General features: G+C 68.8%; 91 protein-coding genes and 13 pseudogenes. 42 read left to right on the top strand and 62 right to left on the bottom strand.

What is annotated here, in order from left to right:
• Positions 1-295 precede the first annotated feature (295 nt).
• The 5 genes from ACFY1L_RS52365 to ACFY1L_RS52345 all read left to right on the top strand — a co-directional run bounded on the left by ACFY1L_RS52365 (position 296) and on the right by ACFY1L_RS52345 (position 4,268).
• Positions 296-1,918 (top strand): pentapeptide repeat-containing protein, encoded by a 1,623-nt coding sequence (locus tag ACFY1L_RS52365; RefSeq protein WP_388842570.1) that lies wholly within the window; start codon positions 296-298, stop codon positions 1,916-1,918.
• Between the two features lie 613 nt (positions 1,919-2,531).
• A complete protein-coding gene (locus tag ACFY1L_RS52360) occupies positions 2,532-3,200 on the top strand; it encodes a transposase (protein WP_388842580.1) in 669 nt (222 codons plus the stop codon).
• Positions 3,201-3,271: 71 nt separating this feature from the next.
• Complete coding sequence (locus ACFY1L_RS52355) at positions 3,272-3,529, top strand: hypothetical protein (protein ID WP_388842568.1); 258 nt, start codon at positions 3,272-3,274, stop codon at positions 3,527-3,529.
• Complete coding sequence (locus ACFY1L_RS52350) at positions 3,496-3,771, top strand: hypothetical protein (protein ID WP_388842566.1); 276 nt, start codon at positions 3,496-3,498, stop codon at positions 3,769-3,771. The genes ACFY1L_RS52355 and ACFY1L_RS52350 overlap by 34 nt, the downstream gene beginning before the upstream one ends.
• Before the next feature lie 167 nt (positions 3,772-3,938).
• Positions 3,939-4,268, top strand: coding sequence for a hypothetical protein (locus ACFY1L_RS52345; protein WP_388842564.1), 330 nt, complete (start codon positions 3,939-3,941; stop codon positions 4,266-4,268).
• A 437-nt stretch (positions 4,269-4,705) separates the two neighbouring features.
• Here ACFY1L_RS52345 and ACFY1L_RS52340 read toward each other — a convergent pair whose 3' ends face one another.
• The 5 genes from ACFY1L_RS52340 to ACFY1L_RS52320 all read right to left on the bottom strand — a co-directional run bounded on the left by ACFY1L_RS52340 (position 4,706) and on the right by ACFY1L_RS52320 (position 7,979).
• Complete coding sequence (locus ACFY1L_RS52340) at positions 4,706-5,194, bottom strand: DUF4265 domain-containing protein (protein WP_388842562.1); 489 nt, start codon at positions 5,192-5,194, stop codon at positions 4,706-4,708.
• Positions 5,195-5,469: 275 nt separating this feature from the next.
• Positions 5,470-5,892 (bottom strand): hypothetical protein, encoded by a 423-nt coding sequence (locus tag ACFY1L_RS52335; protein ID WP_388842560.1) that lies wholly within the window; start codon positions 5,890-5,892, stop codon positions 5,470-5,472.
• A gap of 105 nt (positions 5,893-5,997) precedes the next feature.
• Complete coding sequence (locus ACFY1L_RS52330; protein WP_388842558.1) at positions 5,998-6,507, bottom strand: hypothetical protein; 510 nt, start codon at positions 6,505-6,507, stop codon at positions 5,998-6,000.
• A gap of 43 nt (positions 6,508-6,550) precedes the next feature.
• Complete coding sequence (locus ACFY1L_RS52325) at positions 6,551-7,192, bottom strand: hypothetical protein (RefSeq protein ID WP_388842556.1); 642 nt, start codon at positions 7,190-7,192, stop codon at positions 6,551-6,553.
• 46 nt (positions 7,193-7,238) lie between these two features.
• The gene (locus ACFY1L_RS52320; RefSeq protein WP_388842554.1) at positions 7,239-7,979 is read right to left on the bottom strand and encodes an SDR family oxidoreductase; all 741 of its coding nucleotides are present in this window, start codon (positions 7,977-7,979) and stop codon (positions 7,239-7,241) included.
• Between the two features lie 654 nt (positions 7,980-8,633).
• Here ACFY1L_RS52320 and ACFY1L_RS52315 point away from each other — a divergent pair.
• Together ACFY1L_RS52315 and ACFY1L_RS52310 are read left to right on the top strand one after the other, a co-directional pair.
• The gene (locus ACFY1L_RS52315; protein ID WP_388842552.1) at positions 8,634-9,644 is read left to right on the top strand and encodes a hypothetical protein; all 1,011 of its coding nucleotides are present in this window, start codon (positions 8,634-8,636) and stop codon (positions 9,642-9,644) included.
• Positions 9,628-10,089: a Tn3 family transposase gene (locus tag ACFY1L_RS52310; RefSeq protein ID WP_388842550.1), complete on the top strand. Its 462-nt coding sequence runs from the start codon at positions 9,628-9,630 to the stop codon at positions 10,087-10,089. The genes ACFY1L_RS52315 and ACFY1L_RS52310 overlap by 17 nt, the downstream gene beginning before the upstream one ends.
• 16 nt (positions 10,090-10,105) lie before the next feature.
• Here the strand turns inward: ACFY1L_RS52310 and ACFY1L_RS52305 are convergent, their stop codons facing one another.
• Both ACFY1L_RS52305 and ACFY1L_RS52300 read right to left on the bottom strand, forming a co-directional pair.
• Positions 10,106-10,729, bottom strand: coding sequence for an NADPH-dependent F420 reductase (locus tag ACFY1L_RS52305; protein ID WP_388842548.1), 624 nt, complete (start codon positions 10,727-10,729; stop codon positions 10,106-10,108).
• Positions 10,730-10,761: 32 nt separating this feature from the next.
• A complete protein-coding gene (locus ACFY1L_RS52300; RefSeq protein ID WP_388842546.1) occupies positions 10,762-11,496 on the bottom strand; it encodes an SDR family NAD(P)-dependent oxidoreductase in 735 nt (244 codons plus the stop codon).
• A gap of 144 nt (positions 11,497-11,640) precedes the next feature.
• On the opposite strand from ACFY1L_RS52300, the gene ACFY1L_RS52295 reads away from it, so the two are divergent.
• Positions 11,641-12,252 (top strand): TetR/AcrR family transcriptional regulator, encoded by a 612-nt coding sequence (locus ACFY1L_RS52295; RefSeq protein ID WP_388842544.1) that lies wholly within the window; start codon positions 11,641-11,643, stop codon positions 12,250-12,252.
• Between the two features lie 841 nt (positions 12,253-13,093).
• Here the strand turns inward: ACFY1L_RS52295 and ACFY1L_RS52290 are convergent.
• Positions 13,094-14,005 carry a LysR family transcriptional regulator gene (locus ACFY1L_RS52290; protein WP_388842542.1) on the bottom strand — a complete coding sequence of 304 codons (912 nt, stop codon included), beginning with the start codon at positions 14,003-14,005 and terminating at the stop codon, positions 13,094-13,096.
• Between the two features lie 269 nt (positions 14,006-14,274).
• Between ACFY1L_RS52290 and ACFY1L_RS52285 the strand changes: the two genes are divergently transcribed.
• Both ACFY1L_RS52285 and ACFY1L_RS52280 read left to right on the top strand, forming a co-directional pair.
• A complete protein-coding gene (locus tag ACFY1L_RS52285; RefSeq protein WP_388842540.1) occupies positions 14,275-14,907 on the top strand; it encodes an NADPH-dependent F420 reductase in 633 nt (210 codons plus the stop codon).
• A 93-nt stretch (positions 14,908-15,000) separates the two neighbouring features.
• The gene (locus ACFY1L_RS52280; RefSeq protein WP_388842538.1) at positions 15,001-15,939 is read left to right on the top strand and encodes an SDR family oxidoreductase; all 939 of its coding nucleotides are present in this window, start codon (positions 15,001-15,003) and stop codon (positions 15,937-15,939) included.
• Between the two features lie 241 nt (positions 15,940-16,180).
• Here ACFY1L_RS52280 and ACFY1L_RS52275 read toward each other — a convergent pair whose 3' ends face one another.
• The 11 genes from ACFY1L_RS52275 to ACFY1L_RS52225 all read right to left on the bottom strand — a co-directional run bounded on the left by ACFY1L_RS52275 (position 16,181) and on the right by ACFY1L_RS52225 (position 30,712).
• Positions 16,181-16,504, bottom strand: coding sequence for a hypothetical protein (locus ACFY1L_RS52275; protein ID WP_388842536.1), 324 nt, complete (start codon positions 16,502-16,504; stop codon positions 16,181-16,183).
• A gap of 200 nt (positions 16,505-16,704) precedes the next feature.
• Entirely contained in the window at positions 16,705-18,333 is a 1,629-nt protein-coding gene (locus ACFY1L_RS52270) for an IS200/IS605 family accessory protein TnpB-related protein (protein WP_388842534.1), read from the bottom strand.
• A gap of 203 nt (positions 18,334-18,536) precedes the next feature.
• The gene (locus ACFY1L_RS52265) at positions 18,537-18,890 is read right to left on the bottom strand and encodes a helix-turn-helix domain-containing protein (RefSeq protein ID WP_388842532.1); all 354 of its coding nucleotides are present in this window, start codon (positions 18,888-18,890) and stop codon (positions 18,537-18,539) included.
• Between the two features lie 733 nt (positions 18,891-19,623).
• On the bottom strand, positions 19,624-20,358 hold the full coding sequence (gene araD, locus ACFY1L_RS52260) for an L-ribulose-5-phosphate 4-epimerase AraD (protein WP_388842530.1): 735 nt from the start codon (positions 20,356-20,358) through the stop codon (positions 19,624-19,626).
• Between the two features lie 14 nt (positions 20,359-20,372).
• The gene (araA, locus tag ACFY1L_RS52255) at positions 20,373-21,890 is read right to left on the bottom strand and encodes an L-arabinose isomerase (protein WP_388842528.1); all 1,518 of its coding nucleotides are present in this window, start codon (positions 21,888-21,890) and stop codon (positions 20,373-20,375) included.
• 21 nt (positions 21,891-21,911) lie between these two features.
• Complete coding sequence (gene araB, locus ACFY1L_RS52250; RefSeq protein ID WP_388842526.1) at positions 21,912-23,579, bottom strand: ribulokinase; 1,668 nt, start codon at positions 23,577-23,579, stop codon at positions 21,912-21,914.
• Between the two features lie 83 nt (positions 23,580-23,662).
• Positions 23,663-25,708 carry an RICIN domain-containing protein gene (locus ACFY1L_RS52245; RefSeq protein ID WP_388842524.1) on the bottom strand — a complete coding sequence of 682 codons (2,046 nt, stop codon included), beginning with the start codon at positions 25,706-25,708 and terminating at the stop codon, positions 23,663-23,665.
• A 94-nt stretch (positions 25,709-25,802) separates the two neighbouring features.
• A complete protein-coding gene (locus ACFY1L_RS52240) occupies positions 25,803-27,323 on the bottom strand; it encodes an alpha-N-arabinofuranosidase (protein ID WP_388842522.1) in 1,521 nt (506 codons plus the stop codon).
• A gap of 56 nt (positions 27,324-27,379) precedes the next feature.
• Positions 27,380-28,282, bottom strand: coding sequence for a carbohydrate ABC transporter permease (locus tag ACFY1L_RS52235; RefSeq protein WP_388842520.1), 903 nt, complete (start codon positions 28,280-28,282; stop codon positions 27,380-27,382).
• Entirely contained in the window at positions 28,279-29,262 is a 984-nt protein-coding gene (locus ACFY1L_RS52230) for a carbohydrate ABC transporter permease (RefSeq protein ID WP_388842518.1), read from the bottom strand. The genes ACFY1L_RS52235 and ACFY1L_RS52230 overlap by 4 nt, the downstream gene beginning before the upstream one ends.
• 97 nt (positions 29,263-29,359) lie before the next feature.
• Positions 29,360-30,712, bottom strand: coding sequence for an ABC transporter substrate-binding protein (locus ACFY1L_RS52225; protein ID WP_388842516.1), 1,353 nt, complete (start codon positions 30,710-30,712; stop codon positions 29,360-29,362).
• Positions 30,713-31,299: 587 nt separating this feature from the next.
• Between ACFY1L_RS52225 and ACFY1L_RS52220 the strand changes: the two genes are divergently transcribed.
• Positions 31,300-32,346: a LacI family DNA-binding transcriptional regulator gene (locus ACFY1L_RS52220; RefSeq protein ID WP_388842514.1), complete on the top strand. Its 1,047-nt coding sequence runs from the start codon at positions 31,300-31,302 to the stop codon at positions 32,344-32,346.
• A gap of 128 nt (positions 32,347-32,474) precedes the next feature.
• Here ACFY1L_RS52220 and ACFY1L_RS52215 read toward each other — a convergent pair.
• The 3 genes and pseudogenes from ACFY1L_RS52215 to ACFY1L_RS52205 all read right to left on the bottom strand — a co-directional run.
• Positions 32,475-32,738 (bottom strand): annotated as a pseudogene (locus ACFY1L_RS52215) (hypothetical protein); the annotation flags it as partial.
• A 56-nt stretch (positions 32,739-32,794) separates the two neighbouring features.
• Positions 32,795-32,989 carry a hypothetical protein gene (locus ACFY1L_RS52210; protein WP_388842578.1) on the bottom strand — a complete coding sequence of 65 codons (195 nt, stop codon included), beginning with the start codon at positions 32,987-32,989 and terminating at the stop codon, positions 32,795-32,797.
• Between the two features lie 2 nt (positions 32,990-32,991).
• Positions 32,992-33,336: pseudogene (locus ACFY1L_RS52205) on the bottom strand (lyase family protein); the annotation flags it as partial.
• 1 nt (position 33,337) lies between these two features.
• Here ACFY1L_RS52205 and ACFY1L_RS52200 point away from each other — a divergent pair.
• Genes ACFY1L_RS52200 through hutU form a run of 3 tightly spaced genes read left to right on the top strand, consistent with a single transcriptional unit; the run spans position 33,338 to position 36,448 of the window.
• Positions 33,338-34,009, top strand: a complete 672-nt coding sequence (locus tag ACFY1L_RS52200; RefSeq protein ID WP_388842512.1) for a 3-hydroxyacyl-CoA dehydrogenase family protein — start codon at positions 33,338-33,340, stop codon at positions 34,007-34,009.
• Entirely contained in the window at positions 34,002-34,784 is a 783-nt protein-coding gene (locus tag ACFY1L_RS52195; RefSeq protein WP_388842510.1) for an enoyl-CoA hydratase-related protein, read from the top strand. The genes ACFY1L_RS52200 and ACFY1L_RS52195 overlap by 8 nt, the downstream gene beginning before the upstream one ends.
• A gap of 5 nt (positions 34,785-34,789) precedes the next feature.
• Positions 34,790-36,448, top strand: coding sequence for a urocanate hydratase (gene hutU / locus ACFY1L_RS52190; RefSeq protein ID WP_388842576.1), 1,659 nt, complete (start codon positions 34,790-34,792; stop codon positions 36,446-36,448).
• 49 nt (positions 36,449-36,497) lie between these two features.
• Here hutU and ACFY1L_RS52185 read toward each other — a convergent pair.
• A pseudogene (locus ACFY1L_RS52185) lies at positions 36,498-36,799 on the bottom strand (MurR/RpiR family transcriptional regulator); the annotation flags it as partial.
• Positions 36,800-37,411: 612 nt separating this feature from the next.
• Here ACFY1L_RS52185 and ACFY1L_RS52180 point away from each other — a divergent pair.
• On the top strand, positions 37,412-38,581 hold the full coding sequence (locus tag ACFY1L_RS52180) for a hypothetical protein (RefSeq protein WP_388842508.1): 1,170 nt from the start codon (positions 37,412-37,414) through the stop codon (positions 38,579-38,581).
• Between the two features lie 19 nt (positions 38,582-38,600).
• Here the strand turns inward: ACFY1L_RS52180 and ACFY1L_RS52175 are convergent.
• From ACFY1L_RS52175 to ACFY1L_RS52165, 3 genes and pseudogenes are all read right to left on the bottom strand, one after another.
• Positions 38,601-38,702, bottom strand: a pseudogene (locus tag ACFY1L_RS52175) (IS982 family transposase); the annotation flags it as partial.
• Entirely contained in the window at positions 38,672-39,391 is a 720-nt protein-coding gene (locus ACFY1L_RS52170; protein WP_388842506.1) for a UPF0158 family protein, read from the bottom strand. The pseudogene ACFY1L_RS52175 and the gene ACFY1L_RS52170, both read right to left, overlap by 31 nt.
• A 121-nt stretch (positions 39,392-39,512) precedes the next feature.
• Entirely contained in the window at positions 39,513-41,597 is a 2,085-nt protein-coding gene (locus ACFY1L_RS52165) for a hypothetical protein (protein ID WP_388842504.1), read from the bottom strand.
• 204 nt (positions 41,598-41,801) lie between these two features.
• Between ACFY1L_RS52165 and ACFY1L_RS52160 the strand changes: the two are divergent.
• Positions 41,802-42,260: pseudogene (locus ACFY1L_RS52160) on the top strand (transposase); the annotation flags it as partial.
• 30 nt (positions 42,261-42,290) lie between these two features.
• Here ACFY1L_RS52160 and ACFY1L_RS52155 read toward each other — a convergent pair.
• The 4 genes and pseudogenes from ACFY1L_RS52155 to ACFY1L_RS52140 all read right to left on the bottom strand — a co-directional run.
• Positions 42,291-42,740, bottom strand: a pseudogene (locus ACFY1L_RS52155) (transposase); the annotation flags it as partial.
• A 218-nt stretch (positions 42,741-42,958) separates the two neighbouring features.
• Positions 42,959-43,159: pseudogene (locus ACFY1L_RS52150) on the bottom strand (IS5/IS1182 family transposase); the annotation flags it as partial.
• Positions 43,160-43,266: 107 nt separating this feature from the next.
• Positions 43,267-44,268 carry a LuxR C-terminal-related transcriptional regulator gene (locus ACFY1L_RS52145; protein ID WP_388842502.1) on the bottom strand — a complete coding sequence of 334 codons (1,002 nt, stop codon included), beginning with the start codon at positions 44,266-44,268 and terminating at the stop codon, positions 43,267-43,269.
• 58 nt (positions 44,269-44,326) lie between these two features.
• Positions 44,327-47,989 (bottom strand): S8 family serine peptidase, encoded by a 3,663-nt coding sequence (locus ACFY1L_RS52140; protein WP_388842501.1) that lies wholly within the window; start codon positions 47,987-47,989, stop codon positions 44,327-44,329.
• 326 nt (positions 47,990-48,315) lie between these two features.
• On the opposite strand from ACFY1L_RS52140, the gene ACFY1L_RS52135 reads away from it, so the two are divergent.
• Positions 48,316-48,927, top strand: a complete 612-nt coding sequence (locus ACFY1L_RS52135) for a hypothetical protein (protein ID WP_388842499.1) — start codon at positions 48,316-48,318, stop codon at positions 48,925-48,927.
• 238 nt (positions 48,928-49,165) lie between these two features.
• On the opposite strand, the gene ACFY1L_RS52130 is transcribed toward ACFY1L_RS52135, so the two are convergent.
• Positions 49,166-49,459 (bottom strand): DUF1330 domain-containing protein, encoded by a 294-nt coding sequence (locus tag ACFY1L_RS52130; protein WP_388842497.1) that lies wholly within the window; start codon positions 49,457-49,459, stop codon positions 49,166-49,168.
• 188 nt (positions 49,460-49,647) lie between these two features.
• Between ACFY1L_RS52130 and ACFY1L_RS52125 the strand changes: the two genes are divergently transcribed.
• From ACFY1L_RS52125 to ACFY1L_RS52110, 4 genes and pseudogenes are all read left to right on the top strand, one after another.
• Positions 49,648-50,550: a LysR substrate-binding domain-containing protein gene (locus tag ACFY1L_RS52125; protein WP_388842495.1), complete on the top strand. Its 903-nt coding sequence runs from the start codon at positions 49,648-49,650 to the stop codon at positions 50,548-50,550.
• A gap of 470 nt (positions 50,551-51,020) precedes the next feature.
• Positions 51,021-51,443: a hypothetical protein gene (locus tag ACFY1L_RS52120; protein WP_388842493.1), complete on the top strand. Its 423-nt coding sequence runs from the start codon at positions 51,021-51,023 to the stop codon at positions 51,441-51,443.
• Positions 51,444-52,700: 1,257 nt separating this feature from the next.
• Positions 52,701-52,898, top strand: a pseudogene (locus ACFY1L_RS52115) (Rrf2 family transcriptional regulator); the annotation flags it as partial.
• A gap of 440 nt (positions 52,899-53,338) precedes the next feature.
• On the top strand, positions 53,339-53,827 hold the full coding sequence (locus ACFY1L_RS52110) for a flavin reductase family protein (protein WP_388842491.1): 489 nt from the start codon (positions 53,339-53,341) through the stop codon (positions 53,825-53,827).
• Between the two features lie 364 nt (positions 53,828-54,191).
• On the opposite strand, the gene ACFY1L_RS52105 is transcribed toward ACFY1L_RS52110, so the two are convergent.
• The 3 genes from ACFY1L_RS52105 to ACFY1L_RS52095 all read right to left on the bottom strand — a co-directional run bounded on the left by ACFY1L_RS52105 (position 54,192) and on the right by ACFY1L_RS52095 (position 55,479).
• On the bottom strand, positions 54,192-54,545 hold the full coding sequence (locus ACFY1L_RS52105; protein ID WP_388842489.1) for a PRC-barrel domain containing protein: 354 nt from the start codon (positions 54,543-54,545) through the stop codon (positions 54,192-54,194).
• Positions 54,546-54,740: 195 nt separating this feature from the next.
• On the bottom strand, positions 54,741-54,926 hold the full coding sequence (locus ACFY1L_RS52100) for a hydrophobic protein (protein ID WP_384250758.1): 186 nt from the start codon (positions 54,924-54,926) through the stop codon (positions 54,741-54,743).
• 385 nt (positions 54,927-55,311) lie between these two features.
• Complete coding sequence (locus ACFY1L_RS52095; RefSeq protein ID WP_388842487.1) at positions 55,312-55,479, bottom strand: hypothetical protein; 168 nt, start codon at positions 55,477-55,479, stop codon at positions 55,312-55,314.
• A gap of 302 nt (positions 55,480-55,781) precedes the next feature.
• On the opposite strand from ACFY1L_RS52095, the gene ACFY1L_RS52090 reads away from it, so the two are divergent.
• Together ACFY1L_RS52090 and ACFY1L_RS52085 are read left to right on the top strand one after the other, a co-directional pair.
• The gene (locus tag ACFY1L_RS52090; RefSeq protein WP_388842485.1) at positions 55,782-56,054 is read left to right on the top strand and encodes a Rieske 2Fe-2S domain-containing protein; all 273 of its coding nucleotides are present in this window, start codon (positions 55,782-55,784) and stop codon (positions 56,052-56,054) included.
• A gap of 52 nt (positions 56,055-56,106) precedes the next feature.
• Positions 56,107-56,493 (top strand): hypothetical protein, encoded by a 387-nt coding sequence (locus tag ACFY1L_RS52085; RefSeq protein WP_388842483.1) that lies wholly within the window; start codon positions 56,107-56,109, stop codon positions 56,491-56,493.
• 66 nt (positions 56,494-56,559) lie between these two features.
• On the opposite strand, the pseudogene ACFY1L_RS52080 reads toward ACFY1L_RS52085, so the two are convergent.
• A pseudogene (locus ACFY1L_RS52080) lies at positions 56,560-56,709 on the bottom strand (PRC-barrel domain containing protein); the annotation flags it as partial.
• 304 nt (positions 56,710-57,013) lie between these two features.
• On the opposite strand from ACFY1L_RS52080, the gene ACFY1L_RS52075 reads away from it, so the two are divergent.
• The 4 genes and pseudogenes from ACFY1L_RS52075 (at position 57,014) to ACFY1L_RS52060 (ending at position 59,143) form a co-directional block, all read left to right on the top strand.
• Positions 57,014-57,208, top strand: coding sequence for a hypothetical protein (locus ACFY1L_RS52075; RefSeq protein ID WP_388842481.1), 195 nt, complete (start codon positions 57,014-57,016; stop codon positions 57,206-57,208).
• 357 nt (positions 57,209-57,565) lie between these two features.
• Positions 57,566-57,793 carry a winged helix-turn-helix domain-containing protein gene (locus tag ACFY1L_RS52070; protein ID WP_388842574.1) on the top strand — a complete coding sequence of 76 codons (228 nt, stop codon included), beginning with the start codon at positions 57,566-57,568 and terminating at the stop codon, positions 57,791-57,793.
• A 285-nt stretch (positions 57,794-58,078) separates the two neighbouring features.
• A complete protein-coding gene (locus ACFY1L_RS52065; protein ID WP_388842479.1) occupies positions 58,079-58,474 on the top strand; it encodes a hypothetical protein in 396 nt (131 codons plus the stop codon).
• A gap of 5 nt (positions 58,475-58,479) precedes the next feature.
• Positions 58,480-59,143, top strand: a pseudogene (locus tag ACFY1L_RS52060) (nucleotidyl transferase AbiEii/AbiGii toxin family protein).
• A 262-nt stretch (positions 59,144-59,405) separates the two neighbouring features.
• Here ACFY1L_RS52060 and ACFY1L_RS52055 read toward each other — a convergent pair.
• The 3 genes from ACFY1L_RS52055 to ACFY1L_RS52045 are packed head-to-tail and all read right to left on the bottom strand — an operon-like array spanning position 59,406 to position 62,364.
• The gene (locus ACFY1L_RS52055; protein ID WP_388842477.1) at positions 59,406-60,179 is read right to left on the bottom strand and encodes an ATP-binding cassette domain-containing protein; all 774 of its coding nucleotides are present in this window, start codon (positions 60,177-60,179) and stop codon (positions 59,406-59,408) included.
• Positions 60,176-61,228, bottom strand: a complete 1,053-nt coding sequence (locus tag ACFY1L_RS52050) for an ABC transporter permease (protein ID WP_388842475.1) — start codon at positions 61,226-61,228, stop codon at positions 60,176-60,178. The genes ACFY1L_RS52055 and ACFY1L_RS52050 overlap by 4 nt, the downstream gene beginning before the upstream one ends.
• Positions 61,225-62,364, bottom strand: coding sequence for a sugar ABC transporter substrate-binding protein (locus tag ACFY1L_RS52045; RefSeq protein ID WP_388842473.1), 1,140 nt, complete (start codon positions 62,362-62,364; stop codon positions 61,225-61,227). Before ACFY1L_RS52045 ends, ACFY1L_RS52050 begins: the two co-directional genes overlap by 4 nt.
• A 124-nt stretch (positions 62,365-62,488) precedes the next feature.
• Between ACFY1L_RS52045 and ACFY1L_RS52040 the strand changes: the two are divergent.
• Positions 62,489-62,710 (top strand): annotated as a pseudogene (locus ACFY1L_RS52040) (hypothetical protein); the annotation flags it as partial.
• A 17-nt stretch (positions 62,711-62,727) separates the two neighbouring features.
• On the opposite strand, the gene ACFY1L_RS52035 reads toward ACFY1L_RS52040, so the two are convergent.
• Positions 62,728-63,021 carry a YybH family protein gene (locus tag ACFY1L_RS52035; RefSeq protein ID WP_388842471.1) on the bottom strand — a complete coding sequence of 98 codons (294 nt, stop codon included), beginning with the start codon at positions 63,019-63,021 and terminating at the stop codon, positions 62,728-62,730.
• A 15-nt stretch (positions 63,022-63,036) separates the two neighbouring features.
• Here ACFY1L_RS52035 and ACFY1L_RS52030 point away from each other — a divergent pair, with 15 nt between their 5' ends.
• Complete coding sequence (locus ACFY1L_RS52030) at positions 63,037-63,993, top strand: carboxylesterase family protein (protein WP_388842469.1); 957 nt, start codon at positions 63,037-63,039, stop codon at positions 63,991-63,993.
• A 947-nt stretch (positions 63,994-64,940) separates the two neighbouring features.
• Here ACFY1L_RS52030 and ACFY1L_RS52025 read toward each other — a convergent pair.
• The 3 genes from ACFY1L_RS52025 to ACFY1L_RS52015 form a co-directional block, all read right to left on the bottom strand.
• Positions 64,941-65,708 carry an SDR family NAD(P)-dependent oxidoreductase gene (locus ACFY1L_RS52025; protein ID WP_388842467.1) on the bottom strand — a complete coding sequence of 256 codons (768 nt, stop codon included), beginning with the start codon at positions 65,706-65,708 and terminating at the stop codon, positions 64,941-64,943.
• Between the two features lie 29 nt (positions 65,709-65,737).
• Entirely contained in the window at positions 65,738-66,085 is a 348-nt protein-coding gene (locus ACFY1L_RS52020) for a cyclophilin-like fold protein (protein WP_388842465.1), read from the bottom strand.
• 203 nt (positions 66,086-66,288) lie between these two features.
• Complete coding sequence (locus tag ACFY1L_RS52015) at positions 66,289-66,954, bottom strand: SDR family NAD(P)-dependent oxidoreductase (RefSeq protein ID WP_388842463.1); 666 nt, start codon at positions 66,952-66,954, stop codon at positions 66,289-66,291.
• Positions 66,955-67,151: 197 nt separating this feature from the next.
• Between ACFY1L_RS52015 and ACFY1L_RS52010 the strand changes: the two genes are divergently transcribed.
• Entirely contained in the window at positions 67,152-68,033 is an 882-nt protein-coding gene (locus ACFY1L_RS52010) for a helix-turn-helix domain-containing protein (RefSeq protein WP_388842461.1), read from the top strand.
• A gap of 405 nt (positions 68,034-68,438) precedes the next feature.
• Positions 68,439-68,588, top strand: coding sequence for a hypothetical protein (locus ACFY1L_RS52005; protein ID WP_388842459.1), 150 nt, complete (start codon positions 68,439-68,441; stop codon positions 68,586-68,588).
• 83 nt (positions 68,589-68,671) lie between these two features.
• Here the strand turns inward: ACFY1L_RS52005 and ACFY1L_RS52000 are convergent, their stop codons facing one another.
• The gene (locus tag ACFY1L_RS52000) at positions 68,672-69,610 is read right to left on the bottom strand and encodes an aldo/keto reductase (RefSeq protein ID WP_388842457.1); all 939 of its coding nucleotides are present in this window, start codon (positions 69,608-69,610) and stop codon (positions 68,672-68,674) included.
• A 99-nt stretch (positions 69,611-69,709) separates the two neighbouring features.
• On the opposite strand from ACFY1L_RS52000, the gene ACFY1L_RS51995 reads away from it, so the two are divergent.
• Positions 69,710-70,348: a TetR family transcriptional regulator gene (locus ACFY1L_RS51995; RefSeq protein ID WP_388842455.1), complete on the top strand. Its 639-nt coding sequence runs from the start codon at positions 69,710-69,712 to the stop codon at positions 70,346-70,348.
• Positions 70,349-70,449: 101 nt separating this feature from the next.
• Here ACFY1L_RS51995 and ACFY1L_RS51990 read toward each other — a convergent pair whose 3' ends face one another.
• The 4 genes from ACFY1L_RS51990 to ACFY1L_RS51975 form a co-directional block, all read right to left on the bottom strand.
• A complete protein-coding gene (locus tag ACFY1L_RS51990) occupies positions 70,450-71,601 on the bottom strand; it encodes an XdhC family protein (RefSeq protein ID WP_388842453.1) in 1,152 nt (383 codons plus the stop codon).
• A gap of 149 nt (positions 71,602-71,750) precedes the next feature.
• Positions 71,751-73,943, bottom strand: coding sequence for a xanthine dehydrogenase family protein molybdopterin-binding subunit (locus tag ACFY1L_RS51985; protein WP_388842451.1), 2,193 nt, complete (start codon positions 73,941-73,943; stop codon positions 71,751-71,753).
• The gene (locus tag ACFY1L_RS51980; protein ID WP_388842449.1) at positions 73,940-74,920 is read right to left on the bottom strand and encodes an FAD binding domain-containing protein; all 981 of its coding nucleotides are present in this window, start codon (positions 74,918-74,920) and stop codon (positions 73,940-73,942) included. The genes ACFY1L_RS51985 and ACFY1L_RS51980 overlap by 4 nt, the downstream gene beginning before the upstream one ends.
• Positions 74,921-74,933: 13 nt before the next feature.
• Positions 74,934-75,572, bottom strand: a complete 639-nt coding sequence (locus ACFY1L_RS51975; protein WP_388842447.1) for a (2Fe-2S)-binding protein — start codon at positions 75,570-75,572, stop codon at positions 74,934-74,936.
• A 418-nt stretch (positions 75,573-75,990) separates the two neighbouring features.
• Between ACFY1L_RS51975 and ACFY1L_RS51970 the strand changes: the two genes are divergently transcribed.
• Together ACFY1L_RS51970 and ACFY1L_RS51965 are read left to right on the top strand one after the other, a co-directional pair.
• Positions 75,991-77,034, top strand: coding sequence for an NAD(P)-dependent alcohol dehydrogenase (locus ACFY1L_RS51970; RefSeq protein ID WP_388842445.1), 1,044 nt, complete (start codon positions 75,991-75,993; stop codon positions 77,032-77,034).
• A gap of 283 nt (positions 77,035-77,317) precedes the next feature.
• Positions 77,318-78,235 carry an alpha/beta hydrolase family protein gene (locus tag ACFY1L_RS51965; protein WP_388842443.1) on the top strand — a complete coding sequence of 306 codons (918 nt, stop codon included), beginning with the start codon at positions 77,318-77,320 and terminating at the stop codon, positions 78,233-78,235.
• Between the two features lie 219 nt (positions 78,236-78,454).
• Here the strand turns inward: ACFY1L_RS51965 and ACFY1L_RS51960 are convergent, their stop codons facing one another.
• The 7 genes from ACFY1L_RS51960 to ACFY1L_RS51930 form a co-directional block, all read right to left on the bottom strand.
• Positions 78,455-79,876, bottom strand: a complete 1,422-nt coding sequence (locus ACFY1L_RS51960; RefSeq protein WP_388842441.1) for an MFS transporter — start codon at positions 79,874-79,876, stop codon at positions 78,455-78,457.
• A 233-nt stretch (positions 79,877-80,109) separates the two neighbouring features.
• Positions 80,110-80,979 (bottom strand): helix-turn-helix transcriptional regulator, encoded by an 870-nt coding sequence (locus ACFY1L_RS51955; protein WP_310769865.1) that lies wholly within the window; start codon positions 80,977-80,979, stop codon positions 80,110-80,112.
• Positions 80,980-81,071: 92 nt separating this feature from the next.
• Positions 81,072-81,410 (bottom strand): hypothetical protein, encoded by a 339-nt coding sequence (locus tag ACFY1L_RS51950; protein WP_388842439.1) that lies wholly within the window; start codon positions 81,408-81,410, stop codon positions 81,072-81,074.
• A gap of 48 nt (positions 81,411-81,458) precedes the next feature.
• Positions 81,459-82,160, bottom strand: a complete 702-nt coding sequence (locus ACFY1L_RS51945; RefSeq protein ID WP_388842437.1) for a type 1 glutamine amidotransferase domain-containing protein — start codon at positions 82,158-82,160, stop codon at positions 81,459-81,461.
• Between the two features lie 29 nt (positions 82,161-82,189).
• Positions 82,190-82,579, bottom strand: a complete 390-nt coding sequence (locus ACFY1L_RS51940; protein WP_388842435.1) for a nuclear transport factor 2 family protein — start codon at positions 82,577-82,579, stop codon at positions 82,190-82,192.
• 45 nt (positions 82,580-82,624) lie between these two features.
• On the bottom strand, positions 82,625-83,224 hold the full coding sequence (locus ACFY1L_RS51935) for a flavodoxin family protein (RefSeq protein ID WP_388842433.1): 600 nt from the start codon (positions 83,222-83,224) through the stop codon (positions 82,625-82,627).
• A 132-nt stretch (positions 83,225-83,356) separates the two neighbouring features.
• Complete coding sequence (locus tag ACFY1L_RS51930) at positions 83,357-84,214, bottom strand: helix-turn-helix domain-containing protein (RefSeq protein WP_388842431.1); 858 nt, start codon at positions 84,212-84,214, stop codon at positions 83,357-83,359.
• Positions 84,215-84,448: 234 nt separating this feature from the next.
• Here ACFY1L_RS51930 and ACFY1L_RS51925 point away from each other — a divergent pair, with 234 nt between their 5' ends.
• The 5 genes and pseudogenes from ACFY1L_RS51925 to ACFY1L_RS51905 all read left to right on the top strand — a co-directional run bounded on the left by ACFY1L_RS51925 (position 84,449) and on the right by ACFY1L_RS51905 (position 88,457).
• Positions 84,449-85,465, top strand: a complete 1,017-nt coding sequence (locus ACFY1L_RS51925) for a zinc-dependent alcohol dehydrogenase family protein (protein ID WP_388842429.1) — start codon at positions 84,449-84,451, stop codon at positions 85,463-85,465.
• 89 nt (positions 85,466-85,554) lie between these two features.
• Positions 85,555-85,926 carry a DUF2255 family protein gene (locus ACFY1L_RS51920; RefSeq protein ID WP_351421567.1) on the top strand — a complete coding sequence of 124 codons (372 nt, stop codon included), beginning with the start codon at positions 85,555-85,557 and terminating at the stop codon, positions 85,924-85,926.
• Between the two features lie 22 nt (positions 85,927-85,948).
• The gene (locus ACFY1L_RS51915; protein WP_388842427.1) at positions 85,949-87,535 is read left to right on the top strand and encodes a Na+/H+ antiporter; all 1,587 of its coding nucleotides are present in this window, start codon (positions 85,949-85,951) and stop codon (positions 87,533-87,535) included.
• Positions 87,536-87,559: 24 nt separating this feature from the next.
• A pseudogene (locus tag ACFY1L_RS51910) lies at positions 87,560-87,826 on the top strand (alcohol dehydrogenase catalytic domain-containing protein); the annotation flags it as partial.
• A gap of 109 nt (positions 87,827-87,935) precedes the next feature.
• Positions 87,936-88,457 (top strand): zinc-binding dehydrogenase, encoded by a 522-nt coding sequence (locus tag ACFY1L_RS51905; RefSeq protein ID WP_388842572.1) that lies wholly within the window; start codon positions 87,936-87,938, stop codon positions 88,455-88,457.
• Positions 88,458-89,004: 547 nt separating this feature from the next.
• On the opposite strand, the gene ACFY1L_RS51900 is transcribed toward ACFY1L_RS51905, so the two are convergent.
• On the bottom strand, positions 89,005-89,757 hold the full coding sequence (locus ACFY1L_RS51900) for a hypothetical protein (protein ID WP_388842425.1): 753 nt from the start codon (positions 89,755-89,757) through the stop codon (positions 89,005-89,007).
• Between the two features lie 372 nt (positions 89,758-90,129).
• Positions 90,130-92,049, bottom strand: a complete 1,920-nt coding sequence (locus ACFY1L_RS51895) for a TerD family protein (RefSeq protein ID WP_388842423.1) — start codon at positions 92,047-92,049, stop codon at positions 90,130-90,132.
• 831 nt (positions 92,050-92,880) lie between these two features.
• On the opposite strand from ACFY1L_RS51895, the gene ACFY1L_RS51890 reads away from it, so the two are divergent.
• Complete coding sequence (locus tag ACFY1L_RS51890) at positions 92,881-93,021, top strand: hypothetical protein (protein WP_388842421.1); 141 nt, start codon at positions 92,881-92,883, stop codon at positions 93,019-93,021.
• Between the two features lie 49 nt (positions 93,022-93,070).
• Here the strand turns inward: ACFY1L_RS51890 and ACFY1L_RS51885 are convergent, their stop codons facing one another.
• From ACFY1L_RS51885 to ACFY1L_RS51860, 6 genes are all read right to left on the bottom strand, one after another.
• Positions 93,071-93,394, bottom strand: a complete 324-nt coding sequence (locus ACFY1L_RS51885) for a transcriptional regulator (protein ID WP_388842419.1) — start codon at positions 93,392-93,394, stop codon at positions 93,071-93,073.
• Complete coding sequence (locus ACFY1L_RS51880) at positions 93,391-93,870, bottom strand: hypothetical protein (protein WP_388842417.1); 480 nt, start codon at positions 93,868-93,870, stop codon at positions 93,391-93,393. Before ACFY1L_RS51880 ends, ACFY1L_RS51885 begins: the two co-directional genes overlap by 4 nt.
• 6 nt (positions 93,871-93,876) lie before the next feature.
• On the bottom strand, positions 93,877-94,173 hold the full coding sequence (locus ACFY1L_RS51875; protein WP_388842415.1) for a hypothetical protein: 297 nt from the start codon (positions 94,171-94,173) through the stop codon (positions 93,877-93,879).
• Between the two features lie 329 nt (positions 94,174-94,502).
• On the bottom strand, positions 94,503-94,670 hold the full coding sequence (locus tag ACFY1L_RS51870; protein ID WP_388842413.1) for a hypothetical protein: 168 nt from the start codon (positions 94,668-94,670) through the stop codon (positions 94,503-94,505).
• Positions 94,671-95,476: 806 nt separating this feature from the next.
• On the bottom strand, positions 95,477-96,139 hold the full coding sequence (locus ACFY1L_RS51865; protein WP_388842411.1) for a response regulator: 663 nt from the start codon (positions 96,137-96,139) through the stop codon (positions 95,477-95,479).
• A complete protein-coding gene (locus ACFY1L_RS51860; RefSeq protein ID WP_388842409.1) occupies positions 96,136-97,317 on the bottom strand; it encodes a sensor histidine kinase in 1,182 nt (393 codons plus the stop codon). Before ACFY1L_RS51860 ends, ACFY1L_RS51865 begins: the two co-directional genes overlap by 4 nt.
• A gap of 212 nt (positions 97,318-97,529) precedes the next feature.
• Between ACFY1L_RS51860 and ACFY1L_RS51855 the strand changes: the two genes are divergently transcribed.
• Together ACFY1L_RS51855 and ACFY1L_RS51850 are read left to right on the top strand one after the other, a co-directional pair.
• Positions 97,530-98,132 (top strand): DUF308 domain-containing protein, encoded by a 603-nt coding sequence (locus tag ACFY1L_RS51855; RefSeq protein ID WP_388842407.1) that lies wholly within the window; start codon positions 97,530-97,532, stop codon positions 98,130-98,132.
• Positions 98,133-98,227: 95 nt separating this feature from the next.
• Positions 98,228-98,383, top strand: a pseudogene (locus ACFY1L_RS51850) (transposase); the annotation flags it as partial.

Genomic DNA, 98,383 nt, shown 5'->3' with positions numbered 1-98,383 from the left:
ACCGCACGAGACCTTCCCAGAAGTACCCGTTCGGCTCGTGCCCGGCGGCAACTACTGCGGCGTCGGCGGCCAGGCCACCGGCATCCAGCGTCAGCCAGTGCTCGCCGTCGAAGTCATGCAGGTTGATGGTCACGGCGTGATGCTCTCACGCACAGTGCAAACGCTGCCCGATCCCTCGAACCGCTTGTCCGGTCCCCCGCCGCTCCCGACCCGGTGAACATATCCGGTCACAGCACTAGCGGCCCTGACGCATGGCGCCGACATAGACCACCGCGGCACCCCCTTCACCGAACCCTTGCTTGACGCGCTCCTCGACGCCCTCCGCGACCCCGCCACCGGACACCCCCACCTGGGGAACACCAGGTTCGATTCTGCGTCCTTCCAAGGGGCTGCGTCGTTCAAGTCAGCCTCATTCCAGGGCAGCGTCTCATTCGCGTCGGCGATCTTCCATAGCACCGCCATGTTCATTTCGGCATCCTTCCACAGCGGGGCCGGATTCACTTCGGCCTCCTTCCACGGCGACGCCCGATTTGATTTGTCCTCCTTTCACGATGACGCCTCGTTCGGTTCGGCGATCTTCCATGAGCTGGTCATGTTCGAACACGCAAGCTTCCGCGGAAATGCCGGATTCGACTCGGCCGCCTTTCGGCACATGGCCTTCTTCGGGTGGGTAAGCTTTCACGGCGCTGCCTGGTTTGATTCGGCGAAATTCGAGCACTACGCCAGATTTGTGGCGACAACCTTCAAGATCGGCGCCATGTTCAAGGCGACGGTCTTCTATCACAACGCCGATTTCGAACAGGCAGTCTTCGAGCGGGCACTTAGCCTTGGGCCACTCATGTGCGCGGGACGGGTCGTGCTGTCAGGAGCAGTATTTGGTGGCCCAGTGACTGTCTCACTCGCCACCCGTCGCCTGGAGTGCCGACGGACTCGCTGGTCATCAACGGCCGAGGTGCGTCTGCGCTACACCACTGTGGACTTCTCCCATGCGGTCTTCGAATACCCGCTCACGATCGCTGCGGAGGCCGCCCCCTTCACCCTACCTTCCGGACAGCCGGTGGCAGAACAGGCTCTTGTCGGCGCGCCTGACGCCACGGTGCGCATAGCCTCGCTACGTGGTGTGGACGCAGCCCACCTGATTCTCGCCGACGTCGACCTCTCGGGGTGCCTGTTCGCCGGAACCGTTCATCTGGACCAGCTGCGGCTGGAAGGTACCTGCTCCTTCGCAAGGGTCCCACCCGGCATACATTGGAGGCGCGGTCGCCTTGTGCGATTCACCCAGCGCCGCACCCTCGCCGAAGAACACCACTGGCGCGCGAGCCAGCCGGCGGCTGTCCGAGGCTGGAATGTCGCGGTCTTCGGCGCTGGAAGCGTCGGGCCACTGCACCTGGCGCCTGTGTACCGGGCACTGCGTAAAGCGTTCGAGGATGGCAAGCACGAGCCTGGAGCCGCCGACTTCTATTACGGGGAGATGGAGATGCGCCGCCACGCCGACGATATCCCCGGGAGCGAGCGAAGGCTTCTCAACGCTTACTGGGCACTGTCCGGCTACAGTATGCGTGCTTCTCGGGCTCTTGCATGGCTCGGCGCCGCCATGTTCGTCACCATCGTGCTGCTGATGAGCTTCGGGCTCCCCCAGGACTCTCCAAGGCAGGAAGCGACCGGCACAGTGCCGCCTGGCGGTGGCAAGGTCACCTTCCAGATCGACAAGACTGATCCCCACAACCCCACGGGCAATCGGTTCACCGACGTGCGCTTCGAAAAGGCCCTGAACGTCACGCTCAACTCGGTGGTGTTCCGCTCCGCTGACCAAGACTTGACCACCTCCGGCGCCTACATCGAGATGACCTCCCGCGTGACGGAGCCCGTTCTGTTGGGACTTGCGGTATTGGCCATCCGCAACCGCGTCAAACGCTGACCCACCGGTGTCTGACGTCCGTGAACTGTGGGGCATCTTCGCCTGGGCTCATGCGCACCCGGCACCCCGAAGGGACCGCGCCCTCTCAGACTCTCCCAACGCCCGGCGGAGCCCGGAGCACGCGCAGGTTCCGCTTCCGCGGGGATGGCCCCTCGGCTACGACGAAATCGAGATCGTCGTGAAGTGCTCCGCGCGCCCGCGGGGATGGTCCCGACCACCTCGCAGGTCACGGTCGCGGCCACGTGCTTCCCGCGCTCGCGGGCGGGGCAATATCTGGCCGCCAACGGGGAATCCCGGGGCTCTTGCAAGATTTCCGTGACGTTGTGACATGGCGTCACAAGAGGGCTGGCACGGTCGATGTCGATCTTGCTGCGGTACGCCGGTGATGCTCCCATCGGCCGGGCGCGACGCTGCACCTGTGTGAGGAGATGCTCGGGCTGACGTTCCCGCATCTGGCGATGGTGCTGGTGGAACGCGTCGTGGTGGAGGGCGGCATGGTGCGCGTACGCGGGACGGGACAGCGTTGCCGTGCCCGGACTGCGGAGCCGTCTCGGGCCGGGTGCACAGCCGCGATCGGCGGCGCCTTGCAGATGTTGCGGTGGGCGGCCGGCCGGTGGTGATCGAGCTGACGGTGCGGCGGTTGTTCTGCGACGCATCGCGGTGCTCGCGGCGTACGTTCGCCGAGCAGGTGGAAGGCCTGACGGTCCGCTACGGCCGGTACACGCCGCTGCTGCTGGAGATGCTGCAGGCGGTCGGGCTGGCACTGGCCGACAGCGCCGGAGCCCGCCTGCTGGAGATGCTGCGTGTCATGGTCAGCCGGGTGACCTTGCTGTCTATCGTGCTCGCATTGCCCGAGCCGCCCGTGCAGTGCCCCAGAATCCTGGGCGTTGACGAGTTCGCTCTGAGGCGGTCACGCCGCTACGGCACTGTGCTGGTGGATATCGAGGCTCGCCGGGTCATCGACGTGCTTGACGACTGCACCGGCGACGCCCTGGCCGCCTGGCTCCAGGCGCATCCCGGAGCCGAGGTGATCTGCCGTGATCGGGCCAACTGCTTCGGTGACGGCGCCCGCCGAGGCGCCCCACGGGCCCAGCAATGCGCGGACCCTACCGCCTCTGGCAGAACCTCAGCACGGCAGTCGAGCGGGCCATCGGCCGGCTGCGCTCCCAATGGCTGCCGCCCGAGCGCGAACCGTCCGCGACAACCGAGGTGCTGCCAGACAAGGAGGAGGGCCCGCTCACCCGGCGCAACCGCGAGCGGCACGCAGCCGTGCACGCTCTGATGGAGCGTGGGGTGGGCACCATGGGCATCGTCCGAGAACTGCGACTGGACCAAAAGACAGTCCGCCGCTTCATGCGCGCGGCAACCGTTGAGGAAATCCTCGCCCACGGCCCGTCCGGCCGCACCGGTCTCCTGGACACGCATGGCGACTATCTGGCCCGCCGCTGGGACGAAGGCGTCACCGGCGACCACGTCCTGCACGCCGAACTCGCCGCCCGCGGAATCCACGCCAGCCAGCGCACCGTGCGCCGCTTCGTCCACAGGATGCGCGAGCACGGCGCCCCGCTCCCAGGGCTTTGGCTCCGAAAGCACGGGAGGTCAGCAGACTGATCCTCACCCACCCCGATGCGCTGCCCGAACCGGACCGGGCACCGCTGAAGGAACTCGCCAGTCGCTGCCCGGAACTGGCCCACCTGCGCAGCCTGGTCGAGGCGTTCGCCGAAGTGCTCATCAACTGCCAGGGCGAGGACCGACTCGACAACTGGCTCAACTCCGCCAAGACCAGCGTCCGGAACTCAACGGTTTCGCCCGCAGCCTGGGCAGCGACCTCGACGTCGTCCGCGCGGGCCTGACGCTGCCCTGGAGCTCCAGAGCCGTCGAAGGTCACGTCCGCCGGATCAAGATACTGAAACGCCAGATGTTCGGCCGGGCCGGACACCGGCTCCTTCGCCACCGCATCCTGCTCGCCCGATAACCCCCGCCTCGCCGTTGTCAGTGCTGTCGCCTACGGTCACTGGCCATGGGCTACGACATCCACATCACCCGCCGCGCTAACTGGTGGGACGACGAGGGACCCGAGATCACCACAGCTGAATGGGAGACCGTGGTAGAGGCAGACGCAGAACTCGAGATGGTTCCGGAGCCACCAGGCTGGGACGGACCACGGCACTGGATCGCACAGATGATCACGCACCCGCCCGAGGAACGCCTGGGCACGGCCCTTTACTGGGACTCAGGCGAGATAAGGGCAAAGAACCCCACCGACATCCTGATTGCCAAGATGCGGCAGCCCGCCATCGCCTTGAACGCCAAGGTCCAGGGCGACGATGGCGAGTACTACGCCGAGTAAACCCGACCAGCATCACACTCGGTCACACCGTCACGAAAATCTTGCAAGAGCCAGTATCTACTGGCCGCCGTCAGGCGGGGGGATTGTGGAGGAACCAGAGTTCGAAGTGCGGTTGGCCTCGAGCGGAGGCCGGGGGCTCGACCTTGTCCGGGCGATTCGGTCAGTGTCTGGGCTGAGCGCGTGGCGAAGCAAGCAGCTGCTTGAAGCCGCTCCGACGACGCTTGTGGATCGGACATGGTTCGAGGCCGCGGTGGATGCGGCGAGGCGCCTCAACTCGGTTGGTGCGCGAGCTGATTTGGTCTGCAGGTGGTGTGAGCGGGTGATATCTCCGGAGGACTGCCCAATAGACCCGGAGCCGTGCTCATCACCCTTCTTGTCCCCGACCGGCTGCCCCGCGAGCCGACCGAGGGCTTGATCAAACCGCTGCTGTCCTGGCCCTAGTCCGAGGCCGTAGCTGTCCAGGCCGCGGTGACGCACCCTTCCTCCCAGTGCCACCATTCCTTGACTTCGCCGTGTTCCAGCAACCTGCGGATCCGGGGAAGGTCCGCCGACGGCGGGATGTCCAGCGCGACCATCCGGAACTGCTCAATGCCCTCGCCTGTCGTGCCAAGCCGATGGAAGGTCTCCAGCACGGTCTGCCTGGCTGCTGCCGAACCTCCGTCCTTCAGCACGATCAACCGGATGGTGCAGTTGTCCGAGGCACGAACGGTCTCCCCGGCCCACCACAAGCCCTCGTCGTCGACCTCGACTTTGACAATGTCGTCGCTCGCGACCCCGCGGACGAACCACGGGGTGTTGTCCAAGCGCACGGTCCCATCGCCCAGGTCCACGGCCCACAGGCTCTCGACTGACGCCGGAGGCCAGCCATCTTCGTCCACCTCCATTCGGAAGTGAACCTTCATGTGGGCATCGCTGATGTTGCTCATCGCGCCATCATCTATGGCGGCCGACATGAGCGGAAGCGTCGAGATCACGAGTACCGATCTGATCGAACGATGGGACTCCGAGGAATTCCTTCGATAACCTCCGGTCCTACCTGGCGTCGAGCTGCGCGAGCTTCGGCCAGGATCGCCAGCCGGGCACAGAAAAACACCCAAGAACAGAAGGCCCGTCGGCAGGCGTACAGCACGTGCGCGACGGCTTTCCTCGCCCGGCGGGACGCCGTATCCGCCCTCTTGGACCTGTTCAGGGCCCACGACTTCTACCAGGCCGCCGTGCAGGCACGGCTCCAGGAGGTCGACGACCAGCACGACGCGATCGCGCGGGCCGTCGGCGCCGTACTGATCGAGGGCCCGTCCGATGTCGCCCCGGTGCTGCATTCGGCGCGAATGCCATCCAGCTTCTGTCCGGACGGATGCGCGACTGGACTGCGGAAGTCGCTGGTGGCCGCGACCGCGACGAACCACTGCAGAGCCAGCTGCAGTTCGCCCTTCGGGACCAGCTCGAGATCGGGCGGGACCTCTACGGCTTCACCGACGCGTGCCGCAAGGTACTCCGCCCCACTGAGCGGGACCGGTGGACACGTATTGGTCTTCTGCGACGCCGCTGACCGTCCGTTCGAATGCCAGCTGTTCAGAGGTCTCGAGGGCGGCACGGCGGGCTGCGGCACGGGCTCGATGATCAATCTCAGCGGCACTTCCTGTACGCAACTACTCACTCCCTGGGAGCCCCGTGGGTTCACGGAAACCGAGGTCTCCTCAGTGCGAACCTGCAGGTCCACCGGTGTGCTTCAGGTCAGTGGATCCGTGGGTTCGGGGGTAACACGAGGATGCTGAGTGAGCCGAAGAGCCTCGGCCAGAACGTCGGCGTCGACCTGTGCCGGCGTCCTTTCGCCGTATTCGAGGGTGTCGTACTCGTCGTCCAGGTTGGCGAGTCGTTCGGCCAAGGGCAGCTCGTGCCCGAAACGCTGGTGGATCCGGAAGACCAGCTCGCGTGGCGTCAGCTCGCCGGCCAGCATCCGGGCGGCAAGTGCTCGTGCGGCGGCTTCCTGTCGGGCAACGCTGTCCACTGGGTAGAAGGTGACGCCCAGTTCGTCGAGTGCTGGGGGAAGGAGATCGGGGACGTCGTAATCCGCCTCCGCGCGTGTGCACGCGGCCAGCATCCGCAGGGCGGGACTGTCGAGGCCGGCGACGAGCGCATTACAGGCACCGGTGACGACATCGGTTGCGCAGATCTCACCCATGCTCCAGAGGGCGGCTTGGTCCTGTAGGGCGAGTGCTGCTGCTTCGGTCGACGTCACTCGCCCATGATTCCGTTCATGGTGCGTCGCGGTCGAGCCGGTTTCATCGAAGTTGCTGTTCAGCGGCCTGTTCCAGCAGGGCTCGTGCTGAGTCCGCGGAGCGCATCGCGGTCTTCTCGTCGAGCCCAAACACCTCGGCAAGATGGAAGGGATCGGGCCCGTGGGTCAGGACCTCTTCGAGTTGGCGGTCGACGCGGAGCCGCTCCAGCGTCGCGTCCTGCCCGCGCATCGCGGCGCTGATCCAATGGTGGCTGGCGCGGCTGGTCTTTGTAGCAGTCTGGTTGTTGATCAGTAGGTGGAGGTTCGCGGTGTTCGGCCACAGGCTTCTCCGGTGCTCCAGCCAGTCCAGCACCAGCTTCAGGGTGAGGTCGTCGAGCGGGCGGACGCGTCCGACGTTGATCAGCCGACGGTTGCCGATGTAGAGGTCGTCGAGCATGAGCGTGCCGATCGGGGCGACACGGGCGACGTGCACCGCGGCGAGTGCGAGGATGAGCCGCGCCGCCGGCGTGGAGGCCGACGCTCGCCGCGAAGCGGGTGCATGAGCCGGTCGAGGCCGCCGGCGCGAAGAGACCTCCTCCCGCGCCAGGTCCGCGGCGCCACGGACCGAGCCGAGGGGGTGGCAGCAGGGTGCGAGCAGTTCGGGCCACAACTGCTGGGTCAGGAGCCCGAATTCGTCCCGCGGCATGGCGGCTTGCGTGACGTGCTGGTGTGACCCGGGTGCGGGCGACTGCTCAGCCGAGCGGGTGCAGCCCGTCCCCGCCGATCCGGTATTCCGGGCCGCTGCCGGGGTCGGCGGCCAGGTCGGTGACGGCCTTGGCGACCTGCTCCGGGGTCAGGATCGGCTGCAGGCCGGCGGCGAAGGTGTCCGGGTCGACGCCCTGCCGTGCGGCGTAGCCCGCAACAGCGACCGCGCCGGCGGCGGTGAGCGGGGTCAGCTGCGGAAGCAGGGTGACAAAACGGATGCCCAGCCCGGCCCGGCGGGACTCCTCGGCCGCGTAGCCACGCAGGTACCGGGTGGCCGCCTTGGCACTGGCGTAACCGCCGCTGAGCGGAGATCCCGCCAGGACGGCACCGCTGGAGAGGGAAACCACCACGCTGCCCGGCGCCAGCGGCGCCCGCAGCGCCGCCCGGGTCCAGGCGAACACGTGCCGCGTGTCGGTGTGCCAGTGGCGGCTGAAGGTCTCCCAGGTCTGCTCGTGCACGGGCGCCATATGCGGGATGGCACCGGCATTGAGGACCAGCACAGAGGGACGATGGTCACGGATGACACGCTCCGCGACCCCCTCGTCGGTGGCATCGGCGGTGACGGGTATGAAGCTCCCGCCGAGTTCATCCCGCACCGTGAGCAGGTCCCGCTCGGTACGGGCCACGCCGACAACGTGGGTACCCGCGGCAACGAGCGCAGCGCTGATCGCACGCCCGAAACCCCGGCCGGCACCAGTAACAACGGCCGTCTGCAATGAATCAGACATCAGACCCTCCCGGGTGATAGTCGCTTCAGTCGCATATCCAGACCCGCCGCCGGAAGAAAAAGCATCGCCCCCACCCACACCGCCGAGACACGCGGAACACTCCCCCGCCCGCCAGTGCGGCACGGAGCAAACGTGGCGTCGCGACCATCGCCTCCACAGGTCCGGGACGCCATGACACAAGTCCGACAACTGGAAGCCCGCCTCGTTGTGGTGCTCTGCACGACGGAAGCCGCCGGTTTTGGCGCCTTCGCGGTGACGGCCGGCAGATGATGCGGGTCGGCTCTTTCGTGATGGGCTGTCACGGCAGTCCACCACCGGAAAACGCAGCCGCTGCCGTACGCCCGAGCCAGGCTGCCGGCGAGCACGAACCCACCGCCCACCAGGCACCAGCTCTGGTCGTCGTACTGCGCCAGACGCACGCGGGCGTCCCGCTCGAGGACCTCGGTCATCGCAGCGGTCGTCGCGCCCGGTCCAGCAAGCCGCGACGGGGTCGCTGCATCGAGCGCAACACGTCGTCGGCTGAGGCCCATGAATGGTCCCGTGTCGGCAGCCGCACCACGACACCTTCTGCGCTGGGGTAATTCCGAGGCCGGGAGCACGTACCGAGCACCCCGGGGGGTGGCCGGTTGGGGCGCCGGTCAGTACGTTCGGCGCATGGGAGCGCCTGTGTGGGGGACCTTCTCGGTGCGGGATCACTGCCTGCGCGAGGCATATCTTCGCGAAGTCCTGCTGTTCGACCGGCTCGCCATCCCGTATCCCGATCCCCTCATCGAGGGTGAGCGGGAGCGGTGGCGGCGCCCCAATCCAGCCGACGCCTCGCAGACCTGGGATCCGGAGCGTCTGGACGTCTTGCTGGGCATCCTGGGAACGCAAGAGTCCGATGGTTACAACGGTGCGCGTCTGGCCCAGCTCGTGCGATGGGGCCCGCAGACGTGGCAGGAGCTGCAGTCGCGGCTGGATACCGCGCACGAGTTGACGGGCAACCACTTCATGGACACCAGCAAAGGCCTGCATCTCGTGCCGGGAAGCGAGATCCCCGGCATCGTGGAGGCGGTGGCCGTCTATCCGACGCAGGCGCAGTGGCGTCAGGAAGTACGCCCCACGCTGCAGGAGCCGCATACCGTGTCGGCTGCCGAGGCACTGGTGGCGGTGCCCCGCCCGCTGCTGCTGCCGCAGCCGGGCGGAGACGAGTTGGACGTGCTGCGCCGCGCGGTCGATCTCGCCATGGACGAGGAGTACGCGGCCATGCGGGCAGCCTACTTCGACTGGTTCCGCGACCGAGTGGCACTCCTGCGGACCGCGGCGCACGAGTCGCTGGCAGACCTGCGGCTGGACCCCGGCTCGGTCAGGATCGCCGAGGAGGAGTTGCGCACACTGTGGGCCAGGGAGCAGAAGGTGGTGCGCAAGGCGGACAAGAAGAGGGTGTGGACACGAGTGGAGATTGGCTGCACCACGCTGGCCGCGGCCGGCACAACCGGTCTGGCGTGCGCCGCGGCGTTGCCGGTCCTCGGCGCCGGGGCCGCGTTGCTGTCCTTCGCCGGCTGGGGCATCGCCCGATGGCAGGCCGCAGGACCGGATCCCCGCAGCCTGGGCGGGGCGTCCATGTTCGTCGAGGCTCACCGGCGCCTGGGATGGATGCAACCAGACCTTGCGCAGCACCCGTAGACATGCGCCACCTCGACGCGGCGAACCGCCTCACCCGCACAGGACGCTACAGGTCGTCGAGAACTGGAACTCCGCCAACGACAAGATCTTCTACGGCCGCGGGAGCGTCCTCACCGGCGCCGACCGCGAGCACGCCGAGGTCTTAATGCTCGCACTCCGTTTCCTGCAATCCAGCCTGGTCCTGATCAACACCCAGCTTCTCCGGGCGGTAGGCGTTCTCCGAGACCCGCAGTGGGCCGGGAAGCGCACCGCCGCAGACCGGCGCGGGCTGTCCCCGCTGTTGTGGTCCCACGTCAACGGGTACTGGAGATTTCACTTCGATATGGACAGCAGGTTCGCCGTCACCGGGAGGTGGGCCTGCCTCGCGTGGCCTGGGTGCCGGTTGCTGCCCGTCGCCGTGATGCGGCGGCGGGCACTTCCGCGGCGGGCGCTGTCCTTTCGGTGATCCGTCAACCGTTTGCTCAGACGGGAAGTTCGGTGATGCTGAGGGCGAAGTCCAGGTTCCCCACCCCGTGGTTGGCGAGGCCCACCGTGACCAGGCCCGCTCCTTCCAGCCAGTGCGCCATTTTCAGGCCGCCGACGTCCAGCGGGCGCAGCCCCAGGCTCTCGATGAACGCCTCCACACTTGCCTTGGCCTGTGCATTGTCGCCGGCGATGAAGACGTCGGGCCGGCCCTTCTCCAGGACATGACGGAAGACGGTGTTGAACGCCTTCACCACGCTGGCGCCGGCCGGGGCCGCCTTGGCGACTTCCTGCGCGATCGAGGTCTCCCCGCGGTGGGCCAGCCCGTCGAACGTGGAATTGAAGGGATTGCTGATGTCGACGATGACCTTGCCCGCGAGGGTGTCTGCGTACTGGGCGACGGCCGGCACGACGCCGTCGTGCAGCAGGGCCACGATGACGATGTCCCCGGCCGGGGCGGTGCCCCATTCGCCGGTCGTGGCGCCGCCGCCGAGAGCCTTGGCCAGGTCGGCGGCCTTGGCCTGATCGCGGCCCATGACCTCGACGGTGTTGCCGCCCGCTATCGCCCGCGCGCCGATGGTGCGGGCCATGTTCCCGGTGCCGATGATGCTGATGCTGCTCATCAGATGTCCTGCCCTGGTTGTGGTTGTTCGGTTCAGATGGCGGTGGTGCCGCCGTCGGCGACGAGTTCCATGCCGTTGACGTAGCTGGAGTCGTCGGAGGCGAGGAAGAGGGCGGCGGTGGCGATTTCGTCGGGGCGGCCCATCTGGCCGCGGGGGATGAGGGACTCGAACTGGCGCTTGGTGGCCTCGTCGAAGAGTTGTTCCTGCTTGGCGGTGGCGACCTGGCCGGGGGTCAGGACGTTGACGCGGATGCGGCGGTCCTTGAGTTCGTTGAGCCAGACGCGGGCCCAGGCCTGCTGGACGGCCTTGCTGCCGGCGTAGACGCTCCAGCCGGGGAAGGCGCCGAGGGAGGCGTTGGAGCCGGTCATGAGGATGGAGCCGCCGTCGTTGAAGAGCGGGAGGGCCTTTTGGACGGTGAACAGGGTGCCGCGGGCGTTGAGGTAGAACGCGGCGTCGAAGTGGGCCTCGGTGATCTCGCCGAGCGGGGCGGGCTCGCCCCCGCCGGCGCTGGCCCACAGCACGTCGAGGCTGCCCTTCTCCCGCTTGACGGTGTCGTAGAGGCGGTCCAGGTCGTCCAGGTCGGCGGCGTCGCCCTGGACGCCGGTGACGTTGCGGCCGATCTGCTTCACGGCCTCGTCCAGGGCGTCCTGGCGGCGGCCGGTGATGAAGACGTGCGCTCCCTCGTCGACGAACAGCTTCGCGCCGGCCAGCGCCATGCCGGTGGTGCCGCCGGTGATGACCGCGACCTTGCCGTCGAGCTTTCCCATGGTCGTTCCCTTGGGTCGGTGGTGCCGTGTGTACCTGGGGCGACGGTGTTATGTACACCGCCCTGTGTGCTTACGGTACGGGGCGGGCGGCCGGGACGCAAACTATGTACACCGGTCGTTACCCAGCTGCGGTACGGTGGAGCCATGACGGAGTTGGAGAAGGGCCCCACCGGCCGCCGCCGCGGCCGGGGCGCCCGCGAGCGCATCCTCGGCGCGTCCCAGCGACTGTTCCGCGAGCAGGGCATCAACCGCACCGGCATGGACCAGCTGTGCGCGGCGGCCGAGGTGTCCAAGCGCACGGCCTACCAGCACTTCGCCGGCAAGGACGAACTCGTCGCCGAGTACCTGCGCCGGTTCGACCCCTCCGTTCTGTCCGGCGTGTTCGACCGCACCGACCTCACGCCCCGCGAACGGCTCCTCGCCGCCTTCGACATCCCCCCCACCACTCCCCTGTGCCCCTACATCGCCGCCGCCGTCGAACTGAACGACCCCCAGCACCCCGCGTCCCAGTACGCACGCGAGTACAAGAAAGCCGTCGCCGCGCGGCTCGCCGACACCGCCCGCGAAGCCGGCGCCGCCGACCCCGAACAGCTCGGCGAACAGCTCGCGCTGCTCCTCGACGGCGCCGCGGCCCGCACCCGGGTCCTCAACGCCGACGCCTTCCCCACCGCCGCCGCCATCGCCGCCGCCCTCATCGACAACGCCATCCCCGCCACCGCCGGCGATCACCGGCGACGGGAGGAAGCGCCAAGCTGACGCGGCACACCGCGGCCGGGCTGGACGCGCCACCGGCCGCACGGCCGCACCCGGCACCCGGCACCCGGCACCCGGCACCCGGCACCCGGCACCCGGCACCCGGCACCCGGCACCCGGCACCCGGCCCGAGCCTGCCGGCCTTCACGGAACCGCCCGCCCGCCCGCTGAAGGCCGCAACAGAAACGGCCGGGCAGACCGGCGACCCGCGAAGGCCTCAGGAGTTCCAGGCCGTCGCCCCGGCCCAGAGCGCCGGCCTGCCGCCGGTTCGAACAGAGGCTGATCGCATCATCCCTACGCGGTGGCGCATGAAGAACCCGTACGCAGCCGGGAGGTTGTGAGGATGCGGGTGACACCGGCGGGCCACCCGCATCCTCACAACCTCCACGAGCCGGGGACGTGCCACCCCTCTCCTCCACCCCACCGCCGCGCTCCCCCCGCGGGGCGGCACGGCGCTGACCTCTGGACCGAGCCGGCCGAACCAGTCACGCTGATCATCAGCGGGTGGACCATCCGGCCACGCCAGATGGAAACGAAGGCCACCAGGCGGGCGGCCAACTCGTCCGGCCGGAACCCGCCGTCGGGTTCTGGATCCCAGGAACCGACTCCCGCCGCTACGAACGGCAGACCGCCGGCGAACGGCTCCGCTCCGACGACAGGGCGATCAGCCGGCTTGAGCCGCGTCCGCAGCACGTACTTCCGCTCGGTCTCAGGTGCTTGAGGGCTCCCTCGGACAACTGCCGGCCGAAGAACGGAAACCGTCTTGAGAGTTCAGCCGCAACAGCGCCACTCCGTCAGGCCATGTCACTCTTCAGCGCATGATGAACGGGGTCAGTTGAACGGCTCAAGCGTGCCGTGTGACGGCCTCGCCGCCACGCTGCCACATCTCGTAGTTCCCGCATTCCGCCGTGATCTCGGCCGTCGACTGAGCCGCAGTGACGAAGTCATCTACCACCGGTGAGGTGTGAGATGCCGCCACCGCGAGGCACACCTGGTCGGGCGCCAGATCCGGGATGGGCACATAGACGACGTCCGGATGCGAGGAGAACACGGACGCCGAACGGGCCAGGAAGGAGATGCCCCGGCCGGCCGCGACATGCTCGAGCGTCTCGTCCACCCCGCGCACCGGGTACCCGGCATCGGGGAGCGGGCGTGTGGTGGGCTGCGTGCCCGGGTCACCGTGCCAGAGCAGCGGTTCGCCGGCCAGGTCGGCCTCGGTGACCTCCTCCTTGCCGGCCAACCGGTGCCCGGCGGGCAGTACCGCCACCCGCGGCTCGGTGTACAGCGGGGTGACGCGCAGGCCGGCCTCATCGATGGGCAGCCGCACGTAGCCGACATCGATGCGGCCGTCGAGCAGCATCGCAGCCTGCTCGTCCCCCTCGATCCGCTGCACGTCCACGACCACGTCCGGGTGCCGGTCCTCGAACGCACGGGCCGCCGGGATGACCGGGATGCCGGCCCGGAAACCGACCATCAGCCGCCGCTCGCCGCGGGCGGCCGCGGACACCCGGCGGCGGACCGCGTGCGTTGAGGCGAGCAGCGGACCGGCGTCGGCCAGCAGTTGCCGGCCCGCATCCGTCAGCTCCACGCCGTGGCGATCCCTGGTGAACAGCGAGACGCCGAGATCCTGCTCGAGCGCACGGATCTGCCGGCTGAGCACCGGCTGCGCGATGTGCAGCTCATCGGCGGCGCGGCCGAAGTGCAACCGGTCGGCCACAGCGACAAAATAACGCAGTTTGCGCAGGTCCAGATCCATGGCGCCTCCCAGTCGGTGATGCCTCCAGGGTATGACCACGGCCGAAAGAAGTATTGGACGCCCACTCAGGCCAATGACAGCCTGAATAGGCACCTGACAGTCCGAGCGAATTCGGCACAAGAATTCGACATCGGAGGGCCCAGGCCCGAAATGAGCACATCAGGAATTGAACGCCCCCCATCGCGTCATTCGACGGCGTCGACGACAAAACCGTCAACAACGACGGGGTGGGCATGGCGTCCTGTCCAGCTCCAGAAAGCAGGAACTCCATGAGCAGCATCAGCATTATCGGCCTGGGGAACGCGGCCCGCGCACTGGCCGCCCGGGCGCTCGCCGGCACCAACGCAGTCGAGATCATCGGCCGCGACCCGGCCAAGGCCAAGGAAGTGGCCGCTGCGCTCGCCGGCGCCACGGTCGGGACGGCCGGCGCCGCCCCGGCCGGAGACATCGTTGTCCTCGCCGTGCCGTACGCCGGCGCTGCGGCGGTGGTGCGGGAGTACGGGGACGCACTGCGCGGCAAGATCATCGTTGACATCACCAACCCCGTAGCCCCCGACCTGCAGGGCTTCGTCGTCCCCGACGACAGTTCCGGCGCACAGGAGATCGCCAAGGCGGCTCCCGACGACGCGCAGGTCGTCAAGGCGTTCAACACTGTGTTCTCCCACGTTCTGGCGGCCGGCCCGGCCGGGGACCGCCCCGTGGACGTGTTCATCGCCGGCGACGACGCGCAGGCGAAGGCACGCGTGTCGGCGTTCGTCGAGAGCCTGGGGCTGCGCCCCTGGGACACCGGGGCACTGTTCATGGCGCGGGCACTGGAAAACGTCGGCCTGCTGGAACTGGGCCTCATGAACCACTCCATCAAGCACACCAATTTCTCCCTCGGCATCACCCTTCTCGGCTGAGATAAACCCCCTACCCCTACCTTTCGTGCCGCATTACGCCAGTTCACCTACGGCACGAAAAGACCCTGCACCTACCCTCACAAGGACAGCCAGATGCACGTATTCGTCGCCGGGGGGACCGGCCATTCCGGTTCGTACATCATCCCCGAGCTCATCGCCGCCGGGCACGAGGTCACCGGCCTGGCCCGCTCGGAGGCAGCCGCGGCGGCCCTGACCGCGCTCGGCGCGAAGGTCCGTCGCGGCGACCTCAAGGATCTCGACGGACTCAAGGAGGCAGCCGCGGGCTGCGATGGCGTCATCCACGTGGCCCACCGGCAGGATCTGCTGCCCGCCGGCGGGATGGACGCCGTGGCCGCTGCGGAACTCCCGATCATGCTCGCCTACGGCGAGGCACTGGCGGGAACCGGAAAGCCGCTTGTCACGGCCGGGAGTATCGGCTCACCCGGGCAGCACCTGGGCCGGCCGGCCACCGAGGAGGACCCGGCCCTGCCCGCCGGCGAGGAACACAAAGGCACCCTGCGGATCCGCAACATCGTGGAAAGGACCGTAATCGACCTCGCCGCGCAGGGCGTGCGGTCTTCGGTCGTGCGGATCGCCACCATCGCGCACAGCACGACCGATCGCGCCGGCTTCCTCCCCACCCTGATCGCGCTCGCGAAGGAAAAAGGGTTCGTCGGCTACCACGACGACGGCGCGAACGTGTGGAACGCCGTGCACATCCGCGATGCCGCCACCCTGTTCCGCCTGGCCCTGGAGAAGGGGCCGGCCGGCAGATACTGGCACGCGGTTAGCGACGGGGCCATCCCGTTCCGCGAGATCGCCGAGGCCCTCGCCCGCCGCCTGGGCCTGCCCGCCGTGAGCATTCCCCACGACGCCCTGATGACGCCGGGATACTTCGGCTTCCTCACAAACATCGTCACACAGAGCTACCCAGCGTCCAACCACATCACCCGCCGGACCCTCGGCTGGCAACCCGCCCAGCCCGCCCTGCTCGCCGATCTGGACAACGGCCACTACTTCCCCGCCGGCTGACAGCGGGAACCGGCATCGAAACCAGCCCGGCAACCGGCAAGTACGGCTCTCATGAAGGACCCTGGATACAGAGCGCTTGACCGTGAGCGCGTCATCCGGGACATCCGGCGGGCAGCGACGGCGCCGGACACCCCGGACCGGCTCGCCCGGACCGCGAAACTGCCCTTCCGCGACGCCGAACCCGCGCCGTAGCCGCGACCGGACCGCCAGAGCGTCGTGCGGTGACCGTGGCGAGGGCGCCTCAGTCGCCGTCCTCGTCCTCGCAATACGGCTCGGCAAGACGCAGCCCGAGGTCGTCGAGCCAGTTCCGGACCCAGACGCGCAGCTCCGCGACGTGGGCGGGGCTCATGTCGTACGCGGCGTACCCGCGGTCGGAGGCGAAGACGACCGCCTCGAGCCGGCCGTGGAGCTCCTCCAGGCCGAACTCCTCGTCGTGCTGCGCGCCCAGACGCTCCAGTTCTGGGACGGTGTACAGCCCGCGGGCGCTGAGGACGTCGATGACGTCGCGCGGGAAACCGCGATCCGGTAGGGCGCGGACCTTCAGTCCCACGGCGTCGTTGGTCACGTGCCGACAACGGCACACGTGTCGGGGGGGCATGCCGGCACAGCGGCCCTGCCCGCGGGGCAGGTTGGAATAGGCTCGATGTCGAACGTGCCGGGGCCCATTCGTCGCGAGCGTGAGAGACCCGGCAGCGGGCCGCTCGGTGTGCAAATCCTCGGCCGTCGGCTGACCAGAGCGCTCCTCCGGCACGTGAAGAACCGTTCCTAGAGACTGAGCGGGAGTGAGTCCTGTTGCCAGGACTCATGCTCAGCCGTGTGCCCCGAACGGTTGTGGGCACACTGGTCCCCCGCTTTCGCTCCACATCCGGCTCCGACGGATCGTGTCCGTGGTCCGGGAATGCGAGGGCGGGTTTCCTCACGCCCCGGGACAACCGGTCCGGCCTGGACGGTCCGATGCCCCGCACGATCACTCCGGTCGTGCGGGGGCGGTGCCGTCCGTCGCCGGACTGAATGTCCCAGGGCGCGCCTTCCGATCGCCACGGCGGCAGCCTGGTGGCGGGTGGTCTTGCGCGTTGTCGTGGTCAGGGGCTTTTGCCAGTGCTGGGCGCCCCAGCGGCTGGTGTAGGCGGGGTCGACGGCGACGAGGGTGAGGCCGAGTGCGGCGGCCATGGACACCAGCCTGCTGCGCAGCTTCCCGGTGGGCATGCCGGAGATCAGCTTGCGGAACCGCTTGCGCCGCCCGTGCTTCTCCCGGGTCTTCTCCCCTTGGAAGTCCAGGTCCTCGATCGCGAGGGCCAGGCCGTGGCGCTTGGCCCAGTGCAGGAGGCGGATCAGGGCATGCCGCACCTGGGCGTCGCGCTGCGGTGCGGTGCCGGTCAGCTGGTAGTCGAACCTGCGGGGCTCACCGACCGGGTTGCCGTGCTCGTCCAGACGCCAGGTGGCCAAGTGGTCGGCGTTCATGTCCACGCCGATCAGCCCGCCACTGCGGGCAGCTTCCAACGGCACCATCCTGACGGGTGGGATCTGCCAGGAGGCGGTCAGGTACCAGCGGTCACGGGCCACGTCGTAGTGGATGCGGTAGGCCACGGCACGGTTGGCGGTGATGCGGTCGGCCCACTGCTCGCCCCGATGCCGGAAGCCGACCCGGCAGGCGAGCACGTACCGGCCGTGCGGGGCGTTTGCCAGACCGGCCAGCGGCGCCGGAAGTTTGATGCTCACCTCACCGTCCGGGGTGACGCGGATCGTCTCGTTCCCGCACCGCTTCCCCGACTCGCCATCGGCCTGGAGGAACCAGCGCTCGGCCTGCCACCGGCTGCGCCACTCGGCCTCGGTCAGCTGGGCGGCCTTGAGGTGGTGCCGGGTGCGGGCCAGCTTCTTGCCGCCGCGCACCACCCGCACGCGTCCGGCGTCCCAGTCGGCCCGCTCCCTCTCCAGCCGGTCTTCCAGCAGGTGCAGGCGCCGGGACTTGGCGAACCACTCCTGCCGGGTGCGGTAACCGCCCGGCTTGCCCTTGGAGCCCTTGTCTCCGACCGGCAGCGACAACCGGCGCGTGATGGTGTCGATGCCGGCTTCGAGGTTCTGGATGCAGGCGAGCTGTCCACGCCTCGCCAGTGCCCACTGGTCGTGCGTGGCTTTGGTGATGCTGCCCGCCCAGCGGGAAGAGGACTCCTCGGTCAGGGCACGCTTGCGCTGGGCCCACTGGTCGCTGTCATGGTCGAGCCCCGCCGCGCAGCGGGCCTTCAGGTCACGGGAGGCCAGGGAACCGAGCAGGTCACCTACCAGGCACAGGACCTTCCCGTCCTGCGCGGTCAGCCCCTTCAGACTGCACCGGATGGCCGCCCCGGACGGGCCGGGCACCACGAACGAAGCCGCCACCTGGCGCAGCCCGCCCATCCCCCCACCCCCTGCCCGGTGCGCAAGAACCCGTCACCACAGCCAACGAAGACCGCCCGCGAAGGTCACGCATTCGACGCAAGAACTCCCGTTCCCTACCCAGACGCGCGCACGTCGCGGTCGAGATGCTCACTCATGCGCGCCAGAGCGCATCCAAATGCTGTCAATCAGCAGCAGTTCCCAACCACCTTTGCTCAGGGAATTCATCCCGCATTCCCAGCCGTCGGTGACTGCGGCTGGCCCCCTTGTGTGCGCAGTTGCTCGTTGATGCGCCGGGCTTCTTCGAGTTGGTCTTCGAGGATGACGATGCGGCAGGCGGCCTCGATGGAGGTGCCCTGGTCGACCAGTTCACGCGCGCGGGCGGCGATGCGGAGCTGGTAGCGGGAGTAGCGGCGGTGGCCGCCTTCGGAGCGCAGCGGGGTGATCAGGCGGTGTTCGCCCAGGGCGCGGAGGAAGGCGGGGGTGGTGCCGAGCATTTCGGCGGCCCGGCCCATGGTGTAGGCGGGGTAGTCGTCATCGTCGAGACGGTCGACGGGGCGGGAACCGGCAGGGGGCACAGACCTCTTCTTTCGGGGACACGTCGGGGGGCCCGGCTGCCGTGCGGCACCCGGGCCCCGAGCTTTCAACACCATCTACCGGCGACTACGCCGGCCTTCTTTGTCCGCAGGTGCCGCCTGGGAGGGCGGGGCTGCGGGGATCGCGGATGCGTGACCGGGGACCACCTTCCAATCCGGGGCCTGCGGTACCCGGGCGGCCTTCTTCCTCACCCGGGCGATCCTGATGGCGTCTTCTCCTTACCTCGGTTAATCGGTTGCACTGCTGGGCAATGCGGGTACTGCCCGCGGCACCGTGGGCCGCGTCCTGCCTGGCCCGCCTGCAGGGCAGATCATCGTTGTCGTGCCCTCACTGACCTTGCTGGGTACAGCAAAAACAGTAGCCCTGCGGCGAGGCAATGTCTACTGTGACCGCTACAGATTTTTTTTCAGGGTGGGTGGGCGGAGTTCTACTACAAATGCACTCGGAAGAGCGGTGTCCCGGGATGAATCCCCGCCCGGCGGGCACCTGCTGAGCCTGGCGTAACAACGATCCGCAGCGGGGTGGTAGCGCATGACCGACACGGCGACGAGGCGCACCTGCGATCGCAGGGGGCAGGCTGCCGTTGGTACGCGCAGATCCACCACTGTTGGGCAGTCACACCGAGAGCTGCCGATCAGAAGTCCGCTGCCCGGGCGGCCTCGGCTTCGGGTGTGTCGATCAGTACGGCGTATACGCGGCTTCTGTGCATCGCCGTCACCGGGTAGCCGGGGTCGTCGGGGTCGTCGGATTGCCGTAGTAGGCGTCGGGGCCGTGTTTGCGGGTGTAGTGGCGCTCCAGGAGGTGACGGGGTGGCGGTGTCGTCGGTGAGAGGGACATGGTGTGGAGGGCGATGTCGGCGACCGCCTCGCAGATGATCGCGTGTTCCAGGGACTTGCGGGCGTCTGAGCCCCAGGTGAAGGGGCCGTGTCCCGCGACGAGGGCGGCGGGGACCTCGACGGCCCGCTGGTCGTCGCCGTCGAGGAGGTCCACGATGACGTGGCCGGTGTTGTACTCGTAGTCCTTCGCGCACTCCTCCTCGGTGAGGTCACGGGTGACGGTGACGGGGCCGTTGAAGGTGTCGGCGTGGGTGGTGCCGAGGACGGGGATGTCGCGGCGGGCCTGGGCGAAGGCGACGGCGTGGGTGGAGTGGGTGTGGGTCACGCCGCCGACGGACGGGAACGCCAGGTACAGGCAGCGGTGGGTCTCGGTGTCGGTGGAGGGGCGCAGGTCGCCCTCGACCACCGCGCCGTCGGACAGCCGGACCGTCACCAGGTCGTCGATGGTCAGGGCCTCGTAGGGGACCCCGGAAGGCTTGATGACGAACACGCCCGCCTCGCGGTCGACCCCGCTGACGTTTCCCCAGGTCAGGGTCGCCAGGCCGACCTGGGGGATGGCAAGGTTCGCCTCCAGTACCTCCTGGCGCAGGCCCTCCCGGACAACTGTGGGCATCGTGGTCTCCTTCGTCACAGGGCCTGGGCGAGGCGGTGGTAGGCGGCGTTCCAGCGGATTTCCTTGCCGAACTGCTCGGTGGTGGTGTTGTCGTCGATCGTGAGCAGTTCGACGCCGGTCATGGCGGCGTAGTCGGTCAGGGTCTCGACGTCGACCGCCGAGCTGAGCACGGTGTGGTGCGGGGCGCCGGCAAGCAGCCAGCTCTCCGCCGATTCCGCCAGGGACGGACGTGGCTTCCATACGGCGCGGGCGACCGGCAGGCGGTGCAGGGGTTCGCTCGGGGTGACGACGTCGACGGCGTTGGCCGTGAGGCGGAAGCGGTCGCCGAGGTCGGAGAGGCCGACGACCACGGCGGGCCCTTCGGAGGCGTTGAAGACCAGGCGGACCGGGTCCTCGCGGCCGCCGATGGACAGGGGGTGGATCTCGCAGCGGGGGCGGTCGGCGGCCACGGAGGGGCAGACCTCCAGCATGTGGGCGCCCAGGACGCGCGGGGTGCCGGGGCCGAGGTGGTAGGTGTAGTCCTCCATGAAGGTGGTGCCGCCGGGCAGTCCGGCGCCCATGAGCTTCATCGTGCGCAGCAGGGCGGAGGTCTTCCAGTCTCCTTCGCCGCCGAAGCCGTAGCCGTCGGCCATGAGGCGCTGGACGGCGAGGCCGGGCAGCTGGCGCAGGCCGCCGAGGTCTTCGAAGTTGGTGGTGAAGGCGGTGAAGCCGCCCTCCGTCAGGAAGGCGCGCAGGCCGAGTTCGAGGCGGGCCGCGTACAGCAGCGAGTCGTGGCGGATGCCGCCGGGGCGCAGGGCCGGGACGACCTCGTACGACTCCACGTACTCGTCGGCGAGTTCGGCGGCCGCCTTGTCCTCGACGTCGTCGACGACGGCGACCAGGTCGTTGACGGCGTAGGTGTTGACGGAGAAGCCGAACCGCAGCTGGGCCTCCACCTTGTCGCCCTCGGTCACGGCGACGTCGCGCATGTTGTCGCCGAAGCGGGCCAGCCGCAGGGTCCGCGAGGCGTGGCGGCCGACGGCGGCACGGGCCCAGGCGGCGACGCGCCGGATCACCCTCGGGTCGGTCGCGTGACCGGCGACGATCTTGCGGTCGACGCCGACGCGGGACTCGATGTGCCCGAACTCCCGGTCGCCGTGGGCGGCTTGATTGAGGTTCATGAAGTCCATGTCGATACTCGGCCAGGGCAGCGACAGGTTGTACTGGGTGTGCAGATGCAGCAACGGCCGGTCCAGGGCACTGAGTCCGGCAATCCACATCTTCGCCGGGGAGAAGGTGTGCATCCACACGATCACGCCGACGCAGGCGTCGGAGGCGCTCGCCTCCTGGCACATCCGGCGGATCGACTCGGCGTCGGTGAGGACCGGCTTCCACACGATCCTGACCGGGACTTTCCCGGGGCGGCCGAGGGTCTCGGAAATGCTTCTGGACTGGTCGGCGACCTGGCGCAGCACGTCGTCGCCGTACAGGCCCTGGCTTCCGGTGAGGAACCAGATCTCCTGGCTGTCGTAGGGCCTTTCGGAAGTGGTCATGAGGGTTCCTTTCACAGTGGCTCAGGCCGAGGCTTGCGCGCGGATGCGGCGCAGGCGGTGCATGACGTCGTTGGTGCCGCGGCCGAAGTAGTCGTGCAGCACGCGGTACTCGGAGTAGAGGCGCTCGTAGGCCGCCGCGCGCTGCGGGTCCGGCAGGTAGACCCGGCGGTGGACCTTGCCCATGGCGTGGGCCGCGGCACGGATGTCGGGGTACGCCCCGGCGGCGACGGCGGCGTGCATCGCGGCGCCGAGGGCCGGGCCCTGGGTCGAGCCGATGATGCTCAGCGGGCGGCGGGTGACGTCGGCGTAGATCTGCATGAGGAGGGCGTTCTTCGTCAGGCCGCCCGCGATGATCAGTTCCGTCACCGGTACGGCGGCGGACTCGAAGGCGTCGATGATGGTGCGGGTGCCAAAGGCGGTGGACTCGAGCAGGGCGCGGTAGATGTCCTCGGGGCGGGTGGAGAGCGTCTGGCCGATGAGCAGGCCGCTGAGGTCGTGGTCGACCAGGACGGAGCGGTTGCCGCTGTGCCAGTCGAGGGCGATCAGGCCGTGTTCGCCGACCTTCTGGCCGGCCGCGAGGGCGGTCAGGTACTCGTGCGGGGTCTGGCCGGCCGCGGCGGCACGCTCCGCGTACTCGGCGGGCAGGCCCGTTCGGACGAACCAGCCGAAGATGTCGCCGACGCCGCTCTGCCCGGCCTCGTAGCCCCACAGCTCGGGGAGGATGCCACCGTCCACGACCCCGCACATGCCGGGCACCACACCCTGCTGGTCGGAGCTCATCACGTGGCAGGTGGAGGTGCCCATGATGGCGACCATCTGGCCGGGTTCCACGGCGACCGCCGCCGGGGCGGTGACATGGGCGTCGACGTTGCCGACGCAGACCGTGATGCCCTCCGGCAGCCCGGTCCAGGCGGCCGCCTCGGCCGTCAGCACTCCGGCCGGATCGCCGAGTTGACCGATGGGATGGTCCAGCTTGTGGGTCACGAAGTCGGCGAAGTCCGTGTTCAGGGCGGCGAGATAGTCCCGGGAGGGGTAAGTGCCGTCCTGGTACTGGCCCTTGTAACCGGCTGTGCAGGCGTTGCGGACGTACGTCCCGCACAGCCGCCACACGATCCAGTCGGCCGCCTCCAGCCACCGCTCGGTCCGCCGGTAGATCTCGGGGTCCTCCTCCAGCACCTGGAGCGCCTTGGCGAACTCCCACTCCGAGGAGATCTTCCCGCCGTACCGCTCGAGCCACGGCTCCTTCATCTCGGCGGCCAGCGTGTTGATCCGGTCGGCCTGGCCCTGGGCGGCATGGTGGCGCCACAGCTTGACGTAGGCGTGCGGGCGGTTGTCCAGGCCGGGGAGTTCGCACAGCGGTGTGCCGTCGGCGAGGACCGGCAGGACCGTGCAGGCGGTGAAGTCGGTGCCGATGCCGATGACTTGCTCCGGCCGCACGCCTGCCTTCGTCATCGCCTCGGGTACGGCGCCTCGCAGCACGTCGATGTAGTCCGAGGGCACCTGCAGGGCCCAGTCGGGGGGCAGCCGGGTGCCGTCGCGCAGGCTCCGGTCGAGGACGGCATGGGCGTAGACGTGCTCCGCCGACGCCAGTTCCGCGCCGTCGCTGACCCGCACCACCACGGCACGGCCGGACAGGGTGCCGAAGTCGACGCCCACGACACAGGGTTCTTCAGACACGGGGCGACCCATCTCTCTCGTTCGGTATGTCAGTCATCGTTCGGGATATCGGACGGATGAACGGGGGCCCGGCCGTGACCGGGCCCCCTGGCGGGTCAGTTGACCCGCACGACCTGCCACAGTTCGTCATCGGCGCCGTTGTCCGCCGACTGGACGATCAGCGCGCCGTTGGCGGTGGAGGCGGAGGCGACGTCCGCCACCAGGCCGCTGGCGGAGTTGACGAGCTTGAAGTAGCCGCCTCCCGCGTCGGTGAGCGTCCATTTCTGGGAGCTCGCCCCCGACGACGAGTTCTGGACGACGGCGGCGCCGGCCGAGGTCGAGCCGTTGTTGTCGAGGAACAGACCGCTGTTGACGTTCTTCACGGTCCACGCCCCGCCGCTGACCGACTGGAACGTCCACAGCTGGCAGTTGTTGGCGGTGTTGACCCACTGGCCTGCCTGCTTGCCCACCGTGGTGGAGGCGCCGGGGATCTCCAGGAACTTGCCGCTGTTCTTGTTGACCAGCCGGTACTGGCCGGTGGACAGGGTGGGCAGGGCAATCTGGGTGAGGTTCCAGCGCTGGCAGGCGCAGCCGGTGTCGGACCACTGCCCGGCGGCGGTGCCGACGGTGGTGGAGGCGCTGGGGATCTCCAGGAACTTGCTGCTGATCCGGTTGGTGGCGGTGAAGCCGCCCGCCGGGTTCGGGGCGATCGCCCACTCGTGGTCGAGGGTGTTGTTGTCGTCCCACTGCAGGACCTTGGCGCCGTTGGCGGTGGACTGGTTCTGCACGCCCAGGACCTTGCCGCTGGCCACGTTGAAGATCTTGAAGTAGCCGGAGGTCTGCTGGACGAACTTCCACTGCTGGTCGGTGGCGTTGTCGGCGTTCTGCTGGGTGGCGCCCACGCCGTTGGTCGTGGAACCGCCGACGATCGTCAGCATCAGATGGCTGTTGGCGTTGGACATGGTGTACGTGGCGCCGTCCGAGATGCCGCCGCCCAGGTCGATGGTGCCGTAGCTGACCGGGTTGAGACCGGTGCTGGTGAGGTGCCCGCCGCTGAGGACCAGCAGGCTGTGGCCGTCGGCCAGCGGGAGCAGGCCGCGGCTGTAGCCGCCGGGCACGGTGGAGGCGATGCGCGTCCAGGTGTTCGCAGCGCCGTTCTGCGTGTTGAGGAACAGGTCGTCACTGCTGTTGGCGCTCACGACGAGGGTGCCGTTCGCGCCGCCGGTGGGCAGCCAGGTGATGTACGGGGAGCTCTTGGGCTGGGTGCCGTCGGTCGCCTTGAGGGCGATGCCAGTGGCGGAACCGAACGCTTCCGGGTTGGAGGAGATCTTGTAGTAGACGGCGAAGCCGCCCTCCGGAGCGCCCCAGAACTCGTACGTCATCACGTAGTTGCCGTTGGGCAGCTTGGCGACGACGGGCATGCCCGGGCGGTCACCGTACGTCGACGTGGCGACGTCGTTCACCACGGAACCCCAGTTCACGCCGTCCGTGCTGACCTGATGCACGATCTTCTGGCCGTTGTTGGGGTCACGCTGGTCGGAGTAGTACGCGATCAGCTTGTTGCCGGACACCATCAGGAACGGCTCCCACACCGGCGTCTTGCCGTTGGTGGGGTCGGCCTCGCCGCCGGTGGCGATGGTGCTGACGTAGGACCAGCTGCTGCCGTGGTCGGTGCTGGCGTACAGGTCGAGGGAGGTCGAGGACAGGTCGCTGGGGATGGAGTTGCCGGCGGCGAGGATCGTGCCCGCCGGGAAGTTGCCTACGGCGGTGGGGAGTTCGTACAGGAACGGCTGGTAGCGCATGCCGAAGCCGTTGTGCGTGTCGGTGATGCTGGAGATCTGCGTCCAGCTGTTGCCGTTGTCGGTGCTGCGGTAGATCGGGAAGACCGGGGTGCCCGAGCTGTACTGCTCGAACGTGGCGAGCAGCGTGCCGTCGGAGGATCCGCTGTACTGCAGGCGCACGGCGCGCGGGTAGAGCGAGCCGGGGGACGGGGCGTTCGACGGCGGGGTGTACATGGTCTGCGAGGCGCGCGAGATCGCGTGCGCCGGGCCGGCGGCGGGCAGGACGAGGGCGACGGCGGCTGCGAGCAGGGCCAGCAGCAGGGTGATCGCCTGAGTGCGGGGCAGGGCGCCGTGTCTGGCGCCGTCCCTGGTGGTGGACATGGGCGGCTCCCAAGGGATGTCCGGGAAGAGGGGGTGGTGCGGGGCCCGCCGCTCTCCGGGAGAACAAGCAACGGCGGGTGTCCGAGGGGGTGGGTCAGCCGGCGCGGCGCAGCCGGATGACGTTCCAGGAGACCGGCGGCAGGCTCGCGGTGAGACGGCCGTCGGCGACGGGAGGGGTGTCTGCCGTGTACGGGCGGACCCGGTCGGGGTCGTCCTGGGTGTTGGCGGCGCGGATGTCGGGGTCGCTCAGCACCGAGTGCTCGACCGGCGTGTAGCCGGGGAACGCCCGCAGGTCGAGGGCGAGTTCGACGTTCTCGCTCTGGTGCCGGTTGACGGCGAAGACGGTGAGCTCGTCGGCGCCGTCCGCCTCCGCGAGGTGCGTGGCCACGGCGTCGACGACGGAGACTTCGCCGTAACGTTTCGTCTCATACGTCGGCGCGACCGGCTCCACGCGCAGGACCGTGCCGCGCGCGTGGCGGGCCGCCTGGGCGAAGGGGTGGAAGGTGGTCTGCCGCCAGCTGGGACCGCCGGCCTCGCTGCGGATCGGGGCGATGACGTTGACGAGCTGGGCGAGGCAGGCGGCGGTGACGCGGTCGCTGTGCCGCAGCAGGCTGATCAGCAGCCCGCCGACGACGACGGCGTCGGCGACGTTGTATTCGTCCTCGATCACGCGCGGGGCGACGGCCCACTCGGTGGGCTTGTCCTGCGCCTCGAAACGGGTGTTGTACCAGACGTTCCACTCGTCGAAGGAGAGGTTGATCCGCTTCTTGCGGCGCAGCTTGGCCCGGATGTGGTCGGCGGTGGCCACCACCGAGTCGACGAAGTGGTCCATGTCGACGCCGGAGGCCAGGAAGCTGCCGAGGTCGCCGTCGAGTTCCTCGTAGTAGGCGTGGCAGGAGATGTAGTCGACCTGGTCGTACGCCTCCTCCAGGACGGTGGCCTCCCAGGCGCCGAAGGTCGGCATCGCGGAGCTGGAGCTGCCGCAGGCGACCAGTTCCAGCTTCGGGTCGATCATGCGCATCGCGCGGGCGGTCTCGGCGGCGATGCGGCCGTACTCCTGGGCGGTCTTGTGGCCGGTCTGCCAGGGGCCGTCCATCTCGTTGCCCAGGCACCACATGCGGATGCCGAAGGGGTCGGGGGCGCCGTTCTTGATCCGCTGGTCGGACCATGCGGTGCCGCCCGGGTGGTTGCTGTACTCCAGCAGGTCCAGGGCCTCGGCGACGCCCCGGGTGCCGAGGTTGAGGGCCATCATCGGCTCGACGCCGGCCTTCTGGGCCCAGCGGTGGAACTCGTGCAGGCCAAACGCGTTGGTCTCGGTGCTGTGCCAGGCGAGGTCGAGGCGGGTGGGGCGTTCGGCGACCGGGCCGACGCTGTCCTCCCAGCGGAAGCCGGAGACGAAGTTGCCGCCGGGATAGCGCACGGCGGTCACGCCCAGCTCGCGCACGAGGTCCAGGACGTCACGGCGCAGGCCGTCCTCGTCTGCAAGGGGGTGGCCGGGCTCGTAGATGCCGGTGTAGACGCAGCGGCCCATGTGTTCGACGAACGAGCCGAAGGTACGGGGACTCACGTCGGCGACGCGGAAGGCGGGGTCGACGGCCAGGGAGGCGTGCAGCATGAAGGTCGCTCCGGGAGGTGCGCGAAGAAGAGGGGAGAACGGGCGGGCCCGTCAGATCACTTGAGGCTTCCGACGGTCAGACCGCCGCGCCAGTACCGCTGGAGGAGCAGGAAGGTGACGATCAGCGGCAGGATCGCCACCAGGGAACCCGCGATGACCAGGGTGAACAGCGCGTTTGCGCCGGACTGGATCATCGCCCCCTCGTACCAGGACTGCAGGCCGACGGTGAGCGGGAACAGCTTGTCGTTGTTGAGCATCACCAGCGGCAGGAAGAAGTTGTTCCAGGTGCCGACCATGGAGAACAACAGCACGGTGACGAGCGCCGGCTTCAGGGTCGGCAGTGCCACCGACCACAGCACGCGCAGCTCGCCGGCCCCGTCCATGCGGGCCGCCTCCAGCAGCTCGTCCGGCAGGGACTCCTGGACGTAGACCCGTACGAGGTAGACGCCGAAGGGGTTGAGCAGTTGGGGCAGGATGACCGCCCACATGGTGTTGGTCAGCGCCACCTTGCTCAGCAGCAGATAGGTGGGGATGGCCAGCGCGGTGGCGGGCACCATGATGGCGCCCAGCAGGCTGGAGAAGAGCAGGTTGCGGCCGGGGAAGCGGTACTTGGCGAAGGCGTAGCCCGCGAGGGTCGCCACGGCGGTGGCGCCGACGCCGCTGACACCGGCGTAGATCGCGGTGTTGCCCATCCAGCGCAGGTACTCGCCGTCGTTGTACGTGAACAGCTGCTGGAGGTTGGTGAAGATGGAGCCCGGCGAGTGGAACCAGAGGGCGGCGGTGGAGAACAGCGCGTCGTTGCCCTTGGTGGCGGCGACGACCAGCCACCAGAACGGCAGCAGGAAGTACAGGATCATCGCCACCATCACCACGTTGACGGTGACGCGTCCACGTGCGGCGGACGGGCGACGGCCGGTGGCCGGGGCGGCGGTGACGGCGGGTGCGGCGACGGTGGTCACTTCAGTCCGCTCCTCTTGCGCGCGGCGAACAGGAAGATGTAGGAGCCGATGAAGACCACCGCTCCCAGCGAGAAGGAGATGGCGGCGGAGTAGTTGAACTGCGAGTACTGGAACGCCAGGTTGTAGGCGTACAGGTTCGGCGTGTAGTCCGGGGTGATCACCGAGGAGGCGGTCTTCTCCAGGACCCGCGGCTCGGTGAAGAACTGCAGGGTGCCGATGAGGGTGAACATCAGGGTGAGCACCATCGCCGAGGAGATCATCGGGACCTTGATGCGCAGGGCCGTCTGGAGCTGGCCGGCGCCGTCGAGCTTCGCCGCCTCGTAGACCTCGCGGGGCAGGCCCTGGAGGGCGGCGTACAGGACGATCATGTTGTAGCCGGTCCACTGCCAGGTCACGATGTTGCCGAGCGAGGTCAGCATCAGACCGTGCGACAGCAGGTCGACCTTGCCGAGGCCGAGCGAGTCGCTGATCGAGTTCACCGGGCCGAAGGTCGGGCTGTACAGGAAGCCCCACATCAGCGCGCCGATCACCGCGGGCACGGCGTACGGCATGAACAGGGTCATCCTAAAGACCTTGGCGAGCCTGCTGGTGACCTCGTCGATGATCAGCGCCCCGAGCAGGGCGAGGCCGAGCATCACCGGAATCTGGACCACACCGAAGACGACGACTCTGCGCACGCCGGACAGGAACTGCGGGTCGGTGAAGGTCTGCTGGTAGTTGGCGAACCAGCTGAAGTGGTCGCCGCCGACCAGGGTGGAGGTGCGCAGGCTCAGCCAGAAGGCGTAGCACAGCGGGGCCACCAGGAAGGCCAGGAAGAGCAGGAGGAACGGGCTGACCAGCAGCAGGCCCATGCCCCTGTGCCGGGTGCGGGCGGACAGCCCGCCGGGGCGCCGGCCCGCCACGGGAGTGCGAAGTCCCCTCGCGGGGACGGCACTTGGCGGTGCCGTCGCGGTGGATTCCTGCTGTCGGAGCAGGCTCATCACTTCTCCTTGCGCGTCGTGCGGGCCCCCGCCGGCGGCGGAGCTGTCGGGCGCGGGCGCGCCGGCGGGGGCGGTGGGGAGTCGGGACTCGGGCCGGTTACTTGTTGACCTTGAATCCCTGCTTGGCCGCGTAGGAGGTCACCTGCTGCTGGACGTTGTCGTTGACGGACGACCAGGCGCTCTGGCCCTGGAGGGCCTTGCCCACCTCACCGGTGTCGGTGTTGTAGGCGTAGTCCTGGAACGGGCTCCAATCGAAGGAGCTGATGCCGTTCGCGGCGGGCACGAACACCGAGTTGATCTGCTGGCCGCCGAAGAAGTCGTACTTCTTGGACTTGAAGTACGCCCCGTTGAGGATCGGGTTGGACAGCGGGAAGAGGTAGGCCTGGTCGATGCCGATCTTCCAGGCCGCCTGGGAGGTGCCGAACAGCTCCCGGGCGACCTCCGTGGCCTCCTTGGGGTGCTTGGTCTGGGAGGTCACCGAGAAGCTCGAACCGCCCCAGTCGCCCTGGGCGTCAGCACCCGCCGTCCACTGCGGCAGCGGGGCGACGCGCCACTTGCCGGAGGTCTTCGCGGCGACGCTGGAGAGGTAGCCCGGGCCCCAGCCGGCCGCGATGTAGGTGGCGTACTTGCCGCTGCTCAGGCCGTTGTAGAAGTCCGTGGTGGCGTACGACTGGGTGTCGACCAGCTTGTTCTTGACCAGGTCGCCCCAGTACTCGTACACCTTCTTGGCGTTGTCGTCGTTGAGCTTGACCCCGATGTCCGGCAGCTTGCTCGCCGAGTACGTGTAGGGGCGGGAGCCCGCCTGCCACATCAGGCCCTGGCGCCAGCCGGCGGCCGTCTCGTCGCTGCCGAAGTCGGTCATGTAGGCGCTGGGGTCGGCCTTGTGCAGCTTGGCCGCCTCCTCCTTGTACTCCGCCCAGGTGGTCGGCACCTTGAGGTGGTACTTCTTGAAGAGGTCGGCCCGGTACATCATCGCCATCGGGCCGCCGTCGACCGGGATGGCGTAGACGTGGTCGCCGTCGGAGGACTGGTTCCAGGCCCAGGACACGTACTTGTCCTTGTCCGCGCTCGCCCCGTACTTGCCCATGTCGAGCAGGCCCTTGGTGAGCTGGATGGTCGGCAGCTCCTGGAACTCCAGCATGACGACGTCGGGGGCGCCCTGGCCGGCCTTCAGCGCGGTCTTCAGCTTGGTGTACTCGTCCTGGCCGACGCCCGCCTGCACCCAGTCGACCTGGACGTCCTTGTGGGTCTTGTTGAACTCGGCCACGACCTGCTTGAACTGCGGGTACCAGGCCCACACCTTGATGTGCACGGGGCCGCTCTGCGCGCCGCTGGAGCTACCGCCCCCGCCGCCGCAGGCCGCGAGGAGCACACCGGCGAGGGCGGCGGAGGTCGCCGCGACCGTGGTCCGGCGGAGGGAACGGAGCTGGGGCTTTCTGCTGGACGACATGAGCGATCTCCTGGGTGTGGTGCCCGAGGGCAGGACGGAGTACGGGAGGTGCGCCGGGCACACGGAGGACCGGCGTGAAGGCGGTGCACGGGGTGAGGGCATGCGGCATGCCGGCTCGGGTGAAGGGCGGGCGCTTCGGACGCGAGGCGCTCGGGTGTGCTGCCCGCCTACGGATGCCGGCGGGCGGACGTCGGTCGACGCGGCAGGGTGGGCGTGCGTGACGTCGGCGGGGGTGAGAGGAGAGACGGCTCGGTGATCAGCGCGGCGGGCGCGCCGGGCAACGGCTCAGACCGCGGTGAGTAAAGAGTGATGCCCCATCAGGACGGGTGCGGCTCCCGGCCCGTGAGAGGTTGCTGGTCCCACTGCGGCTCCTACTGTTCATCCCCGTGATCACTCTCGGGGATCCGGTCCGTGGCGCGGTGACGTCACGGTCCCTGGGAACTTGATCCGCCGGATCAAGCCCTTCTGCTACGCTCTGCAGCGCTGCAAAAGTGTTAACCGAGAAGTTGCCGCGCTGCAAGAGGCACAGGAGACCTCTTGGGGGAAAATTTCAGCGCTGAAACCGACATACGGGATGAAGGTGACATATGGCAAAGGGCGTCACACTCCGCGACGTCGCGGAGCTCGCCGGCGTCTCCAGCCGGACCGTGTCCAACGTGGTCAATGGCTACGCGCCCGTCGCCGAGGCCACCCGCCTCCGGGTTCAGCAGGCCGTGGACAAGCTCGGCTACCGGCCCAACGTGCTGGCCCGCAACCTCGCCGCCGGGCGCTCGGGCCAGATCGCGGTGGTGGTGCCCTACCTGGACACCCCCTACTTCGCCGAACTGCTGCAGGGCATCATCCGCGCGGCCCGCGTCCAGGGCTACAACGTGCTGATCGACCAGACCGACGGCGACGCCGAGCACGAGAAGCTGTTCCTCAGCCGCGGCGCCCAGCACCTGCTCTTCGACGGCGTCATCTTCAGCCCCCTCGGCCTCGCCCAGTCCGACCTGACCGAACGCGACCCGAGCCTGCCGCTCGTCGTGCTCGGCGAGCGGGTCAGCGACGGCGGCTTCGACCATGTCGGCATCGACGACGTCGCCGCCTCCCTGGAGGCCACCGAGCATCTGCTCAGCCTCGGCCGGCGCCGCGTCGCCGCGATCGGCGACCAGCCCTACCGCACCGGCGAGGCGGCCCAACTGCGCACCCGGGGCTACCGGTTGGCCCACGAGCGGGCCGGCCTGCCCGTCAGCGAGGAACTCATCGTCTCCACCCCGCGCTTCAACCGCTCCGACGGCGCGACCGCGATGGCCCACCTGCTCGACGACCTGGAGGAACCGCCCGACGCGGTCTTCTGCTACAGCGACCTGGTGGCCCTGGGCGCCCTGCACACCCTGGCCTCCCGCGGACTGCGCGTCCCCGAGGACATCGCCGTCGTCGGCTACGACGACATCGAGGACGGCCGCTACTCCAATCCACCCGTCACCACCGTCTCCCCGGACAAGAAGATGATCGCGGAGACCGCGGTGGAACTGCTGCTGAAGCGGATCACCAGCTCAACTCCCCTGCCCGGCAGGGAGATCCGGGCACCGCACCGCCTGATTCCACGAGCCAGCACCATCGGACGACAGACGGCGGCAGCCGACCGACCGTGAGATACGGGCGGATACGGAGGCCGGCACCTACGGACTGTCAGCATCCGGGCGGAGTACGCAGGCCGACACCTGGCACTCCGGCCCCATGGACGACCGCGCATGGCAGTCCCAGGACATGCACGATCACCTCAGAGACAGGACATCTGCGCGTCAGAGACCCGGGCCTTTTTGCTGTCCGTGGTGATCAGCGGTCGCGTGCCAGACGCAGCTTCCTGGCGTGCCTTGCGTACCCGCGCGTCGAGACCGGCAGCAACATCCTGCTGTCGCTCGCCGTCGGAGCGCTGATAGATCAGAGCAGCCTTCTCGCAGGACTGGCCGGCACGGACCATCGTGTCCTTGAGGGTGGCGCCTGAGCTGGTCGAGAGAGTGTGCCCGGTGTGGCGAAGGTTGAAGCGCTCCGGGATCGGTGGAGGCTCCGGACTGTCCCGAGGGAGATGCTCACCGGCCATCACACGGATGGCTTCGAACCGCCTTTTGGGGACGTCACCTCACCCAGCAGCTCGGCAGCACGGCGGTGGATGGCCGACTCGGCCTCCAGCTCGGCGATGCGTTTGCGGGCCACAGCGAGTTCGGACTGGCCGGCGCTGGTCGTTCCGGGCAACTGCCCTGTATCGATGAGGTGCTGGCGGCGCCAGACATAGATCGTCTGGTCGCTGATGCCGAGGAGCTGGGCGACCTCGGCGACCTTCCCTCCGGGGCGTTGAGCTGGGGCTGTCCGGCCTCGGCGGCCATGGTGATGGTGACGTCGTTGCCGATCACCTCGAAGGCGACCTGGTTGACGACCTCGGGGATCACCGGGTTGACCTTGCCGGGCATGATGCTCGAACCGGCCTGCACCGGCGGCAGGTTGATCTCGCCGAGGCCCCCGCGCGGCCCCGACGACAGCAGCCGCAGGTCGTTGCAGCTCTTGGAGAGCTTGACCGCGATCCGCTTGAGTACGCCGGACATCTGGACGAACGCGCCGCAGTCCTGGGTGGCCTCGACGAGGCTGGTGAGCGAGAACGTCGCCGAAGTGGTCGCCCTCAAGCAGGACGTCCTCGCCTCGATCGAGGCCGCGGTGACACCGGACTGCCTGCTCACCACCAACACCTCCAGCGTGCCGATCACCTTGCTGGGCACGGCACTTGACGATCCCGGCCGGTTCCTCGGCATGCACTGGTTCAATCCCGCGCCGGTCATGCCGCTCGTCGAACTCGTCGCCGGCGAGGCCACCACCGCGACGGCGATGGAGCGCGCCGAGTCGCTGACCCGGCGGCTCGGCAAGCTGCCCGTCGTCGTACGGGCGGATGTCCCCGGCTTCGTCGTCAACCGTATCCAGTACGCGGTGCTGCGCGAGGTGCTGCACCTGGTGGAGTCGGGCGTGACCTCCGTGGCGGACGCCGACCTGGCGGTCCGTACGACGCTCGCCCCACGCTGGGCGGCCTGCGGCCCACTGGAGCTGATGGACCTGGCCGGGCTGGACGTGGTCGAGCAGGTGTCGGCGATCCTGATGCCCGAGCTGAGCCGCTCGGCCGAAGTGCCGGAGTCCGTGAGGAAACTGGTGGCCGAAGGCGCTCTGGGCGCCAAGTCGGGACGCGGCTTCTACGAGTGGCCCGGCGAACGGGCCGACCGGGTCAAGGCCCACCGGGACGCCGTCGTCAGGCAGTTGACCCACGATGGCTGACGGCACCGGCACCATTCTGACCCGTACTGAGGACGCGGTCGGCCACGTCCGCCTCCACCGCCCCGAAGCGGCCAACGCGTTGAGCCGCGCCATGATGACGGCTCTGCTGGACGCAGTACGCGCCTGGGACGCCGACCCCGACGTCCGCTGCGTCGTCATCAGCGGCACGGAACGCCTCTTCGCGGCCGGCGCCGACATCGCCGACCTGGCGGAACTCTCGGAGTCTGGCCCGGTCGGCACGTACCTCGATGATTTCAGCGACCTGTGGGAGGCCCTGTACGCCACCCGCATCCCTCTCGTCGCGGCGGTCAACGGCCATGTCCTGGGCGGCGGCTGCGAACTCGCCATGATCTGCGACCTCGTCATCGCCTCGGACACCGCCCGCTTCGGCCAGCCCGAGCTGCGTCTCGGTGCGATCCCCGGTGCGGGCGGCACCCAACGCCTCGTCCGCGCGGTCGGCAAGGCCCTCGCGATGGACATGATCCTCGCCGGCCGCACCATCACCGCCCCCGAAGCCCTCGCCGCCGGCCTCGTCAGCCGCGTCGTCCCCCCCGACCAGCTCGACCGCACAGCCCACAACACGGCCCGCACCATCGCCGCCCACCCCGCGACCGCGGTCCGACTGGCGAAGGAGGCGGTGCTGACGGCCTTCGAGCCGCCCCTCTCTGTCGGCATCCGCACCGAACGCCGCCTGGCCGCCCTCAACTCCTCCACCGACGACCACACCCAAGGCCTGCGGGCCTTCCTCGACAAGCGCCGGAGCAACGAACGATGACTGGAATTTCTGGACCGAGGACCGTGCGCGCTCCCCGAGGGAGCTCGCTCAGCGCGCAGGGCTGGCAGCAGGAGGCGGCGCTGCGGATGCTGCAGAACAACCTGGATCCGGAAGTCGCCGAGCACCCCGACAAGCTCGTCGTCTACGGCGGCACGGGAAAGGCGGCGCGGGACTGGCGGTCGTTCGACGCGATGGTCCGCACGCTCCAGGGGCTGAAGCAGGACGAGACGATGCTGGTGCAGTCCGGCCGTCCGGTGGGGGTGATGCAGACCCACGAGTGGGCCCCGCGTGTCCTGATCGCCAACTCCAACCTGGTCGGCGACTGGGCCAACTGGGAGGAGTTCCGGCGCCTGGAGGCCCTGGGCCTGACCATGTACGGCCAGATGACCGCCGGTTCCTGGATCTATATCGGTACGCAGGGCATCCTCCAGGGCACCTACGAGACCTTCGCCGCCGTCGCCGCGAAGAAGTTCGGCGGCACCCTCGCGGGCACGATCACGCTGACGGCCGGCCTCGGCGGCATGGGCGGCGCGCAGCCGCTCGCCGTGACCATGAACGACGGCGTCGCGATCTGTATCGACGTCGACCCGCGCGCCATCGAGCGCCGTATCGAGCACCGCTACCTCGACGTGCGCGCGGACTCGCTGCAGCACGCCCTGCAGCTGGCGGTGGAGGCCCGGGACGCCTGCCGGCCTCTGTCGATCGGCCTGCTCGGCAACGCGGCCGAACTGCTCCCGCAGATGCTCGCCGAGGGCGCCCCCATCGACATCGTGACCGACCAGACCTCGGCCCACGACCCCCTCGCCTACCTCCCCATCGGCGTCGACTTCGACGACATGGCCGACGCCGCGGCCAAGGACCCGGCGGGCTTCACCACCCGCGCCCGTGAGTCCATGGCCAAGCACGTCGAGGCGATGGTCGGCTTCATGGACGCCGGCGCCGAGGTCTTCGACTACGGCAACTCGATCCGCGGCGAGGCCCAACTCGCCGGATACGAGCGGGCGTTCGCCTTCCCCGGCTTCGTGCCTGCCTATATCCGGCCGCTGTTCAGCGAGGGCAAGGGGCCCTTCCGCTGGGCCGCCCTGTCCGGTGAGGCCTCCGACATCCACAAGACCGACAAGGCGATCCTGGAGCTCTTCCCGGAGAACGAATCCCTGCACCGCTGGATCAAGATGGCCGGCGAGCGCGTCCACTTCCAGGGCCTGCCCGCCCGTATCTGCTGGCTCGGCTACGGCGAGCGGGACAAGGCCGGCGAGCGGTTCAACGACATGGTCGCCAGTGGTGAGCTGGCCGCCCCGCTCGCCATCGGCCGCGACCACCTCGACTCGGGCTCCGTCGCCTCCCCGTACCGCGAGACCGAAGCCATGCTCGACGGCTCCGACGCGATCGCCGACTGGCCGCTGCTCAACGCCATGGTCAACGTGGCCTCCGGCGCGTCCTGGGTCTCCATCCACCACGGCGGCGGCGTCGGCATGGGGCGCTCCATCCACGCCGGCCAGGTCTCCGTCGCCGACGGCACCGCACTCGCCGGCGAGAAGCTGCGCCGCGTGCTGACCAACGACCCCGGCATGGGCGTCATCCGCCACGTCGACGCCGGCTACGACATCGCGGAGACGGTCGCCGACGAGCGGGGCGTCCGGGTGCCTATGCGCGAAGGCGTCTGATCCCCGGAACGCGCATCGCTCTCCCAGAACGCGCCGAGGTCACCGCCGCTCACTCCACGAACAGCCCGCGCGCCGCCTCCCCCGCGTCGAACTGCTCCAGCCGGGCCTGCGCGTCCGGCAGGTCGTCGCAGATCGCCTCCAGCAGCACCCGGCCAGCAGCATCGGCGCGCAGGCGGTGTCGAAGGCGAGCCTGGTGCCGACGGCGGCCGGCAGCAGCAGGTCGGACACCTTGGCGACCGCCGCGAACGCTGAGTCGGCGAGCCTGACGACGGTCAGTCCGGCCTCCTTCGCGTACGTCAGCGTGTCCACGACCTCGCGGGGATGCCAGGGCAGCGCGAAGCAGGCGACGGCCCCTCCTGGTCGTCGTCGGGACCGCCGATCCCTCCGCGCCTGCGCAGATCGCGCAACTCGCGGAGCGCGGCGCCCGCCATGTATCCGTGAGCCCCGACGTCCTGGACTCCGGCGTTCTGTCACCCCCGGGCGCACTGGATTCAGACGGCGTCACCGTCCTCAGCAGCGACGACCAGGAAGGACCGGTAAGACTGAGCTGATCGGCGAGATCTGCCAGGTGTCGCGCACACTGGTGTCGCTCAGCGTCTCCTCGCCCCGCCCGAACAACGCGGGTCGTGCCACCGAGATCAGCCGCTTCACCTGGGGCACCCGCAGTGGAAGGCGTACCGGCCCGACCTCGGCCACTTCAAGGCCCAGGCCCGCCGCAGGCGCCTCCAGCCGGGCGCTGAAAGCCCCCGCGCGCCTTCGCCCCGCCGAGCAGCCCAGCCACCAGTTCCCTTGGTGCCGCCACCACACGCCTGCCCTCCGGCCCCTGCGGGCCCGTCGTTCTCGGCTCGATCCTACGAACCCGACGGCGGCGCCAGGACCGTAACCGTGGATGGGCCCCGAACGAGGGCTCACATCCAGGTCCCTTGAGATGAGCCCCAGCGCCCGTAGGTAGTCTGCACGACCGTGAGCGAGTACCAGTACTACGAGTTCCAGGCCATCGACCGACCCTTGACCAAGGACGAACTCGAGCAGGTACGGGCCCTGTCGAGCCGGGCCACGATCAGCGCGACGCACTTCGTCAACGAGTACCACTACGGCGACTTCCGCGGCGATGAGCGCAGACTGATGGAGCAGCTGTACGACGCCCACTTGTACTTCGCCAACTGGGGCTCGCGGCGCCTGATGCTGCGCCTGCCCAGCGCGCTGCTGCCCGCCCGCAACGCCGAACCCTACTGCGCGGAAGACGCCTTGACCTGCTGGACCACGAACGGGCATCTGCTGCTCGACTTCGCCTACTCAGCCGAGGACGGCTGCGAGTGGGACTTCGAGACCTCCTTCACCCTCGCCTCGTTCACCACACTGCGTACCGAACTCGCCGCGGGCGACCGGCGCCCCCTCTATCTGGCCTGGCTTTCCGCGCTCACCCGCTGGGAGTTGGAGGAGGACGTCGACGAGGACGAGTACACCTCCACCCTCGAGCCGCCCGTACCCGCCGGCCTTGCCCGCCTCACCGGACCGCAGCAGGCACTGGCGGACTTCCTGTGCATCGACCCGCACCTGCTCACCGCGGCTGCCCGCGCCAGCGGCGCCGCCCCTTCCCAGGCAATCGACAAGGACGCACTCGCCGCCTGGATCCGCGCCCTGCCGCAACACGAGAAGGATGCCCTGCTGCTGGACGCCGCCCTGGGCGTCGCCCCACAGCCTGGCCCGGCGCTTCTGGCCCGCCACTGCGCCGCGTCCCGCGGTACAGCCGAACCGTCCACCGCCGCCCGGCGCCGCTCAGCCGCAGAGCTCCTCGACGCCGCCCACGAGGTGCGCAGCGAGCACACCCGGCAGCAGGATCAGGCCCGCGCCCAGGCCCGCCGGGCCCAGCAGCTGGCCCGCGAGAGCCACCTGGACCGCCTGGCCGAGAACGCCGAGCAAGCCTGGCAGGACGTCGCCAACCTGATCGGGAAGAAGCAGCCCGGCCCCTACGACACCGCTGTCACCCTCCTGAAGGATCTCCGCGAGATCCACGACCGGGCCGACACCCCCGAGGAGTTCGCCCGGCGCCTCCATGACCTGCGCGAGCAGCACCGTGGCAAGTCCTCACTGATGCGCCGCCTCACCGACGCCGGCCTGACGTCCCGCTGAGATAATTGATTCCAAGGGGTCAGTGATCATAGGCGGCCAGTGAGCGCAGAACTGGCTGTCCGGCGTGGTCGTCGTGCCAGATCGCGACGGTCAGCGCGAGGATGCGCTGCATGACGTGGACGGGCAATAGCCCTCCTCCACCAGCCAGGCGCGGGCCCGGCCGCGCTGTCGCTCATCGCTGAGCCGGTGGTACCGGCGCCAGGCGCGCTCGTCCCGGGCGAGGACGTCCTTGAAGCGCCGGAACGCGCCCCGCCCGGTGATGGCGATCCGCAGCCGGTCGGCGAGGGCGACGTCGCCGAGCCCGTCGATGAACAGCTCCATGTCCCGGTAACCGGCCCGGGAACCCAGAGCCGGCACATACAGCCATCGCTCGGGATCATCCGCCTCCTCGACCCCGGACCCAGGCTCCAACTCGTCGGTGAACGCCGGCCAGCACTCCCCGGTGGACAGATCGATCCGGCCACCCGACTCAGCCAGGTCGCCCTCCAGCAGCATGGCCAGCATCTCCAGATCGACCGCGAGCGGGCGCAGGAGGGGGATCGCCGCATCTCCCATGGCCGTTCGCAACTGGTGCGCCAATTCCTCGTCGCCCCGGAAGCCGCGCTCCGTGAGTTCGCCGATAAACGAGGCCGCCATCTCCGCAGCCCCCGGCAGGCCCCGCGCCGCGGCCCCGGCCACACCATCGCCGGCCAGCTGCAGCACCTCACGCACGGTGCCACGCTGCAACGCGGCAAGCAGCGCCACCCAGTCCTGACTGTGGAGCGCGCCTCGTACGGCTCGCAGCCCGTCCTCGTCCCATCCCTCGGCCACGACTGTGACCGTAGCGCGCGTCTCCGGGGACGTACGACGCCGGTCCGGTTTCCCGCCGCCCGACGCCGTGGCCGGTGCCGGTCTCACCCGGCGCCTTCATGAGCAGGCGGTCATGCCCTGGTCAGCGGTGCCGCTTGCGGCCACTCTTGCCGGCGGTACGCCGACGCTTCCGGGCGCGGCCGACGCGGGCGGCGGGAGTACGCAGTGCCCTGGCCGCGAGCTGCCCGAGCTCCTCGAGTCCGGCCCGGTCCGGGTGCGCGGAGTCCAGTGCGGCGGCAACCGCGTCCCTGGCATCGCGGCCCTGGGCACGCAGCACCGCCTCGGCGCCGTCCCCGCCGCCCGCCAATTCCACGAGCTGGAGCAGGTTCTCTGCGATCAGCAGCAGATGCTCGGCATCGGTCATGTCCTCGGGGGACAGCAGCTCATGGTGCGCCAGCGCGGTCAGCACGAGCGGCGCCAGCGCTGCGTCGTCGCGCAGCCCGCGCAGCAGCCGCTCGCCCTCGCCGTCCGGCAACGCCGTCAGCAGTACGGCGAGCATCGCGTGCGCACGCACCCGGAAGGGCATGGACCGTACCGCTTCGACGAGTTGCCGCAGCGCGGCATCCCGCTCGCCGCGAGCCAAGATCCAGCCGGCCAGCTCCACGCTTGCGGCATCCGGGTCGTAGTCGTCGGCAAGCACACCCAGCAGGCCGGCCGCCGACGCCTGGGCCAGCTCGCCGACCAGCGGTGCATCCCGGCCGACCGCCAGCAGCCGCTGCCGTACCGCCCGGGTACCCAGCTCGGTGAGACGGAGGAGCTCCACCGGTCCGGCAGCCAGCTCCTCACGCAGACGGCGGTCACGCTCCTGTGCCGCCGGGTCCGGCGCCACCTCTGCGGCGCCCAGCAGCTCCGCGAGCTCCGGCGGCAAGCCCTCGGGCAACTCGGGTTCAGCGGAAAGGTCGACCTCGAGGAACACCGGATCGGCCATCCCCCACTCACGCTCGATCGCGCCCAGGTCCACCAGCGTGTCAAGCACCGTGCGCAGGTCCCGGTCGGCGTGCTCGAACCACATCCGGTGCTGGACGTCCGACCCGCCGTCCAACTGGAAGCGGACCTGGTAGGCCAGGTGAACGGCGTCACGCAGCCGCGGCCAGGGCATCGGGTACGGCAAGCTGTAGAGCGTGTTCAGCACGTCCTCCAGCACGTCCTCGTACGCATCGAAGAGCATCGACTCGACGTGCCAGCCACTGCGCGCCCCGATCAGGGCTTGCCGCAACTCGAAACACGCCTCGAAAGCACGCAGCCACAGCTCAAGCGGATCGGCCAGCACCGGCCGGGCCCTGGCCACCGCATACAACCGCCCCTTGGCCACCCGGACCAGCCGCGCCCTCTTCGCCCACTCCACCAGCAGCCCCAGCCGCGGCAGATCGGCCGAAGAGCGCACCCCCTCGGCCTTGTCGCCGGTACCCAGCACGTGCACCAGCTCGCGGGCATCGGCCATCCGCAGCCGCCCCGCCGCCGTCACCGCGCGGCCATCGCGCCCCGCCCACTCGGCGAGCCCGCGCAACTGCCCCACGATCGTCGAGGCCTCGGCCTGTCGGCGCAGCTCGTCGTCCGGGGGCAGCACCACGGGCAGTTGCGGCTCGGCCCGAGCCACACTGGACAGAGCACGGCCGGTCAACCGCCGTTCCATGACCGTGTCCAGGGCCTGCTGGTCGTAGGCGACCTCCCCGCGCTGAGCACGCTCCGCGAACCGCTGCAACGCCGCCCCGTCCAGGACATCCACGCCCTGCTCGGCGGCTGTCATCGCCCAGAACTTCGCCAAACCCCAGCGGGTGCGGTCCGCCATCGCCCCCGGAAACAGCTCCGCAACCGCGTCGACCGCGGCGAGGGAGTCCTCGAGTGCGGGGCCCCGCGGATCCGCCAACCGCGCGGCGTGCAGATAGCGCAGCAGCGTACGCAACGTGCCCGGGGCGTCGCCGCGTTCCTCCCCGGGAAGTTCAGTGATGGTCTCCGGCAGCCAGCAGAGCAGCAGCTCCTCCACATGCCGTGGCTCCCACAGCCCCAACCGACCGTCAGCGGTGGCCCGGTGGCGGTAGTCCAGCGCCGACTCGGCCATGAACCCGTCCACCGGCAGTCCCTGCTCCCCGGCCCACCGGACCAGCCGGTCGACCAGCAGCCCGCACGCCGCCTCGAACTCCTCCTCGGCCCCGGCTTCGAACCGCATCCGCATGGAAACCCGCCCAACCTGTCCTCAGCACTCCCTGCCGCGCCACGCTACCGCCGAACCGCGACGCACAACGCGGCCGGGGACGAGCGGCCAGCTACCCTCCAGGAGTGCGGTCACGTGTTGTCGCGGCATGACTACGTCTCGCTAATCCGATCGGTGAGCCAAGGGCGACGTCGGCACGCTTCAAGGCAACGGGACACGATGGAGGACCCAGGTGCGGAGGTATGCGAGGACCCTTTCCGCCGACTCGCGAGAGACCCCGAGGTGTTCGGCCCGGTCGCCTCCACGCCCACGGCCTGGCGGTTGCTCGCTGACACCGATGAGGCTGCAATCGCCTCACTGCGAGCGGACCGCGCCTGCGCCCGGGAAGTCGCCTGGATGCAGGCCGCCGAGACCGGCGCGGGCATACCTGCTGTTCGGGTCGGCGGACGAGAGCTTCCCGGCCTGGTTCTGGACCTCGACGCCACGCTGGTTGCCTGCCACTCGGAAAAGGAACGGGCCGACTTGACCTACAAGGGCGGCTTCGGCTTCCATCCGCTGCCTTGTTTCCTCGCGAACACCGGCGAGGCCGTGTCGGGATGGCTGCGGCCCGGTAACTCCGGAGCCCACACTGCCGCTGACCACATCGCGGTGTTCGACCAGGCGCTCGCGCAGATCCCCGACGCTCACCGGCACGGCACCGACATCATCATCCACGCCGACAGTGCCGGATCCGCGAAAGCCTTCGATCCGTTTCCCGGCGTCCGTGCCCTGATCCGCGAGGTGCACGTTGGCGGAGGTCTTGATGGTCTGGGAGTCCAGCACGCATGCCGACGGCTCCGCGGCTCGGCCCTCGGCTTCGCGGACCAGGCGCCGCAGCAGGCCGGTGAGCTGCTCGAAGACGGCGTCTTGTTGCCACTTGGCGAAGTACCCGTACACCGTGGCCCAGGGAGGGAAGTCGGGCGGGAGGTAGCGCCAGGGGATGCCGGTGCGGTCCACGTACAGGATTGCGCTCATGATCTGGCGCAGGTCGTGTTCGGGCGGTCGGCCGATGTCCAGCGCCCGGGCGCGGCGCTGGTCCCGCCAGGACGTCAGGACGGGCTCGATCAGTTCCCAGCGCGCGTCCGACAGGTCGCTGGGAGAGGGGCCGTGCGGAGTCATGTGTGCGAAGTAGTCCGCTGCGGCCGGTCCCGCCAGAGGTCAAAAGGCGGCGCTCGGGGGCGTGTTGGGAGCAGACGGGAGCAGCCGGAACGAAACGACTCCCAGGCGTCGCGGGCGGGTCGACTGTCCCATCAAGCACAGCGGCCCCGCTGCCGCGTGACTCTGGGAACGGCACCAACTCGACCGAGACAGGACCAAACGCTCAGTAAGACCGTGTCCTATGTGGTGAGGCGGACGAGGCGCTTGTAGCAGCAGATAGCCCCGGCGAGCCCGAGAGAGGCCAGGTAGTTGCGGGGATGACGCTCGTAGCGGGGGCTGAGTCTGCGGTAGCCGGACAGCAACGACGTTGGCATCGTCTTCTCGATCACCCACCTGCGACGGCCCAATCGTTCGCTGGACTCGATGCCTTTGCGGGGGATTCCTGTGGCCGGGGCGTGCCAATGCACCCTTCGGCCACGCAGTTCATGGAGTGGGGGCCGCGCTCCCGGCCAGGGCGCGGCCCGTCGCCTCAAAGGGTCCGCAACGGCTACACCCAGCCGCGTTGAGAAGCCCGCACCCCCAGCTGGAACCTGCTCGCCGCCCCCAGCCGCTCCTGCAGCTCGCTCACCCGCCGCCGCAGGGTCCGCAGACTCACCCCCAGATGGCGAGCCACCGCCTCGTCCTTCATTCCCGCCGCCAGCAGCCGGGTCAACGTCCTCTCACTCTCGGAGAGTTCACTGTCGTCGGTCGCCTGCCCCAGCGGAGTCGCCTGCTGCCAGGCCATCTCGAAGAGCTTCTGCAGGGCCTCGGTCACCGCCGAGTGCCAGACCACGACGGCACAGTAGCCGCCGGCCGCGGAGGCGGTCAGCGGCAGCAGCGCCCGGCATCCGTCGACCACCAGCAGTTTGAGCGGCACGGAAGGCAACACCCGGGCCTGCTCGCCGAGTTCGACCATCCTCAAGGCGCGGGACAGGACCTTCGGATCCTCCAGGCCGGTCGCCGCGTAGATCCCGCGAGAGACGATCCCGCGGTTGAGCAGATCGGCCTGGAGATCCACCTGCGGAGCGGGCGGGGCGAGATACGGCGGTGTGTCGAAGAGGCACACCTCGTGCTCCGCGCGCGCGTACATCTCCTCCAGTCGTGCCGCTATGGCGCCCTCGCCGGAGGCCACCTCGACCAGCCGGGTCGGCTCCTCGCGCAGCAGCCCCGCCTCGTACGCGGTCGCCATCTCCTCGGCGGTGGCGGCCAGCAGTTCGGACTCCGTCTCGCGCCGCCGGATCAGCGCGCGGATCGCCACCCGGGGGTCGACTGCCCGTAACCCGCCCATGGAGTCCGGTGGTTGCAGCAGCCCGAGGGTGAGCAGCCGGTTGCAGGCCTCCCGGACCCGGGCCGGGGAGGCACCGGTCAGCAGCGCCCAGCCGGCCGCGCCGGCGTCGGGCTGGTTGAGGATGGCCTGGTACAACCGCTCGTCGAACGCGGAGACCCCCACCGCGGCCCAGGGGCTCGCGGCAGGGGTCTCCCTTGCCGTGTCGTATGCCGTGTTCACCATGGCCCGGCACGGTAGACGATCTTTGTTAAGAATTTTCGCAATGTTTGGCGGCGGTCGTCTACTTCAGGCCGAACGCCCGTACGACCGTCTGGTCGACCGTATTGCCGTCCCGGTCGGCGGCCCGTACGCGCAGCGACACGAACCCGGCCCCCTTCTTCGGATGCTTGAGCTCCGCCTTGCCGTTCTTGATCTTCACTTCCTTCCAGGAGGTGCCGTCGTCGTAGGAGACCCAGGCCTTCAGGGAACTGTCGGTGACGACGCCCGACTGGTTCCGGACGGAGAGGCCGAGCTTCGACGTGTGTCCGGCCTCAGCGCTGTTGAGGAGGCTGAGCCCGGCCACGTCATAGTCGACCGAGAGCAGCGGGAGTGCCGTCTGCTGGTCCGTGTGCGCCGAGGCGAAGGACCATTCGGTGTGGGTGCCGGTGGAGTACGCCGCCCAGTCGGCCGTGCGCTGCGCGTCGACCACGAGGCGGTACGAGGACTTCGCCGCCGGGACGGTGAAGGCGCCGTAGCCGCCGAGCGCGGTGTCGCCGACCAGCTGGCCGTCCGCGTACAACTTGCCCTTCGCGGTGTCCAGGACGTTGTCCACCAATCCGTAGTGGCCCGGTGCGGAATCGCTCAACTCCGGGATCCGGAAGGTGAGTTTGTCACCGGTGCGCTGGGAGAGGCCGTACTGCTGAGCGGTCGCCGGGCGGACGACCTGGCCCAGCCAGTCCTCAGCGGGCTGCTTGCCCGCCTTGTCGAAGGTCCGCACGGCACCCCACTGAGGCTGGGTCGCCTTCCAGTTGGGATAGACGGCGTGCCAGATCCGGGTGTCGGAGACGTTGTAGTACTCGGTGCGCTCCGTGCCGAGCTGCACGTTGTTGGTGGTCGCGATGTCGGCCCCCTGCCAGGGGCGGAACCGGTACACGGCGTCCTTGCCGACATCACCGGCCCGGGCCCCGTGGTAGCGAACCGTCTGCTTCACCGTGTTGGAGCTGTTCAGGTTGTACGTCTGGTTGGCCGAGACGGCCCCCACCTGCGGGAACATCACGTTGTACACGTACGGGCTGACCGGAGTGCCGGTCAGCTTCAGCTTGACCTTCTTCCCGCTCTTCAGCAGGGCGCCGAGCTTCGCGCCGTCCTCGCCGGTGGCGAGCATCAGCGGGATGGTCATGCTCTGCACGGAGCCGAGCCAGTACCCGGGCGTCTCCTGGTAGGCGAGGACGTAACCGGCCCCGGCCGCAGTCGCGTTGGTCAGTGCCTCGTCCGCTGTCTTACCGGCACCCACGTGGACGACCGCCACCTTGCCCTTGACGTCGAGTCCCTTGAAGTCGGCCGCGGTTCCGGCGCCCGCGTCCACCGCCCGCACCGTGTGGTCACCGCTGACCTTCACGGGGAGGCCGCTGTACGTCTGCGCGTAGTCGAGGGGCAGCGCGTACTTCTGCGGGCTGGTGACGCTCGCCGTCAGCTCCTTGGCGTACAGACGGAACTTCGAGGAGAACTCGAACATGCCCTGGGTGACCTTCTCGGTGGGCGCCACATAGACGTGGTCGGTCCACCAGCCCTGGCTGTAGGCCACCCCCAGGCCAGTGCCCGGGCCTTCCCGATGCCAGGTGGTGGTGAAGCCTCGGAACTCGGAGTCCTCCTTGGTCTTCGGCTTGATCTCGACCGCCTTGCGGGCGTCGAGGACGACCTCGGTGTCCTTGTCGACCTTGATCTCCGGATCGCCGACGATCGAGGTGTTGATCTCCAGTCCCGCCGCGTCCCGCTGCGAGATCCAGGACGCCGTGGAGTACGTGCCGGCCGGCACCTTGAAGGTGTAGCCCTGGCCGATGAACCCGTAGGTGTCGGGGTACGCGCCGTTCAGCTCCTGCAGCATGAAGAGCGACGCGGACGTTGACGGCTTGCCGTCGCGGCCCAGCAGCGACACCTTCAGGTCGTAGGTCTTCGGCAGCTTCTCGAAGCCGACGGCCGTGGTGACCTGGACACCGTCGGCGCTCGCGGTGATGTGGCCCGTGTACCGGCCGACCGCCTCCTCGGCCGGGTCGACCGTGACCGAGACGGTGGCGGTGCCCTTCGCCGGGACGGTGACCGTGTCCGCGTTCAGTGCGGCGTCACGAAGTGACGAGGACACCTTCAACTCCACCGCTTTGTCAGTGGTGTTGGTGTACGTGATGTCCTTGCTGGCGGCTGCGGTGTCGGCCTCCTCGTACTTGCCGAAGCTCAGTGCCGGGGTCGCGAAGACGCCCTGATTCACCGCCCGTACGGCGTCGACCCGGCCGTCGCCCTGCTCGAAGACACCGGCGTCCGGCATGGTCTTCGCCGTGGTCGCCAGCGCCTGCTTGATCTGCTGCCCCGTCCAATCCGGATGGGCCTGGGCGACCAGCGCCGCGGCGCCCGCGACATGCGGGGTCGCCATCGACGTACCGCTCGCCGTCGTGTAGTAGTCGTCGACCGGCGTACCCATGGTGGTGCCGGCGGCGCGGGCCGCCGTGATAGCCGCGCCCGGCGCGGTGATCTCCGGCTTGACCGCGTAGTCGCCGGTGCGCGGACCGCGGCTGGAGAACGAGGCCAGCTTGTCGGACTTGTCGACGGCGCCGACCGTCAGCGCGGAGTCGGCGATGCCCGGGGTGCCGACGGTCTGCTCGGCCGGACCGGAGTTGCCCGCCGCGATCACGAAGAGGGTGCCGGTGGACTCGGACAGCTCGTCGACGGTCTCGCTCAGGATGTCGGAGGGGCCGGTGGCGTCACCGCCCAGGGACATCGACACGATCTTCGCCCCGGAGTGGGCCGCCCACTCCATGCCCGCGATGATCCAGGAGTCCTGGCCGTGGCCGGTGTTGTCGAGCACCTTGCCGACGAACAGATCCGCGCCCGGCGCCACGCCCTTGCGCTTGCCGTCCGAGGCCGCCCCGGAGCCGACGATCGTGGAGGCCACATGGGTGCCGTGACCGTGGCCGTCCTGCACCGTCTCGCCCGGCACGAAGCTCTGCGTCTCGGCGAGCTTCCCCGCCAGATCCGGGTGCCCGGTGTCCACGCCGGTGTCCAGGACCGCGACGTCGACGCCCTTGCCGTCGTAGCCCGACTTCCACACCTCGGGTGCGCCGATCTGCGGCACGCTGACGTCGAGGGACGCCTGCACCTTGCCGTCGAGCCAGATCTTGTCGATGCCCTCGCCGAGCTGCTTGGCGGCCTTCGTGGTGGGTTTGGTGCCGAGCGCGGGAGCGATGTCCGCCCAGAACGAGGTCGACTTCTTCGCGCTCAGCGCGGCCCCGTCGATCGCGGGCAACTTGAGCGTCCGGCGTGCGCCCTCGGGGGTCGCGCTGCCGCTCTTGTACGTCGCGATCACCGGCGTGATGCCGGTCTTCGCGTCCGCGTACCCCTGCTTCACCAGCTGGGTGACGTTGAACAGGGCCGGGTCGAGACGGCCCGCCTTCACCAACGGGATCGCGTCCGCCGGCAGAACACTGACCTCGCCGTCCTGCTCGGTGGACAGGAAGGTGGCGGTCTCGCGGCCCTTGCCGCGCTCGATGTCGACGGCGGACTTGCCGTCGGGCCCGGTGGTGACCGAAACCGTGTCGCCCGTGATGAGGGTGACGGTCTGGGTGTCGGCGTGTGGTGCCCGCGTGGTGCCCGGCTGGTCGAGCGGGGACGCGGGACCGGCCGCCGCGGGCGTGACCGCCCCGGCGAGCAGCCCGGCCGCTCCTGCCACGGCCCAAAGGGCGTGGAGTCTTCGCATGTGTGGACGTCCTCCCCTGAACGCTGAAACGCCTCCGCCCTCGTGGAGCGGAAGCCAGTACTCAGAGTGAGTGCCGCGCGCAAAGCGACTCAAGGGATTGCTGTGGCCGGGGAGTGCCAATGCCTTTCTCGGCCACGAGGGTTGACGGGCGGACAGGGCGTCGGCGGGGCTCGTCCTGCGACGGTGACGGGGTGCGCCGCCGCATCCTCAGGCGCAGCCGGATCACGGCGCGCCGATGGGGCCCGTAGGGCAGATTGGGCGCGGGGTTCGTGGTCGGGACGACGCTGTTCTCCGGCAGGCGGGCGTGGTTCGTGTATGCGGTGGCCGTGGGACACGCGGCCACCCGCCGCAGGCTGCCCTTCGGGCTCATGCCATTCCTCGACGACGCCCACCGGCTGGGGCTGCTGCGAGCGGTGGGGCCGGAGTACCAGTTCCGGCACGCCGAGTTCCAGGACCACCTCGCACGCTGGTACCGGCAGACGCACCCCGACGCGGTCGCCAGCGTGCCCGCCAGCGACCCGCAGCCGCGCAAAGGGTTCTGGTTCATCGTGTCCAGCCTGGCGGCCGGCGTCGGACTGGGCTGCGCCGACACCCTCGTCCGCACCGCCGACACCGCGTCGAACACGGACCTGGAGGCCAATGGCGGAGGCGTCCTACTGGGTGTCCTCGGCGCCGGCCACCTCCTCTGGACCTGGCGCGCGGCCCGGCGTCCCCGGCCGGCTCCAGTGCGCCATCCTGGCGCAGCCAGGCGCGCCCCTGGGCTACTTCAACAACAGAAGAACCGCAGATCGAAACTCCTCGAAAGAGGTCTTGACCTGCGGTTCTTCAAACTGTACAGCAGTACTCTGAGTAGCCCCGACGGGGCACACGGCAGATGGATGCAGGATGCGCGCCTGGTCATCGAAGCCTTGTGTTCGCTGGACCGATCTGTCGTGTGAGAAGCGGTTCGCGGTTCGCTTCGGGCGAGGGTGAGTTTCGTCGACGAGGTCAGCGAGACAGTCCAGCTGTCCCGGACGTCGCGTCGCTTCTTCGATCCGCCCGACGGGGATCAGGCCGTCGAGGACGTCGACGACGAACTGGGACGCGAGGCATGGCTTCGAACTCGTCTTGTGAGTCGTCGTTCAGCACTGTGTGCGTAGCAGGTGACGGATGCTCAGGGATGGTTGGGCCCGCCGGTCAGTCGATGCCTTCGATGATGCGGAAGTCGCGCTCGAAGCCGTCGGGGAGGGCCGCCAGCGCCTTCTGGTATGCCTCGCTCTCGTATGTCGCGACGGCCTGTTCAAAGCTGTCGAACTCGACCAGAACGACGCGGTGCGTGATTCCGGCCTCGTGGGCGACGACTCGACCGCCACGGGACAGGGTGCGCCCGCCCCCAGCCTGGACAGCCCGACGGGCCAGGTCGCCGTAGGCGGTCAGCGTCTCAGGGTCGGAAATGGCGGGGTAGACACTGACCCAGTAGCCCTTGGCCATGGAAACCTCCTGTGTTCGGCCGGACACGTCCGACTTCGGATTGACACTCAGATCGATCGATCCCGGCGACGGTTACTGCGGTCAGTTGGATCGTCATATGCGCAGGCTAGGGCTTGATGTGCGGTCGAGGGAAAGATCAATACGGGATAGACTCAGAACGGATCGTTATCAATCGGCAGGGAGGGTACGTGGCGCCGGATACGGTGAGCCTGCGGTACTTCCTGGTGCTGGCGCAGGAGTTGAACTTCACCCGCGCGGCCGCACGGATCGGTATCGCGCAGCCCGCGCTCAGCGCCCGGATGCGCCGATTGGAGGCGGAACTCGGTACGGCCCTGCTGGTCCGCAACACGCGGAGCGTCGTATTGACCACGGCCGGTGCGGCTTTGGCGGAGTCCGCGCCGCCCGCGCTGGCGGCGCTGGACCGGGCATGGGACACCGCCCGGAGCGCGGCGGCCGGTGAACTGGGCACGCTGCGCATCGGATACAGCCTCAGCGCCGGGGCCGAGACGGTACCGGCCCTGGTGGACAGGCTGATTCGCGGCAACAGCGGACTCGAGGTCGGCGCGGTCCCGATGGCGACACCGGAGATCTCCCCCGCGGTCGCCGACGGCCGCATCGATGCCGGGATCACCCGCGGTGAACAGCCGGGCCGTGGCGTGCGCCGGTTCCTGCTGCGGCGTGCGCGCATCGGAGTCCAGCTGGCGCAGCACCATCCGCTGGCCGAACACCCGGAGATCGAGATCGCCGACGCGGCCGCGTATCCGCTGCGACTCCCGGACCGTGCGGCCAACCCCGTGATCCACGATCAGCTGTCCGCACTGTTTCGAGACACCCGACCACACCCCCGATTCCACACGCCCGCAGTCTCTTTCGACATGTCTCAGCGCGACCTGCGCGACGGGGTCACCCTCGCCCCGGCCGGAGAAGCCGCGGTCACGGCACAACCGGCCGGTCTCACCTGGCGACCGCTGCGGGGCGCGCCCAGCCTGACGATCCACCTGGTCCTCCCACGCGAGCAGTCGCCACTACACCGCCGCATCCGTGCCGTCGCCAAAACCCTGGCGCACGAGCTGCACTGGCTGGCGGACTGACACGCAAGAGGGCAAGCGAGACGCCTGCGACAACGCTCGTCGTCGCGGGCGAGGGCGCAGGCTCCAAGCGCACCAAGGCCGAACAGCTCGGCATCCGCCTCACTACCCCCGACGAGTTCGCTGCTTTGGTCGCCGACCTCCTCACCTGAAGCGGATCGATCACGCGCGTGGGGCCCATACCGGTGCGGTACGGGCCCCACGTGTTCGGCTCAGCAGGCCATGTCCTACGCCGGCGCGGGTTCGGGGTGGCGGACCTTGGTCCGTACGGCGGCCTCGACGTCGTATACAGCCGACGCACCGCAGGAATCTTGGACTGGTCATGCACGGCCGCCCACGGCTTGCCCGCATCACCACTGGTCCGGTGCGCCATGAGCACGACGCTCAAAGTGAAGTGCCTCTGAAAGCAGCCCTGTTGGTGCGGGCAGAATGCTGTATGTCTGCCCGCACCATCCCCGGGAGAGGACCAATTGATGACGGCCAATGCGACGACCACGGCGGCACGAGTCGCCGGCGAGGTGATCCGCACACGCCTAGCCGACCCCACGTTTGCCCGCCGTCTGCGCGAGCGCTTCCAGGCCTGGGAAGTCAACTACGACGCCTTCCTCCCCCAGGTCGAGAGCGTGGTCCTCATCGCGCTGCTGGCCACGGCCGATGACCCCGGCGCCGGAAACCCGCAGACCTGGTACCCGGTCGCCGCGGCCGCGCTGCACCAACAGCAGAGCACAGAACTGTTCGCCGCCCTGCCACCGTCGTTGCCGGATCCGGTCAAGCCACGAGTCGACCAACTCCGCCTGCTGTCCACCGGACTGACACCCCGATCGGGCCACCGTTGGCTCAGGCTCTGCGACACAGCCCGCGAGTTCCTCGAACCTGCCGCCCTGCTCGAAGGATGAGCACGAGGCGCCCCCGCACTCGACGAGCCCGGGGCGAAGGCTTCCCGCACCTCCCATAGCGCGACCCCGGCCACCGGGAGATGCCAGGCCCAGCCCTCCGATCACGACGCATCCCCGGGTCTCCGCCCAATGCGACAGTCTCATACGACTTCCGCCGAACTACGAGTCGACGAGGTAGACCTTCTCCCCCATCATCAGCGGTGCGTCGGCGCACCCCTTGACGTAGAGGCCGCGCCAGATCACCTGGTGCCCCCGCGGTGCATTGATCGTCACCGTAGCCGCTCGCGCATCGCTTGTTACAGGCAATTCAGCGCCAACCTGCGCCCCATCACGCGGGGCTGTGGACGATGGCGTATTTCCCCATGGCTAAGTTCACGTAATTCCCCACCCTCGTGACTGAGACGGGCCACCGGAGAGGACTCCGGAGGGTGGCAGATGCGGGTGATCGCTCGATTCGGTCGCGTGGCATCCTTGTCAGACCTGACGGACGGAATGAGAGTCGAGTCGTGCGTTGATCCGCGTCGCGCGAGGAGCCACCGGGTTCTGGGGGCACGGCGATGATCCGTTGCCGCAGGTGGACGTCGGGGCCTTCAGAGCCGCCTGCTATGCGGTGGCCCGGTCGATTCGGGCCACGGTCGGCGAAGTGACACTCCGGCCGGAGTCACGCCGAGTTTCCACACGGTTCTGATCACCGCCCCAGGCATTCGGTCAACCGTCCTGTGCCACGAGGTACTCCCGGTCGTTGCCTTTGCGGCGAGTCCTCCGCAGGTTGGTGCGCCTCTGACGTACTTCACAGCCCCGCCGGCGTGGGCGGACGCATTTGAGCTGGGCGGCTTCCGGCTGCTGGACGTCGGAGAACTGAGCACGCCGTTGGCGGAGGCCGACACCAGCGAGCTCGCCGAAGCAGAGCTGAAACAGGTGCGTTACTGGCGCCCCAGCACGGTCGGCGAGCTGATGTTCAACTGGTGGGATTGATCGGGGTCATTTGATCGAGGGCCTGTCAGTGCGGTTCACCCGTTCCACCCGCCGGCAGGCCGGTGGGGCCTACCGCCGTTCGGCTCAGTTTGCGTGCTGGCCCTGGGTGCGTTCCAGAACTCGATTAACGGTGGCCCGGCTGACGGAGAAGAACCCGGCGATGGTGTGCTCGCGGGTGGCGTGCTCCTTGACGAGGCCTGCCCGGTACCCGCAGGACTTGCGGCACAGTTGTAACAACTATCATTACGACGAAGCCTGGGGGCGAGGGAGGTGGAGTTCGAGGTGAGCGCCAACAGCAGACTGACCATCGCGGCGCACACCCTGGCATGGATCGGGCTGTATCAGTGGCGTGGCCACGAGGTCGCCACCTCCGAGCAGATCGCGGCGAGCGTCAACACCAACCCGGCGGTGATCCGCCGCCTACTGGGCGAGTTGCGCCAGGCCGGCCTGGCCGCTTCACGGCGAGGTGGCGGCCCCGGGCAACCCAGCCGAGACAGCTGCTCTCCTCCAGCTCGGCCCTACGGGCCGCCCCGGGCCCGGGCGCCTACGCCGCCACCAAGGCCGCCATCCGCAGCCCCGCCCCCACCCGGGCCGCGGAACTGACCGGCAGCAAATCCGCATCAACACCCTCACCCCCGGCCCCGTCGAAACCCCCGGCCCGGACGAGCTCCTCGCCGCTTACCCGCACAGCGACCGGCCCACCGCGGCCGAGCCGTGGCTCCATGCGAAGGGGGCGCCTCACGGACGAACCTCGTAGGGCACACCCGACCAATGCGTCACTGCTCCGAGCGCTCGGCGAAAGGGACCTCACACGGCCACATGGACACTTCTACGATCATCCAGGCGCCGCAGCCGCACCCGGACAGGCCGCGGAGCGACCCGACGTCCGATCCGATCTCTTGAGGCGGGAGCCGAATACCGTGACCGATCTCGACCCCTTCACCGACCTGCTCGACTATCCGATGTACGTCGTGACCGCCGAGGCCGACGGGGAGAGAGCCGGCTGCCTGGTCGGATTCGCCTCGCAGTGCTCGATTCAGCCCGCCCGGTTCATGGTCTGGCTGTCCAGAGCCAACCGGACGTACCGCGTCGCCCATCGTGCCGAACGACTCGCGGTCCATCTCCTCCGCCGCGACCAGGACCGGCTGGCCCGGCTCTTCGGCGGTGAGACCGGCGACCGCACCGACAAGTTCATCGACGTGCCGTGGCATCCGGGGCCGGGAGGTTCACTCATCCTCGACGAGGCCCCCGCCTGGTTCGTCGGTCGCGTGGAGAACCGGGTCGACGGCGGCGACCACGTCGGTTTCCTGCTCGCTCCGGAGGCGGCGGAAAACTGCGCGGGCAACCGAACCCCCCTGCTGACGCTGAACGACACCCATGACATCACCCCGGGCCACCCGGCGGCCTGAGCCGTCGGCCGGGCGCACCTGGGCGGCACCGAGCGAGATCAGCCGGCGCCCCTCCTTCCGACGAGCGGGTCACTGACGCGGCTGCGGTCCCCCGGTCAGTCCGACCTCTCCGCCGCGAAATGGACCGCCTGGTCCGACTTTCGATGGTGGGACTTGCGGCCACGTCGACAAGTTCAAGTTCACCGACGCCACTGGAGACTTCGGACCGGGCAGATCTCTGGTCCTCGACGCAGCCCCGGCCCGGTCATCGGCCGCGTGGAGAGGCTGAGCCCCACGCATCGCCTGCACTTTCGCCCCGGGCACGCGAGAACCCCGGGACTCGTCAAAGAGTCCCGGGGCCGTGGTGCTCAGAGCGGGTGTCGGGTCAGGCGTGCGGGCCGGTGCCGTAGTAGGTGCCCAGATCGTCGCGGTAACCCTGGTCGCCGAGGTGCTTCTCCCGGTCGAACTCCGGGGCGTCCTTGATCTGTTGCTTGGTGAGGCCGACGAAGACCTTCTTCTCGTTCGGGTCGATGCTCACGACCGTGCTCGCCGGGAGCATGACCTCCTTGCCGAAGATCCACACCCCGGTGTCGACGACCAGGTAGGCGTCACCGACCTCGTCGGAGTGCTTGTCGACCTTGCCGATGCTGCCGTCCGTGGCCTCGACCTTGTATCCAGTGAGGTCGGCGTCCGCCAGACGACCCGCGGTCGACTTGTAACTCCACACATTCTCAGTCACGCGAAAACAACTCCTCCGGTAAACGGAGGGACGGCAGGAATTCCCGCCGATCCTCCTTTTCCGTACGTCGTGTACTGCGGTTTCTTCAACCGGCTTGGTTGCGAGTGCCCGTAATCCTGGGTGGCACACCTCGTTTTCAGGCCAGAACTCATAATTCTCCCGGACCCTTGCCCGGGAAGTATTTTTGCCGGTCAACTACCAGCGATACCAGCGACCACTCCCACCCTTCGGACGTGCAACGAAGCCGACGAGCCACAGAACCAGCACGACGATCGCAACCCACCACAGAATTTTCAGCGCGAAACCCGCACCGAAGAGAATCAGCGCCAGCAGAAGAACGAGAAGCAGCGGAACCATAATTGTCAACCTCCGAACCGGCATGTGCCCACCAGTTCCCCGCCCACGCCTGCAATTTCGTAACAGGATCGTTTTCAGGCGTCCTGGTCGGGGCCCGGCATCTGGCGCAATCCGGTCCGCCTCTTGACACACCCCTCGTTCCTCCCGGAGCCGGCCAGCACTCGGCGACGCGCCCTCGGGCACCCGATCCGGCGACGGACGGCACCGCCCCCGCAGCACCAGAGCGATGCTGCGGGGCATCGGACCGCCCAGGCCGGACCAGGCGCACCAGAGCGTGAGGGAACCCGCCCACCCGTCACGGAGCGTGCACACGATGCACGCAGCCGGACGGGGACCCAGCGAACGCGGGAGACCAGCGCATCCCAACACCGTTCGGGATGCGCGCAGTTCCGGAAGCTGGCAGCAAATGTCACTCCTGGACACTGCTTAGGAACGGTTCCAGAAGAGAGTGGCGGCCGAAGCGCCTTGCGGCGAGATCCTCGCGTCGGATCGCCCAGTGGATGGTGGCGCTTTCCCGGCCGTCGATGTCGGGATCCCAGTCGGCGAGCAGCACCCAGTCCTCGACGGCAGCCGACACGACTCTCCCGCCGCTCCCCTCATCCGCCGCCTCCGTACCTCCACCCTGGCAGTCGGCACACCTACGTCGCCACCGGATTCGGAGGCTGACGCATGAGCGGCGGCATCATGGCGGGCCTGCTGCTCAGCGACCTGATCAGCGGCATGGGACCGTCCCTACGATCCGCGCCGCCTGGCCTCCGTGGTCCGCGAGGACACGTCACTGCTGAAATATGAGGCCCATGTGGCCCGCCGCTTTCGCCGACGACCGGCTGGCACCCGTAAAGGGACGGCACTGGACGACATCGCCCCGGGCACGGCGCCGTGGTGCGCCTGGGATCACGGCAGTACGCCGTCCATCGGAACGAAAGCGGCTCGCTCCAGGCCGCCTCGGCCCGCTGCACCCACCTCGGCTGCATCGTGTCGTTCAACCACACGGAGCAGGCGCGGGAGTGCCCGTGTCACGGATGGCTTCACCCCGGACGAGCGGGTCCTCCAGGGTGCCGCCGTACGTCCGCCGGGAAAGCGCGACATCGCGGAATAGGCGCGACCGGAAGTGGCTGCAATATACATCTAAGCGTAAAGCGGGATAATTGACCCGATATGGCGACGCACAGGCATCGCCCCCGTCGAACAGGCAGGTCACCCCATGGCGAAGAAACCACAGCCGTCCCAGCCACCGCACGGTCAGGGCCCGAGCCGTCACAAGGGAACGGAGCAGCACGGCTGGTCTCCCGACGTGGACGAGACAGATCAGCAGGACAACCCCAGCGCCCATCGTTCCTTCCACACCGCCGAGCACGGCGGCGGGAAGGGCCCGGGCCGGACCAAGTCCAAAGAAGAGACGAAGTCGGTACCGGGCGACACGGTGGAAAGCGTCAGCGCACGTGGCGAGGGATACGCAGACAAGGACGAGAAAGGCCGGAGGGACACGGGCCCCAGGGGTCGCTCCCAGCGCCCTAGCGGCACCAAGGACGCCTCCGCGACGACCGGCGTCGACCCTCAGGACCCACCGTCCCGGCGCCGCCCAGGTTAGGTGCCGAGATCCCAGCCACCCAAGCCGATCGCCTTCAGCCGATCTCCTTCCCTTGGCCCGCGTGAGCTACGGGCTGCACGCTGCCGGGCGTCGGAGTGGGCGTCCGGCGTCGAACTCGGGGGAGTTCTTGATCTCGTCCTTGGTGCGGCCGACGTGGATCATCCGCTCGGCGACGTCGATGGGCAAGATGACACCGGCAGGGAGCAGAACCTGCTTGCACAAAACCTCCCCTTACAGTGCGTGAATACTGAGAAAGCCCGTCCGGAATTTCAGTGGGCGTCCCTCGGTTGGTCGAGTGCCCACCGTTTCCGTGCCACATAACTCTCAATTTCGACTACGCGATGGATGAGATCGCCACTGGTACCAGCGACCCTTCGATCCGCCGATCCCGGCGCTTCCGGCGCTTCCGGCGCTTCCGGCGCTCCACAAGACCCATCCCAGGAGCCACAGAACCGCCACGCTGACGGCAATCCACCACAGAATGTGAACTCGCGAATCCGACGCCGTCCAAAATCAGGACGTGGAGCAGTACAAGAATCAACTCAGCCATATCGATTCCCCTTTCCGAAAAGCCTCAGTACCCGCCTTGCCATATGACATGCGGGTGCTTTCCGGCTCGGCCCTCGTACCAGGTGTCGTCGGCGTCCAGGAACGCCCGGTCGGCGCGGTCGGTCCGCATGACACGGCTTACAACGGCTACTGGGCTTTCCGTTGAGTTGTCGGGGAGTGACATCATTTGATCCCTGCGGTAGTTCGTGGGCATGAGGTACGCGCAGGGTGGTGGTCTCACTCCGCAGGGCCAGGTCGCGCGGGAGCGGGTGCGCATGCTTGCCGCCGTGGCTTCGCTCGGGGTGAGAAGAACGTGGTGATAGCCAAAAGGCTCCGGGTCAGTACGCGGTCGGTGGAACGGTGGCGACGGTCCTGGCGGGAGGGCGGAAGAGGGACGCTCTGCAGGTCGGGCCCGGCGAAGCGGCCGAAGGTCGGCGACCGTGACTTCGCCGCGCTCGAGCCGGTCCTGTTGGAAGGCGCGATGGCTCAGGGCTGGGCGGATGAGCGGTGGACGCTTTCGCGCGTGCAGCTGCTGATCGCGGATCAGCTGGGGGTGTCGTTGTCGGTCCGTGGTGTGTGGGAGTTGCTGCGGCGGCACGGTTGGTCGTGTCAGCAGCCTGCCCGTCGGGCCATCGAGCGGGACGATGCGGTGGTGGCCGGCTGGGTGAAGGAGGCCTGGCCCAAGGCAAATCCACCGCAGCGGCGCTCGGGGCATGGCTGGTTTTTGAGGATGAAGCCGCCGTCTCGATGACGTCGCACCGCTCCCGCACCTGGGCACCGAGAGGCGGGACACCCGTGGTGCGGTTCAACGGCGCCTCCCGCGGCCGCATCTCGATGGCTGCGCTGGCCTGCTTCAAGCAAGCACCAACTGCTGTCCCCGCGCCGACGTCCAGAACCTCGAATCAGCCTCACGGCCGACAGCCCGTACCTCCTGCCCTGAGCCACAACCGGCTCCCCAGCAGGCCCTCCCCGCTCCCCCGGACGCCAGCGGACACGGCATGACCCACAGCCCTCCGCCGACCGCCATAATGGAGTCATGCCTTCCAGCCCACAGCACCACTCCGCACCCGCACCGAAGGACGTCTCGGGCGCGGACGCCGAGGACCTGGAGCTGTACCGGGAGAAGTTCCGCCGCCGGCTGCCGGAGTCGCTGGACGAGCTGCACGGCCCCGCACAGGGAATCGTCGAGCTGCCGCTTCACATGGCCTGGTCCGGGATGACCGCCTACGACCTGGACAAGCCTCGCCAGCGCATGGGCCTGTACCGCACCGTTCAGCACGAAGGCCTGCACGACGACCTGCCCCGCTACCTCAACCAGGACCTGCTCCTTCAGATGTGGCCGGTGCTGCGCGCACTCGTCGGCCGCACCGTGCGCGCCGTATGGGAAGACGCCTTCCCCCAGCTCGCCTCCCGCCGCCGGACAGCCGCGTGAGGGACATGCCGGAGCTGCACACACGGCTCCTGGCCGATGTGATCGCGCTCGGCGCCCCGTATCCCCTGGTCCTCACCGGCGGATACGCCGTGCGGGCCCACCGCCTCGTCAACCGTCCCAGCCAGCGACGTCGCAACCGAGAATCCGGCCCCCATGGCCGACATCGCCGCCACGCTCCGCGCCGGCCTGGAAGCCCGCGGCTGGAAGGTGCACGCGCTGGAGACCGCCCCGCTGTCCGCCCGCTTCACCGTGACCGACCCAGCCACCGGTCAGGAATGCGAAGTCGACATCCTCAAGGAAATCTTCTGGCGGCCGGTCGCCCAGAGCCCCTACGGACCCGTCCTCGCGGAGGAGGACGTGATCGGGACCAAGGTCCGCGCCCTCGCAGACCGCGGAGCGCCCCGCGACCTGATCGACGTGTTCGCAGCCTCCCGCCGCTGGACCAACGCCGAACTCGAAGAGTTCGGCCGCCGCCACGCCCGCGGCCGCTTCGAGCGCGAGGACCTGCAGGCGAACCTCACCGGCGCCGAGTGGACCGACGACGACGCCTTCGCCGCATACGGCCTGGACGAGACCACGATCACCGCTCTTCGCACCTGGGCCGTCGAGTGGGCCGACGACCTCGCAACCCGCCTCCTCGAAGAGTCCGACGGCCCCGACCTCGATTGATCAGGGTCTGTCAAACGAGTGGCTCTTTTCCCTAGTCGGAGGTGACGGTGCGTTCTCCCTATTGCAGGAGGATGCGGTGACGGAGGAGGTCGAATCCTGCTCGGCCGTGCATCTGCCGCATGATTTTCTTGGTTCAGGTGTTGACGCCCTCGGTCCCATCCCGGAGCGGTTCACCGCAAAGGATGCCGAGATCCTGGCCCAGCCGCCGCCAGCTCCCCGTCCTCCGGCGCACTCGCCGCGGCGTGGCTCCGCCCGAAGATACCTATTTGGTACGCGACTTCCGGTACTCCTCGACCACCAGGTCGGTCAGCTCCGCCACCGACGTCTCCGACGTGCGCTTGTCGAAGGTGATCTCGCCGTGCTGAAGCAAGTTGACCCGGTCGCAGACCTCGAAGACCTGGGCGTAGTTGTGGGCGATGATGATCACGGAGACCTCGCCGCGGGCCTTGAGGTCGTTGACCAGGTCGAGAATAAGTGCGCCCTCCTTGGCGCCCATCGCGGCCAGCGGCTCGTCGAGAAGGAGGACCCTGGCCTCGGAATAGACCGAGCGGGCCACGGCGATGGCCTGGCGCTGGCCGCCGGAGAGCTTGGCGACCTCGACATCGACCGACGGGATGTTCACCCCCATCTCGTCCAGGTGCTCCTGGGCAATCTTGCGCATCGCGCGGTTGTGCAGCAGCCGGGTGGGGCGGATCATCTCCCGGTTCAGGAACATGTTGTGGTAGACCGTCAGCTCGTTCACCAGCGCCAGGTCCTGGTACACCGCGTCAATGCCGAGCGAGCGGGCATGGTCGACCGACTTGAGCGTCACCTCCTCGCCGTTCAGGAGGATGCGGCCGGCGTCGGGCCGGTGGAAGCCGCAGAGGATCTTCAACAGGGTTGACTTGCCGGCGCCGTTGTCACCGACCAGGGCGAGCACTTCACCTTTGTTCAGGCGCAGGTTCACGTCCCGTAGCGCCGTGACCGCGCCGAAGCCCTTGGCCATGTGCTCCACGGAGAGCGCCGGTGTCGGTGTCGGCCCGGTCGTCCCGCTCATCGACGGCCTGCCCTTCGCAGTCTGGTCAGGTACACGTTGAGCACCATGGAGAGGATGATCGCCGCACCGAGGATGATGTTGAACGGGTTGGCGTTGATGCCGATGAGGTTGAACCCGTTGCGCAGCTCCGCGAGGACGAGCGCGCCGAGCAGCGCGCCGACGACCGTTCCTGAGCCGCCTGCCAGCGCCGTGCCACCGATGACCGCGGCGGAGACGGCGGTGAACATCGGGGACGCGCCATCCGCACCCGCAGAGGTCGGGTCGATCGAGTCGACGCGGAAGGCCTCGAGGATGCCGGCGAAGGCCCCGAGGGCGCTGGTGACCATGAAGTTGCCGAACTTGATGCGGCCGGTCCTGATGCCGGCCTCGCTCGCGCCGAGCGGGTTGCCGCCGGTGGCGATCGTGTACAGGCCCCAGCGCGAGCGGGTGAGTACCACGTGGAAGTACGCGACGATGATCAGGCACCAGATCAGTTCCGACCAGTCCGACTGTCCGAACCAGCCGCGCACCCCGTGTGCCGCCTCGGGGATCTGTGCCGGGTACGCGTGCGACGTGGTCAGCATGATGCCCAGGATGAGGAAGAGCATGCCGAGCGTGGCGACGAACGACGGCACCTTGAGCACCACCACCACGAAGCCGTTGACGAGACCGATGACGGCGCCGGCCAGTATCGAGCCGATGATCGCGACGATCGGGTACGTGCCGTAGTAGTCGATCATGTAGTGCATCAGGAACGGCGACAGCGCGAAGACGGCGCCCACCGACAGATCGATCTCCCCGCTGACCAGCAGCAGCACCATGCCCGCCGCGATGATCGCGTACGGTGCCGTCTGCTGGGAGAGGTTGACCAGGTTGCTGCGGGCCAGGAAGTCCGAGTTGTTGGACCAGAAGTACAGCAGCAGGCCCACCGCGACGATGAAGATGGTGGCCTCGCGGCGGATGACGAACGCCTCGAAGGCCAGGCGCAGCGGGCCCTGCCGCCTCACCGGCGGGGTGCCGGCCGTGGTGGTCCTCCCGCCGGTCGCGTCCTGCACGGCCCGCTCGCTCATGCGTGTGCGATGGGGCCGGAGCGCTTGACCAACTGCTGCTTCGTGCTGGAGCCCTCGAACCGGGTCTTGGTCTGCAGATAGGGGTCGACGTTGTCCTTGGTCACGAAGAGCAGCCCGGTGTCGGTGACACTCGGGATCACTAGTCCGCCGGACAGCTTGTACAGCCACAGGTAGAGCACGCTCAGGAAGCCCTGCAGATAGGGTTGTTGGTCGATGGTGAAGTCGAGGTCACCCGCTTTGATCGCCGTGAGGGTGTTCGGATTCAGGTCGAAGCCGCCCGCGACCACGCCCTTCTTCTTGAGGCCGTACTTCTTCACGACCTTGCCGACGTTCTCCGTCGAGCCCGCGTCGACCGCGAACAGGCCCTTGAGGTCCTTGTGTCCGCTGACATACGCGTCGATGGTCGACAGCTCCTGAGGAAGCTCTGCGCCGCTCGCGACCGACTTGAAGTCGATCGACTTGCCGGATGCCTTGATCGCGTCGGTGGCCCCGTCGATGCGCGGCTGGATGTTGAGCGCGCCCGGGGTGGCGATGAACCCCACCGCTTGCCCGCCGGAAGGCATCAGCGAGGCGATGCGGCGGCCCAGCTCGACCCCGGACTGGTAGAGGTCCTGCCCGACGTAACAGAGCCGGTTCGTCCCCGGATCCCCTTTCGCCCCGTCCGCGTTGTACGAGAGGGTCGGGATTCCGGCGTCGAGGGCTTTGTCGACGGGCGCCGTGAAGGCGTTCTTGTCGACGACCGCTATGGCGATGCCGTCGGCCTTCGCGGAGACGGCCGAGCTCATGGCGCTGACCATTTCCGGGACGCTCGAGTCCTTCGAGCCGGTCCACTGGAACGAGGCGCCCAGGAGTGCGCAGGCGTCCGCTGCGCCGTATTGCGTGGGAGTGAAGAACGGGTTGGTCGTGACGTGGTTGACGAACACGAACCTCCACTTCGGCGTCTTCGGGAAGTCGCCGACACCGTCGCCCGATGTGTTGTCGTCACTCTTGTTGTCGGCTGAGCAGGCGGACAGCAAGGCCGCCGCGGCGGCCGAGGCGCTCACCATTCCGACGCCGCTCAGCAGTCGCCGCCTGGCCAGCCCGTTCAGGCTGAGCGTGTCGACGGCCTTTTCCACCTGCGGATCGATCTTCTTCATGATCACTCCGGCGCGCTCGGCCCATGCCGCCCGGTATTTCGAACGGCGTTCGGCACATTTGGTGGGGCTGAACGTAGAACTGGCCTGATAGGCCGTCAAGGCCCCGAGCGGGCTACGGTTTCGTCAACATTTGTACGTGGATCGCCTGCCCCGCCACGCCTACGCCGTCGCCTACCTCGTCATCACCGGCAGCCGCTGGGCCCTGGACGGCGCCGAAGCCGTGCTCAAGCTCCGCGCTCTCATCGACAACGGCGACTTCGACGCCTACTGGGCGTTGCACCTCGCCCGCGAGCACCAGCGCCTCTACCCCACCCCCGACCAGCACGATTACGGCCTCACCGCCTGATCATCCGTCGGAAGCGATCAGCTGCTCAGATGCTCATGGAGCATCATCCACACGCTGTCCCGCCGCACAATGACGTTGGTGCCCCGCCCCTGACCGGAACGTGGCTCGCCGTCGACTACGCCGGTCCACGCGAACCGATAGCGGCACACCGCCACACCGGTGGTGAGCACCGGCCACTCCAGGTCCCGGACCTCATACACCTCGTCGAGGATGGTCGAGAATGTCTTCTCGATCGCGGACCGGATCTCCTCGATGCCCCGATATGAGCCGTCTGAGAACCAGTAGTTGGCGTCCTCGGCAATGAACGGCACGACACGCTCGATGTCGTGGCTGTTGTTCGCCGACTCGTACGCGCGCTTGACTTCCTCCCCCTCGTGAACGAGGGGGAGGAAGTCAATCAGAGTGGATCCTGCCTGCAGAGCTGGCCCGAGAACGTGATGGCCCCCGGGCTCGATGCCATCTCCTATTGGGCGCCCCGAACGGCCGTGCAGGCTCGGGGCGCCGCGGCGGCGGGGCTGGGCTGCGCGGGACCGGACGGACCGGCATGCCTGCGCCGGACGGAGACCGGGAAGCTCCTGGCGTTGAACGGCCAGTTCGTCACGTCGGCGTTCGGGACCCGGGCACTGCCCACCGACCCGGTCAAGGCACTGCGGACCGGCGCCTTCCATCGGGTAGCGGTGATGCAGGGCAACACCCGGGACGAACACCGGCTGTTCGGGAGCCTTTTCGAGGCGGAGAAGCCCATCGATGACGCCCGTTACCGGGCTCTGCTGGCGACGTCCTTCGGAGAGCGCATGGCCCGTCGCGTCTACGCTCGGTATCCGCCCCGGGCGTACTCCAGCCAGTCGGGTTCCCCGGCCGCGCTGGCCTGGGCCGCGGTCGGCACCGACGTCGGATGGGTGTGCCCGACCCTCGCCGCCGACCGGCTTCTGGCCCGGCACGTGCCCGTCTTCAGTTTCGAGTTCGCCGAGCCGAACGTCCCGGACTTCCTTGGCATCTTCCCCAAGGGCTACCCGCCCGGCGCCTTTCACGGCTCGGAGCTCCCCTTGCTCTTCGACATCCAGGGCACGTCCGTGCCGCTCGACCCCGCGCAGCGGAACCTGTCCGAATCGATGATCATGTATTGGGCCGCGTTCGCCGCCCAGGGCGATCCGAACAGGGCGGGACTGCCCCGCTGGCCGAGGTTCCCGGCCACCCAGTCGCTGGACTCCGCGCGCGGCGGGATTTCCCAGACCGATCTGGCCACCGGTCACCACTGCCGCTTCTGGGCGTCACGGACATGAGGACTCCGTGGTGGTCGGCGCCGGGGGCGCGGCTTGCTGTCCAACACCGCCTTCACCACCCTCGAGCACCTCATCCAGACCATCCGCCACGGGATGAGGAAATCCAGTACCGCCCTCACCTCATCGACGGATGCCTCGCCTGGACCGGACTATCGCTCACCCCAACGACATCATGAGTTCAAACTCAGTAACGACCACGACGACACCACAGCAGCGGAGACCCTGACCTGCGCCTACAGCTGCCTGACGACCCATCACGAATAAAACTCCAGGTCAGGAGCCCTTTACGGCCGGTTCAAGGATCGCAACACACTCCATATGGTGGGTCATCGGAAAGTTGTCGGCCCGAAAAGATCCCAGAAAAGACCAGGTCAGAGCCGATTTGTCGGCTCATCGTCCTGCGTGCGGGCGACCAGAGCGTCAAACGAGCGTCATGGCCTTCAGTCCATCCCGTGGAAGCATGTCCTCCAGTCCACAGCACCCCGCACCCGCGCCGAGGGACCTCTAGGGCGCTGACACCGAGAACCTCGCTCCGTACCGGGGAAAAGTCCGGCGCCGTCTGCCGGAGTCGCTGGACTAGCTGCATGGGCCGACGCAGGGAATCGTGGAGCTGCCGCTGTACATGGCCTGATCCGGGATGACTTGGTACGACCTGGGCGAACCTTGTCGGCGCATGGGCCTGTACCGCACCGTCCTGCACGAGGGCCTGCACGACGACCTGCCGCGCCACCTCAACCGGAACTACTCCTCCAGGTGTGGCCCGTGCTGCGCGGACTCGTCGGTCGTACCGTGCGCACCGTGTGGAAGGACGCCTTCCCCGGCTCGCCTCTCGCACCCGGGCACTGCCGCACTGGCCGGCCTTCACCCCTCGATCCCTTCACCGTCTGCTGATGTCTGATGCTGCCGTGGGAGCCGTTGTCGGTTGCGTGACGGCGGCTCCCACGCTGCTATCGGGCGACGTAGCCGCCGTCGACGGGGAGGGCGACACCTACGACGAAACCGGCTCCCGGGCTGCACAGCCACAGGACCGCCTGGGCGATCTCCTCGGCCGTACCGAGGCGGTTGATGGGCTGGTTGGCCTCGGCCTCGGCGCGGTCCAGCTCCCCCTTGGCGATCATGTCGCTGACCATCGGGGTGTCGATGGTGCCGGGGCAGACGGCGTTGATACGGATGCCGCGCGGGGCGTACTCCAGGGCCGCGCTGGTGGTCAGGCCGATCACGCCGTGCTTGGAGGCGTGGTAGGAGGCACGGCCGGGGAGGCCGACCAGGCCGCCGAGGGAGGAGCAGTTGACGATGGCGCCACTGCCCTGGGCGCGCATGTGCCGCAGCTCGTGTTTCATACAGGCCCACACGCCGCGGAGGTTGATGGCGTTGACGCGGTCGAACCGCTCGGCGGGTTCGTCGGCGGCGTCGCTGGGCGGGATCTGGATGCCGGCGTTGTTGTAGGCCATGTCGAGGCGGCCGAAGGTCTCGACGGTGCGGTCGACCGCAGCCGCCACCTGGTCCTCGTCGCTGACGTCGCAGGCGAGGGCGAGTGCTCGGTGACCGGAGTCGGTGAGTTCCTTGACGGCTGCGTTCAGGGCGACTTCGTCGATGTCGGTGAGGGCGACGGCGGCCCCGGACTCGGCGAAGGCGCGGGCGGTCGCCAGGCCCATGCCTGAGCCGGCGCCGGTGACGAGGGCGACCTGGCCGGTGAAGTCGTAGGTGGGGTTCACGTGTCTTTCTCCCGTTGAGTGGGCCGGGGTCAGGAGGCGGTTTCGATGGTGACCTTGGTGGCGGTGGCGAGGCGTCCGGTGTCGCCGTGCACGCTGCCGAGGATGATCAAGCCGGCGTCGCTGGAGCCGCTGCCCCGGTAGAAGAGGGCCAAGTTGCCCCAGGGCGCGTAGTACGCCAGGTCACCGGCCTTGGCTTCGGCGGCGTCCGGGGCGCCGGAGGTGGACAGCCGACGGGGCAGGTCAGCGATCTTCTCCGTCTCGTGGAAGTCGCTCAGGTTCAGCGTGAGCGGGAGCAGGGCGGCGAAGTCGCGGGCCGTGGCGGTGTCGTTCAGGGTGGCGTCGGCCCGGTGGCCCTCGATGGTGACCCGGATGTTCATGGCGGTGCCCTTGTCATCGGACGGTGAGGCCGGTGCCGTGGCCGTCGGCGTTCGCTGGGACGCGGAGGCGGAGGTCGAGGACGGGGAAGACGGGGACGGGGGCGCCTCGTCGGTACAGGCGGTCACTGCAAGCAGTAAGACGGTCGGGGCGGCGCGGGCAAGGCTGGAACGGGTGGTCGGGCTCACGGCATCCTCCGGGGGCGTCAGTTGGGCAGGGGCTCGGCGTAGTGGCGGAAGCCGTTGCACTTGAGGTGCATGTCGTACAGGCGATGGGCCAGCACCTCAGGGCTGCTGTGTTCGGCGTCGGGCCGGATGGCGCTGGGGATGATCAGCTGGGCGGTGTGGATGTTCTCCGGGGCGAGGGCGTCGTGGAGCATGTGGGCGTAGGCGCTCTCGGCGGCGAAGGCGATCGAGGTGCCAGCCCGGTCGGGATGGGGGCGTACGGCGCTGCCGCCGTTGACGAACAGCAGGGTGCCGCGACCGAGTTGACGCATGCCGGGCAGAGCGGCGTTCACCGCGGTGACCGGGCCCTTGACGGACAAGGCGAGGGGCGCGTCGAGGCCGTCGGCAGTCGCCTCGAGGACGGGCTTCATGAAGTCGGCGCGGGGCACGGGGCTGTACTGCAGGATCTCGATGGGACCCAGGGAGGTTGCGGCCGCGTTGAGGGCCGCGTCCAGTGACTCGGTGTCGAGGACGTCGGCGGTGAAGCCCCGCGCCTGGATGCCGTCGCGGGCCAGTTCGGCGCTCAGCCCCTCCAGCTTCTCGGCGTTGCGGGAGATGAGGGCGACGGTGTGTCCGGCGGATCCGAAGCGGCGTGCGGTGGCGAGCCCGAGGCCGGGGCCGGCGCCGACGAGGGCGAAGGTCGTCATGGTGAGTCTTTCTGGGTGGAGGGGCTTCGCTGAGGCTTGGGGAGGACATTGCCGCCACGGCGCTCGGGATCGCCGCGCAGGCTGCTCTATGTCGAGCCTCACACGCCGAGGCAAGAGCGAAGAGTGGAGAAAGACATCCGAGGAGGGATACATCCTGGGGGAAAACTCTCCCTCCTTCCTCAGGTGCGTGCGGTGTCATGCTGAGCGGCATGACCGGCAACGTTCCCCTCAACGAGCTGGGAGAATTCCTCAAGAAGCGCCGCGCCGAGCTGAGCCCGCGCGCTGTCGGCCTGCCCGACAACGGCGGCCCGCGCCGAGTCGCCGGGCTGCGCCGCGAAGAGGTCGCCCAGCTCGCCAGCATCAGCACCGACTACTACACGCGTCTCGAACAGGGCCGTATGCAGGCGTCCGCGCCCGTGCTGGACACGCTCGCCCGGGTGCTCCATCTCGACGACGACGAACGCGGCTATCTCTTCCAGCTCGCCGGCAAGATCACCACGCGCACCCGCAGCCGGGGGCGGCAGAAGGTCCAGCCGCAGTTGCAGCGCGTGCTGGACGATCTCACCGCCACGCCGGCCATCGTGCAGGGGCGGCGCGGGGACATCCTCGCCTGGAACGCGCTGGCGGCCGCGCTGGTCACCGACTTCTCCCGGATCCCGGAGAAGCACCGCAACTACCCGCGGATCATCTTCACGGACCCGGCCATGCGCACCCTGTACGCCGACTGGGAGACCTCCGCGCGGCTCGCCGTGGCCCAGCTGCGGATGGAAGCCGCGCAGTATCCCGAGGACCCCCGTCTGATCGAGCTGGTCGGTGAACTGTCCCTGCGCGACAAGCAGTTCGCACAGTGGTGGGGCGACCACCGCGTCGCGGCGCGCACGGTGGGCACGAAGACCCTCAACCACCCGGTGGTCGGCGAACTCGTCCTGGACTGGGACACGTTGACCGCCAACACCGACCCCGACCAGCACCTCACCGTCTGGACGGCCGCACCCGGCTCCCCCACCCACGAGCGGCTGCGCATCCTCGCCTCCTGGGCCACCGACCAGAAGCTGCCGGCCTCTCCTCCTGTCGCCTGACCACGGTCGGGCCCTTACTCGCGAGCAGGCACATCACCAACGACATGCCCAACGGCCAACTGCCGCCACCCCGGCGTGGGCCCTCCCGCCCCACCACGACCCGCCGGACCTGCTGTTCGGTGCGGGCGCCGCGCTCGTCGTCGGCCTCGGCAGCGCGGCGGCCAGCGTCGGCGACAACCTCCCGGGACAGCGTGGCGCGAGGCGGGGCGGAACGGTCGACCGGCCCTCCGCCCAGTGGATCGCCGCGTCGGCCGCCAACTACCGCTACGCCGACCGGCCCGACGACTACACCATCGACCGCATTGTCATCCACGTCACCCAGTCCCGCTTCACCGCGGCCGCCCGGGCCTTCCAGGACCCGGGGCACCGTGTCGCTGCGATGCCGCCTACCGCGCCTCCGCCGAGTTGGCGGCCGACATCAGTGCGCGCTACGACATCCACGTCGACCGCGAGCACATCGTCGGCCACAACGAAGTCCCCGGCGCCACCCACATCGACCGCGGCCCGTACTCGGACTGGGACCGCTATCTGCGCCTGGTGCGCGCCGCCAGGTAACAGGCGCCCGTTACACACGACTTGAACGATGGTTGCGGGTTGCCTGCCCGCAGCGGTCAGCCGGGCTCCGGTAGGCAGGGGTGTCACATACCTCGTCCGCCGATGCCGCCGTCGGGCGCGATCTCGTCGATGCGGGCGAGGTCGGCGGCGGTCAGCCTGAGGTCGGCGGACGCGATGTTCTGCGCGACGCGCTCGGGGTTGCGCGAGCCGGGGATCGGGACGATGTAGTCCTTCTTCGCGAGCAGCCAGGCCAGGGCGAGCTGGGACGTGGTGACGCCCTTGCTCTCCGCGAGCTTGGTGAGCTCGCTGACGATGGAGAGGTTCTGGTCGAAGTTCTCCGGGGCCCACCAGGGAATCATCTGGCGGAAGTCGCTCGAGTCGTAATGCTCACGGGGCTTGACCGCGCCGCTGAGAAAACCGCGGGCGAGCGGGGAGTAGGCGACCAGGCCGATGCCGAGCTCCTCCAGTACGGGGAAGAACCGCTCGGAGTCGTGGGCGAAGATCGAGTACTCGTGCTGCAGGACCGAGATCGGGTGCACCGCGTGGGCTCGGCGGATGGCGTCGGTGTCGGTGTTGGACAGGCCGAGGTACTTGACCTTGCCGGCGTCGACGAACTCCTTCATCACACCGACCACGTCCTCGATCGGGACGCTCGGGTCGGGGCCGTGCTGGTAGAGCACGTCGATCACGTCGATGTTCAGGTTGCGGAGGCTGTTCTCGACGACCTCCCGGATGTGCTCCGGCCTCGAGTTCGGAGCGAAGGTCGGTGTGAGGCCGAACTTCGTCGCGATCGTCACCTCGTCGCGGATGGGGGCCAGAGCGTTGCCGAGCAGCTTCTCGCCCTCTCCCCAGCCGTACATCTCCGCGGTGTCGAAGTGGGTCACGCCGAGCTCGTGAGCGCGGCGGATCGCGGCGATCGACCCGGTGTCGTCCGAGGGGCCGTAGCCGACCGCGGTGCCCATCGCGCCGTAGCCGATCTCGGAGACGGTCAGGCCCTGGCGGCCCAGATTGCGCTGTTGCATGGTCTGCTCCTGTATGTCACACCAAACGGTTTGGTTCGACCATACAGCTGTCCGTCGCCGCCGCCAAACCGAACGGTTCGGTTGGATAAGCTAGACCTCATGGCCTCCCGCAGCAGCGTCACCGACGCCACCAGTGACCGCATCATTTCCGCGGCCACCGCCGAATTCGCCCGTCATGGCATCGCGGGAGCGCGGGTCGAGCGGATCGCCAAGGCGGCCCGCACGAGCAAAGAACGCGTCTATGCGTACTTCCGCAGCAAGGAGGCGCTCTACCGGTTCGTCGCCGGCCGGGAGCTCGCCGCCATGGCCGAAGCCGTTCCCCTGGATCCCGCCGACCTACCGGGCTACGCCGGCCGCATGCATGACCACGCCGTCCGCCATCCCGAACGCCACCGGCTGATGATGTGGGGCCAACTGGAGCTGCCGGCCGGGGAGACTCCCTCCGACGACCCGGTGCAGGAGTCCCTGCGCCGCAAGATCGAGCAGGTACGCAAGGCGCAGGAGGCCGGCCACCTCGATCCCGCGTGGGAGCCCGAGGACATCCTCGTGTTCGTCAGTCAGCTGGCTTTGTCGTGGGCCGGCCAGAACGACCTTGTTCCCCTCGGCGAGGAACGCGACGCCTTCCTGGCGGCCCGCCGGGCAGCCATCGTCGCCGCCGTTCAGCGCCTCTTCCCTGCGACGCATGAACCAGGAGTAGCGACCGACGGTGATGGGCCACGGACTCGTCAGCCAGGGTGACGTCCTCACCGTGCCGCAACCCGGCCGATGCCGCCGCGCGCTCTCCGCACCTCACTCGAGGCCCCCGTGCTTCCTACTCCGCTCACGCCGTCAAAGGAATTTCACAGAAGATCGCACACCGCATGAATGTCTGAAGCAGCCCCGGAAACGCGGTGGATCGGACCCTTGACCCGCGCCAGAGGCAGGCCGGTGCTCTGGTTTGCGTGGGCGATGATCTCGGCGGTGATGGAGATGGCCGTCTCCTCGGGGGTGCGGGCACCCAGGTCGAGGCCGATCGGGGAACGCAGCCGATCCAACTGTCCATCAGTGACCCCGACTTCACGCAGGCGGCGCAGACGTTCGTCGTGGGTTCGCCGGGAGCCCATGGCGCCGACGTAGCCGACGGGCAGGTCGAGGGCGAGCCGGAGCAGAGGGATGTCGAACTTGGCGTCGTGGGTCAGCACGCAGACCGCGGTACGGGCGTCCACTGCCGTCCCTTCCAGGTAGCGGTGGGGCCAGTCGACGACCACCTCGTCGGCGTGCGGGAAGCGGGCTTCGGTGGCGAAGACCGGGCGGGCGTCGCACACGGTGACGTGGTAGCCGAGGAACCGGCCGGCCTGGGCGAGGGCGGCGGCGAAGTCGATCGCGCCGAAGATCAGCATGCGGGGGCGGGTGGCGGCCGCGTGGACGAGGACGGAGAGCTTCTCGGGGCAGGTGTCGGCGTCTGAGCCGAGGGTGAGGAGTGCGGTGCGTCCGGTACGCAGTTGGGCGGTGGCCCGGTCCGCCACTGCCCGCCCGGTCGGCCCGTCGCCGAGCGTGCTGTCGGCGATCCAACTGTCGCCGAGCACGCTCAATGTGGTGCCGAGCAATCCCTCGGGCCCGTCCACGACCTGCGCCACGGCGGCAGGCCGGCCCTCGACCGCCTCGGCGAGCGCCGCGCCGAGATGCGGCTGGGCGGCCGGGTCGACACGCTGCACGAACACGTCGAGTTCCCCGCCGCAGGTCAGGCCCACGGCGAAGGCATCGTCGTCTGAGTAGCCGAACCAGGCGCGCTGGGGGCCGCCTCGGTCGTGGAGGACCTGGCGGCACAGCTCGTACACCGCGCCCTCGACGCAGCCGCCGGAGATGCTGCCGATGGCCTTGCCGTCCTCGTCCACCGCCACCGACGTTCCGACGGGCAGGGGTGCGCTACCGGTGACGTCGACGACCGTGGCCAGGGCGAAGGGGCGTTCCTCGCGGCACCAGCGGTGCAGTGTGTCTGCGATGTTCAGCATGGGGGTCTCCAGAACAGACGTCGCTGTCGCAGAAGGCGGATCGGGCCGCCGCCGCGTCCACGGGGGCGCATGCGCGGCGGCGGCCCGGGGAGGTCCGGCAGCCGTACGGGGAATTCGGCTGCCGGACCCGTCCATGGAGGCGGTGTCGTTCAGAGCAACGCCTCGGCGGTGATGGGCAGTTGGCGGATCCGCCGGCCGGTGGCGTTGAACACCGCGTTGCCGATCGCGGCCGCCACACCCACCTGGACGACCTCGCCGAGTCCCTTGACGCCCAGCAGGTTGCCGGCGTTGTCCTCGCCGTCCAGGTAGATCGCCTTGATCTCGGGCACGTCGGCGTTCACGGGGACCAGGTAGTCGGCCAGGCTGGCGTTCACGATCCGTCCGTCCCGGTGGTCGGTGACCGTGTGCTCAAGGAGCGCCGTGCCGATACCACCCACGATGCCGCCGAACGCCTGGCTCTCGGCCAGCTTGGGGCTGATGATCCGCCCCGCGTCGTACACGCCGAGCATCCGCCGCACCCGCACCAGACCCAGGTTCGCGTCCACGGCGACCTCGGCGAAGGTGGCGTTGTAGGCGAAGTAGGCAGACCGTTCGCTGCCCGGCCCGTCGTAGGAACCGTTCGCTTCCAAGTGGGAGCGGTCATTGCGGGCCAGCAGACTCTTGTACGTCTCCCCGCGCGCCGGGCTGCCCTGCACGTGCAGTCGGCCGTTCCGCACCACCACGTCGTCCGCGTTCACGCCGTACAGCGGCGACTCCCGGTCCTCGACGGCCAGCCGGATCGCCTGCTCCCGCACCTTGTTGCAGGCGTCGACGACGGCCGAGCCGACGCTCGCCATGGTCGCCGAGCCGCCGTGCGGCGAGGTCGGCGGATAGCGGGAGTCACCGAGCCGGAAGGTCACCGTGCGCATCGTCAACCCGAGTGCGTCCGCGGCCACTTGGGTCTGGGAGGTGTAGGTGCCGGGCCCCATGTCGCTGGTGGCCGCCTCGACCACCGCGCTTCCGTCGGCATCCAGACGGGCCCGGGCCTGCGCGGGATACCGCCCCGGGTCATAGACACCGGCGGCCATGCCCAGGCCGATCAGCCAGTCCCCGTCCCGCGTCGAGCGCGGCTTCGGATTACGGCGGTCCCAGCCGAACTCCCGCGCGCCGACCGTGTAGCACTCACTCAGCCGCCGTGTGGAGAACGGCTCGTTCGTCGACTCGTCCTCGCTCGGCTCGTTGCGCCGACGCAACTCGATCGGATCGACACCGAGTTCGTGCGCGAGCTCGTCCATCGCGGACTCGATCACGAACGACGCGGAGGCGAAGCCGGGGCCGCGCATCCAGATAGGCGTGTTCACGTCGAGGGGCACCCTCCGGTACGCCTGACGGACGTTGGGCATGCTGTAAAGCATCTGGCCTGCCGGCATGACGGCCTCGAAGAACGTCTCGTACGACGAGGTCTCGGCGTCGATGTCGTGGATCGCGGCGTTCAGCCGGCCTCGCCGGTCGCTGCCGAGCCGCAGCCGGTACTCGTACGACGGCCTGAAGCCGGTGCCGAAGTACATCTGCCTGCGGCTGAGCACCAGCTTGACCGGGCGTCCCGCCACCCGCGCGGCCAGCGCGGCGACGACCGTGTGCGGCCAGCAGCGCAGTCCGCTGCCGAAACCGCCGCCGACGAACGGCGAGATCACGCGCACCGAGTCCGCGGGCAGGTCGAACACGGCCGCGAGCTCGTCGTGCGTGCCCATCACCCACTGTGTCTTGTCCCACACGGTCAGCTTGTCGCCGTCCCAGCGGGCGATGGTGGCGTGCGGCTCCATCGGGTTGTGGTGGTTGCGCGCGAGCTCGTACGTCAGGTCCAGCCGTACGGCCGAGGAACGCAGGCCGGCTTCCGCGTCGCCGCGCGCGTAGTCCGTCGGCTCGCCCGGCTCGGCCTCGTGCAGGTCGGTCGAGGGCCGCTCGGCGTCGTAGCGGACCTTCACCAGACTCGCCCCGTGCTGCGCGGCCTCCAACGTGCTCGCCACCACGACCGCGACCGGCTGGCCGTGGAAGAGCACCCGATCATCCTGGACGACCCTGAGCCTGCGCCCGGGCGGGTTGTTGGGCCCGGCGTTGTCGCGGTACGGCAGCGTCGGCGCGTTGCCGTGATGGATCACCCGCAGCACACCGGCGTGTTTCTCGGCGTCGCCGGTGTCGATCGAGGTGATACGGCCGCGCCCGATGCTCGCGTCGACGATGACGGCGTGCACCACACCTTCGAGGTCGTGTTCGGCGGCGTACAGGGCCTTGCCGGTGACCTTGAATCGGCCGTCCACCCGGGACAGCGGCGCGCCCACGGCCGCCTGTGGCTGGGGGCTCACTTCGTACCTCCTACGATGCGCAGCTGGCGTTCGACGGTCCGCTTCAGCAGCTCGACCTTGAAGCCGTTGTGCTGAAGGGGACGGGCGCCGTCCGCCGCCTTCGCGGCAGCGGACGTCCACAGGGACTCCGAGGGACGCTCACCGACGAGGTGCTGCTCGACGGTGGGCAGTTTCCACGGCACGGTCCCCACGCCACCGGCGGCGACCTTCGCCTCCTGGATGACCCCGCGCCGGACGTGCAACGCGACCGCCGCCGAGGTCAGGGCGAACTCGTAGGACTGCCGGTCGCGCACCTTCAGGTATCCGGACTTGAGCGGACGCGGAAGCGCCGGGATCTCCACAGTGGTGATCAACTCGCCTTTTCTGAGGGCTTGTTCACGGTTCGGGGTAGTGCCGGGCCGTAGCAGGAAGTCGGCGAACGGCAGGGTGCGCGCGCCCTCCGGGCCGAGGAGGTGCACCGTTGCCTCCAGGGCAGCGAAGGCCACGGCCACGTCGGAAGGGTGGGTGGCCACGCAGGCGTCGGAGGTGCCGAGGATCGCGTGCATCCGGTTGAAGCCCTCCCGCGCCGCGCAACCGGAGCCAGGCTCACGCTTGTTGCAGGCCGCGGTCACATCACGGAAGTAGGTGCACCGGGTGCGCTGCATGATGTTGCCGCCGATGGTCGCCATGTTCCGCAACTGGGCCGAGGCACTCAGCTCCAGCGCCTGCGAGACGACGGGGTACAGCGTGCGCACCTTGGTATGCGCGGCGGCCTCGGACATGCTCACCAGCGCACCCAGGCGCAAGCCTCCGCGCTCGGTGACCGCGACCTCGCGCAGGGGCAGGCCGGAGATGTCGACCAGCGCCTCGGGGCGCTCGACGGTCTCCCGCATCAGGTCGACCAGCGTGGTCCCCCCGGCGATGTAACGGCCGCCTGCGCGACCGGCCTTGAGGGCTTCACGGGTGTCGGAGACGCGGGTGTAGGAGAAGGGATGCATGGTGGGCCGCTCCTTACTTCCGGCCCGCGGTCTGTTCGACCGCGCGCACGATCTTGACGTAGCAGCCGCAGCGGCAGATGTTGCCGCTCATCCACTCCCGGATCTCCTCCGGCGAACCGGTGTGGCCCTCCTGGATGCAGCCGACGCCGGAGAGGATCTGCCCTGGAGTGCAGTACCCGCACTGGAAGGCGTCCTTGTCGATGAACGCCTGCTGCAGCGGGTGCAGTTCGTCGCCCTTGGCCAGGCCCTCGATGGTGGTGACCTCGGCGCCCTCCAGCCGAACGGCCAGCGTGAGGCAGGAGTTGACCCGCTGTCCGTCGACCAGCACGGTGCACGCCCCGCAGGCCCCGGCGTTGCAGCCCTTCTTGGAGCCGGTCAGGTCGAGGTGCTCGCGCAGCAGGTCCAGCAGCGAGGTCCGGTTGTCCACCGTCACGGTCCGGCGGGTGCCGTTGACCGTCAGGGAGACCCGGCTGGAGGGCGCCGCTTCCGCGGCGGAGGCCTCCTCCGAGCCGGCGAGGAACGTCCCTCCGGCCACCACGGCACCGCCCACCACGACACCAGTGGCGATGACGGTACGCCGGCTGGGCCCCGAGGAGGACTCACCCGATTCGGTCGAGGGTGGAACAGCGGATTCAGAGAGGTCAGCAGACATACGCACGCCTTCGCATCACGGACGGGACAGTCGTGAACAACAGCGGGGCAGCAGGCGCGGGATCAACGCCGCCGCGGGGAAAGGGCAACCGCGCGCCTTGGCAGCGGCGGCCGGTCACGCCGGGAGTCTTGCATCACCGGCCACACTCGCGACAGGGAGACTTTTATCCCCCCTTTTCCTTCTCGTGGTCTTCTCCATGACGAGGAGGCGGTGAGCGAACCGAATTCCTGAGCGCATGATTCTTGAGGCCATGGCACATTTCGCGCGCCGCCGGGAAAGAGCCTGACTCTGACAGTGGTAGGAACCGCGAACGTAGGCACATTCCTGCCCTGGGTCATTTCCCGGCGGCGCGGCAAGCTCGTCACCGTGCCCGGTCGGAAGGCAGCCGGGTACGAGAGCACTGCTAGGAGACCCCCTCATGACCACCGTTGCTGCTTACGCCGCTCCCGCCGCCAAGGCTCCGCTGGAGCGCACCACCATCGAGCGGCGCCCGGTCGGCGAATTCGACGTGCTGATCGACATCAAGTTCGCCGGCATCTGTCACTCCGACATCCACCAGGTCCAGGAGGGCTGGGGTACCGCCATCTTCCCGATGGTCCCCGGTCACGAGATCGCCGGTGTCGTCTCCGAGGTCGGCCCCGGTGTCACGAAGTACAAGGTCGGCGACCGGGTGGGCGTCGGCTGCTTCGTCGACTCCTGCCGCGAGTGCGACCACTGCAAGGCAGGCCTGGAGCAGTACTGCACCGGCAGCGGCATGATCCAGACGTACAACTACCTCGACAAGGACGGCCGGCCCACCTACGGCGGCTACTCCGAGAAGATCGTCGTCGACGAGAACTACGCCGTCCGCATCCCCGACGACCTCGCCCTCGACGTGGCCGCCCCGCTGCTGTGCGCGGGCATCACCCTGTACTCCCCGCTGAAGCACTGGGGCGCGGGCCCCGGCAAGAAGGTCGCGATAGTCGGTCTGGGCGGTCTCGGCCACATGGGCGTCAAGATCGCGCACGCGCTGGGCGCCGAGGTCACGGTCCTCTCCCAGTCCCTGCGCAAGAAGGACGACGGCCTGAAGCTGGGCGCGGACCACTACTACGCCACCAGCGACCCGAAGACCTTCGAGGACCTGGCAGGCACGTTCGACCTGATCGTCTCCACGGTCTCGGCCCCGCTCGACTTCAGCGCGTACGTGAACCTGCTGAAGATCGACGGAGCCCTGGTCAACGTCGGCGCCCCCGAGGAGCCGATCTCCGTCAACGTCTTCCCCCTGATCATGGGCCGCAGGTCCATCGCCGGCTCCGCCATCGGCGGCATCGCCGAGACCCAGGAGATGCTGGACTTCTGCGCCGAGCACGGCTTCGGCGCCGAGATCGAAGTGATCGCCGCGTCCGAGATCAACGAGGCGTACGAGCGGGTGTTGAACAGCGACGTGCGGTACCGGTTCGTGATTGACACCGCGACGATCTGACCCCGGATTCCCCACCACATTCCCTGTGCCCTTGTCGGGCCGCCGCACTGCGGCCCGACAAGGGCACAACCATGAGGATTGCGGGTGCGTCCGCACCATTACCGGATTCACTCCGATCCCGACAGGGAGGAATTACTCCCTGGGATAATTCCTTCCCCCTCTCTTTCCCTTCCCAGGCCGAGCTCAAGATGCGAAAAATCCGTTCACGGGCCTACTTGGGGGAAATCCGGGCGCCCGGAGCACCACACATCAAGCACCCTTGCCGGGAAATCAGGAGCGCACCATGACCGAACTCGACATGGCCGAGCTGGCATTCAGCGGATTCGTCGGGCAGTGGACGGAAGGCACCACCGACGGCCGGCGCGCGCCTCTGCTGCGCCGGCCCTCCGAACTGGGCCTGGCCTACGAGGACGTGACGTTCCCGTCGATGGACGGCGTGCCTCTCGAGGGGTGGTTCATCCCAGCCGACTCGGACCGGTTGATCACCCACAACCACTTCTCCCCCGGCAACCGCTACGGCTATCCCGGACACCTGCCCGGCTGGGACCGCTTCGGCGGATTCGAGGTCAACTTCCTCCCCGCCTACAAGGCACTGCACGACGCCGGCTACAACGTCCTCGCCTACGACCTGCGCAACCACGGCATGAGCGGGTACGGCAACGGCGGCATCTGCACGATCGGCCTCACCGAGTATCGCGACCTCATCGGAGCCCTCCGCTACGCCGCGGCACGCCCCGACACCAAGAACATGAAGAAGGCCCTGCTGTCGGTGTGCCTGGGCGCCAACTCCACGGCCGTCGCCTGGGCCAAGCACCCCGAGGAGTTCGCCGAGATCCAGGCGCTGGTGATGCTCCAGCCCTTGGAGGGCCGTTCCATCGGCGAGCAGTTCTCCAAGGCCCTTGGCTTCAAAGGCGGTTACGACCGGCTCGACCAGGCCGTGCTGGAGCGTACCGGCTTCCATCTGGCAGAGCAGTCGCCTGCCAAGTACGCCTCCGCCATCACCGTGCCCACGCTGGTGGCGCAGGAGCACGACGACGTCATGACCACTCCCGAAGCCGTGCAGGCCGTCCACGACGCCATCCCCGTCGAGGACAAGCAGATGCACTGGATCTACGGCAGCACCCGCCGCTTCGACGGCTACAACTACTTCAGCGAGCACCCCGAGGTCGCTGTCGACTGGTTCGACTCCCACGTCCGCTGACGAACAGCCCAGGAGAGACCGGGGACATGCCTCCGGGGACAACTGAATCTTCGACCTTGACGAGAACGTCAGCCGCACCCCGGTGTCGTGTACGCGAACTCGCCTCGGAGCCGAAGGAGTACAAGCAGGAGGAGTTCTTGACCAAGAACCTCGCGTGAGCGGTGCTCGCGGAAAGCCGACCCGGGGCTGGCCTCGGGTCGGCTTTCCGTCTGTCGGGGCTCAGCGCCGCCGCAGACGCAGTACGGGCACCAGGTTCAGGAGCAACCCGGTCGCGGCTACGCCGGTGACCAGGTTCAGGCCGGGTCGGTAGGCGGTGAAGTCGGCGCCGCTGTCGCCGGCTTGGGCGATCACGGCGGTGAGTACGGCGAGGACGAGGGCGGCGCCGACCTGGCCGGAGGTCTGCACCAGGCCGGAGGCGAGGCCCTGTTCGGAGTCGTCGATGCCTTCGGTGGCCTGGGCCATGATGGCGCTGTAGCCGAACGCGAAGCCGCCGCCGAGGAGCAGCAGGGACGGGAGCATGGCGGTGACGTAGTCGGGCGAGGAGCCGGCCGTCGCCAGGAACCAGACGTAGCCGAGGGTCAGCGAGGTCATCGAGGCGATGATCATCGGTGCTGTGCCGAAGCGGTTGACGAGTCGGCCGGTGAGGGGCGAGCCGACGGCGACGATCAGGCCGACCGGCAGCAGCGCGAAGGCCATGCGCAGAGGCGACCAGCCGAGCCCGTCCTGCAGGAACAGCGTCATCATGAACTGGAAGCTGAGGTAGGAGCCCATCAGCGCGACGATGCTGAGGTTGGCCCGGACCGTGGTGGCCTTGCGCAGGATGCCGAAGCGGACCAGCGGGTGCCGGACCCGCTGCTCGATCAGGACGAAGGCGAGCAGCAGCAGGGCGGCGACGCCGAAGGCGGCGAGCGTCGCCCCGGAGGTCCAGCCCGTCTGGGGGGCGGTGACCACGGCGTAGACGGCGAGCAGCATGCCCGCGGTGAGGGTGACCGCCCCGGCCGGGTCCTGGCCTCCGGTCTCGGTGCGGCGGTCGCGCGGAATCAGGATCAGGCCGACGACGAGTGCGAGCAGGGCGAGCGGGACCGGCATGAGGAAGGTCCAGCGCCAGCCGATCCCGGTGAGCAGACCGCCCAGGATCAGGCCCGAGGAGTAGCCCAGGGCACCGAAGAGGCTGAAGACCGACAGCGCCCGGTTGCGCTGTGGGCCCTCCGGGAACGTCGTGGTGAGGATCGACAAGCCGGCGGGCGCGGTGAAGGCGGCGGCCACGCCCTTGACGAAGCGGGTGGCGATCAGCAGCGAGCCGCTGTCGACCAGCCCGCCGAGCAGCGAGGCGGCGGCGAAGACGGCCAGCGCGACGAGGAAGACGCGGCGGCGTCCGAGCAGGTCGGCGGTGCGGCCGCCGAGCAGCATCAGGCCGCCGTAGCCGAGGACGTAGCCGTTGATGATCCACTGCAGTGAGCCGGTGGCCATGCCGAGGTCGTGGCCGATGGAGGGCAGGGCGACGCCGACCATGGAGACGTCGAGGCCGTCGAGGAACAGCACGAGGCACAGCACGGCGAGAACGGCCCAGAGGCGGGCGGTCCAGCGCGGTTCGGGGACGGCCGAGGGCAGCGTCCCGGGGCGGGACTGGGTCAGGGACATGGGGAGGTGGATCTCTTTCCTGGCGGATGAGCAGGCAGGTCGGACGCCTCGGCGCTGAGGAAACCGGTTCTGTCGGTGGGAAGAGGGCCGGACCGGGGCGGGGACGCGCAGCGCGGTGGGCCTCGTGACGAGCGTGCCAGGAGAGCCGTACACGAAAAAGGGAGAGCCTCTTCCTAGGCGCATGGCGCGTAGGAGGAAAGGCTCCCCCTTTGAAGGGAATACCTGGGCGACGGTCAGGCGGAGCTGTCGCTGGTCGAGTGGCTCGGGTCCGCCGCCCAAGAGGCCAGCATGCGCAGGCTGTCGTGGGTCGGGGTGCCGGTTTCGGCGGTCCAGACGATGATCGCCAGGTCGGGATCGGCGGCCCAGGTGACGGCGTTCCAGTCGAGGTGCAGGTCGCCGACGACGGGGTGGCGCAGGTGCTTGGTCCCGGTGTCCCGGACGGCGACGTGGTGGGCGCCCCACCACTGGCGGAACTGCTCGTCCCGGACCGAGAGTTCGCCCACCAGGGTGGCGAGCTGCGTATCCCCGGGGTTGTTGGCGTTGTGCATGCGCATCTGGGCGATGGCCAGCCGGGTGACACCCTCCCAGTCCGCGTACAGCTCGCGCATCGCGGGGTCCGTGATGAGCAGCCTGATGTAGTACCGCTGCTTCTCGGGGATCTTGCCGAAGTCGGTGATCAGGGCGGCGCCCATGGCGTTCCAGGCGACGATCTCGGTGCGCGGCCCGATCACGAACGCGGGAGTGTGCGCCATGTCGTCGAGCATGCGCTGCAACTGCGGCTGCGCCTTGAGGCGCGGCTGCCGGCGGGGTGGACGGAATTCGTCCTTGGCCGCGAGCTCGTACAGGTAGGCGCGCTGGTCCTCGTCCAGGCGCAGCACGCGGGCCAGGGACTCCAGCACCGACGGCGACGGCTGGATACGGCCCTGTTCGAGGCGGGCGTAGTAGTCGGTGCTGATGGCCGCCAGTACGGCGACCTCCTCACGGCGCAGGCCCGCGACGCGACGCGAGCCGCCGTCGGGCAGGCCGACGGCGGCCGGGTCGAGCTCGGCACGGCGCGCCTTGAGGAATTCCCCCAGATCGTGGCGGTGAGGATCGCGGTTCATGCCATCACCCTGGCATCGGAAAGCGGCGTTGTCAGGGGGAGAGATTTGTCCCTGGAAGTCCTCACCGTCGAGAAGAGCGCTGCCCTGCGCGATCAGCGGACGCGGGTCCACTTCCCGTGGAGCTGGACGAACTCGCCACCGATGACCGAGCTGGCCATGCAGGTGCCCTCGGTGTAGTCCTCGATGTGAGTGACGTGGTCACCAGCGTCGGGCTCGGTCCAGCGGACGACGAACAGGCCGTCGCGGAGCTGGGTGGTGGTGTACTCCATCGTCTGCTTACGGCCCTTGATGGCGCCGCCCATCACCTCGAAGCTGACCTGGGTCGCCGAGTCGAAGGTGATCTCCACCGTGAAGTGGCCGAGCGGGGTGTCCGGGCCGAGGTCCGCCAGCCAGGTCTGGCCGACGCTGGGGAGAGTCGCGTTGCTGTCCATCGGTACTACCTCTTTCTTTGAACCTTTGAGCGGTCGTGCGGGGTGTCGTCAGCCGAGGGTCTTGACGACTTCCTGGGCCAGCGGGACGGCCGAGGCGGGGTTCTGGCCGGTGATGAGGTTGCGGTCCACCTCGAGGTGGGGGGCGAAGTTCTCCTCACCCTTGTGGTAGTCCGCGCCGACGTCCGAGACGAGACGGTCCTCAAGCAGCCACTTCGCCCGGTCCGCGAGGCCGTTCTGGATCTCCTCGGAGTTGGACAGACCGGTCAGGCGGTAGCCGGAGAACGGGGACTTGCCGTCGGCGTCCACGGTGGACAGCAGCGCGGCCGGGCCGTGGCACACCAGCGTCACGAGCTTGCCGGAGGCGAGCCAGTCGCCGAGCAGCTTGCCGGCCGCAGGGTCGTCGGACAGGTCCTCCATCGGGCCCCAGCCGCCGGGGACGAACACGGCGTCGTAGTCGTCGATGTTCACGTCCTCGATACGGATGGGGTTCGCCAGTTCGGTGGCCTCGCGCAGTGCGGTCTTCATCTGCTCGGCGCCCTCCTCGCCGCCGTTGAAGTCCGGGGTGAGGCTGAGGGCGTCGGCGGTGGGCGGGACGCCACCGGGGGTGGCCGCGGCGATCTCGTAGCCGGCCTCCTTGAAGACGCCGTACGGGCCGATGGCCTCCTCGGCCCAGAAGCCGGCCGGCTGCTCGAACCCGTCAGCCAGGGTCCAGTGGTCGGCGGCGGTGATGAGGAAGAGGATCTTCGCCATGGGGTGCTCCCAAGGGTGAGTGCGGGCGGTCAGTTGTTCGCGGCCTGCTGGACGACGTGGCTGTCGGCGGCCTGGATCAGGTGGGTGAGCTTGCCGTCGCCGACCGTCCACAGGTGGATGAAGCGGGCGTCCGACTCCTCGCCGGACTTGGACACGGCGTGATAGTGGCCGCGGACGAACACGTGCTCGCCAGAGCCGTAGAACTCCTCGGCCACCGCGCCGAAGGAGGTGAAGCTGGGCGCGAGGCGGCCGAAGAAGTCGGCTCCGGCGCTCGCCCAGGTCTTGTAGACGCCGCCGTAGGGGAAGCCGGGGGTGATGTCCCAGACGATGTCGGGGTCGATGACCTCGGCGACCACGTCCGGGGCCATGCCGGAGTCATAGAGCCGGCGGACGAGAGCGAGGTTCGGGGAGTCGGACACGGTGCTGCTCCTTTACGGGTCAGGCTGCGGGTGAGGTTCTCGGGTTCAGGCGGCGAGAGCGGCGCGGCCGGCGCGGAAGAAGGCGGTCTGCTGCGCGACGCGGGCGCCGAGGCCCTCGGCGGTGGCGATGTCCGACTTGTGGACGGCCTCCGGACCGGCATCGGTCGGGGTCTGGGCGCCGGCACCGACGAAGTAGCCCAGACGGTTGATGTCGTTCTCGCTGCCCTCGGTGGAGGCCCAGCCCGGCTGCACGCCCAGGCTGACCCAGTGCATGCCGTGCTGGGCGGCCATGGTGAAGAAGTAGCCCAGGGTCGAGGACTTGTCGCCGTTCTTGGCACCGGAGTTGGTGAAACCGGCGGCGATCTTGTCGACCCAGGTCTGGGTGAACCAGCGCTTGCTGCTCGCCTCGGCGAAGGCGTGGAAGGCGGCGGAGGCGGTGCCCATGTAGGTGGGGGCACCGAAGATGATGGCGTCGGCGGCGTCCAGCTGCGCCCACTGCTCGTCGGTGATCGTGTCCACGGGGATGGAGATCACCTCGGCACCGGCTTCCGCGGCACCGCGCGCCACGGCCTCGGCTATGACGGCGGTGTGGCCGTAGCCGGAATGGAAAGCGACGGCGACCGTGGGGCGGGAGGTGGAGGACATGGGGGTATTGCTCCTCGAAAAGGATCTCGAAAGGGATTGCACGAACCGTGCTCTGGAAGCATGGCACGGAATTCAACAGCGAAGGTAGGAAGGATTTGTCCCTGGCTTTACGCCGGGAATCTCCTGCCGATTTTACGAATTCATGGCGGGGGTCGCCGCCCAGGAGGAAAGGAAGCGTAGGCCCTCGTACGTACGTGATTCGGGTTCGGCGCTCCAGATGATCAGCTGCTGATCGGGGTCGGCCACGCAGGTGAGGGCGTCCCAGGTGAGGGAGAGTTCACCGGCGACCGGGTGGTTGAACACCTTGGTGCCGCCGGCCCGGGGCACCACAGGGCGGCCTCCCCACCACTGGCAGAACTGCTCGTCCTGCACCGACAGCTCACCGACGAGGTCGGCCAGTCTCCGGTCGTCGGGACAGACCGCGGCGTGCTGCCGCAGCACGGCCACGGCGTTGCGGGCGGAGTCCTCCCAGTCGGCGTACAGCGTTCTCATGGCCGGGTCGGTGAAGAGCTGCCGGACGTAGTTTCGCTGCTGCTGGGGGGTCTTCGCGAAATCGGTGCCGAACAAGGCGGCGGCCGTCGGGTTCCACGCCAGGATGTCCAGATACCGGCCCAGGATCATGCCGGGGGCCACGCTGAGCTCGTTCAGCACGGTACGCAGCCGCGGGTGCACCTTCTGCGGGGCCCGCCGCCGCGCCCGACCGGCCTCCCTTCCCGCCAGCTCGAACAGCTGGTCCCGCTGGGCGTCACTCAGGTGCAGGACCCGGACGAGCTCGGACAGCACGGACGTGGAGGGGGTCATGCGACCCTGCTCCAGCCGGGTGTAGTAATTGGTGCTGATGGCGGCCAGCATGGCCACCTCGTCCCGGCGCAGGCCGGCCACACGCCGGCGCCGCTCGGTTTCGGGCAGACCGACCGTGCGGGGGCTGAGCTCGGCCCGGCGGGCCTTCAGGAATTGACCCAGCTCCTTACGGTGCGCACTGCTGTTCATACTGGCCAGTCTGCGCTGTCCGCCACTCGGCTGGGTAGGAAGGTTTTATCCCTGGATACATCTCTCCCGGGGTGAAATTCTCCTCTGTACGGGTCCTGCGGGCGGTGACAGAGTCAGAGAACGGCAATTGTTTTCAGAGGCCGTCGACGCTTCTTTACACCTTATGGCCATCGTCGACGAATCCGGCACGTCCGGGTGACACCGCTGCCCGAGAAACGCTTCAGGAGAAAAGACATGCGCGCAACCGTGATCCACGCCCCCGGTGACATCCGGGTGGAGGACGCCCCCGAGCCCAAGATCGTCAACCCGACGGACGCGATCATCCGCACGGTCGCCACCTGTGTGTGCGGCTCGGACCTGTGGCCGTACCGCGGCCTGGAGCCGGTCGGCGACCCGCACCCCATGGGGCACGAGTACGTCGGCATCGTCGAGGAAGTCGGCAGCGAGGTCGGCAACGTCAAGCCCGGCCAGTTCGTGGTCGGCTCCTTCGCCACGTCGGACAACACCTGCGCGAACTGCCAGAAAGGCTGGCAGTCCTCCTGTCTGAACCGCGAGTTCATGGGCACCTGTCAGGCCGAGTACGTGCGCATCCCCAACGCCCACGGCACCCTGGTCGCCACCGACGAGCACCCCTCCGGCGAGTTGGTGCCGAGCCTGCTGGCCGTGTCCGACGTGATGGGCACCGGCTGGTACGCGGCCCTCGCCGCCGAGGTCAAGCCCGGCTCGACGGCCGTCGTGGTCGGCGACGGAGCCGTCGGCCTGTGCGGTGTCATCGCCGCGAAGGAGCTCGGCGCGGAGCGGATCATCGCCATGTCCCGGCACGAGTCCCGCCAGAAGCTCGCCCTGGAGTTCGGCGCCACCGACATCGTCAGCGAGCGCGGCGAGGAAGGCATCGCCCGCATCAAGGACCTCACCGGCGGCATCGGCGCCGACTCGGTCCTGGAGTGCGTCGGCACCTCCCAGTCCATGAGCCAGGCCCTGCACTCCGCGCGACCGGGCGGCAACGTCGGCTTCGTCGGCGTCCCGCACGAGGTGGCCGTCGACGGCCAGGAGCTGTTCTTCTCCCAGGTCGGCCTGCGCGGCGGCCCGGCGCCCGTGCGCCGCTTCCTGCCCGACCTGATCGACCGCGTGCTGTCCGGCCACATCAACCCGGGCAAGGTCTTCGACCTCACGCTGCCGCTGGAGCAGGTCGCCGAGGGCTACAAGGCGATGGACGAGCGCCGCGCCATCAAGGCCCTCCTCACGCCCTGACCCGGTCGCCTCGTGGGCGTGAGCTGCGCCGGCCGCGCTCACGCCCACGAGGGCACACCCCGCCGCATGGTCGTAAAGGAGGCAAGCCCATGACGACCTGGACGAACGACGAGCTGACCCGGATCGAGCACGCCGAGGAACTTCAGATGGCCCCTTCGCGCAGCGACGGAAAGCCGCGCACACCCGTGCCGATCTGGGTCGTCCGCGACGGCGACGACCTCTACGTCCGCTCCTTCCGCGGCAGCGCCGGCGCCTGGTACCGGGCGGCCCGGGCCAGCCACGAGGGCCGTATCCGCTCCGGCGGCGTCGACAAGGCCGTCACCCTCGTCGAGGTCACCGACCCCGGCGTCAACGACCGCATCGACACCGCCTACCGCACCAAGTACGGCCGCTACGGCGCGAGTTACATCGATCCCATGGTGGCCTCGCGGGACACGACCCTGAAGCTCGTACCGCGCTGACCTACAGGAGACAAGAACCACCGTGCTCGGTCTCGAACTCGTCGTGGTCCTGGGCGTGGCCGTGCTGGTGGGCAACGTCGCGGGACAGCGCCTCGGCATCGCCCCACCCGTCGTCCTGCTCTTGACGGGTGTGCTGCTGGGATTCATCCCGGCAGTGCGGGAGGCGCAACTGCCACCGGAGGTAGTGCTGTTGCTCTTCCTTCCGGTGTTGCTGTACTGGGAGAGCCTGACCACCTCCCTGCGGGAGATCCGTACCAACCTGCGCGGCATCCTGCAGCTGAGCACCGTCCTCGTCATCCTCACCGCCTGGGCCGTCGCCGCAACCGGGCACGCCCTCGCGCTGCCGTGGGGGCCGGCCTGGGTGCTCGGCGCGGCCATGGCGCCCACCGACGCGACCGCGGTCGGCGTCCTCGCCCGCGCCCTGCCGCGCCGTCAGGTCACCATCCTGCGCGCGGAGAGCCTGGTCAACGACGGCACGGCCCTGGTCGTCTACGGTCTCGCCGTCGGCATCACGGTCGGCGAGGAACACTTGAGCATGCCGCACGTCGGCGGGCTGTTCCTGCTTGCCTACGGCGGCGGAGCCCTGGTCGGCGTGGTGGTCGCGTGGGTCAACATGAACCTGCGGCGCCGCCTGACCGATCCGCTGCTGGGCAACCTGGTCATGATCCTGGCGCCCTTCACCGCGTACCTACTGGCCGAACTGGTCGAGGCTTCCGGTGTCCTCGCGGTGGTCGTCAGCGGTCTGATCATGTCCCAGGTCGCCCCGCGCATCATCCAGGCCGAACACCGCACGCAGGCACTGGCGTTCTGGCCGCTGGCCACCTTCATCATCAACGGTGCGCTGTTCGTCCTGGTGGGGGTGGAACTGCAGTACGCGGTCCGCGACCTGGGCCGCGCCGATCTCCGGGACGCGCTGATCGCGGTGGGTGCCATCTCCGTGGTGCTCGTCGCCGTGCGCTTCGCGTTCCTGTACGCCTCCACCTACCTGGTCCGCGCACTCGACCGCCGCCCCCAGCAACGCACGCTCCGGGTCGGTCACCGAACCCGTGTCGTCAGCGGGCTGGCCGGCTTCCGGGGCGCGGTCTCGCTCGCGATGGTGCTCTCGGTGCCGCAGACCCTCGACTCGGGCGAGCCGTTCCCCGACCGCAACTTCATCGTCTTCGTCACCTCCGGCGTCATCCTCGTGACGCTGGTGGGTCAGGGACTGCTGCTGCCGGTTGCGGTGCGCTGGGCGAAGCTGCCACCGGACACGTCGGTCGACGAGGAACACGACCTCGCCGAGACCGCCGCCATAGAAGAGGCGATCAAGGCGATGCCCCAACTCGCCACCGATCTGCGGTCCGAACCGAAGATCGTCGAGTGGCTGCGGCAGGAGTACGAGGCGCACTTGGCGTCGGTACGGGCCAGGAGTGCGGGTGCCACCGACGACCCGGCACAGCTCCAGCACCAGGACTACCTCGCACTGCGCCTCGCCCTCATCGCGCACAAACGCGCCACCGTCGTCCGGCTCCGCGACGAGCGCCGGATCGACGACACCGTACTGCGCCGTCTGCAGGCCGCCCTCGACAGCGAAGAGGTGCGCCTGTCGGGAGGCGCGGCGGTCGAATGACCCATACCTGAGGAAGGACCTTCCATGAAGGCCATAGGACTGACTGAATTCGGCGGGCCCGAGGTACTGCGGGTCCTGGACCTTCCGGTCCCCCAGGCCGGGCCGGGCGAGATACGGATCCGCGTACACGCGGCGACGGTCAACCCCGTCGACACGCTGGTGCGCCGAGGAATCGCCTTCGTCTCCGACGCCGAACCGCCCTACGTCCCCGGGATGGACGCGGCTGGCGTCATCGAGCAGATCGGCGAGGGAACCGACACCGATCTCACCGTCGGCGACGATGTCATGGCCGTCGCGGTCGTGTCTGGAACGCACGGGGCCTATGCCGAGCACCTCGTCGTGCCCGCCGAGTGCCGCCACGCTCCCGATGAACGGGCTGACCGCACGCATGCCTTTGGACATGCTGCACCTTCCGGCGGGCGCCACCGTGGCGGTCACGGGAGCGGCCGGCGCTGTCGGCGGCTACGCCGTCCAGCTGGCCAAGGCAGACGGGTTCCGGGTGATCGCCGACGCGGCACCGAAGGACGAGCGGCTGGTGAGGGAGCTCGGCGCCGACGTGGTCCTGCTGCGAGGTGCCGGTTTCCCTGAGCTGGTGCGCAAGGAGATACCCGACGGTGTCGACGGACTCGTCGACACCGCGGGCATCGCCGCCCTCGCCATCCGCGCGGTACGCGACGGAGGCCGAGTGGCGACGTCGGTCGGCGGCGTCCAGGTCCCCGTTGAACGCGGCATAGAAACCCGGAGCACCTTCGTGCCGCAGTACGCACGCGAACACGCCAAGCTCGCCCGCCTGCGCGAACTGGCGGAGAAGGGCAGCCTCACCTCTCGGGTCGCGCGGACCCTGCCTGCCGAGCAGGCCCCCGAAGCGCACCGACCGCTGGAGGCAGGCGGTATCCGAGGGCGAGTGGTGCTCACGTTCTGAGCATCGAATCGGGGACAGCAGCGGACTGCGCCACGCACCTGATGACCCATCAGAACGAGCGTCATGAGCGTCATTTCAGCGACAAGAGTTCGCCCGTACCGCCCACACCGCATCACACGCACACACGAAACCGCAGGTCAGACGGCCTATCGGACCGGCTCAAGAATGGCGAGGCACTCCACGTGATGCGTCATCGGAAAGACGTCGGCAGGCGAGGAGCCCGTCATCGCTGCAGGTCAGGGGCCATTTCGACGCGGCTAGGAGGTTCCTTGGCTGCCTGGAGCGTCAAATGAGCTTCACGACTGGCCAGAACAGCGGCCGGTCGAACCGGCGCCGTCAGTCCTCCGGTGTCGGCTCGCGGCGGTGCGGCATGACCGGTAGCCGACCGAGCGGGTCAAGTGCCTGAACGTCCCGTCGAGCCCAGTCCAGCCACCGCCTCGATGCTTCCCTGTCCCTGTCGGACCTGTAGACGTCTTCGACGTTTGCGAGTCGGCGCTCCAGCGCAGAGCACTTCGGCGAACTGGGCCTGCACGGCGTGCTCGCTCGCCTAGACCATGGCCGCTTTCCACCGGACCTCACGGTCCGCCTTGGCCCACTCTTCGTCCGCCTTGCGCTGGGCATCCTCGACAGCCCCGGCCTCGATCTCCTTCAGGACCGCGCCCAGAGCGTCCTCCACAACCCACCGCTTGCGATCGCCCCAGCGGCGCTGGCGACCAGACCGGTTGCAGGGGAGCTCGATCACGAGCTTCCCGGAGCGTTCCGGGTCTTCGGATTGGGGGAACTCCTGCTGGATCGTGACCGAGCAGGTGAAGCCGTCGACGACCACGTCCACTTCGCCCGCTCGCCATGAGCGGGCCGGACTGTCCTTCACCTTGTATCCACGTTGGACGGCCTCGCCGACCAAGCCCTGCAGCAGGAAAAGCGTCCGCTGACGAAGCGCGGACGGCATTGTGAGCCGCTCGTTGTCCCGAAGCGCTATGACAAACGGGTGCGGCAAGCGTAGTTGGGCCGGGACCTGGACCTGCGGCGCGTCGCCCTGCGCCTGCCCCCTGGAGTTGATGTGCGGGCCTGTCGCCAGGAACATCTCCAGTCCACTCCGGCCGCAGCTCGTCTTCTCGATGCGCTTGCCTTGGGGCTCCAGACCGTGCCGCTTCGCATAGTTGATAACGCGACGCCACTCCGTGACCTCGTCCTCATAGGGATCGCTCAGGATGACGCGCCCTCCGGCCACAAGTCGCTCAATGAGTTCGGTGGCCTTCGCACGTCGCGCACGAGCAACAGGGCGCTGGCTGTACGGCATCGGACCAGTCGATGTCTTGCCCGCTGACGCGTCCTCTGTCGCCCTCCTGCGGTGCGTTGGATGGTCTGGGTGGTGGCCGTTCCGGGGATAGAACGTCCCTGCCTCGGTGACCTGCACATGCGCTTCGTCTTCGCCGCGCCTGACCGTCAGCAGCCCCCGGTCACGTAACGCGTAGGCCGATCGCCACTCACCCGGTGCCCAACCGTCGGGGTCCTCGCCGTCGGCTATGCGGCCAAGTAGCGCGCGCTGTCGTTCGTTCCAGGGGGACCAGCGATGCATGAGAGCAGCCCACACCGCTCCGACATCCCCTGCAATGGCACATACGGGTGATAGCTCCTTGAGGGCCCGGCCCTCCAGAAGTGCACCCGTCGCTCACTCGGCGATGTCGACGCCGTAGCCACGAGCGAGGTCGGCCAGTCCATGGTCGTACCCCTGCCCGACGGCCCGCAGCCGCCACCCCTCGCCTCTGCGGTAGAGCTCGGCGAGGATCATGGTGCGCTCGGTGGTGGCGGCGTCGAGGGTGGCCCGGGCGGTCGGGGCCGCACCGATCCCGCGGGTGGCGGTGATCTCGACGGCCCCGACGTCGGCGAAGGTCGCGGCACCGTCGATCGCGGCGGCGACGACGACCCGGTGGATCTCCAGGGGCAGCCGCTCCAGGTCGACGGTGACGGCCTGTTCCGTCGGGCCGTCCGTGGCGAGGCGCACGGTGCCGTCCGGGTGCAGGGGCGCGCCGTAGAAGACGAAGTCCTCGTCCCCCGGGACCTGTTCCTGCGCGTCGACTGCGAAGGCGACGACGTCCACGTCGCAGGCGGTCTGCTGACGCCAGGCGGCGGCCACGGTCCAGGCCGTTCCGGTGTCGGTCAGATCGATGACAGCACCTCGGACCAGGACGTCAGCAGTGTCCAGCCGATTCCCGACCGCGCTCTGCGTCGGCGCGGGGGCGGGTGCGCGGAGCCAGTCGGCGTCGTGGACGCGGAGCCCGAGGCCGGTGATGCGGCCCATGCGCCGGTCCGCTTCGCCGCCGGGCAGCACGACGACATCAGAGACACTGGCCGAGAGGTTGACCGCCGCGGAGGCACCGAGGGCGACAGCACGAGCGCGCGCCTCGACGGCCTGGTCGTGGGTGCCGCCCAGGACCAGGACACGGCGTCCGGAGAGCGTCTGGGCCGCCGTGGCGGTGGACGCGGTCGACGTGGCAGGGCTCTGGGCCGGAACGTTCGGCGACGCGGCCGGTGCGGCAGGACGCTGGGCCGGCACACTCGGCGTGGAAGCGGCGAGCGCCGCAGGACGCTGGGCCGGGGCGTCCGGTGCCGGCGCAGGCGACGCAGTGACGGCGCTCGCGGGCGTTTCCACCGAACTCCGGTTCCGGGCAACCCCCTTGGCCTGGCCGGGCCGCACACGCTCCAGCAGCCGCAGATAGGTGGGCTCGTCCACGAGCGGAACGCCTTCGGCGGCGGCGCGACGCAGCTTGGCGGATCCGGCGGAGGGGTCGTTGGTGACGACGACACTGGTCTGGCCACTGACCGAGGTCATCATGTTCAGCCCGGCATCGACGGAGCGGGCGACCAGCTCCTCACGGGAGATCCGGGTGTCCCCGGTGATGGCGACCTTCATGCCCTGCACCAGCGCCCCGTCCGCCTCCAGCCGCCCCGGATTCCGGTACGCGCAGGGCGTCTTGGGAACGTACGGCCTGTAATCCTGCCGGGGCGGACAGTCCAACAGCGGCAGGGCGAGGCCCAGTTGCTCAGCCGCGCTCAACGAGCCGCGCAGGATGCCGGAGAGCACCCGTACGTCGTCCTGCGCGTCGTGCGCCTTCTCCTGGCGCACCCCGTAGTGCTCGGCGAGCGTGCCCAGCTTGAGGTCCGGCGTCACGGGCCCGACCAGGCGGTTGAGGGCCAGTGTGCACAGCCGTCTGCTCACCGGCACCCACGACCGGACATGGGCGAACTCGTGGGCCAGGAAGTCGTAGTCGAACTGCGCGTTGTGCGCGACCAGGACACGACTGCGGAGCAACTCCCCCACCTGCGGCGCGACCTCCTCGAAGGTGGGCGCGCCGGCGAGACGGTCGGGGGTGAGTCCGTGAATGTGCACGGGACCGGGATCGCAGCCGGGGTTGAGGAGGGTGGCGAACTCCCCGGTCCGGTTGCCCTGTGCGTCCAGCGTGAGGATCGCGAGGGACAGGACACGGTCCCGGCCGGGCCGCAGCCCGGAGGTCTCCACGTCCACCAGCGCCCAGTCGTGGAAGTAGTCGGGCAGGGTGGGCCACTTCGGGCTCGACGACAGCAGGACCATACGAGGCTCCCCTCCCCCGGGCGGCGGGCGGCGGTGCCCTCTCCGCGATGAAGATCGATCGGGTGGGATTTTCGCATGCTTCGGGTGCGGTTCGTGGTGGATCTGTGACGGAGAGCCAGCTCGGCTCCTCTGTACAGCGTTCACGCTGACGACCGCCGCTCCCCCACGCCTCAGCACTCACCGACGTCCGTCCAGTCGACCTGAGTGAGTTGGCGTTCACGCCAGGACTCCTCGTCTCCGCCTCTCAACGCCTTCGCCCTGCCCACAGAGGAGAGGACAGGGCGAAGGAACGTTGATGCGGCGATGGTCAGCGGAGCGTCCAAGTGTTCCCACGCGCCGAGAACAGCCCAGGAGTCCACAGCGGCCACGGCTGAGGCTGACAGTTCTATGCGGCAGTCGCCGTGCGAGCCCCCCCGTTGCATCCGTCTCGGGGGTCGCCGAAGGCAGCCTCTGCCGCTCTTCCCGACAATCAGCCCAGCCATATCCCGCGATCGCGTGGGCCGGTGCCTCTCCTCCTTGCTGCACCGCGGTTCCCGCGACCAGGGCCGGCCATGCCTGCACGACCCCGCGCAGTGTCCCCACCGCCTGCGCGTCCACCCCTACCAGCGAAGTGTCGATGGAGTCCGCCATGGCGCGCAGCACCTGCGCGTTGGCCAGGCCCGCACCGTTCCGGTCGACCTCGGTACGGAACTCGGCCAGGAGGTCACGCACGGTTTCCAGATCCACAGTCGCGCCTGCGACGGACGCGGACTGGTGGACGTGCGAGATGTTCTGGATCACTTTTGGTGCCAGAGCCACGGAGGGTCACCACAACCGTGATCATGAACGGTCGTGACCCACGACCTGCTCCAGGACCTCTGGCTTCACCAGACCACCGACGTCGCGGTCAGCGCCGTCACCATCCACGCCAACCACGTCACCGTCCACGCCGTTACGCCCCGAGTCGGCGTACTGCCTGGTCTGCAAAGGTAGGTACGGGTGAACGAATAGAAGGTTTTGGTGCTCCAGGCGGGCTTCGTGGTCAGTTGCGTGACCGGTCGCCGGCGGAGCCGGTGGACGGGGCGTTCGCGGTGGCCACGATGGCCTGCAGTGCGGCTACGTGACCTAGGAAGGCGACTCGACCGTCGCTGGTCAGGCGGGCACGGACGCGGCGTCTGATGGTGCGGTCGACTGCGACGTAGCCGGCCTGCTCCAGCGTCGAGAGCTGTTTGGACAGTGCAGAGTCGGAAAGACCGAGCTGGTCGCGAATGAAGCTGAAGTCGGCCCAGTCGGCGGCCGCAAGTAGGGAGACAAGGGACAGCCGGGTGCTGGGATGGATCAGCTCGTCGAACCGTGGCGTGGTCATGATGCCGCGCCAGTCCGTACGGCGCGGCGGCGTGCCGCGGCCAGCAGCAGAGGCCCGCCCAGCACGAGGATGACCGCGGCCAGGACGGCCGCCCCGGTGACCGGGTGATGCGCGTCGTCGGCGTTCAGGATGAGCGCTGCGGCGATGGTGACCCCGACCAAGGCGACCAGACTGCCCAGCACCCAGGCTGCCAGCCGTGGGCCGGCGATGTCGGCGCGCACGCTCATCTGGCTGCTGCGGTGCCGTCCGTTGACCACTCGGGGCGCGATCGAGGCGTGCGCGGCTCCGAAGGCCAGCGTGGCCAGGGTGGTCACCAGCGGATGATGGACGTCAGCGATCACGCCCAGCACGATCCAGCCTGAGGCCAGGCCCGCCCAGTACCAGCGCGGCACGTCGATCTCGTCGATCACCCTGCGGCGGGATCGCTCCACGGCGTCCAGCGCGGCTCGTGCCTGCTCGGGTGTCAGCTCGTCCACGACGCCTCACTTTCCTATCGGGAAAGCCAGTATTGGCTTTCCCGATAGGAAAGTCAAGAGATAGGGCTTGTAGGGGTCGAGGATGCTGGTGCGTCCCGTCCAGCGGCCGACCAGCAGTTCGTCCGGGCCTGAGGCGTGGGCCAGGCGGCGAATGGTGCCGCGGGCCAGGCCCAGTCGCCGGCCGATGGCGCGCAGGCTGACACCATCGCGGATCAGCGCGTGGACGGCCGCGTGCTGTTCGCGGACGCGGTCCGACAGGCGTCCGGTCCGGCCGGGCTCGGCAGCTGTGACCGGTGGGGGCACGGGTTGGTTGGGACCGGCGGGTGGCGGGGGTTGGGGCAGCAGGGCGCGGTGTTGGAGCACGGTCTTCTCGACGGCGTCGGCGAGGTTCTGCCAGAGGTGGCGAACGCCTCGGCCAGGCGGGAGCCGGCCTGGCCCGCCACCATCAGCCCGAGCCGCTGCAACGCGGCCTGAAGTTGTTGGCTTCGCCGTCCGTATCGGAAGGTGACGCCCTCGACCTGCTCGACGAACGTCGACCGCGTACACGCTTGTTGACGGCACCGGTACCGGCGGACCCGTAACTCGACCACGACCCGGCGCTGGCCCGCGGCGCTGTCGTCGAGCCTCCGCACCTAGCTGCTGTGGACGCGGGCCGAGGACATCCCGCACGACGGACACTCCGCACCCACTCGGGTCGTGGCGGCGTGGACGGTGACGCGGTTGGCATGGATGGTGACAGTGCTGACCGCGACGTCGGCGGTCTGGTAAAGCCAGAGGTCCTGGAGCAGGTCGTGGGGCACGACCGTTCATGATCACGGTTGTGGTGACCCTCCGTGGCCCTGGCACCAAAAGTGATCCAGAACCACTCTTGAGGCGTCGTCGACACACGGGCACGAAACGGCCCCGCTTCGGCGGTGTTGGGGACCATCCCCGCGCCCGCGGGGAGGGCCCGGTGTGAGCGGGTCTCATCCGCCAATCCTGCAGTGCTCCCTGCACCTGCGGGGATGTCGGCGACGCGTGAATCCACCCCCGCTCCCCCGCCCTCGCGGCTGCAGGGCGAAAACGGATGGCGTCCCATGAAGTGGCGCAGCCGGGCGGGGGCCCGGAACGCGCGGGTGCCTGCTCAGGGCGTGCATCTGTTGACTGTGCATGCTCCCTGAGCAAGGGCAGCCACCGCACAAGTCTCCTTGGTGAACGGGCAGTTCAACCGGAGAAGCACGCGATGGCCTTGTCCCAGTCTGAGCTCATGCTAATCCGTTGTTAAGGCGGCCAGGATCCGCACGACGGTCCGGCTGCCCCTGCGTCGGAGGTATGCCTTTGGAGTCACCGGCCGGTCAGGTCCAAACATAAATCGGCACCTCCGGCGCCGCCCATCGAACCTCAACTTCCTCATGTTCGTTGGCATTCAGGTGCCCGGAGTACTCGACCGATACCGGCGGCGCACCACTCGTCTGACCAGGCAAGTCAAGGCCGTGGTCAAGGAGTTAGCGGGCCGGGCGGGGGCACGTTTGCTGGCGATCCAGGTACGTGCCCACGCCGTCGCTGCCGCCGGACTGCTCGGCATCGCCACGGCGGCCACCTCTTTCAGGGGTTCTGCCCGGCAGGCTCAGGGGTAGAGGCCGGCCCGGAAGGTGAACGAGACGAGTTGCGCTCGATCACGTGCGCCGACCTTCGTCATGGCCCGCACCGCATGCGTCTTCACGGTGAACGGCGACACGCACATCTGGGCCGCGATCTCGTCGTTGCCGAGACCGCTCGCGACGAGAACGACCACATCCCGCTCCCTGGGTGTCAGAGCGTCGAAGCGTCGCAGCAGTTCCTGGTCGATCACCGGAGGCGGGCTGTCGGTCATGTGACCGATGAGCGCGGCCGTCGCGGCGGCCGACAGCGCACCGCCACCGCCGACGACCTCGGTGATGCCGGCGACGAGTTCAGCGGGGCTCACCATCTTGCTCAGGAAACCGTTGGCGCCCGCGCGCAGGGCGGCGAGAACGATGTCGTCCTGGTCAAACGTGGTCAGCACGATCACCCGCATGTTTTCGGGTGGGTACTGTTTGCGGATCCGGCGGGTGGCTTCGACACCGTCGATGCCTGGCATCCGGATGTCCATCAGCACCAGGTCGACGGGGTGGTCCCGGAGGAAGGGGACGACCTGGAGTCCGTCGGAGAGATCACCCGCAACAACGAGACTGGGATCGAGCCGCAGCATCGCTTTGATGCCTTCCCTGATCTCGTCCTGGTCGTCGACGATCAGAATCCGCGTCGTCATACGACGGCTCCCCGCAGGCTGAACTCCGCACGGACCCAAAATCGCCCGTCGTCACTGTCGATCGTCAGCCGCCCGTTGGAGGACTCGACGCGTTCGCGCATCCCCACCAGTCCGAGTCCGCTGCCCCCGCCGGAGCCGCGCCGTGCGTGAGCGACACGGTTCTCCACGGTGACGCAGATCCTGCCGTCGCGCTCGCGCACCTCCACCGTGGCCGCCCCCTCTCCATGCCGGTAGGCATTCGTGAGTGCTTCCTGAACGACCCGGTAGACCGTCACTCCGACGCTGGGCTCCACGAAACCGGCGGGGATGTCGATGGAGGGCCGGACGTCGAGGCCGATGCTCTGGAAAGAGGCGACAAGGCCTTCCAGGCCGCTGAGCGCCGGGGTCGGCCGGAGCGCCTCGTCGTCGGAGATGTCGTCTTGGAGGCGCAGGAGAGCGAGGATGCGTTGCGTTTCGACGACGACGGTGCGGGCGCTGGACCTGGCGGAGACGAGGGCCTGCCGGCAGGACTCGGCGTCGTCGGGCAGCCCGATCTCCGCGGCACCGAGATGCAGGCTCAGCATCGCGACCTGGTGGCCGATGACGTCGTGGAGGTCCCGGGCGATGCGCAGTCGTTCCTCCGTCACCCGTCGGGTGGCTTCGATCTCGCGAGTAGCGAGGGCGCTTTCGGCCCGTTCCTCCAGGATCCGCCAGTGCTCCCGGTGGATGCGCAGCGCGGCCCCGGTCGCACCTCCTGCCACGGCGGAGAAGAGTGCAGCGGCTCCCACGATCGCACCGCCACGGAATCCTCCCAGCGTCATGAACGCCCCCAGGAGACACGCCGCCACGATGCCGGTTGCGGCCAGCGGCTGCTTTCCCCTGAAGGTGACCGAGAACAGCACGAGCACCGCCATCATCCACACCGACAGGGGGTCATGGCCCACCGCCGTGACGGCGAAGGACGCCGCGCTCGCCACGACCAGCCCGGCCCACGGCCTCCACCATGAGAGGGTGACACCGCCACCGGCCAGGAGCACGGACAGGGCCGTCGGCCAATCCGACCCTCTCACGATCACTGCCACGATCTGGCCGGTGAACACCAGCGCGGCCACCGCATAGGCGACCAGGTGCAGCGCCTCGGGGCGGCGGACCCACACGGGTGCGACGGGCCCGTCCTGATTGTTCTGCGCCTTGACCATGGCCTGATTCTCGTCCACGTGGGCCGCGGCCGTGTACTTCGAACGATGTACACGGCGAGCTTCGTCCGAGCGATGGGGACGGCAGAACTCATTCGATTCGAAGCGGATGGCAGAACTACTTCGTTCGAAGTACGCGGCCCCTCCCGAGGCCGCCAAGACTCCTCATCGAGGCGACCGTCTCACACCATCACGATCACCAAACGGGACACCCGATGACTCAGACCACCATGACACCGAACACGACCACAACCACAACCGCGACGACGTCCTCCGGGCTCCGATCGCTCTACCTGATCCGCATCGCCTTCTCCCTGATCTGGGTGGCACTCCTCCACACCACCTCCGCCTCCCTCATGGCGGCGGACCGGCCCACCGTGACCGCGGCCGTGCTGCTCGTCATCTACCCCCTCTGGGACGTCATCGCCACGCTCCTCGAGCGCCGCCTGGCCGGCACCGGCCCCACCGACCGCGCCAGGACCACCAACATCGCTCTCGGCCTCACCACCACCGCCGGGATGATCATCGCCGTCTTCTCAACCATCGGGACGTCCCTGCTCGTGTTCGGCATCTGGGCCCTGCTCTCCGGAGCGATCCAGCTCGTCATGGCGATCCGGCGTCGACACACCGTCGGCGCCCAGTGGCCCATGATCATCAGCGGCGGACTGTCCGTCCTCGCCGGCGCCTCCTTCGCCGCCATGTCCGCCTCCGCGACCAGCAGCCTGTCCACCCTCGCCGGATACTCCGCCTTCGGCGCCTTCTGGTACCTCGCCTCCGCCACCACCCTGACCATCCGCAACCGACACGAACAGCGCTGACCACCACCGCAGCCACCACCCCTCCGGTGCTCGCGGGCGAAGCGCAGCCAGCACGCCTCGCAGCGGGCCGCGAGCAGGGCTTGCGCCACGGCACCCTCGCCGTCGGGGTCGACATGGACGGCTGCAAGGACGTCCTTGGCCTGTGGGTCGGCGACGAGGGAGAGGGCGCCACGACCTGGATGACCGTCCTGTCCGAACTGCGCAACCGCGGAGTGGAAGACGTCTGCATCGTCGCCTGCGACGGCCTGAAG

The organism is Streptomyces sp. NPDC001663 (assembly GCF_042893105.1).
In the GTDB taxonomy this organism is placed as follows: domain Bacteria; phylum Actinomycetota; class Actinomycetes; order Streptomycetales; family Streptomycetaceae; genus Streptomyces.
This window is presented reverse-complemented; position numbering and strand designations above follow the sequence as displayed.

Bases quoted from the DNA above. Each gene is read 5' to 3' on its own strand.
- ACFY1L_RS51855 (WP_388842407.1), top strand. From the start codon at position 97,530: ATGACTCAGACCACCATGACACCGAACACGACCACAACCACAACCGCG.
- araD (WP_388842530.1), bottom strand. From the start codon at position 20,358: ATGCCCACAGTTGTCCGGGAGGGCCTGCGCCAGGAGGTACTGGAGGCG.
- ACFY1L_RS51930 (WP_388842431.1), bottom strand. From the start codon at position 84,214: ATGAACAGCAGTGCGCACCGTAAGGAGCTGGGTCAATTCCTGAAGGCC.
- ACFY1L_RS51860 (WP_388842409.1), bottom strand. From the start codon at position 97,317: ATGGTCAAGGCGCAGAACAATCAGGACGGGCCCGTCGCACCCGTGTGG.
- ACFY1L_RS51935 (WP_388842433.1), bottom strand. From the start codon at position 83,224: ATGTCCTCCACCTCCCGCCCCACGGTCGCCGTCGCTTTCCATTCCGGC.
- ACFY1L_RS52345 (WP_388842564.1), top strand. From the start codon at position 3,939: ATGGGCTACGACATCCACATCACCCGCCGCGCTAACTGGTGGGACGAC.
- ACFY1L_RS51900 (WP_388842425.1), bottom strand. From the start codon at position 89,757: ATGCCGTACAGCCAGCGCCCTGTTGCTCGTGCGCGACGTGCGAAGGCC.
- ACFY1L_RS52320 (WP_388842554.1), bottom strand. From the start codon at position 7,979: ATGTCTGATTCATTGCAGACGGCCGTTGTTACTGGTGCCGGCCGGGGT.
- ACFY1L_RS52045 (WP_388842473.1), bottom strand. From the start codon at position 62,364: ATGAAGAAGATCGATCCGCAGGTGGAAAAGGCCGTCGACACGCTCAGC.
- ACFY1L_RS51895 (WP_388842423.1), bottom strand. From the start codon at position 92,049: ATGGTCCTGCTGTCGTCGAGCCCGAAGTGGCCCACCCTGCCCGACTAC.
- ACFY1L_RS52085 (WP_388842483.1), top strand. From the start codon at position 56,107: ATGGCGAAGAAACCACAGCCGTCCCAGCCACCGCACGGTCAGGGCCCG.
- ACFY1L_RS52285 (WP_388842540.1), top strand. From the start codon at position 14,275: ATGAGCAGCATCAGCATTATCGGCCTGGGGAACGCGGCCCGCGCACTG.
- ACFY1L_RS52325 (WP_388842556.1), bottom strand. From the start codon at position 7,192: ATGCCGCGGGACGAATTCGGGCTCCTGACCCAGCAGTTGTGGCCCGAA.
- ACFY1L_RS52065 (WP_388842479.1), top strand. From the start codon at position 58,079: ATGCCTTCCAGCCCACAGCACCACTCCGCACCCGCACCGAAGGACGTC.
- araA (WP_388842528.1), bottom strand. From the start codon at position 21,890: ATGACCACTTCCGAAAGGCCCTACGACAGCCAGGAGATCTGGTTCCTC.
- ACFY1L_RS51905 (WP_388842572.1), top strand. From the start codon at position 87,936: ATGCTGCACCTTCCGGCGGGCGCCACCGTGGCGGTCACGGGAGCGGCC.
- ACFY1L_RS52015 (WP_388842463.1), bottom strand. From the start codon at position 66,954: ATGACGACCTTCGCCCTCGTCGGCGCCGGCCCCGGCCTCGGGCTCGCC.
- ACFY1L_RS52270 (WP_388842534.1), bottom strand. From the start codon at position 18,333: ATGGGCGGGCTGCGCCAGGTGGCGGCTTCGTTCGTGGTGCCCGGCCCG.
- ACFY1L_RS52165 (WP_388842504.1), bottom strand. From the start codon at position 41,597: ATGCGGTTCGAAGCCGGGGCCGAGGAGGAGTTCGAGGCGGCGTGCGGG.
- ACFY1L_RS52240 (WP_388842522.1), bottom strand. From the start codon at position 27,323: ATGCTGCACGCCTCCCTGGCCGTCGACCCCGCCTTCCGCGTCGCCGAC.
- ACFY1L_RS52225 (WP_388842516.1), bottom strand. From the start codon at position 30,712: ATGTCGTCCAGCAGAAAGCCCCAGCTCCGTTCCCTCCGCCGGACCACG.
- ACFY1L_RS52195 (WP_388842510.1), top strand. From the start codon at position 34,002: ATGGCTGACGGCACCGGCACCATTCTGACCCGTACTGAGGACGCGGTC.
- ACFY1L_RS51920 (WP_351421567.1), top strand. From the start codon at position 85,555: ATGACGACCTGGACGAACGACGAGCTGACCCGGATCGAGCACGCCGAG.
- ACFY1L_RS52050 (WP_388842475.1), bottom strand. From the start codon at position 61,228: ATGAGCGAGCGGGCCGTGCAGGACGCGACCGGCGGGAGGACCACCACG.
- ACFY1L_RS52010 (WP_388842461.1), top strand. From the start codon at position 67,152: ATGCTGAGCGGCATGACCGGCAACGTTCCCCTCAACGAGCTGGGAGAA.
- ACFY1L_RS51955 (WP_310769865.1), bottom strand. From the start codon at position 80,979: ATGAACCGCGATCCTCACCGCCACGATCTGGGGGAATTCCTCAAGGCG.
- ACFY1L_RS52300 (WP_388842546.1), bottom strand. From the start codon at position 11,496: ATGGGAAAGCTCGACGGCAAGGTCGCGGTCATCACCGGCGGCACCACC.
- ACFY1L_RS52340 (WP_388842562.1), bottom strand. From the start codon at position 5,194: ATGAGCAACATCAGCGATGCCCACATGAAGGTTCACTTCCGAATGGAG.
- ACFY1L_RS52280 (WP_388842538.1), top strand. From the start codon at position 15,001: ATGCACGTATTCGTCGCCGGGGGGACCGGCCATTCCGGTTCGTACATC.
- ACFY1L_RS52220 (WP_388842514.1), top strand. From the start codon at position 31,300: ATGGCAAAGGGCGTCACACTCCGCGACGTCGCGGAGCTCGCCGGCGTC.
- araB (WP_388842526.1), bottom strand. From the start codon at position 23,579: ATGGGTCGCCCCGTGTCTGAAGAACCCTGTGTCGTGGGCGTCGACTTC.
- ACFY1L_RS51980 (WP_388842449.1), bottom strand. From the start codon at position 74,920: ATGCATCCCTTCTCCTACACCCGCGTCTCCGACACCCGTGAAGCCCTC.
- ACFY1L_RS52140 (WP_388842501.1), bottom strand. From the start codon at position 47,989: ATGCGAAGACTCCACGCCCTTTGGGCCGTGGCAGGAGCGGCCGGGCTG.
- ACFY1L_RS52100 (WP_384250758.1), bottom strand. From the start codon at position 54,926: ATGCCGGTTCGGAGGTTGACAATTATGGTTCCGCTGCTTCTCGTTCTT.
- ACFY1L_RS52290 (WP_388842542.1), bottom strand. From the start codon at position 14,005: ATGGATCTGGACCTGCGCAAACTGCGTTATTTTGTCGCTGTGGCCGAC.
- ACFY1L_RS51965 (WP_388842443.1), top strand. From the start codon at position 77,318: ATGACCGAACTCGACATGGCCGAGCTGGCATTCAGCGGATTCGTCGGG.
- ACFY1L_RS51960 (WP_388842441.1), bottom strand. From the start codon at position 79,876: ATGTCCCTGACCCAGTCCCGCCCCGGGACGCTGCCCTCGGCCGTCCCC.
- ACFY1L_RS52245 (WP_388842524.1), bottom strand. From the start codon at position 25,708: ATGTCCACCACCAGGGACGGCGCCAGACACGGCGCCCTGCCCCGCACT.
- ACFY1L_RS52130 (WP_388842497.1), bottom strand. From the start codon at position 49,459: ATGGCCAAGGGCTACTGGGTCAGTGTCTACCCCGCCATTTCCGACCCT.
- ACFY1L_RS51885 (WP_388842419.1), bottom strand. From the start codon at position 93,394: ATGACCACGCCACGGTTCGACGAGCTGATCCATCCCAGCACCCGGCTG.
- ACFY1L_RS51990 (WP_388842453.1), bottom strand. From the start codon at position 71,601: ATGCTGAACATCGCAGACACACTGCACCGCTGGTGCCGCGAGGAACGC.
- ACFY1L_RS51975 (WP_388842447.1), bottom strand. From the start codon at position 75,572: ATGTCTGCTGACCTCTCTGAATCCGCTGTTCCACCCTCGACCGAATCG.
- ACFY1L_RS52230 (WP_388842518.1), bottom strand. From the start codon at position 29,262: ATGAGCCTGCTCCGACAGCAGGAATCCACCGCGACGGCACCGCCAAGT.
- ACFY1L_RS52000 (WP_388842457.1), bottom strand. From the start codon at position 69,610: ATGCAACAGCGCAATCTGGGCCGCCAGGGCCTGACCGTCTCCGAGATC.
- ACFY1L_RS51865 (WP_388842411.1), bottom strand. From the start codon at position 96,139: ATGACGACGCGGATTCTGATCGTCGACGACCAGGACGAGATCAGGGAA.
- ACFY1L_RS51995 (WP_388842455.1), top strand. From the start codon at position 69,710: ATGGCCTCCCGCAGCAGCGTCACCGACGCCACCAGTGACCGCATCATT.
- ACFY1L_RS52305 (WP_388842548.1), bottom strand. From the start codon at position 10,729: ATGAGCAGCATCAGCATCATCGGCACCGGGAACATGGCCCGCACCATC.
- ACFY1L_RS52355 (WP_388842568.1), top strand. From the start codon at position 3,272: ATGCGCGCGGCAACCGTTGAGGAAATCCTCGCCCACGGCCCGTCCGGC.
- ACFY1L_RS51925 (WP_388842429.1), top strand. From the start codon at position 84,449: ATGCGCGCAACCGTGATCCACGCCCCCGGTGACATCCGGGTGGAGGAC.
- ACFY1L_RS51970 (WP_388842445.1), top strand. From the start codon at position 75,991: ATGACCACCGTTGCTGCTTACGCCGCTCCCGCCGCCAAGGCTCCGCTG.
- ACFY1L_RS51945 (WP_388842437.1), bottom strand. From the start codon at position 82,160: ATGGCGAAGATCCTCTTCCTCATCACCGCCGCCGACCACTGGACCCTG.
- ACFY1L_RS51950 (WP_388842439.1), bottom strand. From the start codon at position 81,410: ATGGACAGCAACGCGACTCTCCCCAGCGTCGGCCAGACCTGGCTGGCG.
- ACFY1L_RS52120 (WP_388842493.1), top strand. From the start codon at position 51,021: ATGACGGCCAATGCGACGACCACGGCGGCACGAGTCGCCGGCGAGGTG.
- ACFY1L_RS52055 (WP_388842477.1), bottom strand. From the start codon at position 60,179: ATGAGCGGGACGACCGGGCCGACACCGACACCGGCGCTCTCCGTGGAG.
- ACFY1L_RS52020 (WP_388842465.1), bottom strand. From the start codon at position 66,085: ATGAACATCCGGGTCACCATCGAGGGCCACCGGGCCGACGCCACCCTG.
- ACFY1L_RS52145 (WP_388842502.1), bottom strand. From the start codon at position 44,268: ATGGTGAACACGGCATACGACACGGCAAGGGAGACCCCTGCCGCGAGC.
- ACFY1L_RS52315 (WP_388842552.1), top strand. From the start codon at position 8,634: ATGGGAGCGCCTGTGTGGGGGACCTTCTCGGTGCGGGATCACTGCCTG.
- ACFY1L_RS52295 (WP_388842544.1), top strand. From the start codon at position 11,641: ATGACGGAGTTGGAGAAGGGCCCCACCGGCCGCCGCCGCGGCCGGGGC.